We start from the raw sequence: 115343 nt of genomic DNA on the forward strand, positions 1-115343 counted from the left end.
TCGTCGGCCGGCTCGGCACGTACCGCTACCTCGACATGGACGTGACCATCCACGAGGCGCTGCTCACCGCAGACAAGTTCCTCGAGGCCGCGCGCGAAAACGTCCGGATGCCCGCCTTCGCGATCGACCCGCTGGCCTGATCACCGGGCTTCGAGGATCACCACCGCGCCGCCCGCCCCCGCCAGTTCCAGGGCCAGGGCGTCGCGCGCCGTCACGTCCGCTTCGCGCAGTTTGACGTTGTTCGGCGTGGCGCCGTCTTCCCAGATCGTCGCCTTGTAGCGCCCGGCCGGCAGGAAGTCCAGCGGCACGCGCTTCGTCGTCGCACCCTCGTCCGCGGACATCGCGCCCACGTACCACGTCGTGCCCTGGCGGCGCGCCAGCACGATGTCCTTGCCCGGTTCGCCGGACAGGAAACGGGTCTCGTCCCACGCCGTGGGCACCTTGCGGATGAAATCGAAGCCTTCGGCGTTGCGGTAGGCGTCCGGATCGTCGGACACCATCTGCAGCGGGCTGTCGTACACCACGTACTTCGCCAGTTCCTGGCCGCGGGTGTTCTGCACGAACGGCAGCTCGGCGCGTACCTGGAAGGCCGCGGGCGCGACGTTGCGGAAGCCGCCCGGCGTGTAATCGATCGGCCCGGCCAGCATGCGCGTGTACGGCAGCATCAGGTTGTGCTCGGGCGTGACCTTCTTCTGCATCTTGCTCCACTCCGCGCCCAGGACGCCTTCCTGCGTGATGAAGTTCGGATACGTGCGCTGCAGGCCGGCGGGCACGTAGGCGCCGTGCAGGTCCAGCAGCAGGTGGCGCTGGGCCGTGGCCCGCGCGACGCGTTCGTAGAAATCGACCATGTCCTGGTCGTCGCGGCTCATGAAGTCGATCTTGACGCCCTTGATGCCCCAGCGCGCGTAGGTGTCGAGCACCTCGTCCATGCGCGCCGCGACGTGTTCCCAGTGGGCCCACAGGATCAGCCCGACGCCCTTCGAGGCCGCGTAGCGCACCAGTTCCGGCATGTCGATGCCGTCGGCGGTGCGGGTGATGTCGGTGGTCGGCAGCGCGACCCAGGCGTCGGCGTTGGCGCCTTTGGACCAGCCCGCGTCGATCAGGTAGTACGGGAACCCCGATGCGGCGGCGAAGTCGATGAAGCGGCGGTAGGCCGCCATATCCGGCTTCATGCCCATGAGCGGACCCGACCACCAGTCCCATGCGGCCTTGCCGGGCTTGACCCAGCTGAAATCGCCCTGCGCGGCGGGATTCAGGTTGCCGACCAGGTTCGAGGCGATCAAATCGCCCGGCCGGTTGCCCAGCATGACGACGCGCCAGGCGGTCTGCAACCCACCCTGCGATGCGTACACGGGCGCGGCGCGGCCCGGCACCGGCGACAGATGCACGCGCAGGCCGGCGCCATCGCGCCACAGGGAAGCACCCGTGTAGCCCCCGAGGTTGGCCTGGGTGATCGCATAGGCGGTGCGGCCGGACGGCGTCGTGCACACGACCGGCACGTCGTAGCCCTTCTTGTCGTCCAGTTGGGCGATCTTCTGGCGTGCGAACGGCACTTCATGCGCGCCGTCGAACACCGAGATCAGGCAGTCCGGATCGCCCGCAGGCACGAAGCCCGTCTTTTCGCCGCGCAGGTGGACCGGATCGCTGCCGTCGATGCGGTAGCGGAAGGCGACGCCGTCGTCGTACGCGCGCACGTCCACGAGCAGGCGGCGCGTGGCGTCCGCGCGGTCGCGGAACTGGAGCGTCGCGGCGCGGTAGCGGTCGCGCGCGCTCGACGCCTTCGTCGCGACGAGCGGAATGGCGCGGTCCGCGCTCGTCCTGGTGACCTTTTCCAGCACCAGCGCGCCGAACTCCGGCTGGCCGTCGAATTCGAGGCCCAGCGGCGACGTAGCGATCACCGTTTCGCCGCCGCGCGTCACGGCGTAGCTGCCGCCGTCCCGCGCGATCTTGATGACGGCCCGCCCGTTCGGCGACGTCACCGCGACCTGCCCCGTGGAAGCGGCGGCCGCGGTACCGCTGAAGGCGGCCAGCACCGCCAGCGTCAACATGCGCATGTTCATGTCAGAATCCGATCTTGAAGCTGGAGGCGATCGTGGTCGGCAGGCTGGCCGGCACGTCGATCACGAGGGCGTCGTCCTGCTGCTCCCAGCGCAGCGGCGCAGTGGCGCCCACGAGCGACACCGACTTGACCGGGCGCTTTTCCAGCCCGGCCTTCGCGCCGAGCGACGCGATGCGCACCTGCACCTTCGGCTCGCCCAGCGTGATGGCGTACACGGATCCGCCCTTGGTGGTGAAGCGGATGTCGGCGGCCGTATAGTCCGCGTTTTCCTTGAACGCGCCGCCCTCGGTCTTGGTCGGGCCTTCGCCGAACGTCTTCCACGGCCGCGTGCCGTAGATGGCTTCGCCGTTGACCTGGATCCACGCTGCCATCTCGTCGAGGAATTTACGGGATTCCGGCGGCAGGCTGCCGTCCGGGTACTGCACGACGTTGAGGAGCAGGTTGCCGTTCTTGCTGACGATGTCGGCCAGCATGGTCACGACGTCGCGCGTGGTCTTGTACTTGTAGCCCTCGCTATAGAACCAGTCGCCCATCGACGTGTCGGTCTGCCACGGCAGCGGCTGGATGCCGTTCATGACACCCCGCTCGACGTCCTGTACACCGGCCTTGCGCAGGAACTCGCCGGAGCCGATGTCCTTGTGGTTGTACACGGCTTCCAGCTTGCCGTGCGTCTTGATGTTCTCGTTGTAGAAATTCGCGACGAGGGTCCTGCCGGTGTCGCCGAACGGAATGCCGCCGTCGGAGTAGAGCAGGTCCGGCTTGTAGTGCGTCACGAGGTCGGTGATGCGGTTGAACCATTCCTGGTGATACGCCGCGTCCTTCGTGTACCACTTCTGGCCGCCGCCGAACAGCTCGTCATGCTTCGGGTGGTACAGGTCCGCGTACTGCGGATCGGCACCGTCGTACGGCACGCCAAGCTGCGGGAAGACCTCGTCGTGCCCATGGCTGGTCCCGAACCAGCCGTAGCTCGCGCCCAGGTGCTCGGAGACGCCGAAGCGCAGGCCCGCCTTGACGGCCGCCTTCTGCCAGTCGCCGACGATGTCGCGGTGCGGTCCCATCTTGACGGCGTTCCAGCGGTGGTACTTCGAATCCCACAGGTCGAAATTGTCGTGGTGGACGCCCATGCTGACGAAATACTTCGCGCCGGCCTTGGCGTACAGCGCCATCAGGGCGTCGGGATCGAATTTCTCGGCCTTCCACAATGGGATGATGTCCTTGTAGCCGGACTTGGACGGGTGGCCGTAGTGCTTGAGATGGTGTTCGTACTGCGGCGTGCCGTAGATGTACATATTGCGCGCGTACCAGTCGCCGGCGCGCGGCACGGCCTGCGGGCCCCAGTGGGACCAGATGCCGAACTTGGCGTCGCGGAACCAGTCCGGGGTTTCGTACTTGTCCAGCGAGGCCGGATCGGCGGCGAACGGGCCGGCGACGTGCGTCAGCTGGACGGCCTTGTCGGCAGCGGATGCGAGCGGACTGGCGAACAGGCCGCACAGGATGAGGGTGGAAAGAAGTGAGCGGCGCAATTCGGTCTCCTTGGTTTTTAATCTATAACGTACTGCCCGGATTATAGATGCACCCAAGGAATCCCCGCAACAGCTTATTTTTTGCGCGCAACAGTGACCGTCTTCCCTCCTTCCAGCGCCAGCTCGTAGCGGCGCTCGCCGATCCTGCGGATCGTCCCGCCATCGCTGCGGGGTGTGCCCGCACTCGTGAACCGCAGGACGCCCTGCCCCGCCACGCCCGTCACCCGGATCGTCTGCGCGTCCGCGTACACGGCGATGTCGCCGCGCGGCGTCGGCACTTTCCCGTCGATCCATGCCAGGCCGCCCAGGTCCGGCTCGACGACATAGGCGGCGTAACCGGGCTGCGTCGGCTTCACGCCCAGGTAGTATTTGCCGAGCAGGTAGAGCGGACTCGCGCCCCAGGCGTGGCACAGGCTCATGCCGAACGGCTTGCCGTACATCGCGTAGCGCGCGGCGCCCTCCACGTTCGGGTCGTACTGCTCCCAGAAGCAGGTCGCGCCCGCGCGCAGCATGCCGCCCCAATAATCCTTGATCTGGCCCGTGACGTAGCGCTGCTGCCCGCTTTCCGCCAGCGCCGCCAGTTCGTAGAAGCGCATGTACGGGGTCGTGATCTTCGGTACCGAGTCGCTCGTGAGGACGTTGCGGCGCACGGCGGCGGCCTGCGCGTCGTCCAGATAGCCGAACATCAGCGCGAACATGTTCGGATGGCGCGTGACGAGCGGGTTGACCTTGCCGTCCTTGCGGGCGTGGATGAACAGCTGGCGTTGCGGATCCCAGAACGCGGCCATGATCTTCGTCTTCAGCTCCGCGGCGAGCTGGCGGTACGTCGCGGCCTTCGCGTCGTCGTGGGCCAGCGCCGCGCAATCCGCCATCGCTTCCAGGCTCCTGGCGAACAGCAGCTGGATGACGGCCAGCTCGCCATCCTTCGGCATGTCGGCCCAGTCGACGAACACCCAGTCGCCCGGCAAGCCTTCCAGCATGCCGTTCGCGTTGCGGCGCGCGAGCACGAAGTCCATCAGCGTCGTCATGCGCGGGTAGACGCTCTTCACGAAGTCCGCGTCGCCCGTGTACTGGTAGTAGTCGCGGATGCCGATGAACCAGTACAGCGAGTAATCCAGGATCGTGTTGATGTGCATGTCGACGGGATCCGCGCCGCGCAGTGCCCACGTCGTCCGCTTGACCGTGTCGCTGTCGAAGAACGTGTAGTAGTTCATCAGGTACGTTTGCACGGCGTCGCCGGACCACACCCAGTGGTCGCGCTTGACGCCGTCGATGAAGAATTCGCGCGTGTTCAGTTCCAGCGTGCGCTGGGCGACGTCCCAGATCCGGTTCAACTCGTCGTCGGAACTCTTGAACGTGCCGCGGTGCGCGACGGGCAGGTATTCGTACAGGAGCGTCACGTCGTCGGCGCGTATGCCGCCATCGAAGCGGACGTTCACGTAGCGCATCGCGCGCGACGTGGGCGCGATGAAGTCGCCGCGGTGGTCCGCGAGCGTGAAGCGGTCGAGGGTTTCGGCGCCCTGCGCGGACAGCGCTTCCTCTTTCGACTCGCCGTAGTACAGGGTGACCTTGCCGCTGCCCGTCAGGTTCTTCAGCTTGACGAATCCCGTCGTCTCCTGGCCGAAGTCGACGAGGACGCCGCCGTCCGCGCGCGCGACGGCGACGGCCGGGATCTCGCGGGTCGGCAGGCGGTAGCGGGATGGCGGCGTGTCCGGCGCGCTGAGGTTCCAGTGCGCCGCATGCGCCGCCGGCACACCGGGACGCGGACCGACCGACCACGAGGCGTCGGAGCGGATCGTCGGTCCCTGCACGAACACGGTCGGCGGCGAGGCCGCGTTATAGACCTGCAGGTTGAGCGTGTGCCTGCCGGCGGGGACGCGCACGCGGTGCTGGTCGCCATGGACGAACTGGCCGTCGATGGCGACGTTGTAGATGCCTTCGACGGCGATGTCGATGTCTTCCGGTGCGGCCAGGTCGACCTGCCGGATGAAGTTCACCTGCGGCTGATGGTGGTACAGGCGCCAGAACGGCGGCCAGGCGACGTCGCGCTCGACGCGCTGCACCTGCATCCGGTTGGAGAGCCAGATCTCGAAATCGCCCGGGGACCAGATCCAGGTCGCCGTGCCCTGCGCTCCCGCGCCGCCGCTGACGACCGCCAGCAAGAGGGCGATTAAATGAGCGATGAAGAGTGAATACGTTCGCATGCGCGAATTGTATTCACGTTCGTCACCGGTCACGCGCGTTTGCGCGATTTAATCGCCCGGTTGAGCGATTTCTGCGATCAGCCCGCGGCCTTCGCCATCCCGTCCTTCGGCGTCATGCGCGCGGCCAGTGCGGCGATCGGCAGCGGATTGACGTTCTCGGCGTTGACGACGTCGTCGAAGTCGCGCTGTTCCGCCTGCGCCAGGAAGCGCTGGGCCTTGTTGCTCGGCGCGGTCGTCTGGATCAGGTGGTGCATGCTGGCGGCCGTCTTGTCCCACGACGTGTTGGCGACGATGGCGCGCATGCGCTCCTTCAGCGCGGCTTGCTGCTCGTCGTTCATGGCCAGCATGCGTTCGCAGGCGGCGATGAATTTTTCCGGCGTGTCCGCGATCGCGACGACGTCGCCGTACGGCACCTTCACGTCCGTGATCGGGGTGCTGACGGACGGCAGTTCGGCCGCCATGTATTCCAGCACCTTGGTCGGGCTGATGAACTTGGTCGACTCGTTCAGCGCGAACGGCAGCAGGCAGACGTCCCAGCCGGCCAGGAATTGCGGCAGCTGTTCGTACGTGCGCTGGCCCATGTAGTGGATGTTGTTCGCGCGCGGCAGGTTGGCCGGGTCGATCTTCACGACCGGACCCACCAGGACGATCTGCCAGTCCGGACGCGCTTGCGCGACCTGGCGCACGAGGTCGGTGTCGAAGCGCTCGTCGATGACGCCGTAGAAGCCCAGGCGCGGACGGGCGACGTGCGCCTGCTCCGGGTGGCTGTAGTCACGGTCCAGCGCCTTCTGGAAGTGTTTCGCGTCGACGCTGCTCGAGAAGCAGTGCGCGTTGGCGTGGCGCTCGCGCTTGGACTGGTACAGGCTCGGACCGCCCGTGAAGCAGAGGTCGGCGATGTTCAGCAGTGCGTTTTCGCGCTGCAGCAGTTGTTTCGGGGCGTTCTTGAAGGCCGCCAGTTCGTCCATGCAGTCGTAGACGACGAGTGCCGGATCGAAGCCTTGCAGCAGCGGCAGGGCCATCGGGGTGTAGAACCAGACGACGGGACGCTCGCCTTCCGGGACGAGGTCGGCCAGCAGCGTCTGCAGCGTGGGGATCTGGTCGTCGTGGAAGCCGGGTGCCTGGATGCCGGTATGCGGCTGGCACACCGTGATGTTCGGCGCAACGGCCGTCTTCTTCAGGTGCGCCTTGCCCTCGTCATACACCGGCTCCTCGACAAACAGGATTCGGTAGTGTTCCGCCAGGCGAGTCATGAGGTGCTGGGGGCGCTGGAAGACGAAGTCCCAGCGCAGATGGCAAAACACGATCAGGGTCGGCATGTTGATTTCCTTTCGCCTTGGGGCGTTCTAGTTGATCTGGATTCAAGGCCGGAACCTGATGCGTCGATGCTCTGGAAAACACCGACAGATCAGATGCCGGACCAGTGAATCGTATCATGCAAAATTCTTAATATTTTCATTTATGCATTGCAATGTTTGCATCGGGAAACGTGCCGCCCCCCCCTACGGTCCGGGTCTCCCTAGGAGAGCTCGGCAGAGTGCCAAAAATTGTAGGTTCCCTCCTACGCGGACAATGGAAAAATCACTACGAAGCGGCATCATCTACGCTTGCGTGACGACGTGTGCAGTGCCGCAAAACGGGATCACATCTGGCGGAATTGCCGGCCGTACGCCTCGCTCACGGCGAGCTTTTCGGGCCTGCCCTTGAGCAGGATTTCCATCGCCGTCCCGTCCCGGACAATGTGGTCGATCGCTTGCAGGTTGACGATCGCGGCGCGGTGCACCTGCACGAACTGGCCGGGATCGAGCTGTTCGATCAAGGCCTTCAGCGGCAGGCGTATCAACGCATCGCCGCCCGCCGTGGCGACCCGCGTATATTTACCGTCGGATTGGAAGAACTGCACGTCGCTCACCATCACCAGCCGCACGACATTGCCCACCGAAGCCCTGAGCCATTTCAGGTAGGCGACGGGTGCCGGCGGGCTGGACAATTGTCGCCACAGATCGGCGGCCGGCCTGTGGCCGTCGCGTCCGCGCGCCTTCAGGCGCTTGACCGTCTGCATCAGCCGCCCGGTATCGAGGGGCTTCACGAGATAGTCGGCGGCGCCCGTCTCGAACGCCTGCAGCGCGTGTTCGGCATAGGCGGTGACGAACACGACCTGGGTCGCCTCCGGAATGTGGCGCGCGACTTCCAGCCCGTTCAGTCCCGGCACCTGGATGTCGAGGAACACGACGTCCGGCCGCAAGGACTCGACGTACGCCACGGCCTCGATGCCGTTCTCGGCCTCCGCGCCGATCTCCAGTTCGGGCCACAGGGCGTGCAACTGGTCGCGGAGTTCCGCGCGCAGCAACGGTTCGTCTTCGACGATGAGGGCGACCGGCATGTCAGGCTCCGGTCGCGGCCAGCGGCAGGGTCAGGACCGCCTCCACGCCGCCTTCGGGCGCCCCCGCCACCGTCAGCGATGCGGCGCCGCCATACAGCAAGGCGAGGCGCTCGTGGATGTTCGACAGTCCGAACCCCTGCCCTGCCTGGTCGGTGAAACCGACGCCGTCGTCGTTCACGTGCAATCGCAGGGCGCCGCCTTCGGCGCGCGCGGCGATCGTGACGGTGCCGGGCCGGGTCGCGCGTTCCAGCCCATGCTTGACGGCATTCTCGACCAGGGAGATCAGCATGGCCGCGGGCATCGGGACGGCAAGCAGGTCATCGGGTGCATCGATCCGGAAGCGCAGGCGCGGCCCCATGCGCACGCTCATGAGCGACAGATAGTTGCGTGCCAACGCCAGTTCGCGTCCCAGCGTCGAGGAGACGGCGCGCATGTCGTGCAGCGCGCTCTGCAAATAGCCCACCAGGCTGTCGAGCATGCCTTGGGCGCGTTCCGGGTCGGTACGGATCAGGTATTTCAGGTTGGCCAGCGTATTGAACAGGAAATGCGGCTCCACCTGGGCCTGCAGGGCGCTCAGCCGGGCATGCAGCGCCGCCCGTTCGAGTTCTTGCGCGCGCCGGGCCGTCTCGATCGCCAGCCCACGCTGGCGCAGGCGTTCGCGGAGCAGGCCGGTCACCGTTTCCACCGCCTGCAATGCCCGGCCGGGCGCAAGGAATAACTGCAGGCCGGGAAGGTGCTCGATACGGATACGGGTCGTACCGCCGTCATCGCGGCCGATCCGGATGCGGACATGGCTGTGCAGCCGCAGCGGCCGGCGGGATCCCAGGGCCATCGTTCCGTGGAACGGATCGTGGTCGAATGCGGGCGAACCCCCGTTGCCCAGCGCCGTACCGGCGCCGACACTGGACAGGACTTCGGCGCAGAGATCGAATGTCGTCATCGGGTCGAACGCCGTGCTCGTTTCACGGTTGACACGCACCGCCATCCAGTCGCTGGTCAGCGGCGTACCGGACGCCCGCAAACCATCGAGATGCTGCCGGGCCAGCCCGATGGCGGTCGCGCTGCATCCCAGCAACGGCAACACCAGCGACACCAGCAGCGTGGTGGGCAGGTTCCAGACGTCGAGATGGCGCAGGCTTTCGAAGCGCCATGCGAGGATCAGCCCGAATGCAAGGATGACCACCCACGCCAGCACGACGGTCGCACCATGCCGCAGGATCGTTTGCACGATATAGCGCCGTGCCAGCTTGTGGTCCTGCGGCACGGCCGGCAGGCGGAATGGAACAGTCATCATGGACCCCTTGTAACGTTCGACAAGGATCATTGTAGCGACGCCATGATGACTCGGCGGACGATGCGACGAAGGGGGACGCCCGCGGCATGAATGCGTTTTTCCGGGTTTGAACGCCTCAGGCCGAAAGATAGGGTTCCGCGTCTTCCGGTTCGCCGGCGGCGTCGAAGCTGCGCGCCAGCAGCACGCCGTCGAGGCCGACCGTGCCCAGCGCATCGCACAAGTCTTCCAGCTCGGCCTCCAGGTGGGCGGCCAGGTCGAGCGGCTTGTCGACCGTGGCCAGCGGCGCGCCGCCGTCCAGCGGGTACAGGTTGATCCTCAGGACTGGCTCGCCGTTGGCTTCCAGCGGCGCGACGACGGCCTTGATGCGGTCCGGCGGGCGCTGCTGCTCTTCCAGTTTCTGGTTGACCTCGGCCAGGGTGGCGAGCATCGACAGCTCGCCCACGCCCTGCTCCTTGGCGCCGTAGAACAGGTCCTGGTACAGGAAGTTCAGCTCGATCCCGGCCGGATGGCGCGACAGGCAGCGCTGCAGCAGCGGCGACACGCTGCCGGCCCACATGCGGTAGCGGGCCATGCGGCCTTCGAAGTACGCATCGGACGCGGCCTCGCCGGACGGCACCTTGTAGAACGGATCGTCGGCCGGTTTCAGCGCGAAGCCGAGCAGGAAGCGCAGTTCCATCGCCTCGTCTTCCGGCTCGTAGTCGCCGCCGATCCACGGCCGCATGCTGGCCTCGATGGCGGGCGTGGCGACGAGCTTGCGCGAGCGCAGCGCCTGCGCGGCTTCGCGCAGCATCTCCTGCAGGTGGCTGTAGCGGATGCGGTCAACGGCGTCGAGGTCGTACAGGTGGCGCACGAGCACGATGCGGGTGGCGGCGCTGGCCAGGCCGGACTGCCGGAAACTGTCCATCAGGGCGTCGAAATCAGCGTCGTCGCGGAACACGTCTTCCTGCACGAGGCCGCCCGTGCTGTGCACGAACAGCGGGATCATGAAGGCGTCGATTTCCAGTTCGGTCTCGTCGTCACGGACGTGGTAGGTGGCGGCCTCTTCTTCCACGCGCTCGCGCAGCAGGCGGCAGCAATCGGGATCCGTGTACTTCGCCACTTCGATGGCGCCGTACAGCACGTCGTCGTGTTTGCGGCGCAGCATGCGGCGCACGAGCACGGTCAGTTCTTCCTGGCGCGCGGTGAGCGTGGCCGCGTCGGGGCCTTCGCGCTCGGTGATCTCGAGCGCCAGGTCGACGAGATTCTGGGCCAGCTCGTCGGGATCCGCTTCCACCGGCTTGGCGGCCTTGGCCGGCCTGGCCGGCGTCGCTGACCTTCGGTTGGGCTGGGCCGACGGGCCCTTGGCCGGGCGCTTGTTGTTGGGCATGGCTGACTTCATCAAAGTTTACGAGCCACCATGGTAACAAATCGGTCGCGCGGGGCGAAAAACGCGTCAGCGTGGGGGGCGCGCGTCGAGGTGGGTGGTGAAGAATTCCGGACGCAGCTTGCGGGTGATTTCGAGCACCGGCATCACATGGTCGAGGTGTTCGCGCATGGCGGCCACCGCGCGGGCCGGGTCGCGCGCCTCGATCGCGTCGACGACGGATCGGTGCTCTTCCAGCACCCCGGCCATGCGGCCTTCCAGCGGCAGGGTGAGCTGGCGGTAGCGGTCCATCTGCGTCTTGGCCTGCTGGATGATCGGCCACACGCCCGGGTAGCCGGACAGCTCGGCCAGCAGCGCGTGGAAGCGCTCGTCCGTGCGGTGGAACGTGCCGAAGTCGTTCGCGGTGATGGCAGCCTCCTGCTCGGCCAGGATCGCGCGCAGGCGTGCCATGTCGTCCGGTCCCACGCGCTCGGCCGCCTTTTCGATGATCGCCGTCTCCAGCGCGTGGCGCACGAGGTTGGCCTCGTCCAGCGCGTCGAGCGGGATGCGGGACACGAACGTGCCCGAGCGGGGCACGATCTCGATCAGGCCTTCGTCCGCCAGGCGCTGCACGGCCTCGTGCACGGGCGTGCGGCTCGTGCCGAACTCCTCGGCGATGTCGCGCTCGACGACGCGGGTGCCCGGCAGCATGTCCATCTCGACGATGCGCCGGCGCAGGCACAGGTAGACGCGGCGCGACGCGGAGAGGCCGCTCTCGGCCTCGGCCACGGGATTGGGTGGGGCCTGGTTCATGGTCGGAAGTGTAGCGAATTCGGCATCGCGTCGCGCGGAATGATCGCGCCGCGGTGGCGGATCACCGTGCCGGCCAGGCGGTGCCCGGCGCGCGCCGCGTCGGCTGGCCCGTTGCCCGACAGGCGCGCGGCCATGTACCCGGCGCCGAACGAATCGCCGGCGGCCGTCGTATCGACCACGTCGTTCACGGGTTCCGGCGCCACTTCGTGCACCGTGCCGTCGTGCCAGACGACGGCCGGATCGCCGCCGCACTTGACGACGATCTCGCCCACGCCCAGCGTGCGCGTGCGCTCGATCGCGTCGCGCGCAGCGCCCGGACCATGCAGCGCGACCTCGTCGTCCAGCGTGAGCAGCGCGATGTCCGCATGGGCCAGCACGCGGCCATAGACGTCGCGCGCCGTGTCCGCGCTCTCCCACAGGCGCGGCCGGTAGTTGTTGTCGAAGACGACCTTGCCGCCCGCCGCGCGGCACCGCGCCAGCGTCGCGATCAGCACGTCGCGGTCGCCCGGGGACAGGATCGCGAGGCTGATGCCGGACAGGTACACCATGCGCGCCCCGGCCAGTTGCGCGAGCACCCGGTCCGCGCCCGGCGCCGCCATCCAGTGGCGCGCGGCGGAATCCTTGCGCCAGTAGTGGAAGCGGCGCTCGCCGTCCGGGTCCGTCTCGATCATGTAGATGCCGGGCAGCCGGTCCGCCAGGCGCAGCACGCTGGCGGTGGCGACGCCTTCGCGCTCCCACGCGGCCAGCATCTCGGCGGACATGCCGTCCTGGCCCAGGCCCGTCACGTACGCGACGTTCGCGACCGCCGGATCGAGCAGGCGGGCCATGTACACTGCCGTGTTCAGCGTGTCGCCGCCGAAGCGGTAGTCGAGCGTGCCCTGGTCGCCGTGCTTCTGCAGTTCGATCATGCATTCGCCGATCGCGTAGACGGTGTGTGCTGCCATCGTGAGTCCTTGTGTTGAGTATCGGCCGAGAGTTTACCGGATGCCGGCGACGGCCGGGGCATCTGTCTTGCGGGGCGTGCGCGGCCCGCCGTCGCGGACCATGGTCCACACGACGACCGCCGCCAGCACGTCGAACACGGCCAGCACGACGAACAGCGGGCTGTAGCCCACGTGCGTGACCACGATGCCGAACACCAGCGTGAACAGGGTCGCGCCCAGGTAGCCGGACATGCCGGCCAGCCCGGTGGCCGTCGCCACTTCGTTCTTGCCGAACACGTCGGACGTGATCGCGTACAGCGCGCCGGACAGCGTCTGGTGCGCGAAGCCGCCGATACACAGCAGGAAGATCGCGGTGTACGGGCTGGCCACGAGGCCGATGCAGCCCGGGGCGATCATGCACAGCGCGCCGAACGCGACGACCCATTTGCGTGACGCGAACAGGGAAACATTGAAATGCCGGTGCACGAACGGCGACAGATAGCCGCCCAGCACGCAGCCGATGTCAGCGGCGAGGAACGGCAGCCACGCGAACACCGCGATCTCCTTCAGGTCCATGTGGCGCTCGGTCGCCATGTACAGCGGGATCCACGCGTTGAACGTCTGCCACGCCGGCTCGGACAGGAAGCGCGGGATCGCGATCGACCAGAAGTTCCGGTTCCTGACGATCTCGCGCCACGACGCCTTCGCGGCGCTGTCCTGGTGCTTCGCTTCCTGGCCCGCCAGGATGTAATCGCGCTCCGCATCGGACAGCAGTTTCTGGTCGCGCGGGTGCTTGTAGAACACGGCCCACAACAGGGTCCACGCGATGCCCAGCACGCCCACGATGACGAACGCCGACTTCCAGCCCGCGTGCAGGATCGCCCACACGACGAGCGGCGGCGCGCACAGGGCGCCGATCGACGAGCCGATGTTGAACCAGCCGATGGCGACCGACCGCTCCCTGGCGGGGAACCACTCCGTCGTCGCCTTGACGCCGGCCGGGATGCCCGCCGCCTCCGTCAGCCCGAGCAGGCCGCGGAAGAACGCCATGCTCTGCCAGCCGGAGGCCAGCGCGGCGCAGGCGCAGGCCAGCGACCATGCGAACGCGAACACGGCGAAGCCGATCTTGGTGCCGATCGCGTCCAGCACGAAGCCGGCCACGGGCTGCATGACGGCGTAGCAGACCTGCCACGCGACGACGATGTACGAGTACTGCTTCGTGTCGATGTGCAGGTCGGCCATCATCGTCGGCGCCGCGACGGACAGCGTGTTGCGCGCCAGGTAGTTGACGATCAGGCCCAGCGTGACCAGGCCCACCATCCACCAGCGCATGCCCTTCATTTTGCTCATGTTGTCTCCTCCGGCGCCGTTTTCTAGGCGCGCAAGATTCCTGGCCGCTCGGCGCGGGTGCGCCTGCGGCTTCTTCTGTCGTTGATAGTGAGTGCCTTACGCCAGCAGTGCGCGGATGCCCTGCTGTTCGATGTCGCGCAGGTTCGCGGCCAGTTGCGTAGCCAGTCCCGGCACCGAATTCAGGTCCCTGCCCCACAGCGCGGCGTGGGCGAGCCAGCCGCGGGCCAGGTCGTCCAGCGACCACGCGCCGCTGCCGACCTTGTCCCAGCCTGCCTTGAACCAGGCCAGCGTGGCCGGATCGTCCGCGAGGTCGATGACGCCGCCGCGGTACAGCACCATCGTCGCGGCCATGGCGAGCACGAGGCGGCGCGGCAGGCGGCCGTCGTGCAGTTCGGCGTAGCGCAGCAGCTGCGGCAGCACGCGCGCGGCGAACTTGCTCCAGCTGTTCAGCGCGATCGCCGCGAGCCGGTGGTGGATGGCCGGGTTGCGGAAGCGGCGCAGCACGTCGGCGGCGAACGCTTCCAGTTCCACGCGGTCCATCTCCAGCGCCGGGATGATCTCGTCATCGATGGCGGCGCGCAGGAACGCGCCCACCTGCGCATCGTCGACGGCCGGACCGACCGCTTCCAGGCCAGCCAGCAGCGCGACCGGAACGAGCGTCGTGTGGCCGCCGTTCAGGATGCCGACCTTGCGCTTCTTGTACGGCGTGATGTCGTCGACGAGCTTCACGTTGAGGTCCGCGCCCGCGAGCTTCAGCTCTTCCCCGACCGCCGCCGGGCCCTGGATCACGAACAGGTAGTAGTACTCGGCCGCGACGAGGAACGGGTCCGCGTAGCCCAGTTCCTGCTCGATCTGCGCGGCGTCCGCGGCCGGGTAGCCGGTGACGATGCGGTCGACGAGCGTACTGCAGAACGTGCAGGCGTCGCCGATCCACGCGGCGAAGCCGGCCGGCAGGTCCCACAGGCGCGCATAGTGCAGCACGGCGTTCTTCAGCGCTTCGCCGTTCTTGTCGATCAGTTCGCACGGCAGCAGGATGAGGCCCTTGTCCTGTGCGCCGTCGAACGCCTGGTAGCGCGCGAACAGCAGTTGCGTGAGCTTGGCGGGGAACGTCACGGGCGGCGCGTCGGCCTGGCCATCGGTGTCGTTGACGACGATGCCCGCCTCCGTCGTGTTGGAGACGATGAAGCGCAGGTCCGGATTGGCCGCCTGGGCCAGGTAGTCGGCATACATCGTGGCCGGATCGATCTCGCGCTGCACGCATTCGACCTTGCGGTACTGCTTCACGGGCAGCCCCGCCTCGTCCAGGCCGCGCACGAGCACGGTGAACAGGCCGTCCTGCACGTCCAGCAGCGGGGCCGAGCCACCGCCGCGCGGGCGCACGACGACGACGCCGGCATCCAGGCCCGTGCGCTCGTTGAGCAGGTCGATTTGCCAGTCGAAGAAACCGCGCATGAAATTCCCCTGCCCGAACTGCAGGATCTTGACCGGCAGTGCGAACGGAGTGGTACGACGAAGTTGAGTCATGGGTCTGCCCTTACAGCGAAATATCGCGTTTCCAGAAAATGAAGTCGTATTGCTGCAGCCGGTCGGCCTTGCACTTGTATTGCCCGCCCGCCGTCGCCACGACCATGTCGAACAGGCCTTTCGCCACCTCGGGCAGCGGCTTGCCTTCGATGATCGGACCGCAGTCGTAGTCGATCAGGTCGGACAGTTTGGCGGCCACGCGGCTGTTGCTGGAGATTTTCAGCACGGGGACGATCGGGTTGCCGGTCGGGGTGCCGAGGCCCGTCGAGAACAGCACGACGTTCGCGCCCGAAGCCACGATGCCGGTGACGGATTCGACGTCGCCGCCCGGGGTGCACAGCAGTGCCAGGCCCTGCTTGTCCGTTTGCTCGCCGTAGTCCAGCACGGAGACGATCGGCGACGTGCCGCCCTTCTTCGCGGCGCCGGCCGATTTCATCGCATCCGTGATCAGGCCGTCGCGGATATTGCCGGGGCTCGGGTTGTCGGCGAAATGCGTGCCGACGGCCAGCGCGCGCTGTTCGAAGTCGCGCATCATGCCGAGGAAGCGGCGCTTGTCGTCGTCCTCGACGCAGCGTTCGATCAGCGACGACTCCACGCCGCACAGTTCCGGGAATTCCGCGAGGATCGACGAACCGCCGACGGCGACGACCATGTCCGACACATAGCCCATCGCCGGGTTGGCGGAAATGCCGGAAAAGCCGTCCGAGCCGCCGCATTTCACGCCGATCTTCAGGTGCGACAGCGGCATCGGCCGGCGCTGCACCTTGTTCGCTTCCTTCAGGTGCGTCAGGGTGTCCTGCAGCACCGCCTTCATCATCTTTTCTTCGCTGTCCCATTGCTGCTGTTCGTAGATCAGCACGGGCTTGGCGAAATCGGGGTTCTGCTTCGCGAGGGCGTCCTTGAACATGCCGATCTGCGCGTTCTGGCAGCCCAGCGAGAATACGGTGATGCCGGCCACGTTCGGGTGGTCGGCATACGCGGCGAGGATCTTGCACAGCGAGCGCGCGTCCGCGCGCGTGCCGCCGCAGCCGCCGTTGTGCGTGATGATGCGCACGCCGTCCACGTTCGGGAACGGGCGCACGACGGGCTTCGGCGCTTCCATGTCTTCGCCGAGCAGCTGGAACGTCAGCGACGCGAGGTCGTTGGTCGCATAGCCCAGCGGTCCTTCCAGCGCATTGCGCAGGTGCTCCACGTTGCGGTTCTCGCAGAACACGAGCGGGAAGATCAGCCAGTAATTGGCGGTGCCCACGCGGCCGTCCGCGCGCACGATGCCGTCGAATGTCGCTTCTTTCAGGTCCGCGACGTCGGGCGGCGTCCACGTATAAGGCTTCGACTCCCCGATCTCCACCTCGGACGCGTAATGCGCGAGGTTGTCCGTCGTGACGGCCTCCCCCTTGCGGATCGGCTGGGTGGCCTTGCCGACGACGACGCCGTACATGGACAGCAGCTCGCCCTCGGCGAAGGCGCGGCGCGCCAGTTTGTGCTTGGTCTTGACAGGCGTGGAGACGAGGATGTTCTCCCCGTTCCACGTCACGACATCACCCGGCGCCAGGTCGGTCAGGGCGACCAGCATGCTGTCGTCCGGGTGAATGCAGATTACTTTTTGCATGGTTGCCCAATCAGAGCTTGAAGTAGTTCTTGGCGTTTTCGTAGCAGATACCGCGCACGATGGTCGCCAGCGCATCGTAGTCTTCCGGATACTCGCCGCTGGCGACCCATTCGCCCAGCTGGCGGCACACGAGGCGGCGGAAGTAGTCGTGGCGCGGGTACGACGCGAAGCTGCGCGAGTCCGTCACCATGCCCACGAAGATGCCCAGCACGGAGTGATTGCCGAAGGCGAGGATCTGGTTCAGGTTGCCCAGCTTGTGGTCGTTGAACCACCAGGCCGGGCCGAACTGCACCTTGCCGGCCACGCTGCCGTCCTGGAAGTTGCCGATCATCGTCGAAAGCACTTCATTCATCGCCGGATTCAGGTTGAACAGCATCGTCTTCGGCAGCTGTTTACGGGAGTCGAGCGCAGACAGCAGCGCCACGAGGCCGTTACTCGTCGTCATATCGGAAATCGAATCGAAGCCGGTATCCGGACCCAAAGTCTCCAGCATACGCTGGTTATTGTTACGCATGGCACCGATGTGGAAGCACATCGTCCAGTCGTATTTCGCATAGACGCCCCCGATCGCCTCCAACAGCCCGCGCAGGTATTGCGCCTGTTCGAGGTCGCCCAGCAGCTCGCCGCGCATGCGCCTGGCGAACAGGCCGTCCAGCTGGTCGGCCGTCGCGGCGACGGCCGGCAGCGGGATGTCGATCGCGTGGTCCGAAATACGGCCGCCGCGCGCATGGAAGTATTCCACACGGTTGGCCAGCGCGGCGATCAACGACGTGAACGAATCGATCTTCACGCCGGACACGTCGGCAAGGCGGGCCACGTATTGTTCGAAGCCCGGGTTATTGATGCGCATGGCCTTGTCCGGACGGTAGGCCGGCAGCACGCGGGTCTTCAGCGCCGATTGCGCGATCTCGGCGTGCTGCAGCAGATCGTCGGCCGGGTCGTCCGTCGTGCAGGCGATTTCCACCTTGGCCTGCTCCAGGAACGTCCACGTGTCCATGCCGGCCAGTTTCGCGTTCGCCTGTTCCCAGATCGCTTCCGCGTTCTTCTCGTTGATGACCAGGTCGATGCCGAAGATGCGGCGCAGTTCCAGGTGGCTCCAGTGGTAGATCGGGTTGCCGATGGCGAGCGGCAGCACCTTGCAGAAGGCCAGGAATTTTTCCTTGTCCGAGCGGTCGCCCGTGCAGTATTCCTCCGGCACGCCCGCCGTGCGCATCAAACGCCATTTGTAATGGTCGCCGCCCAGCCACAGCTCGGCGATGTTGCGGAACTTCTTGCGCTCGGCGATCTCGCCCTGCTGCAGGTGCGAGTGGTAGTCGATGACCGGCAGGTCGGCGGCAACTTCATGATAAAGCTTGCGGGCGACGTCGGTGGTGAGGAGGAAATCCTGGTCCATGAAGGCGGTCATAGCGTGTAGCTCCTTGGTGGCTAAATCTGATATATCAGGATGGTAGGCCTAATATATTACCAGTGCAAGGACTTTGTGCCTTCGCGGCCGTTGGTGCGGATGTTATGCTTCGGTCATCGGCTCGTGACGCATGGATACAACGCTCACGGCCATCACTACCATCATGGATCCAAGAATGCTCGACTCATTTTTCAAACTGCGCCAGAGCGGCACCGACACGCGGACCGAGATCCTCGCCGGCGTCACCACGTTCCTGACCATGGCGTACATCATCTTCGTCAATCCCACGATCCTGGGCGACGCCGGGATGCCGAAGGACGCGGTGTTCGTCGCGACGTGCCTCGTCGCGGCGCTGGGCAGTCTCGTGATGGGCCTGTACGCCAACTACCCGATCGCGATGGCGCCCGGCATGGGCCTGAACGCCTATTTCGCCTACGCCGTCGTGCTGGGCATGAAGGTGCCCTGGCAGGCGGCGCTGGGCGCCGTGTTCGTGTCGGGCTGTTTGTTCATCCTCGTCTCCGTGTTCGGGCTGCGCGCGATGATCGTGAACGGCATCTCGCGGTCGCTGCGCGTGGCGATCACGGTGGGCCTCGGGATGTTCCTCGCGCTGATCGCGCTGAAGAGCGCCGGCATCGTCGTGGCCAGCCCGGCGACGCTCGTGCAGGCGGGCAACCTGCACAAGCCGGAGGCCATCATGGCGGTCGTCGGCTTCCTGCTGATCGTCACCCTCGACCGCCTCAAGGTACGCGGCGCGATCCTGATCGGCATCGTCGTCGTGACGATCCTCTCGTTCTTCTTCGGCGGGAACACGTTCCACGGCCTCGTCTCGGCCCCGCCGTCGATCGCGCCGACCTTCGGCCAGCTGGACATCAAGGGCGCCCTCGGCGCCGGCATCCTGAACGTGGTGCTCGTGTTCTTCCTCGTCGAGCTGTTCGATGCCACCGGCACGCTGATGGGTGTCGCCAGCCGCGCGGGCCTGCTCGTGGAAGGCAAGATGGAACGCCTGAACAAGGCCCTGTTGGCGGACAGCGCCGCGATCGTCGCCGGCTCCGTGCTGGGCACGTCGAGCACGACGGCGTATATCGAAAGCGCGTCGGGCGTGCAGGCCGGCGGCCGTACGGGCCTCACGGCGTTGACCGTGGCCGTGCTGTTCCTGGCCTGTCTGTTCATCGCCCCGCTCGCGGGCGTGGTGCCCGCGTACGCGACGGCGCCCGCGCTGCTGTTCGTCGCGTGCCTGATGCTGCGTGAGCTGGGCGACATCGAGTGGAACGACACGACGGAGGCGGTTCCGGCCGCGATCACGGCGCTCGTGATCCCGTTCACCTACTCGATCGCGGAAGGCATCGCGTTCGGCTTCATCACCTACGCGCTGCTCAAGCTGACGACCGGCCGCGCGCGCGAAGTCAAGCCGGTGATCTGGGTGATCGCGGCCCTCTTCGCCTTCAAGATCGTCTATATCGGCAACTGATACCGCCGCGCGACGCCGTTGGCTGGGCGGCCTCCGCCCGCGCGTGGCTGACGTGCCGCGAACGTTCGCGCGGGCGCGGGGTGTCCGCCCTACGCGGCGGCGGGTAACGGGCGGCCCGTTGCCAGCAGCTGCGCGAATTGGTCCGCCGGCACGGCGCGGCTGAACAGCCAGCCCTGCACGAGGTCGCATCCGAGGTCGGCCAGCAAAGCCAGCTGGCCGGCCGTCTCCACACCTTCCGCCACCACCGACAGCCGCAGGCCATGCGCCATCGCGACGACGGCGCGCGCGATCGCCAGGTCGTCGGCATCCGTCTCCAGGTCGCGCACGAACGAGCGGTCCAGCTTCAGGCGGTCGACCGGGAACCGCTTCAGGTAGTTCAGGTTCGAATAGCCGGTGCCGAAATCGTCGATGGCGAGCCGGATGCCCATCCCCTTCAGCCGCGCCAGCAGCGCGATGCTCTTGTCCGCGTCGGCCATCGACGCGCTCTCGGTCAGCTCCAGTTCGAGCAGGCCGGGTTCGAGCCCGCAGTCGTCCAGTACGCGCCGCACCGTGCCCACGATGCGTTCGTCGAACTGGTGCGCCGACAGGTTCACGGCCACCGGCACGACGGGCAGGCCCGCGCGCCGCCAGGCCTGCAACTGGCAGCACACCTTGTGCAGCACCCATTCCCCCATCTCGACGATCAGGCCCGATTCCTCGGCCAGCGGGATGAAGTCGCTCGGCGGCACGAGGCCCCGCTCCGGATGGCGCCAGCGCAGCAACGCCTCCGCGCTGACGATCGATTTGCCGTCGACGGCGATCTGCGGCTGGTAATGGAGCTCCAGCTCCTGGCGTTCGAGCGCCCGGCGCAGCGCGTTTTCCAGCTTGAAGCGCTCGTTCGCGTCGCGGTTCAGTTCCGGTCGGTAGAACGCGTAGCGCTGGCCGACACCGTCGGCCGCCTGGCGCAGCGCCGTTTCGGCGCCCCTCGCCAGCGTATCGTACGCGACGCCGTCGTTCGGATAGATCGCGATGCCGACGCTCGGGTCGAGGTGGAATTCGTCGTGCTGATACCTGTACGGTTGTCCCAGCGCGGCCAGCACGCGGCGTGCGCTGGCGGCCAGTTCGTCGGCGTCGGTGCGCAGCAGGGCCAGCGCGAACGCGCCTTCCGAGATGCTCGCGGCCATGTCCTGGCTGCCCACCGCGCGCAGGCGCGCGGCCGCTTCCTGCAGCAGGGCCTGTTCCGCGCCGGGTCCCAGCGCCTCGCGGATCAGGGCCATGCGTCCGAAGCGCACGAGCATGAAACCGAGCACGCGGCGGCCGGCCTGGGCCTGCACCTGTGCCTTGAGTTGGCGCAGGCGGTCGCGCAGCAGGTCGCGGTTCGGCAGGCCCGTGACGGCGTCGTAGTTGCTGGCATAGTGCAGCCGCTGCTCCGCGCCGCGCAATGCGGTGACGTCGATGCCGGTGCCGAGGACGAATTCGACGCTGCCGTCCTCGCGCCGCAGCAGCGTGTGCGTCCAGACGATGCTGCGCGTGCGCCCGTCGGGCGTCACCCATTCACCCTGCAGCCGCTGCGGCTGCGGGTCCTCGGCCAGGCCCGCGAACATGCGCCGGACGACCTCCGGGTCGGCGGCGCCGCGCACCACCTCCCAGTAGTGCCGCCCCATGGCCTGCGCCGCGCGCCAGCCCAGCGATTCTTCGCAGGCCCGGTTGAACGTCACGATGCGGCCTTCCGGGTCCGTCATGAGCACGAGCGTGCCCGCCGTCTCCACGATGGCGGACAGGCGGTTGCGCTCGGAGCGCAGCGCGTTCGTCCGCTCGACGACGAGCGCCTCGGCCCGCGTGTACAGGCGCGCGCGCTCGAGCGCGAGTGCGATCTGCTGCGCCACGCCGGCCAGCAGCGCGCGATCTTCGTTACTGAATGCGTCGTGCCGGGCGCGCGCGTGCAATTCGCCGAGCCGGCGCGTCCCTGCGAGCAGCGGCAGGCAAAGCTGCGCCGGGTCGTCTCCCGCGCGGCCGTCCGCGCACGCGCAGGCGCTGGGGACGGGCCCCTCGCCCCGTTGCGCGAGCACGCGCACGGCGCCGTCGGGCGCGGCGGTGCTGATGGCGGCGCCCGCGAGCGCCGGGAGCCTGATCAGGTGGTCCAGTGCGGCGCGCGCCACGTCGGTCTCGCCGGCCGCCTCGTTCAGGGCGCTCGCGATCCGGCCGAGCAGCGCGAGCGAATCGACCATGCGCGCGAGGTCCGTATTCAGGCGCTGGGTGTCCTCGTGGGTGGCCACGAGCAGTTCGTAGATGCGGCGCCGCTCGTCCGCCATCACTTCCAGCGGCCGCGCCGGGTCGCCCGCGTCCCGTCCCTGCAGGATGCGGCGCACGCGGTCGCGCAGCTGGTCGGCATCGTACGGCTTGGGCAGGAAGCCGTCGGCGCCCGCTTCCAGGCTGCGCACGATGTCCTGCAGCGTGGTCAGGCGCGTCAGCAGCAGGACGGGCACGGCGGCCAGCCCCGCATCGTCCTTCAGGGCGCGGCACAGCGCATAGCCGTCCATGCGCGGCATGGCGATGTCGCTGACGACCAGGTCGGGCGCCATGTCACGCGCCATTTGCAGTGCGGCCTCGCCGTCGGCGGCCACGCGCACGCGCGCGGGGCAGTCCGGGTCGTGCGCCAGCACCCGGGCCAGGTGTTCGGCCTGTGTCGGGCTGTCCTCGGCCACGAGGATTTCATAGGATCCCCGGGCGTTCTCTCTCTTGTGCGTTGTTGTCATCTTGTTCGCGCCGCGTTTGTTGGGCGGTCGTGCCGTCATGTCATACAGTCGGTGGCCGGTGCACCGCACACCCCGGCCGTCAGAACTTGCATTGATATTAGCTAAGATGGCTAAGCAATAACATTCGTAGCAGGTCTGTCCATGACAACGAATGTCATTACGAGCGAACCGGTTCGGCGCCGGTTTGGCGCCGCCTGGCCGCGTTCCGCTGCGGCGCGACACAATTTAGGGTAGGAAAACGCGAAGAAGCCTGTCACGAATTCTATGACAATTGCCCAGACACATTGTTGCCGTATGGCAACGTAAAAGCTCAGCCGGCGAGGCCGTGCTGGAGCGCGTAGCGGATGAGGGCCGCGTTCGTCGACAACCCCATCTTGCGGAAGATGCGGGTGCGGTAGGTGTTGACGGAGCTGATGCTGATGCCCAGCTCGGCTGCGACCTGCTTGATCTGCAAACCGGAACCGATCAGCGCGACGATTTCCGCTTCGCGCGGCGTCAGGCTGTGGTGCGGGGGGCGCCCACCCGGCCGCGCTTCGAGCGCGAGCAGTTCGCCCACCCGCGGCCCCAGCCATGTGCCGCCCGTGGCTGCGCGGCGCACCGCTTCCACGAGTTCCGCAGACGCCATCGCCTTGGAGACGTAGCCGAGCGCACCCGCGCGCAGCGAGGCGAGCGCGAATTTTTCCTCAGCGTGCATGCTGAGGATCACGACCCGCAGGTCGGGGAAATGGCGCCGCAGTTCGACGAGGCCGTCCAGCCCGTCGTAATCGGGCAGTGTCAGGTCCAGGATCACGACGTCTGGGTGAACCTGGGCGATGAGGGCCATCGCCTGCTTCAAGTCTGCGGCTTCGCCGACGATTTTTAGGTCGGCGCAGGGCCGTACGATCTTCTTGATTCCTTCGCGGATCAGTTCATGATCGTCGGCGATGACTAGCCTGATCAAAATGCTTCCTTCTTACATGCAAACCGGTATGTCGGCAAAGCAAGCATTCTAGGCAACGTTTACGCACGAATGCAAACACAATCTTTGATCAGTTAACAATTGCACCAGATTTTGGGGAATTTCTCCAGATAAATGTGTAAATTTTCTACGCGAAAGTATTTCGTCCGGCGCTTTGGGCTACAATGTCGCCTCCGCCGGCAGGCTCGGCCTGCCGCAGATGATCCGTGAACGACAGGCTGCGCATCGCTCCCGATGGCGACGGAAGGCAGCCAACCCGATGCCTATGAAATCTCTGATGCTTTGTGTGCTGGCACTGACCGGCGCGGGGGCGGCGATGGCCGCTCCGGACGACCTCGACAGCAGTGTGCCGTCGTCCAGTTACTTCACCCAGGCGCCGACGATGGCGATACCGGAAGGCAGCAACTGGTACACGTCGGCCGAGCTGGGTGCGATCACGACTTCGGGCAATACCGAAGGCACGTCCGTGACCGGCAAGATCGATGCGCGCCACGAGATGGCGAACTGGAGCAACGAATACATCGTCAGCGGCTATTTCAAGGAAGACGTCACGCACAACGACGACGGCTCCACGACCCGCACCCGCTCGGCCGAGCGCTACCAGGTGTCGGCGAAGGCGGCGTTCAAGCTGCTGGAAGACGGCAACCGTGCCTTCCTGCTCGGCTCGCACGTGAACGACAAGTTCGGCGCCTACACCCGCTATTCGTCGGTCGGCGTCGGCTACGGCACCCAGCTCCTCAAGCGCGACAATGAAACCGTCGACGTCGAAGTGGGTCCGGGTTATTTCCACGGCGAGAACGCGGCCGGCGGCGTCGAATCCGGCGTGACCGTGCGCGGCGCGGCCCAGCTGCGCTGGCGCGTGAGCCCGTCCGCGGCATTTTCGCAGAGCCTCAGCGTGGAACGGGGCACGTCGAACATGCACTCGATCGCCGAGACGGCGCTGTCCACCAAGATCAACGGCACGATGCAGATGAAGGCCGCGTTCAGCGCGCGCAGCGATACGAACGTGCCCGACAACAAGAAGAATACGGATACGCAGACGTCGCTGACGCTCGTGTACTCGTTCTGAAAACACAAACGGCCGGGATATCCCGGCCGTTCCTTTGCTCTTCCCCCTTGGCTTATTTCGACAGGATACGCCCGCTCAGCTGGATCGTGCCCTGCCCCGTCGCCATATCTTCCCCGCCCGTGATGTCGCCGCCGCCCGTCGCCTTGGCGTAACGGCCGGTGCCGCCCGTGACCTGGAACGTGGCGTTGCTGAACACGAATTTGGTGCCCACGCCCGTCGGCACGAACTGGCCGCTGTAGTTTGCGAAGATCAGTTCGCCGGTGAGCGTGGTGATCAGGAATTTGCCTTCGCTGAAGGTGTACGACGTGCCGCTCGGCGTGATGCAGTCGGTGGCCAGGAACGTGACCTTGTTGCCGACCAGGCTGCTGGTGCCGAAACCGAGAATGGTGCCGCCGAATTTGGATGCGCAGCGGGCGGACGGGCCCGGGATTTCCTGCAGCACACCGGACACCTTGAAGTCCTTGTACGTGGCCGGAGCGGCGGAAGCGCAGAGCGCGGCAGACATGAGGACGGCGCCGGTGGCGAAACGCAGGACAGACTTGAACATGAAGTTCTCCAAATAAATTGTTGAAACCGAATTTTAGCGATTTGCTATCGTTTCGTGTGGACGATTGTGTATTTTATTGTAATTGCGTTGGTAAATACGACACTTTTTGTGTCAATATTTCAACACATTCGTCCATCGGAGCGTGTCTTGGCGTAACGTGGCAGTGCATCCGCGAGATGCAGCCAGCGCACTTGCTGGGACGCAAAGGTATGGTCGGCCGGCGGTACGGCGTCCGGATCGTCCAGGCTGCACGTCGTGACGTCGATCTCGTCGGCGGCGCCGGCGTCGTGCCACGTCAGCTGCGTGCCGCACTGGCCGCAGAACAGGCGTTCGACGCCGGGGCTCGATGCGTTGCGGGCCGGACTGCCGCGGGTCCAGCGCAGGGCGTCGCGGCGCACGCTGAACCACGCGAGGGCGGGCGCACCGCTCGCGCGGCGGCAATCGACGCAGTGGCACAGCGTGGCGTTGAAAGGTTCTCCCGACGCCTCGTAACGCAGCGCGCCGCACATGCATCCGCCCTGCAGGCCCATCGCCCTCTCCCGTCGTCGTGTCAGCGCGCCGTGGCCGGCGTCCCGCTGCTTGCCGGCGCCGTCAGTAGCAACGCGGCGAGGCTGATGACGGACGCTGCGCTCAGATACCAGCCCACGGTCTGCACGCCGTAGTTGGTCGCGAGCCATGTTGCCACGTACGGCGCGAGCGAGGCGCCCAGGATGCCCGCCAGGTTGAACGTCAGCGATGCGCCCGTGTAGCGCACCTCGGGCGGGAACATTTCCGACAGCAAGGTGCCCAGCGGGCCATACGTCAGGCCGATCAGGCATTGGCCCAGCACGAGGAACAACGCGACGAGCGTCAGCTGGCCGGACCCGAACAGGGGGCCGAACAGCAGGCCGAACAGTGCCAGGCCGACGGACACGAGGATCATCGCGGCGCGCCGGCCGTGGCGGTCGGCCAGTACGGCGGCGATGGGGATCGTGAGGCCGAAGAAGACGATGGCGCCCAGTTGCAGCAGCAGGAAGGTCTGGCGCGAATAGCCCAGCGCGGACGTACCCCAGCTCAGGGCGAACACGGTCATCAGGTAGAACACGACGAACGTGGCCAGCGCGGCGAGCGTGCCCAGCACGAGGGCGCGCGTGTGGTTCGCGAACACGGCCGCGACGGGCAGCTTCACGCGCTCGTTACGATCGAGCACGGCCTGGAAATCCGGCGTTTCCGTGATCTTCAGGCGCACGTACAGGCCGACCAGGACCAGCAGCGCACTGGCGAGGAACGGAATCCGCCAGCCGTAACGCAGGAAATCGGCATCGGACAGGGTCTGCGACAGCAGCAGGAACACGCCGCTCGACAGGAAGAAGCCGATCGGCGCGCCCAGCTGCGGGAACATGCCGTACCACGCGCGCTTGCCCGGCGGCGCGTTTTCCGTCGCCAGCAGCACGGCCCCGCCCCACTCGCCACCCAGGCCGAGGCCCTGGCCGAAGCGGCACAGCGCGAGCAGCAGCGGCGCCACCGTGCCGATCGTGGCATAGGTGGGCAGCAGGCCGATGAAGACGGTGGACAGGCCCATCGTCAGCAGCGCGGCCACGAGCGTGGCCTTGCGCCCGACGCGGTCGCCGAAGTGGCCGAACACGGCCGAGCCGACGGGGCGCGCGAAAAAGGCGATGGCGAACGTGGCCAGCGACTGGAGCGTGGCCGCCGCGGGATCCCCGGCCGGGAAGAACAGCTTCGGGAACACGAGCACGGCGGCCGTGGCATAGATATAAAAGTCGAAGAACTCGATGGTGGTGCCGATGAGGCTGGCGAACAGGACGGTCGCCGGGCGGTTCTGCGGGGTGTGCGTCGCGGTACCGGTCATGCGGCACCGGCCTGCGACAACGCGTCGGCGAGCTCGCTGCTCGCGACCGGGCGCACGACGCGCGCGACTTCCTGGCCATCCTTGAGCACGACGACGGTCGGCCACAGCTTCACCTTGAACGAACGGCCCAGCTTGCGTCCGGGGCCGTCCTCGACCTTGATGTGCTGGACGCCGGGGTACGGTGCCAGCGCGTCGTCGATGAGGCTGGCTGCCGCCTGGCAATAGCCGCACCAGTTCGTGCCGAAGTCGAGGGCGACCACGCCGGGCAGCGCGTCGATGGCGCCGCGCTCGGGCTGCGCCGTGTCATAGGGTTTGCTCATGCATGTCTCCATGTTGTCGATCACGCTAGCCTACAACAAAACATGCCACTGGAGTAAGTCCAGGCCGCTTTTAAGGCGGCCACAACGTGAAACACCGAACGGAATATGGCCGGGACCGGTGGCATCCTGCACTTGTATCGACCAAGGAGGCCATCATGTCCGATAACCTGCAAAACCGCGGCCAGCAGGACCGCACGCGCATCAACCTGCACGAAAAATGGGAAGTCCAGTACTGGACCAGGGAACTGGGCGTGACCGAGGAAGAGCTGGCGAAGGCCGTCAAGGACGCCGGCAGCAGCAGCGCCGAGGCGGTTCGCCAGCACCTGCGCGGCACGCGTCACTGATCCGGTAAGTACTTTGCCCGACGCCCGCCCGGCCCCGCCGGCCGGGCGCCATCCTTTCGCGCGTGCTCCCGCGCAACCCGTCCTTTCGAAAGGAGCCCGATGACTATCCGCGGCTATTTCTCCAATCTCGACATCAGCTGGACCAATGCGTCCGTGGCACTGACCGCGGCCGTCGTCAGCTTCATCGCCATCCACGGCGCCGTGCGCCTGTTCCGCCGCCGTCTCGACCAGTTCGACGACGAGCGCGCCCATAAACCCATCGTCGAAGTCCTGCGCCATACGCTCGCGCGCACGAGCAACCTCGCCGTCCTCGCGACCTCGATCCTGATCGGCGTGTCGATGCTCGACCTGCCGCCGCCGTGGAACCAGCGCATCGGCCACCTGTGGTTCATCACGCTCGGCGCGCAACTCGCCCTGTACCTGCACCACGCGATCGCCGTGACGGCGCGGCGCTACTTCCGCGTGCACGGCAAGGGCCTGGAAAACGACCAGGTCACCGTCGCGCACACCCTCATGATCTGGGCGCTGCAATGGAGCGTGTGGACCGTGTTCCTGCTGGCGATGCTGTCCAACCTCGGCATCAACGTGACGACGTTCGTCGCGAGCCTGGGCATCGGCGGCGTGGCCATCGCGCTGGCCGTGCAGAACGTCCTCGGCGACCTGTTCGCGTCCCTCGCGATCGCGACCGACAAGCCGTTCGAAGTGGGCGACGCGATCTCGGTGCCCGAATTCTTCGGCACGATCGAGCACGTGGGGCTCAAGACGACCCGGATCCGCGCGCTGTCGGGCGAGCAGATCGTGATCGCCAACGCGGAGCTCCTGCGCAAGACGGTTCACAACTTCAAGCGCCAGAACACGCGGCGCGTGCAGTACACCCTGCGCATCAATCCCGCCACGCCGCACGAACTCGCGGCGCAGCTGCCGGAACGGGTGGGCGCCATCATCGCGGCCAGGGACAAGGTGAAACTCGACCACGTCAACCTGACGACGATGGACCAGAACTACCTGGAATACGACATCGTCTACAACCTGACGGACGCCAACTACGGCCTGTACCTGCAGACCCAGCAGGCCGTGCTGCTGGAGACGATGCAGCTGCTGCGCGACCTGGACATCTCGACGGCGCCGCGCGCGCAGGAACTGCTGCTGCGGCAACCGGCCGCCAACGACGCGCGCAGCGAGGTCCCCGCGCCCCCGCAGGCCCGGCCCATGCATTGACCAGCGGAACCGGACGCCGCCTCCCGGCGTCCGGCCCTATCATCCGAGCCTCCAATGTTCGATCAGGAGGTCACGATGCAGCAACATCAACCCGCGCAACAACAGACGCCGCCCGGCCACGAGGCGCAACTGACGCCGAAAGCGGACCACGGCGAAACGAGCTATGTCGGCCACGGCCGGCTCAAGGACAAGGCCACCGTCATCACGGGCGGCGACAGCGGCATCGGCCGCGCCGTCGCCCTCGCCTTCGCGCGCGAAGGGGCCGACGTGCTGATTTCCTACCTCGACGAGCATGACGATGCGCGCGAGACGGAACGCCTCGTACGCGAGGCCGGCCGGAAAGCGGTGCTGGTCCCCGGCGACATCGCGGATCCCGCCCACTGCCGCGCCATCGTCGACCGCGCGGTACAGGCATTCGGCCGCATCGACGTGCTGGTGAATAATGCGGCGTTCCAGATGACGCGCGAGTCGCTGGACGAGATCCCGGACGACGAATGGGACCGCACGTTCGCGGTCAACATCTCGGCCATGTTCCACATCTGCAAGGCGGCCGTGAAGCACATGAAGCCCGGGTCGTCGATCATCAACACGACGTCGATCAACTCGGACAATCCGAAGCCGACCCTGCTGCCGTACGCGACCACGAAGGGCGCGATCGCCAACTTCACGGCCGGCCTCGCGCAGCTGCTGGCGGAAAAAGGGATACGTGTGAACTCCGTCGCGCCGGGGCCGATCTGGACGCCGCTGATCCCGTCGACGATGCCGCCGGACCAGGTAGAGAGCTTCGGCCAACAGGTGCCGATGAAGCGCCCGGGCCAGCCGGTGGAAGTGGCGCCCGTGTACGTGATGCTGGCGTCGGACGAAGCCAGCTACATTTCCGGGGCGCGCATCCCGGTCACGGGCGGCACCCCGATCTTGTGAGACGCACGCGCTTCGTGGGCGGAGGCCGCCCACCCTACGCCATGGCAGGCCGCAGGGTGGGCACACCGTGCCCACGAAGCATATCCGCGCCCTAGGCGTCGTTCGGCGGCGGCAGCGTGATGCCTTCCTGCTGCAGTTCCGGCTGCGGCGGCGCCGGCGGTTCATTCTCGGGCGGCTGCGGCGTGTCGGGCGGCGGGCCGCCTTCCTGCTGCATGTCGCCGCCCTCTTCCATGTCTTCCTCGGGCGGCGGCTCCGCGTGACGCGTCACGGGTTCGGGTTTGCGCCCGCCCGGGAACAGCGCGTCGCCGCTGATCTTGCCGCTGTCGAGCGCGGACTTGAAGAAGTCGCCCACGAGCAGGATCGCGCTGTGCCCGCCCTGCCCCCAGTAGTTCGACCGCATCGTGACGCGGTTGTCGTTGAAGCCGACCCACGCGCCCGCGACGAGGTTCGGGTGCATCATGATGAACCAGCCGTCCGCGTTGTTCTGCGTGGTGCCCGTCTTGCCCGCCACGTCGGCCGTGATGCCGAAGCGGTAGCGGATGCCCGTGCCCGTGCCGCGGTTGATCACGCCGCGCATCATGTCGATCAGGGTGACGGCCGACTCCTGCGACAGCACGCGCTGCGGCGTCTGCGACGCGAAGTCCGCGACGACCTGGCCGTTGCGGTCCGTGATGCGGCGCACGAACACCGGTTTGCGGTATTCGCCCTGCGCGGCGATCGACGAATACGCGTTGACCATCTCCAGCAGGGTGACCGGGCTGGAACCGAGCGCGATCGACGGCACGGGCGCCAGCTTGCTCGTGCGGACGCCCAGGTCCTGCGCCAGCTTGACGACGGGCGCCACGCCGATGTCGCGCACGACCTGCGCCGTGATCGTGTTCTTCGAATAGACGAGGCCATCGCGCATGGTCAGCTGACGGCCCGTCGTGCCGCTGTTGTCCGTCGGGCGCCACACGGTGCCGTCGTCGAAGCGGATCGTCGTGACGGCGTCCAGGTAGGCGTGGTCCGGCGCGATGCCCTTCTCCAGCGCGGCGGCGTAGACGATCGGCTTGAACGTGGAGCCGGGCTGGCGCGCGGCCTGGGCCACGTGGTCGTACTGCTCCTTCTCGAAGTCGCGGCTGCCCACCCATGCCTTGATCTCGCCCGTCGTCGGGTCCATCGCGAGGAAGCCCGCCTCCAGGCGCGATTTCGACGCCTTCAGCTGGCGCATGAAGTTGCGGTCCGCCTTCAGCTTCTTCAGGACCGCGACCGGGTTCTCGCCGCCGTCGACGGCCTTGCGGTAGTCGGACGATTCGCGGATGAACGTCTCCAGCAGTTCGCCGTGCGACTGCCAGTAGTATTCGAACGGGTTGACGCCGTCGCGCATGTCGACATAGGTCTGGGTGGACGTCGCGTTGATCGGCCAGGAATGGGCCCAGTCGACGTCGGCGATGGCCTGCAGCGCGCCGGCCTGGCGTTCGACGGCGCGCTGCGCGGCCTGCTGCAGGTCGTAGTCGAGCGTCGTCTGCACGACGAGGCCGTCCTGCTGCAGGTCGGCGTCGTGCTTCTCGGCCCAGTCGACGAGCCAGCGCCGCACATAGGCCGTGAAGTGGTCGTCCTTGCCGTTGCGTTCCGCCATGCGCGCGAAATGCAGGCGCAGCGGCCGTTTCACGAGCTGGCGGTACCTGGCCTCGTCGATGGCGCCCGCCTTCAGCATCTGCCCCAGCACGACGTTGCGGCGCGCGAGCGAACGTTCCGGGTTCGTCACGGGGTTGTAATAGGCCGTGCCCTTCAGCATGCCGACGAGCGTGGCCGCTTCCGTCTCGTTCAGCTGGGCGGCCGTCTTGTTGAAGTACGTGTGCGCGGCCGCCTCGATGCCGTACGTGTTGTACAGGAACGGGACGGTGTTCAGATAGGCTTCGAGGATTTCCGTCTTGCTGTACGTGTTCTCGATCTTGAAGGCGGTGATGAGTTCCTTCAGCTTGCGGTTGATGTTGCGCGCGCGTCCGATCTCGTCGCGGAACAGGTTGCGCGCAAGCTGCTGGGTGATCGTCGAGCCGCCCTGCGCATCGCCCTTCAGGTTGGCGACGAAGGCGCCGGCGATGCGCGTGAAGTCGACGCCGTGGTGGTCGTAGAAGCGGTGGTCCTCCGTCGCGATGAGGGCATTGACGACGTTCGGCGACACGGCCGACAGCGGCACCTTCATCTGGATGCCCTGCTCGAAACTGGCCAGCTGGCGGCCGTCGGCCGAGACGACGACGGTGGGCTGCGCCACGCGGGCCTGCTTGACGTCCTCGATGCCTGGCGTGAGCGGAAACAGCAGCGCGATCCAGACGGCGAACAGCGTCACGAGCAGCAGTGCGAGTCCGGCGGCGATGTACAGCCAGCGCAGGTGCGGCGGTTTGGTCATCAGGTGCCCGTGCGCCCGCGCATAGGCTTCCCTGGCGCGGGCCCCGGCGCGGTCGATCATCCTGCGTTCGCGTCCGTTCCAGCCCTTGCCCTCGTTATGGTCTTCCACTCTCGTTTCTTCCTGTCAGCTAGCTTGTCAATGGCGGCACAAGTATAGCCGACGGCCCGCTGACTTTCGGTTAGCGCACGCTCATACCGTTCGCGTCATGCGGTATCATGTTCCGCCCCGTGCGCAGTAGGCGCTCGACGTCGGCGCCGGACGCCGCCTGTGCATATACGTGGCCCTGCACCTCGTCGCAGCCGCGCCGGCGCAGGTAGTCCAGTTGCGCTTCGGTTTCCACGCCCTCGGCGATCACGCGCATGCGCAGGCCGCGCGCGAGCTCGATGATGGCCGCGACCATCGCCGCGTCGTCCTCGCTGAACGGGATGTCGCGCACGAAGCTGCGGTCGATCTTGAGCACGTCCACGGGAAAGCGGCGCAGGTACGACAGGCTCGAATAGCCGGTGCCGAAATCGTCGATCGACAACTGCACGCCCATCTGCTTCAGTTCGCGCATCGTGCGGATCGCGCTTTCCACGTCCCCCATCACGAGGCTTTCCGTGATCTCCACTTCGAGGCAGCCCGCCGACAGGCCCGTCTCGTCCAGCACGCGGGCGATCTCGCGCACGAGGTTCGGTTCGGCGAACTGGCGTGCCGACAGGTTCACGGCGATGCGCAAATGACCCAGTCCGGCATGCTGCCACGCGCGGCTCTGGCGGCACGCCGTGCGCAGCACCCACGCGCCGATGGGGACGATCAGGCCCGTCTCCTCGGCCAGGTTGATGAAGCGGTCGGGCCGCACCATGCCCAGGCTCGGATGGCGCCAGCGGATCAGCGCTTCCAGTCCGACCACGGCGCCGGTCTCCAGGTCGACCTGCGGCTGGTAGTACAGCTCGAACTCGTCGTGCACGAGCGCGCTGCGCAGCGCGCCTTCCAGTGCGAGGCGTTCGCGGGCGCGGGCATTCATCGTCGGCATGTAGAACTGCACCATGTTGCGGCCCAGTTCCTTGGACCGGTACATGGCCACTTCCGCGTGCTGGATCAGCGTGGCGGCGTCGGTGCCGTCGGCCGGGAACGCGGCCAGGCCGGCGCTGCCCGTGAGGACGAGGTCCTGCCCATGCAGCTCGAGCGGGTGGGCGAGCGCCTGCAGCACGGCGTTGACGGTGGCCGCCGCGTCGGACTCGTTCTCGCGGCCCGGCAGCACGAGCACGAATTCGTCGCCGCCCGTGCGGGCCACGGTGTCCGTGCGCCCGACGGCCGCGCTGATGCGCTGTGCGGCGGCCTTCAGCAATTCGTCGCCGGCGTCGTGGCCCAGCGTATCGTTGACGAACTTGAAGTGGTCGAGGTCCAGCGCCGCCACCCACACCGTGGCGCGCCCGGCCGCGAGGTTGATCGCGTTGTCGATGCGATCGTGCAGCAGCGCGCGGTTGGCGAGGCCCGTCAGCGTGTCGAAGCGGGCGCGCGCCTCCAGCTCGGCCTCGTAGCGCTTGGCCATCGTCACGTCGTACTGCGCCAGCACGAAGTGCGTCGTCACGCCGTCTTCGTTGTTGACGGGCGCGATATACACCTCGGCATACATGTCCTCGCGGCCGCGCCGCAGCAGGCGCATCGACACGTGGCCCTCGCGCCGCTCGCGGATGGCGGCGCGCAGTTCGGCCACGCCCGCCTGGTCGGGTTCGCGGTTGCCCACGTCGAGCAGGCCCCGCCCGACCACCTCGGACGCCGTCACGCCCCGCATGCGTTCGAACGCCGGGTTCACGTACTCGATGGGGTAGCCGGGCCGCGTCGCGCTCACGAGGATGATGGCGTTCGCGCTGGCGTCGATGGCGCGCCGGTACAGCCGCAGCGCGTCGAGGGCGTCGTGCAGGTCGGCGGTGCGGCTTTCGACGAGCGCCTCGATGCGGCGTGTGCGCTTGACGCGGCTTTGCACGTACGCGGACGTGGCGATGCTCACGAGGCAGCCGAGGACGAGCGCGATGAGGGCGCCGGCGCTGCCCGCCATTTCGCTTGAGCGCCCGGTGACGCGCAGCTCCCACGGCATGCCGGCCACCTCGAACGTGTGGCGATTCGTGAAGACGGCGTCGCCGAGCCACGCGTGCCAGGCGGGCCGGCTCGTGCGGTCCAGCGCGTCGTGCAGAAAGGCGCGCTGCGGGCCGTCGAGGCCGCGGCCCGTCAACTCGATCCGGAGGCCATTGCGCACCAACATGTTCGATTTGGCGAGCGTCGTGCTAACCAGCGTGGCGACGTCGATCACGACGGCCGTGTCGCCCAGCGCCGCGGCGCTGCGCGCGGCCGCGTTCGTGAGCGCCGCCCCGCGCCGGTATACGGGCATCATCAAGATGAAGCCGAGATGGTCGCCGCGCTGCAGTAACGGCAGCATGACGCTGGACGCCGGCTGGCCCGTGTCGATGGCGCGCATGAACGTGGAGCCCTGCTGGGCGAACGAAAAGGCGTCGTAGCCGAGGGTGACCTCATTGCCCGCCATCGGCTCGATGTAGTCGACGACGAGGTAGCGCGGGCGCGGCGCCGCGCGCACGAGCGTGACCCCGTTCCCGTTCACGCGGCGTTCGCGGATCTCGAAGCCGGGCCGGAAGCGCTGGTTCTCCGCCTCGAACGCGGCGCGCTCGTGGCTTGCCACCATGCGGTGGAACACGACGGCCTGCAGGTAAGGATGGCTGGCCAGCAGCGGCCGGGTAAAGGCGCCGAACTCGTCGCGGCTGGCGATGCCCACGGAGGAAAACAGGGCGTTGGCCGCCCGCAGCACGTCGAGTGCGTCGCCGAAGCTGCGCGTCACGGTGGCGTTGCGGATTTCCGCGCGCTGCAGGAATTCGGAGCGGGCCCGTTCGCGTTCCGCGTTGACCATCCCGACGACCAGTACGGCAGTAAGACCCAGTCCCGCCAGCAGTGTCAGCACCGCGGCAGGGGTCAGGGGCCGCGCGCGGGCGCGGCCGAGGCGCACTTTCCGTGTCAGCATGCCCCATGCTAGCGCATTTGCACACGCGGGCGTGGCTTATTTCCGTGCCGCCTCAGTCTGCCGTCGGCGGTTGTGCCGGCGCCGCGTCCGGGGCCGGTACGCGGCCCAGCTGGAGCCGCGCGAGGGTCGGATAAAGAGGCGGACTGATCAGGCGCGCGACGGCAAATGCGATCAGCGCACACGCCATCAGGCTCAGCACCATGGCGTGGCCGTCCACCATCTCCATTACGATGATGAAGGCCGTCAGCGGCGCCTGCGTGGCGGCCGCGAGGAAGCCGACCATGCCCAGCGCGATCAACGCCGGTACCTGCATGCCATATAACAGCAGCGCGACGTCGTTGCCGAACGCGGCGCCGATCGCGAGCGACGGCGCGAAGATGCCGGCCGGGGCGCCGGACCACGTCGTCAGCCACGTCGCGAGGAATTTGAAGGGCGCGTAGGCGAACGGCATTGCCGCACTGCCCTCCACCATCGTGCGCGTGGTGGCGTAGCCGGAACCGAACGCGGCGCCGCCCGTCGCGACGCCGATCAGGGCGACGCCGAGGCCGCACGCGGCCGCGAACAGCACGGGCCGGCGCGCGCGCCAGCGGCTGACGCGGTCGGGACTGGCACCGGACAGCGACGCGATCATCAGGCGCGAGAACAGCCCGCCGGCCAGGCCGGACAGCACGGCGACGAGCAGGCCCGGCAGCAGGAGGTCCATGCCGATTGCAGGTGCGTGGATGACGCCGAAATACGCGCCGTTGCCGTGTGCCGAAACGGCGACGAGGCCCGCCAGCACGATGCCTGCGATGATCAGGCCGCTGGAGCGCTGTTCCGGCGCCCGCGCCAGTTCCTCGATGGCGAACATGACGCCGCCGAGCGGCGTGTTGAACGCGGCGGCGATGCCCGCCGCGCCGCCCGCGACGAGCAGCCCGTGGACGCCGACGGCGCTGCCGGCCGGGATCAGGCGGCGCGCCTGCAGCATGACGCCGGCCGCGATCTGCACGGACGGCCCTTCGCGCCCGAGCGACAGGCCGCCCAGCAGGCCGCCGGCCGTCAGCAGGATCTTGGCCACGGACAGCCGCAGAGAAACGAACAGGCCGCGCTCGGCCTCGCCGACCTTCGTGTCGAGCGTGGCCATCACTTGCGGGATGCCGGAACCGCCGGCGCCGGGCGCGAAGCGGCGCGTGCACCAGACGACCACAGCGGTACACAACGGGGTCCAGATGAGCGGGCTCCACCACGCGAGGGCGCGCAGGGCGGCGAAACGCCCGTAGGCCACCTCGGCCAGCCAGGTAAAACCGACGACCGTGAGGCCCGCCGCGGCGGACAGCAGGACGACGATGCCGCGCACGGTCCACAGGCGCCAGTCGCCCAGTTCGCGGCGCAGGTCCGGTGCAGTATTCATGGTTTGACCCGCTTTCGATATCGTTGCCTGAATACCGTGTTCCGGCGGCCTTTCGGGTTTTCCGCTATCATTCTTGCATGTCCTCGTCTTCCGAAACCAATGCGGCTTCCGAGCCGTCCCTGGCGCCGTCCACGCGCGTGCTGCGCCAGTTCCGCGTCGTCTTCAATTCCGTCAAAACCCATTTCCGCCAGGTCGAGCGCGAAGCGGGCGTCGGCGGCGCCCAGCTGTGGGCACTGTCCGTCATCGACCGCCGTCCCGGCATCGGCGTGACGGAACTGGCGCGCGAGCTGGACATCCACCAGTCCACCGCCAGCAACCTGATCAAGAGCCTCGTCGAGCGCGGCCTCGTGGCCACGAGCCGCGAAGGCACGGACCGGCGCAGCGTGTCGCTGCGCATCCAGCCGGCGGGTGCCGATGTCCTGCGCACCGCGCCCCTGCCCTTCACCGGCGTGCTGCCGGACGCCCTGTCCGCGCTCGACGCCGACACGCTGGCGCGGCTGGAGCACGACCTGTCCAAGCTGATCGCCCTGCTCGAGGCGGATGAAGCCAGTGCGAACGTGCTGTTGTCGCAGATGTAAAAAAGAAGCCCGCGGCAAGCCACGGGCTCAAGTGATACATTGGTATCCTCATCGCTGATCGCGAAGGCTGCAACAAGCAACCCCGCTCACAGCTTCATTGTCACATAAAACGTGTATTGAAGGCAATCACATTTGTGGCAATACATCAGACCCGCGGTTTGGCACAACGGGAATGCCGGCCCTCCACCGTGCAGGTATTCCGTTCCTTGCCGTCGCGGTCGTGGACGATCACGCGCCACGCATCCGGGCCCATCCTCTCCATCGTCATGAAACCGAAGCCGTCGATCCACGAACTCAGCGCCTCGAGCACCGCACCCGGCGCCGGCGGCTGCCCGGCGGGCGGCGTCTGCGGCAGCGGGACGATGTCTTCCGCCGTGCCGGCGAAGCCCGCGACGAACTGGGTCGGGTGATCGCTGCTAAAACTCGTCTGCTCCCACAGGTGCACGTGGCCGGACAGCAGGACGTCGATGGTCGCCGGCAGCAGGCGTGGATCGAGCGCGCCGAACACCTGCGTGAGCCCGGCGTCGCCGCCGAACAGCGTGACGGCGCCCGTGCGCGCATCGCGCAGCGCGCCGTAGGCGTACAGCGGATGGTGGTCGACGGCGATGTTGTAGCGCTGGCGGCGGGCCAGCCCCTCGATCTTGCGCCACGTGTCCGTGTAGCGCGCGATGGCCGGGTCGCCGGGCTTGAATCCGCGCCAGTTCGTGTTCGCGCTGTCGAACACGATCAGTTGTACGCCGCCGCCCAAAGGCACCGCATACGGGTCCGCGTAGTCCGCCTGTCCGTCCGCCGCCGGGTCGTCGCAGTTCGCGGCCGGGTCGTAGGCGTGGGCGTCGAGGAAGCGCCACCAGCCCTGCCCGCCGCGCGCGCACGACTCGTGGTTGCCGCGCGCGATCACCCACGGCGCCGCGGCCAGCAACGTGCGCGCGGGCGCGAAGAAATCCGCGTTCCACGCGTCCCAGCCATAGCCGTACGGGCTGCCGGCGCAGCCGGGGCGGTCCGCCGGACACGGGTCTTCGCGATAATGAAAATCGCCCACGTGCACGACAAGGTCCGGCTTCCACGCGGCCGCACTCGCGGCCACGCGCGCGAACGGGTACGCCCGCGGGTCGTTACAGTCCTGGAATTCCTTGCCCTTCAGGCGGCAGCCCGTGTCGCCGATCACGACGATGCGTTTCAGCTCCGCCGCCGGCAGCGGCAGCGGCTGGCCGGCGACACTCACCTGTGTTACGCCGGCCGGAAGCGGGGTCTCGCACGACAGCACCGGGGCCGATACGGCATCCGGATGAAAACTCGCGCTGTGGTCCTTGCCGCGCAGCGGGATCGGGCCGCGAGGGGCACGCACGGCCATCGTCGCCGTACGGCCGTCGATCGTGATCGCGGGACAGGTGGAGGCCGTGGTGACGGCGCGGGCGATCGGGGCGCCGTCCGCGCCCAGCATGACGAAGGCGGCGGCCGGCGGCGGTTCGGACGGCAGGCTCGCGCAGCCTGCCAGGACGGCGGCGACGGCGAGCAGCCGCAGGATCGGATGGATCATGGAGGGTCCGGGCAAAGTCGGCAATCTACCACAGCGGCGTCGCCATCGCCGTCGGCGCCCTGCTCGACGGCATTCCCGAGTCGATCGTGATCGGCCTGTCGATGCCGGGCGGCGGTGCTGTCGGCCCCGTGGCGGTCGGCGCCATGTCTCTCTCCAACGTCCCGGAAGGCCTGTCCAGCGCGGCCGGGTGGCGGTGTTCGCGCTCTGCAAGCCCGGGCGCTGACCGGGCGACCTACCGGTCGGTGCAGCGATCCCGACAGACGTCCGTCAGGTTGTTCGCGATACTGTACTGGATCATGTCGCTCAGGCTCTTGCAGCGCAGCTTGACCATCGCCCTGGCCTTGTGCGTGCTGATCGTCTTGATACTCAGGTTGAGCACGGCCGCGATGCGGCTGACGCTCCGACCGCAGACGAGCATGGCGAACACGAGGAACTCGCGGTCGCTGAGCGACTCGTGCGGCAACGCATCCTTACCTTCCCACATGTGCAATGCGACTTCCTCGGCGAGTCGCTCGCTCATATGGACCTTTCCCAGGCTCACCCGGCTTGCGGCCTCGAGAAGCTCATCGGCGGGGCGGCTTTTCATCACGTACCCCTTCGCGCCGCAGCGGATCGCCCGCATGCCGAAGTGAAGCTCGTCCAGCTCGGTATACACGAGGACGTGGGCGCGCGGCGCTACGGCCCTGATTTGGCGCAGGAACGTCTCCTCGCTTCCAGCTGCGAGTACCGGATCGACGAGGATGATGTGATATTGCTCGCTTTGCAATTTACTGATCAGGTCGGAACGACTTGTTGCCTCGCGGACTACTGTATCCCGCGCCTGCCTGGCAAAGAGCGTACACACACCGAGCCGCATCGTCTCGCTTCGATCAGCCACCAGCATCTGTATCATGCTGCCTCCGTATGGTTAATGGTTAGTAATGTTTAAGTAAACACATCCATGATTAACCAATTGTCACCATTGGTCAATTTACCGTTTTGAAATTGATTCTCACCGAACTTCACTGTCGCAAAATTGCTGCAGTGCCGCGAAATTTTGCATGCATATCCCATAGCCGTTGAGAGGTTTGATTAAAGTCAAATGCTGCATCGCATCAGGCCGTAAGCTTGACCTTGTTCATTTTCAATAACTTACACGCATTTTATTGCGCCATGTCAAGAAAAAAGCTTATTGCATCGGCGAGCATGCACCCGGAGATCATCGCCATCGGTCTCGAAGTGACGCTCGATCCCAGCCGGCGCCGCTATTATTCCGCGCTCGTCCTGACGCTCGCGGATGCTGCCATGCAAGAATTTGTGAGGATTCTCGCCGCTGAACCGCAGCGATCGCCCGGCGTCGAGCCTGATTCCAGTGGTGATCCAGCAGCAGGACATTAACTGATGGTTACCATCAATACTTCTTGCCGACCTGCATTCCGGGCGCCAGCGTCGGGCATTGCCCGATGAGCGGGCGGCGGCATGGACGCTTGCGTAACATCGCGTCGGCTGCCGGTTCGGCCCTCGCCAGGTCATGGGGCCGGCTTTGGGCAGCGGGCGCCATGACACATCGCGCCACCGCCGACCCGGCGCGCGGCGGCATCGAACGCCGCGTCGATGCCGTCACTGCGGACGTCATCCAGGTCGGCATTATTTTCATGAACGTCTACGGCCGGGACAACGCGGACGCTTTCTTCCTCACGGCCGACATCGTACCCACCGTCTACCGGAGAATCCTTGCAGGACGGTTTCGCCGGACAGTGCGCGGGGCCGATCCAGAGCCGGAAGGCATCCCGGCATGAGTCGCGCCGAAGACGAGCTACGGCATTTTCTTGGCGTCAATCGCAGGAAGGATCATGCGACGGCAGACATTGTCGAGATCGGTCTACTGTTCATGCGCGTCTTCGGCAACGACAAGGGATGGAGCTTCTTTCGCGGCACGCTGATCCAGCCGGAAGTGTGCTGGCGTGTGATGCGGCACAGGACACGCGGCTCACCGCCCGAGGTCGATCCCGAGCGCAAGGGCGGCATGGGCGGTCAACCGCCATGACGCCGGGCCCATGCATGGCTGGAACGTTGAGCGTGCCCGATGCCCGCGCCGGCGCCGCGCCCGTCACCCTGAATGTCCGAGCCGTTGATTGTTTTGAATCTATAACGTACAATCGTGTGTGGCTGTTATCGATAACCAAACCATCACGGAGACATCATGAAACGACGCCAGGTCCTGGCCGGGTTGGCCGCAACCGTGCCGGGCTTCGCCGCCAGCGCACTCCTGCCGCGGTCCGCGCTGGCGGCGAACGCCCCCGGCCCTTTCAAGCACGACTGGGATTCGCTGGCCGCGTACCGCACGCCGGACTGGTTCCGGAATGCGAAGTTCGGCATCTGGGCCCACTGGGGTCCGCAGTGCGAGCCGGAATTCGGCGACTGGTACGCGCGCAATATGTACAAGGAAGGCAGCGACGCGTACCGCCACCACCTGCAGAAATACGGCCACCCGTCGAAGTTCGGCTTCAAGGACGTGATCCGGCAATGGCAGGCGGCGCAATGGGACCCGGACGCCCTGCTCGCCCTGTACCGCAAGGCGGGCGCCCGCTACTTCGTCGCGCTCGCGAACCACCACGACAATTTCGACCTGTACGACAGCCGCTTCCAGCCCGACTGGAATTCGACGCGCATCGGGCCGAAGAAGGACCTGATCGCCGGCTGGGCGAAGGCGGCGCGCGCGCAGGGCCTGCGCTTCGGCGTCAGCGTCCACGCGGCCCACGCGTGGACCTGGTACGAAGTGGCCCAGGGCGCCGACAAGGCTGGGCCGTACGCCGGCATCCCGTACGACGGCGTGCTCACGGCGGCCGCCGGCAAGGGGCAGTGGTGGGAAGGACTGGATCCGCAGGCGTTGTACGCGCAGGCCCATCCGCTCAGCCGCAAGACCACCAAGCCGGCCGAATGGGGCGCGCAGTGGGACTGGGGCGGCGGAGCCACGCTGCCGTCGCGGCGCTACGTCGACAACTTCCACGACCGCACCATCGACCTGATCGACAAGTACGACCCGGACCTCGTCTACTTCGACGACACCGCCCTGCCCTTCTGGCCGTTCAGCGACGCGGGCCTGCGCATTGCCGCGCATATGTACAACCGCAGCATCGCCACGCGCGGCCGGCTGGAAGCGGTCATCAACGGCAAGATGCTCGACGAGCGGCAGCGCCGTTCCCTCGTGTGGGACATCGAGCGCGGCCAGAGCAACGCCATCGAACCGCTGCCCTGGCAGACGTGCACCTGCATCGGCGGCTGGCATTACTCGCGCCCGGGCTATGAGCGCAACGAGTACAAGAGCGCGCAGAAGGTCGTGCACATGCTGGTCGACATCGTCAGCAAGAACGGCAACCTGCTGCTCAGCGTGCCCGTGCGGGGCAACGGCACGATCGACGAAAAGGAACAGGCGATCGTCGAGGAGATCGGCCGCTGGATGGCCGTGCACGGCGACGCGATTTACGATACCCGGCCGTGGGCCGTGTTCGGCGAAGGTCCAGCGCAGCACCGGACGGCGCCGCTGACGGACCAGGGCATGAACGAGGGGAAGAACGCGCCGCTCACGGCCGCCGACATCCGCTTCACGGCGAAGGGCGATGCCGTCTACGCGTTCGTGATGGGCTGGCCCGCCGGCCGCGAGATCGGCATCGCCGCGATGGGCACGGCGGCCGGGCACCTGAAGAAGCCGGTCGCGCGAGTCGAACTCGTCGGCACCGGTGCACCGCTCGCGTTCCGCCAGGCGGCGGACGGGCTGAAGGTCACGCTGCCGTCGACGGCGCCCGCCCTGCCGTATGCGTTCGCCTTGAAGGTGCTTGCTTGAAACTGCGTTGAGCGTCGTTGGGTGGGGGCTCCCGCCCTCCCCTGTGCCCACGCGAACGGTCGTGAACGCAGGCGTCACGCGTGGGCACGTTCCATTCGAGGCCCCCGGCCCCGGATGCCGGCTCTACTTGACGCGCTGTTTTTCCAGCTTGCGCGCCAATGTGCGGCGGTGCATGCCGAGCCGGCGCGCTGCTTCCGAGATATTGAAATCCGTCTCGGCCAGCACGGCGTGGATCCGCTCCCATTCCAGCGTCTTGATCGACGTGGTACGGTTCGTCAGTTCCAGCTCCGTGTTGCCGGCGACGTGGCCGAAGGCGGCCTCGATGTCGTCCGTGTTCGACGGTTTCGCGAGATACTGCCGCGCACCGAGCTTGATCGCCTCGACGGCCGTGCCGATGCTGGCAAAACCCGTCAGAACGACGATCTGCATGTCCGGATCGTGCGCATGCAGCATCTGCACGCACGCGAGGCCGGAGCTGTTTCCCTTCAGCTTGAGGTCGACGACGGCATAGTCCGGCGCATGTTCCTTCAGCAGTTCCTGCGCTTCGTCGAGGCCCGGCGCCTGCAGCACCCGGTAGCCGCGCCGTTCGAAGGAACGGCCGAGGGTGCGCGCGAACGCGTCGTCGTCCTCGATGATCAGCAGGAGGCGGTCGTCATTGTCTTCATCCATGGACATGTCCCAGTTCCTTCTCGAGCGCGATCGCGGACAGCGGCAACGTCAGCGTGACGGCGGCGCCGCCTTCCGGCCGGTTGACCGCCTGCACGGTACCGCCCAGCGTGCGGGCCACGTTCACGACGAGGAACAGGCCCAGGCCGCCGCCGGGACGGCCCTTGCTGGACTGGTACGGTTTGCCGAACTGCGCCAGCATCGCCGGCGCGAAGCCGGGGCCGCGATCGAGCACGGTCAGTACGAGCGTGCCGTCGGCGACACCCGCTTCCACGCCGACCCAGTCGGGCGAGGCCTCCAACGCGTTGTCCAGCACGTTGTCGATCGTTTGTTTCAGGGCGGAGTCGAAGGCGACCGGCAGGTCGTGTTCGATCCGGTTGCGGTAGTCGAAGCCGCGCACGGGGCGGCTGTGCTGCCAGTCCGCGACGAGCTTGTCGAGGAAGCCGCGGATGGTCGTGCGCGCGGCCGATTCGCCACGGGTCTCGCCGGCCGACAGCAGGATGCCGCTGACGATGGATTTGCAGCGCTTCAGCTGCGTCTCCATTTCCGTGATCTCTTCCAGCAGGTCGGGGTTCGCCTTGAATTCGCGCATGCGCTTCCAGTCGCCGAGGATCACGGACAACGTGGCGAGCGGCGTGCCCAGTTCGTGCGCGGCGCCGGACGCGAGCAGGCCCATGCGCACGATGTGGTCTTCCTCGGCCGCGCGCTGTCGCAGGTCCGCCAGCTGGGCCGCCTTCGCTTTCAGGGTATTCGTGATGCGCGAGATGAACACGACGAGCAGCGCCGCGTTCAGCGTGAAGCAGATCAGCATGCCCTGCACGTACAGGCTGGAGATGCCGCGCGCATGGTCGAACGGCAGCGCGAGCGGTTTCGCGAACACGGACAGGCCGGCCAGGCACGCGAGCGTGATGGCGACGATGGTCCACGTCGACCACGCTTCCAGCAGCACGGCCGACAGGATCACCTGCAGCAGGTACAGGAACGCGAACGGATTCGTCGTCCCGCCGGCCAGGTACAGCTGCATCGTGAGGCTGGCCACGTCGACGAGCAGTGCGAGGAACAGCTCGTTGTTCGTGACGGGCCGGTGTTCGTGCCAGCGCAGGTGGCTGGCGATGTTGAAGGCGATGAGGCACGCGAGCACCTCGAGCATCTGCACGAGCGGCAGGCGCACGTCGAAGACGAGGATCGCGCCCGCGATGGTCGTGATCTGGCCGATGACGGCGATCCAGCGCAGCTCGATCAGCTGCAGCATGTTCTTGTGGCCGGCGACGTATTCGACGGCGGCGGCGTTGTCCGCGCCCCGTTCGAACATCCGTTTCAGCAGGTCAGTCGTGTCGTTCATCATTCTCGGGGTCGTTGCCGCGGCGGGCGACCCACCACCAGGCGGCGGCCACCATCAAGGCGAGAGCATACCAAGTGAACGCGTACACGAGGTGACTGTTTGGAAATTTGACGACGGTGAGGCCGCCGACGGGCCGGTCGGGGCTGTCCGGCGGGTTCTGTCCGGCGGCGGCGTCGACGAAGAACGGTGCCGTGGCGATGCCGCGCGCCGCGGCGATCGCGGCCACGTCGCGGGTGTACCAGCGGTTCGCCGCGGGGTCGTTCGTGCGCGTGAACGCGCCGTTATGTTCGCTCGTCCTCAGGAGACCCGTGACGGCGGCCGCCGGTCCGGCGTTCGCGCACGGATTTTCCGTGGCGCGCTGCGGCGTGTAGCGCGTGCGTGCGCCCAGTTCGGCGGGAATGAAGCCGCGGTTGACGAGGACGACGGTCCCATCCGCCATGCACATGGGCGTGAGCAGCCAGTAGCCGCTGCCGGCTTCGGTCAGCGCCTGGACGGGGGTGGTGAGATCGTAGAGATAAGTACCGTGCAGTTGCACGCGGCGGTACTCGGCGGATTCGGGCGTGATGCCGGCCCAGCTCGTGCGCGATGGCAGCGGCGCCGGGGCGGCGTGCACGCGTGCTTCCACGCGTGCGATGAGGTCCAGTTTCCACTGGAGGCGAACCACCTGCCAGGTGCCCAGACCGGCGAAGAGGACGATCAGCAGCAATGCCAGCACCGCCAGGACGGGAGAGACTCCCTTGCGGCCGGCCGGTGCCGCTGCGCGATCGTCCCTCGCCATTACTGCATGTCGTGCATGCCGTGTACCGAACTGCCGTCATTGCCCATGTTGGGCATCATGTTGGCGTTCATGTGGTACATGACCCAGATCGAACCGGTCAGGACGATGAACAGCAGGATGGCCGTGAGGATCAGCGCCATCATGTTCCAGCCGCCTTCCGACTTCGAGTTCATGTGCAGGAAGTAGATCATGTGCACGACGACCTGGACGGCCGCGAAGCCGAGGATCACGAACTTGGTCGTGCCCGGTGCCAGCTGGTGGGTCATCACGAGCCAGAACGGGATCGCCGTCAGGATCACGGACAGGATGAAACCGATCGTGTAATCCTTGAAGCTGCCGTGGGCGTGCAGGTGGTCGTCGTCGTGGTGGCCGTGCCCGTGGCCGTGGTCATGGCCGTGGGCGTGGTGAAGGTCGCTCATGGCAGGACTCCCATCAGATAAACATAGGTGAACACGCCGATCCAGATGACGTCCAGGAAGTGCCAGAACATCGACAGGCAGGCGAGGCGGCGGTAGTTGGCACCGTTGATGCCGTGCTTACCCACCTGGAACATCAGCGTGACGAGCCAGACGATACCGAAGGTCACGTGCAGGCCGTGGGTGCCGACCAGCGAGAAGAACGCGGTCAGGAAGCCCGAGCGCCACGGGCCGAAGCCTTCGTGGATCAGGTGCGCGAACTCGTCCAGTTCCAGGTACAGGAAGCAGGCGCCCAGCACGCCGGTGATGGCGAGCCAGACGAGCGTGCCTTTGACGTTCTTCTTCTGCGCGGCCAGCATGGCGAAGCCATACGTGATCGACGAGAACAGCAGGAACGCGGTGTTCAGTGCGACGGTCGGCAGCTCGAAGATCTCGGCGCCCGACGGGCCGCCCGCGTAGTTGCGGCCCAAAACGGCATAGGTCGCGAACAGGCAGGCGAAGATGAGGCAGTCGCTCATCAGGTAGATCCAGAAGCCCAGCAGCGTGCCGTTCTCCGGATGGTGCTCGCGCACGTAATAGCGCGAGCTCGGGTCGGCGCTCGCGGCGCCGGCGTGGGTTACGTTAATCTCAGACATGGGCTTCCAGCAAACGGGTGCGTTCTTCTTCCGTACGGGTCACTTCGTCCGCCGGGATGTAGAAGTCGCGTTTGTAATCGAACGTGTGGTAGATGGCGACGGCGAGCATGGCGACGAACGTCACGCCGACCAGCAGCCACATGTGCCAGATGATGCCGAACGCCATCACGAACGTGATGCCCGGGATGACCGGACCGGCCCACGTGTTCTTCGGCATGTGGATCGCCACGAAGTCCTTCAGCGGACGCATGTAGCCGTTCTTCTTCATGTCGGCCCACGAATCGTTGTCGTGCACGACCGGGGTGAACGCGAAGTTGTAGTCCGGCGGCGGCGACGACGTCGACCATTCCAGCGTACGGCCGCCCCACGGGTCGCCCGTCACGTCGGCCAGCTGCTTGCGGTTCATGATCGACACGAAGATCTGCATCAGCAGGCAGCCGATACCGGCGGCGATCATCAGGGTGCCCAGCAGCGAGACCTGGAACAGCCAGTGGATCGACGGATCGTCGAAGTGGCTCATGCGGCGGGTCACGCCCATGAAGCCCAGGATGTACGGCGGCGTGAACGCGACCCAGAAGCCGATCGACCACAGCCAGAACGAGTACACGCCCCATTTACGGTCCAGCTTGAAGCCGAACATCTTCGGCCACCAGTAGTTCACGCCCGCGAACAGGCCGAACAGCACGCCGCCGATGATGACGTTGTGGAAGTGGGCGATCAGGAACAGCGAGTTGTGCAGCACGAAGTCGGCCGACGGCACCGCCAGCATCACGCCGGTCATGCCGCCGATGATGAAGGTGATCATGAACGACACGGTCCACATCATCGGCAGTTCATAGCGGATGCGCCCCTTGTACATCGTGAACAGCCAGTTGAAGATCTTCGCGCCCGTCGGGATCGAGATGATCATCGTCGTGATGCCGAAGAACGAGTTCACGCTCGCGCCCGAACCCATCGTGAAGAAGTGGTGCAGCCACACGAGGTAGGACAGGACCATGATCACGACCGTCGCGTACACCATCGAGGTGTAGCCGAACAGGCGCTTGTTGCAGAACGTCGCGACGACTTCCGAATAGATGCCGAACGCCGGCAGGATCAGGATGTACACCTCCGGGTGGCCCCAGATCCAGATCAGGTTCACGTACATCATGGCGTTGCCGCCCAGTTCGTTCGTGAAGAAGTGCGTGTCGAACAGGCGGTCCAGGCCGAGCATGGCCAGCGTGGCGGTCAGGATCGGGAAGGCCATCACGATCAGGACGTTGGTGCACAGGGCGGTCCAGGTGAACACCGGCATCTTCATCAGGTCCATGCCCGGGGCGCGCATCTTGATGATGGTGACGACCAGGTTCACGCCTGACAGCAATGTGCCGACACCCGCCACCTGCAATGACCAGATGTAGTAGTCGACGCCCACGTCCGGGCTCGCCAGGATGCCGGACAGCGGCGGGAACGCCAGCCAGCCGGTACGGGCGAATTCACCGACGAACAGCGAGGCCATCACGAGGATCGCGCCGGCGGTCGTCATCCAGAACGAGAAGTTGTTCAGGAACGGGAACGCCACGTCGCGCGCGCCGATCTGCAGCGGCACGACGTAGTTCATCAGGCCCGTCACGAACGGCATCGCCACGAAGAAGATCATGATCACGCCGTGGGCGGTGAAGACCTGGTCGTAGTGGTGCGGCGGCAGGAAGCCGTGCGAGTCGCCGAACGAGAACGCCTGCTGGGCGCGCATCATCAGCGCGTCGGCAAAGCCGCGCAGGAACATCACGAGACCCAGCACCATGTACATGATGCCAATCTTCTTGTGGTCGATACTGGTGAACCACTCTTTCCAGAGATAGCCCCACAGCTTGAATTTGGTCAGCAGCGCCAGGCCGACGATGCCGCCCAGTGCCACCATGATAAAGGTACCGATCAGGATAGGCTCGTGGTAGGGAATCGCTTCCCAGCTGAGCCGACCGAAGATCAACTTCGCTAAGTCAAATTGCTCGTGCATGATTACTTCTTCTTCACAGAATCATTGGGCGTAGTGCAGACCTCGCCGTTGGCCTGGGCCAGGCGGGTCGCTGCCGCTTGTTGGGGCGCGTGGCGCAGCATGGCCATTTCACGGGCCTTCTTCGCGTCGTCGTTCATCATCTTGTCCATGCATACGGCGCCGTCGGCGACGCAGCGGTTCAGGACGCGATAGAACAGGTCGTTGTCGACCGCCGCGTAGTGGCGCACCGGCTCCTTGATACTCGGCTTTTCGAGCGTCAGGTACCCTGCGCGGTCGAGGTTGGCGCTGGCGGACTTGACCGACTGGACCCAGCCGTCGAAGTCGCCCTGGGGCACGCCACGGTACGAGAAGCGCATGTCGGAATAGCCGGCGCCGCTGTAGTTCGACGAGAAGCCGACCGACTGGACCGCTTTGTTCTGGACCGCGTTCAGGGTCGTTTCCATGCCCGGCATCGCGTAGATCATGCCCGCCAGTTCGGGCACGTAGAACGCATTCATGACGGAGGTCGCGCTGATCTTGAAGCGCACCGGCACGTCGACCGGCACGACCAGTTCATTGACCGTCGCGATGCCCTGCTCCGGATAGATGAACAGCCATTTCCAGTCCATCGCCACGGCCTGGATGACCAGCGGCTTGGCGGATGCCGGGATCGGACGCCCTTCGGCGATGCGGTCCAGCGGACGGTACGGATCCAGCTTGTGCGTCGAGATCCAGGTCACGAGACCCAGCACGATGATGATCAAGAGGGGCGCGCCCCAGATGACGAGTTCCAGCTTGGTCGAGTGGTCCCAGTCCGGTTCATAGGCTGCTTCCTTGTTGCTGGCGCGGTACTTGTACGCGAACCAGACGATCAGGAACATGACGGGAACGATGATCAGCAGCATCAGGATCACCGAAACGATGATCAGTTGCGCCTCTTGCTTGGCGATGTCGCCGGAAGGGTTCATCACCACCGTGTTACAGCCGGAAAGCAGCGCTAACAGGGGAGAGAGGAACATTCCGCGACGGAGGGTCTTTGGAATCATGCTTGTGTTTTACGTTACATGGGAAAAATAACATGCTAATGTAACGCCAACGGCGTGCGTTTGGCGATTGGACGTTTTGTCCTACCCTTTACCGTATTGCAGCATTTCAGAGGGTCCAGAAGGCGCCGGCTGAAAAAGGAGACGAAGACATGCAGAGCACCCCGAACACGTACGGCGGCGCAGGAGCCGCTCCCATCACAGCACCCCACTCCGGGGCCCGGAACATCAACAGCCGCGACACGAAAATCGCGCCTGGAGAGATCGCGGTCGGCGTCGTCATCGGCCGCGCTTCCGAATACTTCGACTTCTTTGTTTACGCGATCGCCTCGGTCCTCGTGTTCCCCGCCGTGTTCTTCCCGTTCGCGGACCGGCTCGAAGGTACGCTGTACTCGTTTGCCATCTTCGCGCTGGCCTATGTGGCAAGGCCGCTCGCGTCGCTGTTCTTCATGGTCATCCAGCGTCATTACAGTCGCGAGATCAAGCTGACCATCGCCCTCTTCCTGATGGGCTCCGCCACGGTCGCCATCTCGATGCTGCCCACCTATTCCCGCTGGGGCGAGTGGTCCATCGTCGCCCTGGCCATCCTGCGCATCGGCCAGGGCGTTGCCCAGGGCGGGTCGTGGGACGGCTTGCCGTCGCTGCTCGCGCTCAATGCGCCGCAGAACAAGCGTGGATGGTACGCCATGTTGGGACAACTTGGCGCACCAACGGGATTCATCATCGCCGCCGGCCTGTTCTCCTACCTGATGGCCGAGCTGTCGCAGGACGATTTCCTGGTCTGGGGCTGGCGTTATCCGTTCTACGTCGCCTTCGCGATCAACGTCGTCGCGCTGTTCGCCCGCCTGCGCCTCGTCTCGACGCCGGACTATACCCACCTGCTCGACGAGCATGAGCTGGATCCGGCCCCGGCCCGCGAAGTGATCGGCAACCAGGGTGCGAACATCGTCATCGGCGCCCTCGCCGCCCTGGCCAGCTATGCGCTGTTCCACCTCGTGACCGTGTTCCCGCTGTCGTGGATCCAGCTGTACGATACCCGTTCGATGGCCGAATTCCTGCAAGTCCAGATGATGGGCGCGGGTCTCGGCATCGTCGGCGTGCTGGCGTCGGGCATCATCGCGGACAAGTTCGGCCGCCGCAACACGCTGGGCACGCTGGCCGCGCTGATCGCCCTGTTCTCCGGCTTCATCCCGACCCTGATGGATGGCGGCGTGACCGGCCAGAACACGTTCATCCTGGTGGGCTTCCTGCTGCTGGGCCTGTCGTACGGCCAGGCCGCGGGCGCCGTGACGTCGAACTTCCTGCCGCAGTACCGCTACACGGGCGCCGCCCTGACGTCGGATCTCGCGTGGCTCGTCGGCGCCGCGTTCGCCCCGCTCGTCGCACTGGGCCTGGCCGCCAACTTCGGTCTCGGCTACGTCAGCCTGTACCTGCTGTCCGGCGCCGTCGGCTCGCTGGCCGCGCTGAGCCTGAACCGGGCGCTCGAGATCCGCAACTGAGCGACATATATATAGAGCAAAGCCGAGCCCCGGTACCCCCGGGGCTTTTTTTGTTGCCAAGAACCGGGGTCAGAGCCCGGTTTTTGGAAATGGCTCAGAAAATCTTGCCAAAAAAAGGGCTCTGACCCCGGTGATGTGGGCGCACCTCACACGCGTGCGCCCTGCTGCCTCACTTCCGGATCAGCGACCACTGCTGGTTGGCGCCCCCGTTGGACGGATACTGGATGATCTGCGCGCCGTCGGCCGTGCTCTTGTTTTGCACGTCCAGCACCATGCCGGAGAGCTGGTTCGCGACCGTGTAGTAACCCGCTGCCGGGCTGGCGAAACGCCACTGCTGGCCCTGCCCCGCCCAGTAGCCCCACTGCGCGATGTTCGTGCCGGCGGTCGTGGAGTTATTGTAGTCGTCCAGGCTCTTCAGGCTGTTGGCGTTGATGATGCTGTAGTACCCGTCGCCATGCCCGATCACATACCACTGCTGGTGGCGCGCGTTCGCATCGGTCGACTGCTGCACCAGTGCGCCGTCCGCAGTCGAACCGCCCGCCACGCCGAACACCTTGCCCGACAGGCGCGACTTGAACGCGTAGACGCCGTCGCTGATGCCGCCGCAGCCGGCGAAGTCGGTGAAGTTGCGGGTCAGGACCGGCCAGCCGGCGCTGTACGTCATGCGCTGGATGTCCAGCTTCGCATTGCCGTTGTCCGTCAGGTCGTAGTAGTGCGTGGAAACGAAGTGGCAGCCGTCCTGGCGCAGGTCGGCGATGTGGCCGGGGCCGCGGTACTTGCCGTCGGTGACCGGCAGGATCGTGCGTGTGCCGGAGTACGGGCCGCGGATGTTCGTCGCGCGCTGCACTTCGACGTAATACGTGGAGTCGACGCCCTTGCAGCAGCTGCCGCGGTTCACGAACAGGTAGTAATAGCCGCCGTCGCGCGTGATGTACGGCGCCTCGATGTCGCGTCCGCCGCCGCCCCAGATCGTCGTCACGCTGCCGGCCAGCTTGCCGGTGGATTGGTTGATTTCGGCCAGGCCGATGCCGCCGAAGAACGAGCCGTAGCTCAGGTAGACCTTGCCGTCATGGTCGCGGAACAGCGCGGGATCGATGGCGTTGACCTCGGCGCTGCCGCCGTACGACTGCACGACGATGCCGAGGTCCTGCCAGCTCGGGTTCTTCAGCGAGAGACTGCGCGCCACGCCGATCGCGGACGACGACGTGCCGAACGACGACACCGAGTAGTACAGGTAGTAATAGCCGTTCATCTGGATCACGTCCGGCGCCCAGTACGAGCCGGAGAAATTCGGGATCTTTTGCGTGACCCAGCCGGGCGGCGTGGCGAACACGGGGCCCGGCCCCGCAGCCCACGTCTTGAGATCCTTCGACGTGGAATACCAGATGCCGGTGCCGGTCGTGAAGTTGAAATACGTGTCGCCGTCCTTCGTGATGGTACCCGGGTCGTGGGCATTGTTCACGCCCAGCAGGTCGATGGCCCCGGCCGAGGCGCAGCCGAGCGCGAGGCAGCATGCTGCCAGCAGCTTTTTAAACATGGAGTCTCCTGTTTTATTTATACATATGGGTTGAACCCGCCACCAGCTTAGGCAATGCGGGTCGGCGCCACCAATGAAATAAAACAGGGGTGCGATTGCGATTTCGGTATCAGCCGAGTGCCGTGTCCAGCACCGTCATGAGGATGAAGCCGAAGACGAGGGCCACGCTGGCCCACGTGCCGTTGCCGTTCTGCTGCGCTTCCGGCACGACGTCGTTGACGATCACGAACAGCATCGCGCCCGCTGCGGCGGCCAGCGCGAACGGCAGCAGGCCGGCCGAGATGCCGATCAGGATGGCGCCGGCGACGGCGGCCACCGGTTCGATCAGGCCGGACGCGACGCCGAGCGCCGCCGACAAACCCCGTCCATAGCCGACCGTGCGCAGGGCCAGCGCGACGACGAGGCCTTCCGGCACGTCCTGGATCGAAATGCCGGTCGCCAGCGAGTTCGCCTTGTCGATGTCGACCCCCGCATACGCGACGCCGATCGCGAGGCCTTCCGGCAGGTTGTGCAGCGCGACGGCCCACACGAACATCCAGGCGCGCTTCAGGGAGTGCGCCGTGCGGGGATCGTCATGCGCCAGAATCCCGTCGGTCGACATGCAGCGGTCGAGGACGAGCAGCAGCGCCGCCCCGGCCATGATGCCGGCACCGACGGACAGGCTCGCGCCCCAGTTGCCGGCGCCACCCGTCTTCGCCGCAGCCAGCGCGGGGATCACGAGCGAGAACGCGGTCGCGCCGAGCATGACGCCGCCGCCGAAGCCGAGGAAGCAGTCGTAGGTGCGGTTCGAAAAATTCTGTGACAGCAGGATGGGCAAGGTGCCGAGCGCCGTCGCGGCGGCGGCCGTCGCACCGCCGACCAGGGCGCCGCGCACGTGGGGCACGTCCTGCAGCACGCCGGCGAGGTAGCCGAAGCCCGTGAAGATCAGGACGGCGCAGCCGAGGAGGCAGACGGCGCAGCCGGCGAGGCGGCGGGGGCGCAGCATCCAGGAGAGTGAGGCGGGTTTGGTCAGGGGTGATTCCATGCGCGGGCTCGGTGTTGGAGATGAACACACCGTCGCTCCTGCGCAGGCGGGAGCCCAATTTCCTCGGCAGAGCCGCGAAACTTGGGTCCCCGCCTGCGCGACGACGACGGCTTAGTGAAGCTTCGGCGCCCCCGGGCTCGGCTGCGCACCCGGCTGCACGGTCATGCCGTCAGCGAGGGTCTGGTTCCCCATCCCGAGTTCGGCACCGGTCGTCGGGTCGACATTCGGATCGGACATGGTGCGCTCGGCCATCTGCTTGAGCACGTCGACGTTCTTGGCCGGCAGCCTGACTTCGGCCTCGCCCGTGCCGCCGTCGACGGCCATCTGCTTTTCGCGGTCCGTGACGAAATCCCAGTTCTCGCCCTGGTTCCAGGAGCCGCGCATCTCGCCCGGGCCCTGCGACATGTTGAAGTAGGTGTTGGCGAAGCGCGGGTCGCCCGGCATCTTCCCGGACGGGAAGTTCGGCTGAATCGAGTACAGCGCCTTCTCGAACGACTTCTGGTGCGCGATCTCGCGCGTCATCAGGAAGCCCAGCGCTTCCTTCACGCCCGGGTCGTCGGTCAGCGCGATCAGGCGCTCGTAGACGATCTTGGCGCGCGCCTCGGCGGCGATGTTGGAGCGCAGGTCGGCGGTCGGCTCGCCGATCGTGTCGATGTACGCGGCCGTCCACGGCACGCCGGCCGAATTGACCAGCGGCGTGCCGGCGCCGTACAGCACCTGGGTCACGTGGCTGTCGTTGCCCGCCCCCTGGATCTTCTTGTACAGGTCCGCTTCGCTGTCGACGGCTTCCGCCAGGTCGCCCTTGGCGCCCTTGTTGAGCATGGCGACGATGTGGCCGATCACCTCGAGGTGGCTCAGCTCTTCCGTCGCGATGTCGAACAGCATGTCCTTGCGGCCCGGATCGTCTTCGCTGACGGCCTGCGTGAAGTAACGCATGGCCGCGGCCAGTTCGCCCTGCGGGCCGCCGAACTGTTCGAGCATCAGGTTGGCCAGCCCCGGATTTGGTTCACTGACACGCACGGTGTACTGCAGGCGTTTGTTATGTGCAAACATTCCGATTCCTCCAGTGTGTGATTGGATGGCCGCGCGGAACGCGTCCTGCATTACCGCGCGGACAAACGGAAGCGCCGTAGCGCGACCGGTCGATGCCATCTTGGCAGCGTTGCGGCGCCGAGTAATCAGAAACCAAGCCGTGTCTGTGTAGGATTGGAGGCGACATCCTGTCGAGCCGCGCGCGATTCTGAACACGTGGAAACAGTCGAAGATTGCCAGTCTGGGCCGGACGGCCCGTGCGTCATCCGCCGACAAGACAGTGCGGCGCCCTCCTACGCGGGAGCTCTAGCGTCGGCACTAACATGGATTTATCGCTACCCCACAGCCAACAGGAGACGATCATGTTTTCCCTGAATAAACTGAGTCCTTCCATCACCGACATGATCCGCTTCGATCACTCGCACGTGATGGTGACGTTCCACCAGTACACCCGCGACAAGCGCCCCAGCGTCAAGAAAGCGCTGGCGGAGACGATCTGCGACGCGCTGGAAATCCACGCGACGCTGGAGGAGGAAATCTTCTATCCCGTCATGCGCCCGCGCGCCCACGACCAGAAGGTGATGGACAAGAGCGAGCCGGAACATGACGAAATGCGCGCCGTCATTGCGGAGCTGCGCCGCACGGATCCGAAGTCGCCGCGCCACGACGAACTCGTGTTCGAACTGATGCGCGACGTGCAGCACCACGTGGCCGACGAGGAAACCGTGCTGCTGCCGGAAGCCGAGCAGACGCTCAGCAAGGACCGCCTGTCCGAGCTGGGCGCGCAGATGACGAAGCGCCGCCTGGAACTGGTGACGCCGAAGGCCGGCAAGATCGCGGCCAACACGGCCGTCGGCTTCTCGGGCAGCACGGCCGCCATCGTCGTCGGCGTGGCCAGCGCCCTGTTCGCGGCCCGCGCCTTTAGCCGTAAGCCGTCGCACGCCTGACCCTTTTCCGCAGCGGCGCAAGCCGCCTGCGCTCCCCCGGCATGGCGTTCCGCGCGCCTGCCTCGCCCGCAATCGCGTCCGCGCGTGGTTGCGGGCTTCTTCGCTTACTGACCCATCCAGCGCAGCAGCAAGGGCACGAGCCACGGCGCCAACAGCGCCGTGAGCACGCCGTTGATGCCCATGCCGAGGCCCGCGTACGCGCCCATCTCCGGACTGACCTGGAACGCGCGTGCGGTCCCGATGCCGTGCGACGCGACACCGAGCGCGAGGCCGCGCGCCGCATGCGAATCGATGCGCAAGGCGTTCATCAGGAAGCGCGCCGTCACGGCGCCGAAGATGCCCGTGCCGATCACGAGGACGGCCGTCAGCGCCGGCACGCCGCCCAGGTGCTCGGACACGGCCATCGCGATGGGCGTCGTGGCCGACTTCGGGCCCAGCGAGCGCGCCAGTTCGGGCGATGCGCCCATCAGCACGGCGATGCCGACCGCGCTGACGATGGCCGTCACGCACCCGGACACCAGCGCGCACGCGAGCGGGAACAGGCTGCGGCGCAGGCGCGGCATCTGGCGCGCGAGCGGCACGGCGAGGGCGACGGTGGCGGGACCGAGCAGGAAGTGGACGAACTGCGCACCGGCGAAATAGCGCTGGTACGACATGCCGCTGGCCGCGAGCACGAGGCTCACGAGGGCGATCGCGATGGCGACGGGATTGGCGAGCGGCGAAAAACCGCAGCGTGCATAGACCCATTGCGCGCACACGTAGGCGCACAGCGTGACCGTGAGGCCCAGCAGCGGCGACGCGGACAGGTAGACCCAGAAGTGGGTGAATTCCTCGACATTAAACATCGCGGCCCTCCCCGTTCTTGTGGGCGGGCGTGAGCGCGCGCAGCACGAGCGCCGTTACGGCAAGGGTCAGCAGGGTGCTGCCGACGACGGCCGCGCAGATCGCGAGCCAGTGCCCGCTGCCGCTCGCCGCGGCGACGATGATGCCCACGCCCGCCGGCACGAACAGCAGCGACAGATGGCGCAGCAACTCGTTCGCGCCCGCCTCCACGGTGTCGTGCAGGCGCGGGAACGCGACGAGCGCCACCAGCAACAGCAGCATGCCGGCCACCGGACCCGGCACCGGGAGCCGGAGCAGGAAAACGAGCCCCTCTCCCAGGCACTGGAAAACGAGCAGTACGGCAAACGCGATCAGCAAGCGACCTCCTTCGATGTGGGTTCCCCGAAGGATAGCATCCGGCTCAGCGCCGCGTCGGCTGCACGAGGCTCGTCATCGCATCCACATACGTCTTCTCGTCGTCGGCGTACAGCGACAGCAGCGGCGTGACGGAGACCTGGTTCAGCTTCGTCCTGCGCAGCGCGCCGGTCGCCGGATCCTTGAAGACGGCATACGGCACGTCCTGGATCACGTACGGCGCGCCGTTCACGTGGCCGATGATCATCAGCACGTGGCCCGGCACGACGACGAGGTCGCCCACCTGCGCCTCCCGCACCGCTTTTACGCGCGTTTCGTGGGTGTCGGCCGCCGTGAACGCGCGGTGTTTCAGCGCCGTCGACGTCCCCTGCAGCCCGGAACTGTGCTGCAGCAGCAGGCCCATGGTGCGGTAGGTCTCGGCGATCAAGCCGCTGCAATCGCGCGCGTCGAACTGGTGGCCCCACCCGTAACGTTCGCCGAGCAGCTTGAACGACTGCCGGATGATGTTCGCGCGCGTGAGCGGCAAATAGCCCGGCGCCGTATCGGCGCTGCGGCGAATCAGCGCCGGCCGGATCGCGAGCGAGCCGTCGGCCTGGCGCACGGGCAGCAGCACGGGCCACGATGCGTACGGACTCGCGCCGTTGACCGGCTGGTCGGGCGGCACGTCGGCGCGCGGCAGGGCCACGCCCATGTCGAGATCCAGCTGCGACACGGCAGGCAGCTCGCGCGTGTGGACCGTGGCCACATGGTCGCCCGTGACGACGCGGCCAGGCGGCAGCGCCGCGTAGCCGAACACCGCATCCGCCGTGCCGATGGCGATGTCGTCGGCGTGCACCCACGCCGGGCCCTGCGTCGTCACGGCGAGCAGCCAGCGGCCGTCCGCGCTCGCGTGCGCGACGAGCACGGGCTCGCCCGGGAACAGGGTGCCGGCCGTGAGGCTTTCGAAATCGGGTTGGTCGAGGCTCGCGTAGAACACGCGGTCGCTCGGGTAGGTGCGCAGTGCCGCGCGGCGTACCGCGAGGCCGTAGCGGGCCGGCGCCGTCACCGGGACCTGCCCGGCGGCCGTGGCGTCGCGGAGGGTCTGCAGGGTGTCCGGCCCGACGGGATGGCCGGCGGCGTCGACCGCGACCTTGACGGGCGTCTGCTGTTCCGCGCCGCGGATCCAGTCGAGCACCTGGCCGCGCGTGAGGGTCGCGGGCAGCTTGCGGACGTCGACGAAGCCGCCGCCGGGCGCGTACGCGGCGGCCCGCTGCGCGGCGGTGGCGCGGGCGTCCAGCAGCACGGCGTCCGGCCCGGGTGCGCGCCGGATCCAGTAGTCGGGGGACAGCATCGCCTCGTCGAAGGCGGGGATGCCCGCTCTCGACACGGCCGGCTGGGCGGCGGTAGCGGCGCCCGCGATGGCGAGGCCGCAGGCGATGGCGGCCAGGAAATGACGTGCGGCGTTGTGCGCTGCTGTCGTATGCATGGGTCTCCTCCGGATCGTGGATCCGGAAGTGTAGCCCAACGTGAACGTTTACGCGGCGGCCAGCGCCTTCAGCGGCCCCCCCCGCGCGGCGACGGCCGGACGCACCGGCGCCGGCGCCGCGCCCTCGAGCTTGAACTGGCCCACCAGCGACACGAGCAGGTCCGCCTGCTGCTGCAGGCTGTCCGCCGCGGCGGCCGCCTCTTCGACGAGGGCGGCGTTCTGCTGTGTCGTGCCGTCCATCTGCACGATGGCCTGGTTGACCTGGCCGATGCCCGTGCTCTGCTCCGCGCTGGCGGCCGAAATTTCGGCCACGATGTCGCTCACGCGGCGCACGCTGGACACGACGTCGTCCATCGTGCGGCCGGCGTCCCGCACGAGCGCGCTGCCCGCTTCCACCTTGCCGGACGCATCGCCGATCAGGGCCTTGATCTCCTTCGCGGCGGCCGCGCTGCGCTGGGCCAGCCCCCGCACTTCCGACGCGACGACGGCGAAACCGCGGCCCTGCTCGCCCGCACGTGCCGCCTCGACGGCCGCATTCAGTGCGAGGATATTGGTCTGGAACGCGATGCTGTCGATCACGCCGATGATGTCGACGACCTTGCGCGACGCGGTGTCGATCGCGGCCATCGTCTCCACGACTTCGGCGACGACGGCGCCGCCGCGGCGGGCCGTCTCCGACGCGGAGAGCGCGAGCTGGTTGGCCTGGCGCGCATTGTCGGCGTTCTGCCCGACGGTCGACGTGAGCTGTTCCATCGACGCCGCCGTCTCTTCTAGCGCGCCGGCCTGCTGCTCGGTGCGGCCGGACAGGTCCATGTTGCCCTGGCTGATCTCGACGCTCGCGGCCGCGACGCTGCCGGCGCTCGCGCGCACCTGCACCAGCACTTCCTGGATCTTGGTGACGAAGCCGTTGAAACCGGCGGCGATCCGTGCCAGCTCGTCGGTGCCCTTCGCGTCCAGGCGGGCGTTCAGGTCGGCGTTGCCGCTGGCGAGGTCCGTCATGGTGGCGCCGAGGACGCGCAACGGGCGGGTCAGGCGGCGCTGCACGGTCACCATCACGATGGCCGCGACGATCGCGCAGACCAGCGACGCGAACAGCGAATAGCCCATCAGCTGGCGCGCGCTGGCCGTGGCGACAGCGCGCGGGAACGACAGCTTGACGGCCCACGGCGCGAGGTCCGGGTGGAGGCGCAGCGGCTGCAGCAGGTGCACGACGCCGGTCGTGTCGATGTATTCATAGGTCTGGCCGGCGCGCACGGCCGCGAGCGCGGCGGGCGGCAGGTCGTCGGCCTTCTTGCCGTTCCGGCTCGTATCCGGGTGGCTCGCATACAGGCCGCCGTTGGAGACGAGCGACAGGCCGCCGCCGTCGATGACCTTGATCTTGCCGAGGATCTCGCCCAGGTGCGCGAGCTGGAAGTCGGCGCTGGCCACGCCGCGGAACTCGCCCTTGACGAGGATCGGCGCCACCAGCGACGCCATCATGATGTTCTTGCCGTTGACGGCATACCCGTACGGCTCGGTGAAGAATACCTTGCGCGTGGCCTTGGGGATGTCGTACCAGTCGTTCGCGCCCGGGGTGGTCGGGAACACGATCGGTTCCACGTGCAGCGTGCCGTCCGGGTTGCGCGTGTAGTACGGCATGTAGCGGCCGGTCGCGTCATATTCCGGCGCCTTGCCCGCGAAGTCGGCGTCCTTGCCGTCCAGCGCGTCCGGCTCCCAGGTCACGGCACCACCGATCAGGTCACCAAAGCTGCGCAGCATGCCTTGTGTCATCGCGGACACCTGCGGACGCGACGGCGCGATGTCCGCTTCGCGCAGCGCGCTCATCGCGGCGGCAAGGTTGGTGACGGCGCCCAGCTTGGTACCGATCTGCGCCTGCACGGCGGCGGCGGCTTCGCGCGCGGACGTGCGGGCCTGGTGCATGCTCGCGTCCTCGGCGGTGCCGCTGCTGCGCACGGCGATGACGGCCGACGTGACCGCGAGGCTCAGCACGACGAGCGTAGTGGCCGTCGCGCAGATCTTCGCGGTCAGCGAGAGAGACGACAGGGGGTTGCGACGCATTGTTTCTCCTCGATTCAAAATTTGCGGGTCAGCGACAACACGACGGCGCGGCGCGCGACGTTCGCCACGGCCAGGCGGCCGTCGCGGCGCGGCACGCCCGTCGTGTAGCCGTTGTAGATGCCGGTCGCACCGATGGCACGGGTGTAGTTCAGGGCAACGGTCCAGCCGTCTTCGAGCTTGTGCGTCAGGCCGGCCTTCAGGTCGCGCCAGTCCCAGATACCGTTGCCGCTGCCGGCCACGCGGCCGTCGCCGGCATGCAGGTTCAGGGTCAGTGACTTCGTCAGGGGCTGGTCGGCGCCGACGTCGAGGTAGCCGGTGCCGCGGGCATTCGCGATGCCGAAGAAGTCGCGGCTGAACGTGTAGTTGTAGCGGGCGTACAGCGATTTCCAGGCCACGCCGGCCGCCAGCTCGCCGTAGTCGAACGACGTGTCCGTCGCGCTGATGCGCGCGCCCGGGTATTTGTACCAGTAGACCATCGCGGACCAGCCGACGGGACCCGCGCTGCCGCTGTAGCCGCCGTACAGGTCCCATTCGACGGTGCCGCTCTCGATGAACCTGTCGCTGACGTTGACGACGGACGTGCCGGCCGACCAGCCGCTCGGATGCGCATAGTCGATGCCGGCCATCGCTGCGGGGCCGCCCCACGTCTGGCGGATGCCGCGCGAGACGTATTGCGAGCTGACGGCGACGGTGGCGCTGAGCGGGTCGTCGGCGGGCACCTCCGCCGTCAGCGGCGCGCCGGATTCGCCGGCGTGCGCGGACGAAGCCGCGGCCAGCAGCAGGAAGGTTAACGGAGCAAGGCGCCGGGTAGTCATGGTTTGTGGTTGAATTTCAGTAGGTATTGATGCCGTACGGAAATTCTAGTGCCGAGCTTGTGGCTTTTGGTTACAAACCGATGAGAAAATCTGTGGGAAACGGGCGAATGAGACGTGCGCGCAACACTCCGGTATTTGTCTGGAAATGAAGTGCACAGGTGTTCGCAAAAATCGCTTAACACCTTGAAAATGTTTGATTTCTTGTCCGCGTGCCGCTACCGTAACCGATCGTAGGTGGGCTCCCCGAGCCCACCATGCCGGTCACGAATCAGGCGGCGGTCTTCAGCGCCCCACGGCGCAACTGGTCGCGCTCGATCGACTCGAACAACGCCTTGAAGTTACCTTCGCCAAAGCCCTCGTCGCCCTTGCGCTGGATGAATTCGAAGAACACGGGGCCCAGCTGCGTTTCCGAGAAGATCTGCAGCAGCAGGCGTTGCGTGCCCCCTTCGGTCGTGCCGTCGACGAGCAGGCCGCGCGCCTTCAGCGCCTCGACGTCCTGGCCGTGGCCGGGCAGGCGCGTTTCCAGCATCTCGTAATAGGTGGCCGGCGGCGCGGTCATCAGCGGCACGCCCGCGGCGCGCAGGCCGTCGACGGTCGAGAAGATATCGTCCGTGAGCAGCGCGATGTGCTGGATGCCTTCGCCGTTGTACTTGAGCAGGAATTCCTCGATCTGGCCGCCGCCCGCCTTGCCCTCCTCGTTCAGCGGGATGCGGATCATGCCGTCCGGTGCCGTCATCGCCTTCGAGGTCAGGCCCGTGTACTCGCCCTTGATGTCGAAGTAGCGGATCTCGCGGAAGTTGAACAGCTTCTCGTAGAAACCGGCCCAGTACGACATGCGGCCGCGGTAGACGTTGTGCGTGAGGTGGTCGATGAGCTTCAGGCCGTGACCGGCCGGGTGGCGTTCCGTGCCGTCGATCCATTCGAAGTCGATGTCATAGATCGATTTACCGTCTTCGAAGCGGTCGATCAGGTACAGCGGCGCGCCGCCGATGCCCTTGATGGCGGGCAGGCGCAGCTCCATCGGGCCGGTCGGGATGTCCAGCGGCTGGGCGCCCAGCTCGAGCGCGCGCGCGTAGGCTTTATGGGCGTTCTGGACGCGGAAGGCCATGCCGCAGGCCGACGGGCCGTGCTCGGCCGCGAAGTAATAGGCGGCGCTTTTCGGCTCGTTGTTGACGATGAAGTTGATGTCGCCCTGGCGGTACAGCACGACGTCCTTCGAGCGGTGCACGGCCACTTTGGTGAAGCCCAGCGCTTCGAACACGGGCTCCAGCACGCCCGGGGTGGGCGACGCGAATTCCACGAACTCGAAGCCCATCAGCCCCATCGGATTGTCAAACAGGTCGGCCATTGTCTATTCCTCTTCTCATTAAAATGTTCGCGCCTCCCGGCGCGTTCGCCCGTCATTCCGCGAACACGTCGCCAATCAGTCCCCGCAGCCACTGGATGCCGGGATCGTGGTTGAAGCGCCGGTGCCAGAAGACGTTGGTCTGCAACGCCGGCAGGGCGAGCGGCGGCTCGATCCACTTCAGGCCGAACGGGCTTGCCGCGCTTTCGGCCAGTTTTTGCGGCACCGTCACCACCAGCTCGCTCGTGCTGACGATGTACGGCACCGCGGTGAAATGCGGCACCCGGAACCGGGCCCCGGCCGTCACCCCGGCCTTTTCCAGCAATCCATTGATGCGGTCGTAAGGACTCTGGGCCGCATCGACGATCAGGTGCGGCGCCGCCACGAACCGCTCCAGGTCCACCTTGCCCTTCGCCAGCGGATGGTCCTTGCGGAACATGCTCACGAACGGCTGGCGGAACAGCGCGCGGTGGTACAGCGCGTCCGACACGTCCTCGAACGCGCCGATCGCCAGGTCCACCCTGCCCGTCTCCATATCGTCCTTCAGGGTCAGCCCGTTCGCCCGCAGCGACGCGATCTCGACGTTCGGCGCCGCCGTGCGGCAGCGCTCGATCAGTACGGGCATGAAATACACCTCGCCCACGTCCGTCATCGCCAACGTGAAGCGGCGGGCGCTCGTGGCCGGGTCGAAGCGGCTGCGCTGCGACAGGGCCAGTGCCACCTGGGCCATCGCGGCGCCGATCGGCTCGGCCATCTGCTGCGCGAGCGGGGTGGGCTGCATCCCGTGCGCCGTGCGCACGAACAGCTCGTCGCCGAACGTGCGCCGCAGCCGGGCCAGCGCATTGCTAACGGCCGATTGCGTCAGGCCCAGACGCCTTGCGGCGGCCGAGATCTGGCGTTCGCGGTAGACCTCCTGAAATACCGATAACAGATTCAGGTCGATGCTAGAGGGTTCGATCATGCGGGAGATAGGGTTATTGATGGTCTAAATAGTCTACATTTTTGTATTCATCTCGTAAAACCGGCCGCGCTCCTCTAGAGTGTCGTAAACGCCACGCAATCTGGAGAGACCCTTGACCGCTTCATCCGACCGCTACATGTCCGGCTTTGCCAACGAATTCGCGACGGAGGCCCTGCCCGGCGCACTGCCGGCGCACCGCAATTCGCCGCAGCGCGTCGCTTATGGTCTGTACGCGGAACAATTGTCTGGCACGGCGTTCACGGCGCCGCGCAGCCACAACCGCCGCTCGTGGCTGTACCGCATCCGCCCGGCCGCGATGCACGGGCCGTTCGAGGCGATGGGCAATGGCCGCATCGCCGCCGGCTTCGACGGCGTGGCGGCGTCGCCGAACCAGATGCGCTGGAGCCCGCTGCCGATGCCGGACGCGCCCACCGATTTCGTCGACGGCCTCGTGACGATGGCCGGCAACGGCTCGCCAGCCGCGATGTCCGGCTGCGCGATCTACCTCTACGCCGCGAACCGCTCGATGCGCGGGCGCTATTTCTATTCGGCCGACGGCGAGCTGCTGGTCGTGCCGCAGCAGGGGCGCCTCGCCATCGCCACGGAATTCGGCCTGGTCGACGTCGAGCCGCAGGAAATCGCCGTCATCCCGCGCGGCGTGCGATTTGCCATCGACCTGCCGGACGGCGCGGCACGGGGCTATGTCTGCGAGAACTTCGGCGCCCTGCTGCGCCTGCCGGACCTGGGTCCGATCGGCTCGAACGGCCTCGCCAACCCGCGCGATTTCCTGACGCCGGTCGCCCGCTACGAAGACGTCGAGGGCGATTTCGAGCTCGTCGCGAAATTCGGCGGCAACCTGTGGCGCGCGGGCATCCACCATTCGCCGCTGGACGTCGTGGCCTGGCACGGCAACTACGCACCGTACAAATACGACCTGCGCCATTTCAACACGATCGGCTCGATCAGCTACGACCACCCGGACCCGTCGATCTTCCTCGTGCTGCAGGCGCCGTCCGACACGCCGGGCGTCGACACGCTGGATGTCGTGATCTTCCCGCCGCGCTGGCTGGCCGGCGAGGACACGTTCCGCCCGCCCTGGTTCCACCGCAATGTCGCGAGCGAATTCATGGGCCTCGTGCACGGCGCCTACGATGCGAAGGCGGAAGGTTTCGTCCCCGGCGGTGCGAGCCTGCACAACTGCATGAGCGGGCACGGTCCGGACGCGGCCACGTTCGACAAGGCGAGCAGCGCGGACACGAGCCGGCCGCACAAGGTGACGGACACGATGGCGTTCATGTTCGAGACGCGCAATCCGCTGGTGGCGACGCCGTACGCGCTGCAGTCGCCGCAGTTGCAGGGGAATTACCAGGACTGCTGGGCGGGGATTGCCAAGCATTTCAATCCGGCAAAACCTTGAGCGGCTTCTGTGCGACTTGACCCGATACCCTCATGCGATCATGAGCCTCAACCGGCTCACACGGGACCCGCATGGTCGACATCGTCATCATCCTCGCCCTCATCCTGCTCAACGGCGTGTTCTCCATGTCGGAGCTCGCGGTGGTGTCCGCCAAGCGCCTGCGCCTGGAAAAGATGGCCGACGAGGGCCGGCGCGGCGCCGGTACCGCGCTCGACCTGCATGACGATCCGAGCCGCTTCCTCTCCACCGTGCAGGTAGGCATCACCCTCATCGGCATCTTCAACGGCGCGTTCGGCGAAGCGTCGCTCACGGCGCGCCTGACGCCGGCGCTCGCCGGGATGGGCGTACCGGACGGCTATGCGCGGCTCGCCGCGCTCGCGATCGTCGTGGCCGGCATCACGTTCTTCTCGATCGTGCTGGGCGAGCTCGTGCCCAAGCGCATCGCGATCCTGTATCCGGAAACGATGGCGGCCATGATCGCGCGCCCGCTGCAATTCATGGCCCGTCTCGCGCATCCGTTCGTGCGGCTGCTCGCGATGACGACGGACGGGATCATGCGCCTGCTCGGCATGCACCACCACAAGGACGAGACGCCGACCGAGGAAGACGTCACGGGCATGATCAAGGAAAGCACGGACGCGGGTGTGTTCGAGAAGGCGGAGTACGACATCGCCGCGCGCGCCCTGCGGCTCGACGACTGGCACCTGCGCGCGCTGATGACGCCCCGGGTCGACCTGGAATTCCTCGACCTCGACCAGCCGCTGGAACGCAACCTCGCGCGCATCGCGGAATCGCCGTACAGCCGCTTCCCCGTGTACCGCGGCGACCGCTCGCAGGTGCTTGGCATCGTGCGTGCGCGCAACCTGTTCGGCCAGGCGATCCGCACGCAGTCGCTGGCCGGCATCGACATCGAGGCCGCCCTGGAGACGATCTTGTACCTGCCCGAATCGAGCAGCGCCATCGACCTGCTGGAACAATTGAGGCAGCACCGCGCCGAGCTGGCGATGATCGTGGACGAATACGGCGACATCCAGGGCATGATCACGCTGACCGACGTGATGAGCGCGCTCGTGGGCGACGTCACGCCGACGAGCGACCACGGCCAGCCGGACGCCGTCCGGCGCGACGACGGCAGCTGGTTCGTCGACGGCGGCATGGTGCTCGACCGCTTCCGCTACCTCACGGGCGCCGACATCGACTTCCCCGACGAGGACAGCGGCGCCTACCACACGCTGGCCGGCTTCATGCTGTACCAGCTCGCCGTGATTCCCCGCGCGGGCGACCGGCTGGACTGGGAAGGCTGGCGGTTCGAAGTGGTCGACATGGACGGCAACCGCATCGACCGGCTGCTGGCTTTTCATCTGCCTGCGCCGCCGGCGCGCACCTGACGCGGGCGGAACCGGCGGCCTGTTTCACGATCCTATCCACCAAGGAGGTTCCAATGAAGCTGCATACCGTCGCCGGCATGGCCGGCTGCCTGTTCGCTACCGTGGCCGCCGCCCAGCACCCGCAGCCCGCCGGCGCCCCGAAGGCCGGCGACACGCGCGCGCTCGAAGCGGGCGCGAAACTCTTGCAGGGCAATGCGCCGCTGGCCGGGTTCGACATCTACCTGAATGGCTTTCATCCGATGAAGGACCAACCGGAGATGCAGGTCGAGGCCCACCACTTCTGCCGCCAGGTCAACGAGGACTTCGCGCAATGCGCCCTGTTCGACGGCAATACGCGCACGGCCAACCTGAACGGCATCGAATACATCATCTCGGAAAAGCTGTACGGCAGGCTGCCGCCAGACGAGCGCCAGTACTGGCATCCGCACAACGGCGAGATCCTCGGCGGCCAGCTGGTCGCGCCCGGCCTGCCCGAGGCGGCCGAACACGCGCTGATGAAAAAGAAGATGAACAGCTATGGCAAGACGTGGCACGTGTGGAACACGGGCGCCAACGGCAAGCCCGGCGACGCCCTGCCGCTGGGTGCGCCGATGCTCGCGTGGTCGTTCAACCGGGACGGCGAGCTGCTGCCCAACATGCTCGAGGAGCGCGATACCCGCATGAAGATCCACACCGGAGACCGGCGCAAGTCGCGCGCCGACCTGAAGCCGCTCGCGCATCCGCAGGGCGGCGTCGACGCGCTGAAGGGCAAGTTCCCGCGCCAGACGCAGGACATGCCGGGCGTCGTGGACAGCCAGCCCCAGCCGCCGAGCAAATAATCTATTGATTTATAGATTGTGATTTTATAGAATGAGTGCATGGACACCGTCACGACTCTCCCGCCGGACGCCATGCGCGTCGCCGCGGCCCAGGCCGGCGGCCTGCTGAAGGCGCTCGCGAATCCGGATCGCCTGCTGCTGCTGTGCCAGCTCACGCAGGGCGAGCAGCCCGTCGGCGCGCTGGAAGCGGCGCTCGACATCCGCCAGCCCACGCTGTCGCAGCAGCTGGCGGTGCTGCGCCAGGAAGGCCTCGTCGCCACGCGGCGCGACGGCAAGCAGATTTTCTACAGCGTGGCGAGTCCGGAAGCGCTGGCCGTGCTGCGGTTGTTATACCAGCTGTATTGTCCGAAGGAGGACTGATCATGCGGATCGACTGGCTCCATTTCACCCCGTGGGCATCGCTCGCGGGCGGCATACTCATCGGCCTGGCCACGGCCCTGCTCCTGCTGGCCAATGGCCGCGTCGCCGGCATCAGCGGCATCGTCGGCGGCCTGCTGCGACCCAGCCGCGGCGATATTGCGTGGCGCGTCACGTTTATTCTCGGCCTGTTCGCCGCGCCGCTCGTGTGGCTGACCATGCGCGCGATGCCGCCGGCGCAGATCGACCATTCCCCGGCGCTGCTCGCCGTGGGCGGACTGCTCGTGGGAATCGGCACCCGCTTCGGCAACGGCTGCACGAGCGGCCACGGCGTGTGCGGCATCGCGCGCCTGTCGCCCCGCTCGCTGCTGGCCACGGCCTGCTTCATGGCGGCCGGTGTCGTCACCGTCTTCATCGTGCGCCACGTGCTCGGGCGCTGAGGAATCTTTCATGAATCTCGTTACCGCCTTCCTCGCCGGCCTGCTGTTCGGCGGGGGCCTGATCCTGTCCGGCATGAGCAATCCCGCCAAGGTGCTCGCCTTCCTCGACGTGAGCGGCACCTGGGACCCGTCGCTGGTGTTCGTGATGCTCGGGGCCATCCTCGTCGCCGCCCTCGCCTTCCGCTTCGCCCGCACGCGCGTGCGGCCGCTGTTCGGGAGCCATATCCGCGTGCCGGGCGCGGGCCGCATCGACGCGCCGCTCGTCCTGGGCAGCATCACGTTCGGCGTCGGCTGGGGCCTCGTCGGTTATTGCCCCGGTCCGGCGCTGACGGCGCTGGCCGTCGGCGGACGGTCCACCCTCCTGTTCGTTGCGGCGATGGTGGCCGGCATGGCAATATTCGAAGTGGCCGAGCGTATCCGCGCCGGCATCGAGGCCCAACGCGGCGGTACCCGCGCCGCGGCCGGCCCTTCGGGAGAATGAATGCACAACAATCCGATCCAGTTGTTCGACGCCGCGTCGTCGACCTTCACGTACATCCTCGCCGCGCCCGGCAGTGACGCCGCGGTCATCATCGACCCCGTCGACCAGCACGTCGAACGCGACCTCGCCCACCTGCAGCGCCTGGGCCTGCGCCTCGAATACATCCTCGAGACGCACGCCCACGCCGACCACGTGACCTCCGCCGGCCGCCTGCGCCAGCTGACGGGCGCGCGTGCCGCCGTGCCGAGCGGCTGCGGCATCCCGCCCGCCGAAGTGCAGCTGCAGGACGGCGACATCGTCCGCTTCGGCGCCGCCGAGACGATCGCCGTGATCCACACGCCCGGCCACACGGCGGGCAGCATGTGCTACGTCTGGCGCGGCAATGTGTTCACGGGCGATACGCTGCTGATCGACGGCTGCGGCCGCACCGATTTCCAGGGCGGCAGCGCGGCGGCGCTGTACGACAGCATCACGCGCAAGCTGTTCGCACTGCCGGATGCGACGCGCGTGTGGCCGGGGCATGACTACAGGGGCCAGTCGGTGTCGACGATCGGCTGGGAGAAGGCGCACAACGCGCGTGTGTCGGGGCGGTCGCGCGAGGATTTCGTGACGCTGATGGACGGGTTGAACCTGCCGCAGCCGAAGCTGATCGACATCGCCGTGCCGGCGAATCGCAACCTCGGGCTGCCGCACGGCGTCTGATCGGATACCGGGGCCGCCGCCGAACCCGCCCGGCGGCGGCCTAGCCGTTGCGTTGCCGGTGGAGCCGGAACGCGTCGCGAATATTTCTGACCAGTTCGCCATCGTCCCATGGCTTGGTCATGAACTTGAAGAGTTCCCCCTGGTTGACGCTGTCCGTCACCGCCGCGAGATCGGTAAATCCCGACAGGATGATGCGTATCGTATCCGGATAGAGCTCCCTGACGATCCGCATGAACTGGGTTCCCGACATGTTGGGCATGCGCTGGTCGCAAATGATGACCTGCACCTTGTTCAGGGCAAGCAGGTTGAGACCCTCCTGCCCTCCGCTCGCCGTCAACACGCGGTATCCCTCGCGCCGCAGCAGTCGCCTCAGCGTCGACAGGTTGTTGGGTTCGTCGTCGACGATCAGGAGCGTATCTTCATCGACCTGCGGTCCGAGCGTCAGCTGCGTTTTTTCGACGAGCATCGTTTCGAATTGCGCGGCCGGCACCGCCTCGCTGAAGTAAAATCCCTGCAGTTCGTCGCAACGGCGCCGGCGCAGGAATTGCAATTGCCCTTCCGTTTCGACCCCTTCCGCGACCACGCGTAAATGCAGGCTGTGGGCCATCGCAATGACCGCGGTCGCGATCGCCGCATTCCCGGCATTGGCATTGACGTCGCGGATGAACGCGCGATCGATCTTGACCGCGTCGAACGGGAAACGCTGCAGGTGGGCGAGCGAAGAATGCCCGGTGCCGAAATCGTCCAGGGACAACTGGATACCCAGCGCCTTCAAGGCCTGCAGATTCGCCGCGGCCAGCTCCACGTCGTTCATCACCATCGATTCCGTCAGCTCGAATTCGAGATGGTGGGCCGGCAGCTGGTGCCTGGACAGCGCATCCGTCACGTCCTGTACGAATTTTCCATTCCTGAGCTGCGCCGCCGACAGGTTGACCGCGACCGGCACGACGTCGATCTTCCCCTGCAGCCAGCGCGCCTGCTGGGCGCAGACGGTATCGAGAACCCAGTCGCCGATCGGCTCGATCAGCCCAACCTCTTCCGCGAGCGGAATGAAGGTGCCGGGAAACACCAGTCCGCGCTGTGGATGCCGCCAGCGAATCAGGGCTTCCGCGCTGACGACGCGTCCACTCACGAGGTCAACCCGTGGCTGGTAGTACACGACGAATTCCTGCGCATCGAGCGCGTGCAGCAGCTCCGATTCCAGTGCGAGCCTGGCGGCGTGGGAGGCATTCATCGCCGGCGAGTAATACAGATAAGGTTCGCCCAGGCGCTTGGCGCTCTGCAGCGCCGCTTCCGCATGCTTGAGCAGGGTTTCGGCATCGCCGCCATCGCGGGGACACAGCGCCAATCCGGCCCGCGCCTGGACACGTGCTTCGTGCGGCCCCAGCCGGAAATGCTGGTTGATGGTCGCCAGGATGAACTCATCGACGATATGTTCGAGGTCGGCGTCCTGCGCCAGTTCGGCGACGGCGATCGCAAACGTGGCGCCACCGATCCGCGCCACGCTGACACCCCCCGGCAGCGCCTCGTCCAGCCGCTGCGCGACCTGTTTGAGCAGGGCGTCGCCCATGTGGCGTCCGAGTGCGTCGTTCAATTGCGTGAACCGATCGATATTCACCAGGATCGTGCCGACATGCTGTCCCGCCTGCGCCGAGTGGATGAATTGCCCGAGCCTGTCCTCGAACAGCCTGGCGTTCGGCAGTCCGGTCAACACGTCGTAATACGCCAGATAGCTGAGCCGCTCCTTGTTGTCGATGAACTGCAATGCAAAGTTGATGTCACCGACCAGGTCATCGAGGAGCTTGAGTTCCTCCGCATCGAAGAACCCGGCGGTATCGGCAATGAACACCATCACGGCGTCGACGCGACCGGCCGGCGCCAGCGGCAGCGCGGCAACGGCACGCTGCCCTTCCTCGAGCATTTCCCTCGCCAGCGGCGCCAGCCCGGGGTCCGTCGCGACGTCATTGCAAATCACCGCCCGCACTTCGCGCGCCGCCACGCAGGCTGGCCTTGCGCTATCGATACTGTCGGCGCGTAAGGTCAAGTGCACCCGGTCGACGTTGCGCCGTTCGCCGCCGCACCACGCCACGACACGCCCCTCGAGCACATCGGGCTCGAACGCGCCGATCCATGCCGTCTTGAACGCGCCGACGTGCACCGCGATCCGGCAGACCTCGTCGAACAGCTCGTCACGCGTGTGGATCCGGGCGATCGCCGCATTGACACCGCTCGACACGGCGTAGATCCGGCTGAGACGCATGATCTTGTCCTGCGCGAGCAGGCGCTCGGTGACGTCGTGGGCCAGGACGAACCTGCACGCGCGTTCTCCGAACCACAAGGGATGCGACGTGATTTCCACATGAATGACGGAGCCGTCCTTCCTGACATGCCGCCAGATGCCGGACTTTTCGATACTCGGTACCTGCGGCTGCCGCAGGTTGTCGTCCAGCCGCTCGAGATCTTCGCGCAAACGGATATCGCGGAGCGTCATGGCCAGGAATTCCGCTTCCGAATAACCGTAATGGACGATGGCCGCGGCATTGACCGCCATGAAGCGGAACGTTTCGAGGTCATACACCCACATCGGTACTGGATGGGCGTGAAACAGCGCGGAAAATCCGGCGTCTGATGGTTGAATCATGATATTCCTGGCCAGCTGCTTATAAAATACATGCGGGAAGACATCCGCCATGCCGGGACGAGTCCGGTTCAAGATTGCTCGAACCGCCGTGTTTTTGCAAGTCCATATTTTTACGACGAAATCGCGCCTCGATATTCGCGTACGAGTTCGCGATCGCGTGGTCACATCCGCCACCGTTTGCTTTAAAATCCTTGTCTTTTAGCAAGCGGGCACCATGGCTTCCGACCACACCACACTCCACCGCGGCCTCAAGAGCCGGCACATCCAGTTGATGGCCCTCGGCGGCGCCATCGGCACCGGCCTGTTCCTCGGCGTCGCGGAAACGGTCAAGCTGGCCGGTCCGTCCGTCCTGCTCGGCTACGCGGTCGCGGGCCTGGTCGCCTTCCTGATCATGCGCCAGCTGTCCGAGATGATGGTCGACGAACCGGTCGCCGGCTCGTTCGGCCACTTCGCCGACAAATACTGCGGCCGCTTCGCCGGCTTCGTATCGGGCTGGAATTACTGGGTGCTGTATGTGCTCGTCAGCATGGCCGAGCTGTCCGCCGTCGGCATCTACGTGCAGTACTGGTTTCCGGGCGTGCCGACGTGGGTGTCGGCGCTGGGCTGCTTCGTGCTCGCGAACGGCATCAGCCTCATCAACGTGCGCGCGTTCGGCGAGAGCGAGTTCTGGTTTTCCGTCATCAAGGTGGCAGCCATCATCGCGATGATCGTCTATGGCGTGTTCCTGCTCGCGAGCGGCGGGGCGGGACCGCAGGCCGGCGTCAGCAACCTGTGGACGCACGGCGGCTTCTTCGCCCACGGCATCCAGGGTCTCGTGATGTCGATGGCGATCATCATGTTCTCGTTCGGCGGCCTGGAGGTCATCGGCATCACGGCGGCCGAGGCGGCCGATCCGTCCCGCTCGATCCCGCGCGCGACGAACCAGACGCTGTGGCGCATCCTCGTGTTCTACGTCGGCGCGCTGGCCGTGTTGTTGTCGCTGTACCCGTGGGACCAGATCGTGCCCGGCGCCAGCCCGTTCGTGCTGATCTTCAAGGCGCTCGACGCCGGCGTCGTCGCGCACGTGCTGAACGTCGTCGTGCTGACGGCCGCGCTGTCCGTCTACAACAGCTGCGTGTACTCGAACAGCCGCATGCTGTACGGCCTCGCCGTGCAGGGCCACGCGCCGCGCGCGCTGCTGCGCGTGAACGAACGGGGCGTGCCGCTGGCGTCGCTGGCCGTGTCCGCCGTCGCCACCGCGCTGTGCGTGGGGGTCAACTATGCCGTGCCGGGCAAGGCGCTGGGCCTCCTGATGGGTCTCGCCGTCGCCGGCATGCTGATCAACTGGGCGATGATCAGCTGGTCGCACCTGCGCTTCCGCGCCGCCAGGCAGGCCGCCGGCGAGCGCACGGCGTTCCCGAGCCCCCTCTACCCGCTCACGAACTGGGCGTGCCTGCTGTATCTCGGCGGGATCGTCGCGATCATGTATGCGACGCCGGAACTGCGCGTCTCGGTGTGGATGATTCCGGCCTGGCTCGTCGTGCTGGCGATCGGCTACCGCGTGGCCGAGGGCCGGCGCGCGCGCATCGCCCGCGCGACTTCGTGATCACGGGCGCCGGTCCGGTCGCGCAACGTCGTACAGGGATGAGTGTGGACATGGACCAGTGATACACTCCGCGTTCACGAACTCCGAACACTTGCGAGCCCAGCATGGAACAACAGGAATTCCTCGATGCGCTGAAAGCGGAAGGTTATGCGGACCCGGTCCTCGTCGAACGCGCGCCGAACGGCACGCTGGCCGATCATGCGCATCCGTTCGAAGCGAAGGCGCTGATCCTGAAAGGCGAGATCCGCCTGCACGCGGGCGGCGAGATCAAGATCTACCGGGCCGGCGACGTGTTCCACCTGCGCCGCGACGAGCCGCATCGCGAGAGTTACGGGCCCGAGGGCGTGGCCTATCTATCGGGGCGGCGGTAGGGTGGGCACCCTGTGCCCACGCGTCACGCCGACAATCTGCACACTGCGCCCGTGGGCTCGGGGAGCCCACCCTACGTCTGTTCTTCGGCCAGCACGAGCACGGGCTGCGCGCCGGCCGCGCGGAACACGATGGCGAAGCAGTCGAACCAGTCCTGCGGATCGGAGCACCCGTCGGCCAGCATCGCCCGGTACGCGTCTTCCGCGCGGTATGCGTACGCGACCACGACTTCACCCGCCGCATTGGCGAACCAGCCCTCGTCGTCCGCGCGCGGCCGCACGCCGTCGCCATGACGGCCATGCCAGCCGTGCTGCGCCGGATCGAACAACAGCACCTCGCGCCCGCACACGGGGCACGCGGCATGCACGGGCGCGACGGGTGCCGCGACCGTCTTGCGGCCGAACAGCCCGCGCCGCTCGCGCCGCCGCGCCGTGCGCAATTTCAGTTCCCAGCTGCCGCAGGGGCAGCCGAGCCGGCGCGCGAGGACGTCCGGGCCGTGCGGCACCCCGCGCACGGCGGGTGCCGTGACGCTGGCCAGCATGAACGGCGCCAGGTTGGCCGGAATGCGGGCACCGAGCAGGGCGATGAGGTCGGACACGGTCCGGATCCGTTATCAGAAGTACTTGGATAGATAGTACACGCCGGAGTCCGGGAACACGGTCGCCACACGCTTGCCGGCGAGGCGCGGTAGCAGGTGCGCGATGCCGGCCGCGACGCAGCCGCTGGACCCGCCCGCCAGGATGCCCTCTTCCGCCGCCAGCCGGCGGCACCAGTCGAGCGCGTCGTCGTCGGCCACCTGCACGACGTCGTCGACGATCGCGGGGTCGAAGCTGCCGGACGGCTGGTGTTTGCCCACGCCTTCGACGACGCTGGCGAACTCCCCGTCGGCGGGCGTGTCCGTGACGAGCTTGCGGTACGCCGAGTTGCGGGGCTCCACGCCGAGCACGACGAGGTCCCGCTTCTGTTCCTTCAGGTAGCGGCCGATGCCGGAGATCGTCCCGCCCGAGCCGATGCCGCACACGAACACGTCGATCTCGCCCGCGAGCTGGCGCCACAGTTCCGGCCCCGTGTCGCGGTAATGGGCTTCGCGGTTCAGCGCGGAGCGGTACTGGTCGAGGAGGTGGACGTTGTCGCCCTGCGCGAGGCGCTCGGCCACGGCCTGGTAACCGGCCGCGGGGTCGAGGCCGTCGTCCGGCGCACACAGGTGCACCTCGGCCCCGTAGGCGCGGATGCGCTTGATCTTTTCGATGCTCGTGGTCTGCGGCACGGTCACGTCGCATTGCAGGCCCAGCACGGCACTGGCCATCGCGAGCGCGGCGCCCGTGTTGCCGGACGAGCTCTCGACGACGCGGTCCGTCCCGGCCGGCAGGCTCTTGAGCATGTGCCGGACCATGCGGTCCTTGATGCTGCCGCCCGGATTCATGTATTCGAGCTTCGCAACCACGTCGTAGCCGGGGAACAGGCGGCCCAGCCTGACGACGGGCGTGTTGCCGATCGCGTCCAGCACGGAAGATTTGACTTGGGATTCCACGCCGCTCCTTTCAGTGAGATTGCCGCCGAGAAAGGCTAACACAACAATCCGCCGCATGGCGTCGGATTGAGACGGTCCCTACCTTAACCGGATCGGGTGCGTTCCCGCAAGACATTCGGCGTGCCGGTGCGGTCTATCGGGTTCGTCCGGGCAATTACCGTGTCCGCGTGACAATGCGTGTATTTATGGGGCATGTTCCTTTGCTAAGCTCGCGGTTCTTGATAACGATCGCAAAGGATGTCCGGATGCCCTTCCTGTTTCGCGCCACGGTGCTCGCCGCTGCCCTGGCCACGCTGCTGCCCGCCACAGCCGCCGTCGACCTCAACGCCCGCGTTCCCGTCGGGCCGCAGGTCAAGGTCGGCAAGCTGGCGAACGGCCTGACCTATTACATCCAGAAGAACGGCAAGCCCGAGCACCGGGTCGAGCTGCGGCTCGTGGTGAAGGCCGGCTCCGTGCTCGAGGACGATGACCAGCAGGGTCTCGCCCACATGGTCGAACACCTCGCCTTCAACGGTTCCACGCACTTCAAGAAACAGGAACTGGTCTCGTACCTGCAATCGATCGGCGTGAAATTCGGCGCCGACCTGAACGCCTACACGGGCCTGGACGAGACGGTCTACATGCTCCCCGTGCCGACCGACCGCAAGGAGAACGTGGAGACGGCCTTCACGGTGCTGGAAGACTGGGCGCACGGCGTCACGCTGGCTGCGGACGACATCGACAAGGAGCGCGCGATCGTGCTCGAGGAAGCGCGCCTGCACAAGGGCGCGCAGGAGCGCCTGCGCAAGGCGCTCGCGCCGAAGCTGTACAACGGCTCGCGCTATGCGCTGCGCGAGCCGATCGGCAAGGAAGACGTGATCCGCACCGCGCAGCCGGAAGCGCTGCGCCGCTTCTACCGCGACTGGTACCGGCCGGACCTGATGGCCGTGATCGTCGTCGGCGACATCGAGCCGGCCGAGGCCGAGCGCCTGGTCAAGGCGCACTTCGCCGGGCTGACCAATCCGCCGCAGCCGCGCCCCCGGACGTACGCCGACATTCCCGCACGAACGGGGACGGAAGCGTTCGTGTTCGCCGACGAGGAAATGCCCCGCAGTGCCGTCGAGCTCAACTATCCCGTCCGGCTCGAGCCGGACCTCGGGACCTACGGGAGCTACCGCGCCAAGGTCGTGGACAACCTCGCGGCCATCCTGCTGAGCCTGCGGTTGGGCGAGCTGACGCAGCAGGCGAATCCGCCCTTCCTCGGCGCGGGCGGCCGCACCACCCCGGTGAGCGCGCGCCACAAGGCGTTCTCCGTCAGCGCCGTTGTGGGTGCGGGTGGCGTGGTCCCGGCCGTCGCGGCCGTCGAGCAGGAAATGCACCGGGTCCGCCAGTTCGGATTCAGCGAAGCGGAGCTGGCGCGTGTCCGCAAAGTCGTCCTGAATGGGATGGAAAGCGCGGTCAAGCAACGGGACACGACGGATTCCGGGCGGTACGTTGCCGAATACCAGCGCAATTTCCTCGCCGGCGAGAGCATCCCGGGCATCGAGGCCGAGTTCCATCTCGTGCAGGAATTGCTGCCGGGGATCACGGTGGCCGATCTCAATGCGGCCGCCCGCAAGGCGTTCCCGGAGGATGCCGGCAAGCTCGTCGTGTTCGCCGGCAATACGAAGACCGGCCCCGCGCCCACGACGGATCAATTGCTGGCGGCCGACGCGGCCGCCGCGCAGGCCACGGTCACCGACCGCGCCGAGAAGAAGGTCGCGCAACGCCTGATGGACCGTCCCGCCACGCCCGGCCGCATCGTGACCGAAACGCGCGACGAGACGCTCGGCCTGACCCGGCTGACCTTGTCGAACGGGGTGCAGGTCGTCCTCAAGCCGACCGCCTTCCGCAAGGACGAGGTGCTGCTGGGCGCGGTGCGCTACGGCGGCCAGACGCTGGTCGACGAGAAGGACCTGCCGAACGCGCGCGCCGCCACGGGGCTGGCCATGTCGATGGGCATCAAGGACTTCGCGCCCACGGACCTGATGAAGATGCTCGCGGGCCGGCGCGCGGCGGTGACGCTCGGGATGTCCGACTACACGGACGAGATCGGCGGCCAGTCGGCCAGCGGTGCCGAAGACCTGGAGACGATGTTCCAGATGCTGTGGTTGCGTTTCGACGGCGTGCGGCGCGACGAATCCCTGTACAAGGCGTACATGGGCGCGCTCGGCGACATGGTGCGCAACCGCGCGGCCGCCCCCGAACAGCGCTTCGCCGAAGCGGTCGCCGACACGCTCTATGGCCGTCATCCGTACGAAGGGCGTATGCCCACGCAGGAAGACCTCGGCAAGATCGACCTCGACCGCAGTCTCGCCGTGTACCGCCAGCGCTTCGCCAGCGCGAAGGGCCTGACGTTCGTCGTCGTCGGCGACTTCGATCCGGCAACCATCAAGCCGCTCGTGACCGCCTACCTCGGCACGTTGCCGACGCCCGACCTGCCGCTCGCCTACCGCGACGTCGGCCTGCGCATCGCGCCAGGTGTCGTCAAGAAGGAAGTCCACGCGGGCACGGAGCCCAAGAGCGTCGTGTCGCTGACGTTTTCCGGTCCGGCGGCCTGGTCGCCGGCCGAGGCGCTGCGCATGAATGCGCTCATCGAGGTGATGAATTTGCGTGTGAACGCGGTGTTGCGCGAGAAGCTCGGCCTGATCTATTCGGGCCAGATGGCCGGCGCGGTGCAGCGCATCCCGTACCAGCACTACGAAATCAGCACGCAGCTGCCGACCGGCCCCGAAAAGGTCGACAAGCTCGTCGCCGCCCTGTTCGCGGAGATCGACAGCGTCAAGGCCAACGGCCCGACGCAGGCGGAACTCGACAAGGTCAAGGCCAACTGGCGCGTGGTCCACGAGCGTTCGGAGCACGAGAACGGGTACTGGCTGCAGAGCGTGAAAGTGTCCCTGCTCGACGGTACGCCGCTGTCGCACCTGCTGACGGTCATGGACGAGGTCGACGCACTGACGGTGGCCGACGTGCGTACGGCCGCGCAGCGCTACTTCGACAAGGACAACTATGTCCAGGTCGTCCTGCTGCCCGAGGCCGACGTGAAGACGGCCAGCAAGTAGGTCTGGTGGCGGGCATGGCCGCGGGCGGTAAAGGTGCATTTCGGATGCACCTTTGCTAGAATGTCGGGCATCACGTTGTTCCCGAGCGAGCCATGCCTTCCCCCACCATCACCGAATCGTCGATCATCCGCCTGGTCGACACGTTTTACGCGCGCGTGCGCGACGATGCCGTGCTGTCCCCCGTGTTCGAAGCGAAACTCGCCGGACGGTGGCACGAGCACATGCCGCGGATGTATGCGTTCTGGACCAAGGTCCTGCTCGGCACGGGCGAATTCCAGGGGAATGTCTTCGGCAAGCACATGGCCCTCTCGGGTATCGAGACGGAACACTTCGTCCGCTGGCTCACACTGTTCCGGCTGACGGCCATCGACGTGTTCGGCATCGACGGCGCGACCGAGGCGATGGAGGTGGCCCAGCGCATCGCGTCGAGCCTGCAACTGGGATTTTTCGGCGATATTCGCGTTCGAGGCGACCTCTCAGGCGCGGCGTGACGCGTCACGCCGCTCGGCCACCGCGGCCAGCAGCGCCTGCTTCAGCTGCAGGTCCGTGAACGGTTTCGTCAGCACCCGCGCCGTGACGTCCGCCGCGCCCGCGACCAGGCTGCCGTAGCCGGACGCGAACACGATCGCCACGCCCGGATGGCTTTCCACGATGCGGCGGGCGAGCGTGAGGCCGTCCAGGTCGGGCAGGCTGTAGTCGACGACGGCCGCGTGATAGCGGTCGCGCGCCAGCAGCGCCAGCGCGTCCCGGGCCGTGGCCGCCTCGTCGGCCTGGAAGCCCGCCGCCTGCAGGATGTCGCGGTACAGCTCGCGGGCCTGGGCATCGTCTTCGATCAGCAGCACGCGCAGGCCCGCGGACACCGCCTGGCGCGGCGCCGGCGCGGCCGGTGCCGGCTCGGACATCGCCTCCTTCGCGCCCAGCAGCTGGCGCACCTTAGACGCCAGCTTCTCGCGGCGGTAGGGCTTGGACAGCAGTTCCACGCCCGGGTCGAGGCGCCCGCCGTGGATGATCGCGTTCTGCGTGTAGCCGGACGTGTACAGGACCTTCATGTCCGGCAGCAGAGCGCGCGCCTGGCGCACCATGTCCGTCGTCTTCAGCTTGCCCGGCATGACGACGTCGGTGAACAGCAGGTCGCAGCGCACGCCCGCCTTCATCACGGCCAGCGCCGACTCGGCATTGTCGGCGCGCAGCACCTGGTAGCCCAGCTCGGACAGCATGCCGACGACGGTCGCCTGGACGTTCGGATCGTCCTCGACGACGAGAATCGTCTCCGTGCCGCCGCGCACCTCGTTCGCGACCGGTTCCGGCAGCGTCTGCTCCGCCTCGAGCACGCGCGGGAAATAGGCCTTGATCGTCGTGCCGTGGCCCACTTCGCTGTAGATACGGAAGTGGCCGCCGCTCTGCTTGACGAAGCCGAACGCCATCGACAGGCCGAGGCCCGTCCCCTGCCCTTCGCCCTTGGTCGTGAAGAACGGTTCGATGGCGCGGTCAAGCACCTCCGGCGTCATGCCGGTGCCCGTGTCGGAGATCGCGAGCAGCACGTACTGGCCCGGCGGCACTTCGTGCGCGGCGCTGACGTAGGTGTCGTCGAGCACCGTGTTGGACAGTTCGACCGTCAGCTTGCCGCCGCCCGGCATCGCGTCGCGCGCATTGATGGCCAGGTTCAGCACGACGTTTTCCAGCTGGTGCGGGTCGAGCGTCGTGTTCCACAGAGACGCCGAGACGACGGTCTCGACTTCCACGTGTTCGCCGACGGCGCGGCGCACGAGGTCTTCCATGTTGCGCACGACGCGGCCCGGGTTCAGCACGCAGGGCCGCAGCGGCTGGCGGCGCGCGAACGCGAGCAGCTGCGACGACAGCTTGGCGCCGCGGTCGACGGCGGCCAGCGCCATCTGCACATGCCGCAGCGCGGCCGGCAGCCCGGCCACGGTCCCGCCCAGCAGCTGCAGGCTGCCGCCGATCACCTGCAGGATGTTGTTGAAGTCGTGGGCGACGCCGCCCGTCAGCTTGCCGACCGCTTCCAGGCGCTGGGCATGCTGCAGGGCCTGGCGCGCCTCTTCCAGCTGCACGCGCTGCGTGACGTCGCGCGTGATCTTGGCGAAGCCGACGAGGCGGCCGTCCGCGTCGCGGATGGCGTCCACGACGACGTCGGCGCGGAAGCGCGTGCCATCCTTGCGCACCCGCACGCCCTCGCCATGGTAGCGCCCCTGTTCGCGCGCCGTCGCGAGCACGCGGTCCGGCAGCCCGTCGTTCCGGTCTTCGTCCGTGTAGAAGCGGCCGAAGTGCGTGCCGATGACTTCGTCCGCCGTGTACCCCTTGATGTTGCGTGCGCCCGCGTTCCACGTCGTCACGAGGCCTTCCGGGGACAGCATGTAGATGGCGTAGTCGATCACGCCGTCGACGAGCAGGCGGAATTGCTCCTCGCTGCGGCGCAGCGCTTCGCGCGCCAGCTTCTTGTCGCTGATGTCGCGCGTGATCTTGGCAAAGCCGAGCAACTGGCCGTCGTCGTCGAGGATCGGGTCGATGACGACGGAGGCCCAGAAATGGCTGCCGTCCTTGCGCACGCGCCAGCCTTCCGCCTCGAACCGTCCTGTTTCCAGCGCCGTGGCGAGCGCCCGTTCCGGCAGGCCGGAGGCGCGGTCGGCCGGCGTGTAGAAGCGCGAGAAATGCTGACCCAGGATCTCGGCCTCCGTGTACCCCTTGAAGCGCCGCGCGCCGGCATTCCAGCTCGCGACCGTGCCGTCGGGATTCAGCATGTAGATCGCGTAATCGGCGACCCGCTCGATCAACAATTGCATGCGGCGCTTCGTGGTGAGGTCGGAAGTCATATCGGAAAAGGTCAAACGTTCATGATCTGATTATAACATTGTGGAAATACTCATGCACATCATGAAACGTTTATGGCTGTGTTGACAACATTGCGTGTCCGATCACGCTTTCCGATACAATGCGGACGACCACTTCACGGAGAACGTCATGTCGGGCTACAGCATCAACATCGAAGAAAAAACACTTGCCGGGAATAATTTCCGGGAAGTCCTCTACACGACCCAGCGCAGCCAGCTGGTCATCATGACCCTGCAGCCCGGCGAGGAAATCGGCCTCGAAAGGCACGAGGGCCACGACCAGTTCATCCGCATCGAAGCCGGCCAGGGCGTCGCGATCCTGGATGGCGAGGAGCACAAGCTCGAGGACGGCGTCGCCGTCGTCGTCCCGGCCGGCACCGAGCACAACGTCATCAACACCTCGAGCGGCGAGCCGATGCGCCTGTACACGCTGTACACCCCGCCCGAGCATCCGGACGGCATCGTCCATGCGACCAAGGCCGAGGCGGACGACTACGAACAACAGCACGGCCACTGATTCCACGCCGGCCTATCCTTTGCAGGCGAGGCCGTAGCGCGTCATCGTACAGGCGCGCTCGATACACCGGCGCGCGTCGTAGCCGTGGGCCCGGCATTGCATCAGCGTCTCTTCGCGGCGCTGGCGCGGCGACGGGTCGGCGGCGACCGGAGGCGTCGCTCTGGTTGCCGTGCGGCGCGCCTTCGCGGCGCCCTGTTTCTTCACTGCCGTCCTCGTGCGCGCCGTGCGCCGGGGCGGCGTGACGTCGACCGGGGCCGCGGCAGGCGCCTCGTCCTCGACGATGGGGGCGACGGGCTCATCGGGCACCGGCTTCACGGGTTCCGGCGTGACGGCGGGCTGCACCGGCACCGGTGCGGGCGCCGGTGCGCGGGCAACGAAGGCCGCCGCGGCCGGCGGCTGCCCTGCCGGTGACGTGTTCGCCACGACGACGAGCGCATCCTCGACCCGGTTTTCCTCGTACAGCCACAAGCCGCCCGCCGCCAGGCCGGCCAGCAGGCCGCCCGCGATGCTCCACGTGACGAGGCGGCGTTTCCACATGCTCGTCCAGGCCGGCGTGTCGCGCGCCGCCGCTTCCTCGCGCAGGCGCGCGGCGAGCCACTCCGCTTCGATGTCCGGCTGCACGGGGCGCGGGATCGTGCCCGTGTCGGCGCGCGGCGGCGGAATGTGATCGGCGAGCGGCGGCGGCTCGGGAGGGGGCGGCGGGCCCAGGGGCTGGCGGGCCGCGGCGCCGGGCACGGTGGGCTCGTCGAGGGGCACGGCGGCCTCGTCGACGGGCACGGTGGCCTCGTCGACGGGCACGGTGGCCTCGTCGACGGGCGGCGGCGCTGTTGGCCGCGCCGTCCGTGCTTGCGCGATGCGGTCGGCCAGCGCTTCGATCGCGACGCCCTTGCCGCGCGCCGAGACTTCCGGCGCGCGTTGCTCCGGCCCGGGGTCGGCCTTCTGGACGGCCGCGCCGGCTTCGGCCCGCTGCGAACCGGGGCCGTGCCAGACGGCCGGCCGCCGGCGCGGCGCGGCCTGAGATGGCGGCGGAGATGGCGGCGCCGACGGTGCCGAGCCGCTTTCCTGGAAGTCTTGCAACAATTGGGTCTTCATGGTGCAGTGCGCAATTCCGGATCCCGGAGGAGCAGTGTACCGAATTCAACCCAAGCGCGGAGCGCGCCTGCGTTACAGTGTCACGACCACCCGCAGCGCTTCGGTGCGAACGGCCGGCAGCCTGACGTCGAGCACGCGCCGTTTCGCATCCCAGCGGTACGCGATCGCCTTGCCGCCGACCTGCACGGCACGGGGTTTCGCGGCCACGTTGTGCACCTTCAGGTCGAACGTGCGCGCGGTCGGCGTCGCGGCGGCGCCGGGTTCCGGCGCGACCGTCAGGGCCAGGCGGCCGTCGGCGAAGGTGCTGGAGAACCGCACCAGCTCGTACTTGCCCGTTTCGAACGCGTGCGCGGTGTGGCCGTCGTCGTCGTACAGGTGGCCTTGCGCCTGCGTCACGCCGGCATCGTGCCAGTAATGCAGGTCGAGCTTTGCCGTCGAATAATCGCGCGTGCTCTGCACGGGTTGCGCGAGCGGGACGAACGCGCCGGCGCGGACGTAAGTCGGGATGCGGTCCGGACGCGGCGTCACCGTCTCCAGGATGCCGCCGTGGTGCGGCTCGTCCGTGTAGAAGTCGAACCACACGCTGCCCTTGCGCGGGAAGAAGACTTCCTTGCGCGTGGCGCCCGGTTCCGTGACGGGGGCGACGAGGAAGTCCGGGCCCCACAGGTACGTGGACGAGATGCCCGTCGTCGACATGAATTCGTTGTCCGGGTCCTCGAACAGCACGGGGCGCATCATGGGCATGCCGGTGCGGCTGTCGTCGAAGGCGGCCGTGTAGTTATACGGCAGCATCGCGTAACGAAGGCGGATGGCGTCGCGCGCGCGCGCCTTCACGGCCGGCGTGCGGAAGATCGCCTCGGCCGGCACTTCTTCCTGCGCGTGCGGGCGGAAGATCGGCTGGAACACGCCGTACTGGAGCCAGCGCACGTACAGCTCGTCGTCCAGCACGGGTCCGGCAAAGCCGCCCAGGTCGGAGTGCATATAGGCCTGGCCCTGCATGCCCATCTGCAGCGCGATCTCCATCTGCGACTGCAGGCCGCCCCAGCCCCGCTGCACGTCGCCGGACCAAGGGATCATGCCGAAGCGCTGCGAACCCGAGTAGCCCGAGCGCATCAGGATGAACGGCCGCTCCTGCGGAAAGTCGCGCGCATAGCCGTCGGCGATCAGCTTCGCCCATTCGTGGCCGTAGATGTTGTGGACCTGGTCCGCGGTGCCGGTGGCGTGGCGCGCGGCCGACGGATGCGTCTCGGGCTCGCCCAGATCGCCCCACCAGCCGGCGGCGCCGCCCGCCTTGAGGTCTTTATAGATGTTCCAGAACCAGTCGCGCGCCTGCGGCTTGAACACGTCGACCAGGCCCGTGTTCCCGAAGAAGAAATCGAAGACGAACGGCTTGCCCTGCGCATCCGTCGCGAGGACGCCCTGCTGCGCGGCGTCCTGCCAGCGCTTCGACGTCGTCAGCACGAACGGCTCCGTGATGAGGACCGTCTTGACGCCCTTCCTGTTGAAGTCCGCCATCATCGCCTCGGCATGGGGGAAGCTGTCGCGGTCCCACGCGAGGTTGCCCATCGTGCCCTTGACCGTCTTGCCGAACCAGTACAGGTCGAACACGATGGCGTCCAGCGGGATGCCGTCCGCGATGAATTTATCGACGACGGCGCGCGCTTCGGCCTCGTTGTGGTACCCGAAGCGGCTCGCGAAATTGCCGAACGCCCAGCGCGGCGGTAGCGGCTGGCGGCCGGTCAGGCGCGTCGTCTCGTCCATCAGCTGCGCCCAGTCGTCGCCCGCGATCACCTGGTAGGTCTTGCGGCCGCCCATCACTTCGTAGCGCAGGGTACCGTCCTTGCGGCTGTCGAAATCGAGCCAGCCGGCCTGCGGGTTGTCGAAGTGGATCGCGTACTTGTGCGACGACACGGCCATCGGAATGCCATAGCCCATCTGGTCGGCGCGGTTGCCGAAGCCGTACGACGCGCGGTTGTACAGGCGGAAGCGGTTGCCGCGCCGGTTCATGCCGACGGCGCGCGAGCCGGCGCCGTACAGCGCCTCGTCGCCCGCGAGCGCGAACTCGATGGTTTCCAGTTCTCCCGCGTGGCCATAGCCCCCCTTCTCGGCGACGAGCGGTTTTCCCTTGTACGCATAGCTGATGCGCAGCGGCGATTTTTCCACCGTGACCGTGATGCCGTCCGTGACGAGCTGGATGCGCCCGTCCGCCTCCCGGACCGTGGCCCGCGCCTGGCCGGGCTTCAGCACGACGGCGTGCGACGCCGGGTCGAACGTCTCGCCGCGCGGCACGAAGCTCGTCTCGACGATGTTGGCGTCGTAGGGCCGGATCAGGTAGCGGCCGTCGCTGGTGGCGATGTCCAGCGTCCCGTTGTCGTTGCGGTAGCCGAGGAACGCGCGCTCCGTATTCTGCGCATGGGACGGCAGGCTGGCGAGCAGGCAAAGGGCGAGGACGGCGTGGGGGATCGGCTTCATGGTCTCCGGGCGGTATCGTTGTTGGAATACCGGAGTTTAACCGAATTCCGTAGAAAAGCTACAGAGATGGGCTGCATACATAGAATTTCTGAAGATTTGCGCGTAGTTTGACTACTTCGGCGCGTCGTGCGGCGGTCGCGGCATTCTCGGGTCAGAATAGCGGCAACGACAACCCATGAGAGACCCCATGCGCATCGCCACCTTCAACGTCAACGGCATCAACAGCCGCCTCCCCGCCCTGCTCCAGTGGCTCGAGGAGACGCAGCCCGACGTGGCCTGCCTGCAGGAGCTGAAGGCGCCGCAGGAAAAATTTCCCGAGATGGAGATCCGCGCGGCCGGCTATTGTCCGATCTGGCACGGCCAGAAAAGCTGGAACGGCGTCGCGATCCTCGCGCGCGGCACCGAGCCGCAGGAACTCCAGCGCGGCCTGCCGGGCGATCCCGACGACGAGCAGAGCCGCTACATCGAGGCCGCCGTGAACGGCATCCTCGTCGCCTGCCTGTACCTGCCGAACGGGAACCCGGCGCCGGGCCCGAAGTTCGAGTACAAGCTGCGCTGGTTCGAGCGCCTGCGGCTGCGCGCGCAGGAACTCATCGCCACGGGCACGCCGGTCGTCATCGCGGGCGACTACAACGTGATGCCGACGGAACTGGACGTCTACAAGCCGGAACGCTGGCTCGACGACGCGCTGTTCCGCCCGGAGACGCGCGCGGCCTACCAGCGCCTGCTCGACCAGGGCTGGACGGATGCCCTTCGGGCGACGCACCCCGGCGAAGTCATCTACACGTTCTGGGATTATTTCCGTGACGCGTACGGCCGCAACGCGGGTCTGCGCATCGACCACCTGCTGCTGAGCCCCGCCCTCGCGCCGAAGCTGAAGGCGGCCGGCGTCGACCGCGACGTGCGCGGGCGCGAGAAGCCGAGCGACCATGCGCCGACGTGGGTCGAGCTCGATTGGCCAAAACTTCCTGGTGCATAATCCACGCTACCTGCCTGAAGACCGTCATCCCCGCGCAGGCGGGGATCCAAGCTCTGCGTCCGTAGCTGGAGAAATTGGGTTCCCGCCTGCGCGGGAACGACAGTGTCTCAGTTGCCCACAGTCCGCCGCACCGGCGCCCGTCCCAGCACCATCCCGAGGCGTAACGCGCTGTCGGTGACGATCTCGATGTCCGGCGTGTACCCGTCCTCGATCCAGCGCAGCGCGATGTGGATCACGCCGCCGACGATGCCCGCTTCCAGCAGCGGATCGGCCGGCACGCCGGGCGGCACGACGTAGCGCCCGACCTGTTCGCCGATGGCGCGCAGCGCGGCATCGAACGCCTTGTCGACGGCCCGGCTGACGCCGCGGATCTCGACGAGGAACACGCGCGCCGAACGGGGCTCGCGCTGCAGCGCCGCGAAATACGTATGCAACATCGCACGGGCCCGCGCGACCCGGCTGCGGCCGGCCTGCTGGGCCGCTTCGGTGAGCTCGCCCAGCACGCCGTACGTGACGGCGTTGAACGAGGCGATCAACAACTCTTCGCTGTTCGCGAAGGATTCGTAAAAATAGCGTTCGGTCAGCCCGGCGGCCTCGCAGACGGCCTTGACGGTCGACTGGCGGTAGCCGCGCTCGCCATACACGGCGACGGCCGCCGCGATCAGTTGCGCGCGCCGCTGCGCTCGCCGTTCGTCTTGCGGGACGCCGCGATAAGGCCGGGCAGGTTGGGAAGTTTCTGGAGGCATCCTTCTATTTTCGCACAGAACATTGCTTATCGATATGTGACAATATACAGTGTCAGTCGCATTCCAAAACCAACGAGACACGCCATGCCCGAACCCGCCGCGGCGCCATTTTTCGACGTCATCATCGTCGGCGCCGGCCTGTCCGGCATCGGCGCCGCCCGGCACCTCCAGCGGGGCTGCCCCGGCAAGACCTGGGCCACCCTGGAAGCACGCGCCGCGCTCGGCGGCACGCGGTCGTCGTCGGCAGCGGGGCCGCGGCCGTGACGCTCGTGCCGGCGATGGCGCAGGACGCCGCCCTCCTCAAGAAAGCGATCAAACGATGACTCTCGTCCTGGTACTCCTCGCCGTCCTCGCGTTGCCGGTGTTCGTGGCCTTCCTGTTCACGCTGTGGACCGCGCGCAAGGTGGAAGCCGTGCTGCCGCCGCAGGGCCGCTTCGTCGACGTGCCCGGCGCGCGCCTGCACGTCCAGGAATTCGACGGCGGCGACCCGAACCTGCCCCCGCTGCTGCTCCTGCACGGCCTTGCTGGCCAGCTCGCGCACTACACGTACGGCGTGACGGACCGGCTGGCCGGGCGCTACCGCATGGTCGCCGTCGACCGCGCCGGATCCGGCTTTTCCACGCGCGCGCCCGGCACGGCGGCCGACCTGGACACGCAGGCCGCCATGCTCGCCGCGCTGATCGAACAATTGAGACTGGAGCGTCCGCTCGTCGTGGGTCACTCACTGGGCGGTGCGCTCGCCCTCGCGCTCGCGCTGCGCCATCCGGACCGCGTGGGCGGCCTCGCGCTGGTGGCGCCGCTGACGCACATGCAGGAGCACGTGCCGCCCGTGTTCGAAGGGCTGACGATCCTGTCGCCGACGTGGCGCAATCTCGTCGCATGGACCCTCGCGATTCCCGCGTCGATCAAGAACAGCCGCGTGGCCCTGGACCAGGTGTTCGGCCCGGAAGCCGTGCCGGCGGATTTCGCGACGCGCGGCGGCGGCCTGCTTGGCTTGCGTCCCAGCGCGTTCCTGGCGGCGTCCGACGACTTGCGCGCGCTCCCCGACTGCCTGCCCGCGCAGGAGACGCGCTACGGCGAACTGCAGCTCCCCGTCAGCATCCTGTACGGCAAGGACGACCGCATCCTCGACTGGCGGGCGCACGGCCAGGCGCTCGCCGACAAGGTGCGTGGAGCGCGGCTGGAACTGGTCGAGGGCGGCCACATGCTGCCCATCACGAATCCGGACGCGACGGCCGCGTTCATCGACGCGGCCGCGGCTCAGGCGACGCTGTCCGCCAGCGCCGCCGTCAACGCGGCCAGGTCGTAAGGCTTGCGCAGCACGACGGCGTCCGGCCAGTTGTTGACCTCTCCCTGCCCGGTCGCGAACACGATGCGGATGCCGGGCGCCAGGGTGCGGGCCTGGGCGGCGAGCAGGTCGCCGGACATGCCCGGCAACAAGACGTCCGTGATCAGCACGTCCGACCCGGACGAAATGAGCGCGAGCGCCTGCTCCGCATCGACGGCTTCCAGCACCTCGTGGCCCAGGTGGCGCAGCAGCGCCGCGGTCGAGTCGCGGATCTCGTCCTCGTCTTCCACCAGAACGATGCGCAGGCGGCCCGGGTCGGGCTTGCGCCCGGCCGAAGGCAGAGTCGGCAGCACATTCGACGGCGCGCCGTCCACGTGGACGCGGTTTCTCTGGTTCGCGAGCACCTGGCGGATGCGGCGCGCCAGGCTTTCGCGCGTGTACGGCTTGCCCAGCAGCTCCACGCCCGGATCGAGGCGGCCGCCGTGCACGATCGAGTTTTCCGTGTACCCGGACGTGAACAGCACGGCGAGGTTCGGCAGCCGTTCGCGGGCCATGCGGGCGAGGTCCGGGCTGCGCAGGGTGCCGGGCATGACGACGTCCGTGAACAGCACGTCGATCGGCACGCCGGATTCCACCACCGCGAGCGCGCTGGCCGCGTCCGCCGCCTTCAGCACGCGGTAGCCGAGCTGGGTCAGCATCTCGACGACGGTCGTGCGCACGGCTTCGTCGTCTTCCGCCACGAGGATCGTCTCGGTACCGCCGACGGCCGGCTGGTGCGGATCCATCGGGCCCAGGGGCTCCTCGGCCGCCGTCGTGCGCGGCAGGTACAGCTTCACCGTCGTGCCCTGCCCCGGCTCGCTGTAGATCTTGACGTGGCCGCCGGACTGCTTGACGAAGCCATACACCATCGACAGCCCGAGGCCGGAACCTTTACCCTCCGCCTTCGTCGAGAAGAACGGCTCGAACGCCTGGCGCAGCACGTCCGGTGTCATGCCGCTGCCCGTGTCCGTCACGGCCAGCATCACGTACTGGCCCGGTGCCACGTCGCCGTGCGTGCGGCAATATAAATCGTCGAGGATGGCGTTGTGCGCCTCGATCGTCAACTTGCCCGCACCGGACATGGCGTCGCGCGCGTTGATGGCAAGGTTGAGGATCGCGTTCTCCACCTGCGCCACGTCGACCGCCGTATTCCACAATCCACCCGAGAGCGCGAGCTCCACTTCGATCTGTTCGCCGAGTGCGCGGCGCAGCATGTCTTCCATGCCCGTCACGACGCGGCCGATCTTGACCACCTTCGGTTCCAGCGGCTGGCGGCGGCCGAACGCGAGCAGGTAGCTCGCCAGCTTCGCGCCCTTTTCCACGGCCTGACGCGCATTCCCGATCCACCGCTTCGTGTTGGCAACCCCGTCCGCGCCCCCCGTGTGCATTTCCAGCAGCTGCAGGTTGCCCGAAATGATCTGCAGGAGGTTGTTGAAATCGTGCGCCACGCCGCCCGTCAGCTTGCCGATCGTCTCCATCTTCTGCGACTGCTGCAGTGCCAGTTCCGTGCGGCGGATCTGCTCCGCCTGTTCGCGGTCGGCCGTGATGTCGCGGCCGATCGCGTGGATGAAATCGGCGTCCGGCGCCGCGGTCCACGACAGCACGCAATAGCTGCCGTCCTTGCGCCGGTAGCGGTTCTCGAATTTATAGACGTAATGGCCCTCGCCCAGCGACGCCATCTGCGCCATCGTCGCGGCCTGGTCGTCCGGGTGCACGAGATGCAGGAAGTTCTTGCCGACGATGTCGTGCTCGGCCCAGCCGAGCAGCGACCCGAACGACGGACTGACGGCTTCGACGTTGCCGTCGAACGACGCGACGAGCATGACGTCGCGCGACAGGCGCCACATGCGGTCGCGTTCCGCCGTGCGCCGCGCGACCGTCGATTCCAGGTCCGCGTTCAACGCCGCGAGGCGGTGCGCGATCACCGTCTGGTCTTCGATGTCGATGCTGGTGCCGATCCAGCGGGCCACGTTGCCGTCCGCGTCACGCAGCGCGACGGCGCGCGACAGATGCCAGCGGTACGTGCCGTCCGCGCGGCGCAGGCGGAATTCGGCGTCGAACGGCGCGCCCGACGCCACGGCGATCGCCCAGCGCTTCTGCACGGCCGGCAGGTCGTCGGGGTGCACGATGGCAGTCCACGCGATGCCCGCGTGGGCGGCGTGATCGAGACCGCCGTACGCGTACGCGTGCGTGTTGAACCAATCGAGCCTGCCGTCCTCCGTGGCCGTCCATACCTGGTTCGGCATCGCCTCGGCGAACGTGCGGAATTTTTCCTCGCTCTCGCGCAGCGCCCGTTCCGCCTCGACGCGCACCGTGACGTCGCCGCCCTGCACGAAGATGCCGAACACGGTGCCGTCCTCGCGTTTGACGGGCTGGTAGACGAAATCGACGTAGTGCAGGCGGCGGTTGCCGCCGCTGTCGGCCAGCCACAACGGGCTCGCGGTCGCGGTATAAGTCGTGCCGGTGAGGTAGACCTGGTCGAGGATCGCGATCACGCCCTGCGGCACCGTCTCCGGCAGTGCGTCGCGCAGCGGCTTGCCGAGCAGGTCGCGCTGGCCGGCCAGCGCGCGATAGGCTGCGTTCGCGGACTGGATCACGTGGTCGGCGCCCGCAAGCTGGGCCATGAAGCCGGGCGCCTGCTCGAACATCGTCCGCAGGCGGTCGTGTTCCCCGCTCAGCCAGCGCTCGGCGCGCACCTTCGCCGTCGTCTCGACGACGATGGCGATCACGCCGACGACGGCGCCGGCCGCATCGACGATCGGCGAGTAATCGAGATTCATCCACACCGGCTCGGGCTTGCCGCTGCGGTGCAGGGTCAGTTCCTGGTCGCGGTACGACAGCGTGCCGCCGGCCAGGCCGACTTTCATCACGTTGTCGTTGAAGTCGGCCACTTCGGGCCAGCCTTCGCCCACCCTGGAGCCAAGCAGGCGCGGATGGCGGCCGCCCGCGAAGCCGGAATACGCGTCGTTGTAGATCATGACGCCGTCCTCGCCCCATAACGTGACGATGGGCACGGGCGAACGCAGGATCAGTTCGACGGTGGTACGGACGACGTCCGGCCAGCGGCAGATGGGGCCGAGGCTCGTGCCGGCCCAGTCGTAGTCGTCGATGATTCCGCCTAGCAGGCCGCCGCCCGCGCCGAAGGTCCTGACCGGAGCCGCCTGAGTCGACATCGTGTGAATCTGCCCGCTGGAATATTGTGAAGTCCGCGATTTTAATCGCGTTTGCAATCGTGCGGTCACACGATTCGCGAGCTTGTCCGGATCGGCCCCTGTCCGCTGCACCGCATGCTAAGGTGCGGGCGAGATGCGGCGGGCGCGCGCGCGGCGATCCCGTGCCGGCATGCTGCAGGGCAGCACGAAAATTCCCGGCGAAAGCACCCGTGCGCCGTCTTTCCGGAATTAATATGTTGCTGCCGCACACACACCTTACCAAGGGGGACAGCGTTTATGAGCCAGAGTACACCTCTGTCGCTGCACGTCCCGGAGCCTACCGGCCGCCCGGGTTGCAAGACCGATTTTTCTTACCTCGACATCCACCAGGCCGGCGACACGCCCCGGCCGCCCGTCGACGTCCGCTACCAGGACACGGCGCTGCTTGCCGCCGGCATGATCCGCGTGCTGGACGACGACGGCAATGCCGTCGGCCCGTGGGATCCGGGCCTCGACCGCGACAGCTTGCGCTTCGGCCTGAGAACGATGATGAAGACCCGCATCTTCGACGCGCGCATGGTGATCGCGCAGCGCCAGAAGAAGTTGTCGTTCTACATGACCTCGCTCGGCGAGGAGGCCATCGGCAGCGCCCATGCGCTCGCCCTGAAGGATGGCGACATGTGCTTCCCCACCTACCGCCAGCAAAGCCTGCTGATGGCGCGCGAGTATCCGCTCGTGGACATGGTGTGCCAGCTGCTGTCGAACGAAGCGGACCCGCTGAAGGGCCGCCAGCTTCCCGTGATGTATTCCGTGAAGAACAAAGGCTTCTTCACGATCTCCGGCAACCTCGCGACGCAGATCCCGCAGGCGGTCGGCTGGGCCATGGCGTCCGCGATCAAGGGCGACACGAAGATCGCCTCCGGGTGGATCGGCGACGGCGCCACGGCGGAAAGCGATTTCCACACGGGCCTCACGTTCGCGCACGTGTACCAGGCGCCCGTGATCCTGAACGTCGTCAACAACCAGTGGGCGATCTCTTCCTTCCAGGCCATCGCGGGCGGCGAGAGCGTCAGCTTCGCCGCGCGCGGCGTCGGCGCGGGCATCGCGTCGCTCCGGGTGGACGGCAACGATTTCCTGGCCGTGTATGCCGCGTCGTGCTGGGCCGCCGAGCGGGCGCGCCGCAACCTCGGTCCGACCTTGATCGAATGGGTGACGTACCGCGCCGGGCCGCACTCGACGTCGGACGACCCGTCGCGCTACCGGCCTGCCGACGAATGGACCTATTTCCCGCTGGGCGATCCGATCGGCCGCCTGCGCCGCCACCTGATCGGCAAAGGCTGGTGGTCGGACGCGGAACACGAGGCCCTGCAGGCCGAACTGGAAGCCGAGGTGCTGGCCGCGCAGAAGGAAGCGGAACGCCACGGCACGCTGATCGACGGCCGCGTGCCGAGCGCCGCGTCGATGTTCGAGGACGTCTACAAGGACATGCCCGAACACCTGCGCCGCCAACGCCAGCAACTGGGGGTGTGACATGAAGCGTGACATCGACAACGACATCAAGACCACCCCGATGACGATGATCCAGGCCCTCCGCTCGGCCATGGACGTCATGCTCGGGCGCGACGACAACGTCGTCATCTACGGCCAGGACGTGGGCTATTTCGGCGGCGTGTTCCGCGTGACCGACGGCCTGCAGGCGAAATACGGCAAGCAGCGCTGCTTCGACGCGCCGATCTCGGAAGGCGGCATCGTCGGCACGGCGGTGGGCATGGCGGCGTACGGGTTGCGGCCCGTCGTCGAGATCCAGTTCGCCGACTATTTTTATCCGGCGACCGACCAGATCGTGTCGGAAGCGGCGCGCCTGCGCTACCGCTCGGCAGGCGATTTCACCGCGCCGCTGACGATCCGCATGCCCTGCGGCGGCGGCATCTACGGCGGCCAGACGCACAGCCAGAGCCCGGAAGCGTTCTTCACGCACGTGTGCGGGCTGCGCACGGTGATGCCATCCAATCCGTACGACGCGAAAGGCCTGCTGATCGCCGCGATCGAGAACGACGACCCCGTCATCTTCCTGGAACCGAAGCGGCTGTACAACGGCCCGTTCGACGGCCACCACGACCGCCCCGTCGTCTCGTGGGCAAAGCACCCGAAGGGCGAAGTCCCGGAAAGCTATTACACGGTCGCGCTGGACAAGGCCGCCGTGTTCCGCGAAGGCCAGGACCTCACCGTGCTCACGTACGGCACGATGGTGTGGGTGTCCGAGGCGGCCGCGAACGAGACGGGCATCGACGCCGAGATCATCGACCTGCGCACCCTGTGGCCGCTGGACCTCGAGACGGTCGTCGCATCCGTCAGGAAGACGGGCCGCTGCGTCGTCGTCCACGAAGCGACCCGCACGAGCGGCTTCGGCGCGGAACTCGCGGCCCTCGTGCAAGAACACTGCTTCTACCACCTCGAGGCGCCCATCGAGCGCGTGACGGGCTGGGACACGCCCTACCCGCATGCGCAGGAATGGGCGTATTTCCCGGGGCCGGACCGCGTGGGCGCGGCATTCAAACGAGCGATGGAGGCGTGATGGGACAGCATGTGATCAAGATGCCGGACCTGGGCGAAGGCATCGCGGAAGTGGAAGTCGTCGCGTGGCGCGTGCAGCCGGGCGATGCGATCGTCGAAGACCAGATCCTGGCCGACGTCATGACGGACAAGGCGACCGTGGAGATTCCGTCGCCGGTGCACGGGACGGTGCTCTCACTCGGCGGCACGGTCGGGGAATCGCTGGCGGTCGGCGCCGAGCTGATCCGGCTGGAAGTGGACGGTGCGGGGAATGCGAAGGCCGCGCCAGCGCCGGCCGACGAACCTGCGGAGGTGCCGCACGGCTTCGTGCCGGAGCCGCCGCGGGTGGCCGAAGCCGCGGCGAGCGTCGCGCAGGCGGCGCCCATCGTCGCGGCGCCGCCGCGTCCCGCGCGCACGCCTGCGCCTGCGCCTGCATTGCGCGCGGCGGGTGAAAAACCGCTGGCCGCGCCGGCCGTGCGCAAGCGCGCGTGGGACCTGGGCATCGAGCTGCAATACGTGGCCGGCAGCGGTCCCGCGGGCCGCATCACGCACGCGGACCTCGACGCGCATGTGGCGGGGCGCGGCCGCGCTGCGGGCGCGGACGGGCGTTATGCGCAGCTGGAAGGGGAAGAAGCCGTCCCCGTGATCGGCCTGCGCCGCAAGATCGCGGAAAAGATGCAACTGGCGAAGCGCCAGATCCCGCATTTCACGTACGTCGAGGAAGTCGACGTGACGGACCTGGAAGCGCTGCGCGGCCAGCTGAACGCGCGCTATGGCGAGGAGCGGGGCAAGATCACCCTGCTGCCGCTGCTGATGCGCGCCGTCGTCCTCGCGATTCGTCGCTTCCCCGACGTGAACGCCCGCTACGACGACCAGGCCAACGTGGTGACGCGCTACGCGCCCGTCCACATGGGCATCGCGACGCAAACGGATGCCGGCCTGATGGTGCCCGTCGTGCGCCATGCGGAAGCGCGCGATCCGTGGTCCAGCGCGGCGGAGATCGCCCGGCTGGCGGATGCGGCGCGCCATGGCAAGGCGGCGCGCGACGAGTTGTCCGGCTCGACGATCACGATCACGAGCCTGGGCGCGCTGGGCGGCATCGTCAGCACGCCCGTCATCAACCACCCGGAAGTGGCGATCGTGGGCGTGAACCGCATCGTCGACCGGCCCGTCATCAGGAATGGCGGCATGGTGGCGCGCAAGCTGATGAATTTGTCGTCGTCGTTCGACCACCGCGTCATCGACGGCATGGTGGCGGCGGAATTCATCCAGGCGGTGCGCTCGTATCTGGAGTCGCCGGCCACCCTGTTCGTGGAGTGAGCGCATGACGGTCAATACCGAGAACACCACCCTCCTCGTCATCGGCGGCGGCCCGGGCGGCTACGTCGCCGCGATCCGTGCCGGGCAGCTGGGCATCCCGACCGTGCTCGTCGAAGGTGCGGACCTGGGCGGCACATGCCTGAACATCGGCTGCATCCCGTCCAAGGCGCTGATCCATGCGGCAGACGCCTTCCACCAGGCCACCAGCTACACGGGCGAGTCGCTGCTCGGCATCCGCGCGGGCGCGCCGACCATCGACGTCAGGCAAACGGTCGCGTGGAAGGACGGCATCGTCAAGCGCCTGACGGGCGGTGTCGGCGCGCTGCTGAAGAAGAATGGCGTGAAAGTCGTGCAAGGCTGGGCGCGCATCCTCGACGGCAAGACGGTCGCGGTGGGCGACCTGCGGATCCGTTGCGAACACCTGCTGCTCGCGACCGGCTCGGTGCCCGTGGAACTGCCGTTCATGCCGTTCGGCGGCAACGTCCTGTCGTCGACGGAAGCGCTGGCCCCCGAGACGCTGCCGGAGCACCTGGTCGTCGTCGGCGCCGGGTACATCGGCCTGGAACTGGGCATCGCCTACCGCAAGCTGGGTGCGCGGGTGACGGTCGTGGAAGCGGCCGGCCGCGTGCTGCCCGCCTATGACGACGAACTCGTGAAACCCGTCGCGGCAAGCCTGAAGCGGCTGGGCATCGGCCTGCACCTGGAATCGAGCGTGCTGGGCCTCGCGGAAGACGGCCGTGGCGTCCGCATGAAGGATGGCGGCGGGGAGGAAGCTGAGCTGGAAGCGGACCGCGTGCTCGTTGCCGTCGGCCGGCGGCCGCGCACGGAGGGCTACGGCCTGGAGAGCCTGCTGCTCGACATGAACGGGCGCCACGTCCGCACCGACAACCAGTGCCGCACGTCGATGCGCAACGTGTGGGCCATCGGCGACCTCACGGGCGAGCCGATGTTGGCGCACCGCGCGATGGCCCAGGGCGAGATGGTGGCCGAGATCATCGCCGGCAAGCGCCGCCATTTCACGCCGGGCGCGATTCCCGCCGTCTGCTTCACGGACCCGGAAGTGGTCGTCGTGGGCATGACGCCGCAGGAAGCGGCTGCGCTGGGCGTGGATTGCATCGGCGCGAGCTTCCCGTTCGCCGCCAACGGCCGGGCGATGACGCTGGAGTCCACGGACGGCTTCGTACGCGTGGTCGCCCGCAAGGACAATCACGTGATCGTCGGCTGGCAGGCGGTCGGCGGCGCGGTGTCGGAACTGTCTGCGGCGTTCGTGCAATCGATCGAGATGGGTGCGCAGCTGGAGGATGTCGCGGGCACGATCCACGCTCATCCGACGCTGGGCGAGGCGGTGCAGGAAGCGGCCCTCAGGGCGCTGGGCCACGCGCTGCACATCTGACAAAAACGCACGGGCGAACGGCGTCGCCCCCGGCGCCTTTCGCCCGTACCGCGCACCAGGCCGCTGGCGCGCCCCCGATCCCGGACCCGCCGGGCCTTACTCCGATGCCTTGTCGTCGTCCGACTGGCGGCTGCCCGCGTTGCCGGTGCTCAAGCTGCCGATGCCGCCGAGGCCGGTCTGCAATTCACCCGCCTCCTCGCCGACGAAGCCTTCGCTGTCGCGGTCCGCATCATTGCTCAGCAAATCGTCCGCCCTGCCTTTTTGCAGGTTGCCGCCGCTATCCGACTGTGCATTCGTACCGGCGCCGGTGCCGCCCGCGCCCAACGTGCCGGCGGAACTCGTGCCGTCCTTCGTCACCTGATCGTAGTTGCGCCCTTTGGCGTTGTTGCCTTCGCTCTGCATGGACATAGGATTCTCCATTCGTTCGCGTTGATGACCATCATAATCCTCCCGTATCCGCCCACTATAGGCACCCACCCGGCTGGCTTGTAGGACATGTCGGGCGAGAATGACGCAAGGCATGTCTTGTATGCTATAAAACGATGTTGCAATTGATGAATGACGAATGAACGAACCGAACATCCTGGTGATCTACGCCCACCCGGCGCCGCACCGCTCGCCCGTCCACCGCCGCCTCGCCGAGACGGCACAGGCGCTGCCCGGCGTCGAGCTGTGCGACCTGTACCAACGCTATCCCGATTTCGACATCGACGGCGAGCAGGAGCGCGAGCGGCTGCGTGCCGCCCACCTGCTCGTGTTCCTGCACCCGTTCCGCTGGTATGGCATGCCGTCCATCGTCAAGGAATGGATGGACGTCGTGCTGCAGCCCGGCTGGGCCTATAACGATTACGCCCACACGGGCGAGTGCGCGCTGCGCGGGAAAAGCTTCTGGCTCGTGACGACGACGGGCAGCGGTCCGGACGCCTACCGGCCCGGCGGCCTGCACGGCCGGCCGTTCGCCGACTTCCTCGCGCCGTACGAAGCGACGGCCGCCCTGTGCGGCATGGACTGGATCGCGCCGCTCGTCATGCACGGCGCCGCACAGGCGACGCCGGAAGCGATCGACGCGTTCGCTGCCGAGTTCCGCCATCGTCTTGAAGGCTATGCGGGCCTCGCCGCTGCGGCTCTACAGGAGCGTGCAGATGGAACATAATCTTCTTCAGAACGCGGTCGTCTACCTCGGCGCCGCCGTGCTGGTCGTCCCGCTCGCGAAGCGCCTCGGCATGGGCGCCGTGCTGGGCTATCTCGTCGCCGGGATCCTCATCGGCCCGTTCGGCCTGCGCTTCGTCGCCGATGGCGAGGACGCGCTGCATTTCGCCGAATTCGGCGTCGTGCTCCTGCTGTTCCTGATCGGCCTGGAGCTGGAACCAAGCCGCCTGTGGGCGCTGCGCCGGCCGATCTTCGGCTGGGGCGGCGCGCAGGTGTTCGGGGTCGCGGCCGGCCTGTTCGGCGCCGCGCTATTGGCCGGCATCGACTGGAAGATCGCGCTGATCGCGGGCCTGGGCCTGTCGCTGTCGTCGACCGCGATCGCCCTCGCCTCGCTGGAAGAACGCAACCTGATGCCGACACCGGCCGGCCAGGCCGGCTTCGCGATCCTGCTGTTCCAGGACATCGCCGCGATCCCGATGATCGCCATCGTGCCTTTACTGGGCGTGCCGGAATCCGCCGGTGGCGGCGGGAATGCGTGGATCGCGGCGCTGAAGGTCGCGGGCGTGCTCGCGGGCCTCGTCGTCGCGGGCCGTTTCCTGCTCCGGCCCGTGCTGCGCATCATCGCCAAGACGGATGCGCGCGAGATCTTCACCGCGTTCGCGCTGCTGCTCGTGATCGCGATCTCGCTGCTGATGCAGTGGGTGGGCATGTCGATGGCCCTCGGCGCGTTCATGGCCGGCGTGCTGCTGGCCGACTCGGAATATCGCCACGCGCTCGAGACCGACCTGGAACCGTTCAAGGGCCTGCTGCTCGGCCTGTTCTTCATCGCGGTCGGCATGTCCGTCGATTTCGCCGTGTTCCTCGCGCAGCCTGGCCTCGTGCTGGGCCTCGTCGCCGGCTTCCTGGTCATCAAGATCGCCGTGTTGTACGGCCTGTCGCGCGGCTTGAAGATCGCGCGCGGCCAGCACCTGCAGTTTTCCCTGCTGCTCGCGCAGGGCGGCGAATTCGCGTTCGTCGTGTTCGGCGCGGCCGCGACGGCAAAGGTGTTCTCGCCGGATGTGGCGAACATCCTCGTCGTCGTCGTCGCGCTGTCGATGGTCGTGACGCCGCTCGCGCTGATGGCCTACGACCGCCTGTCGGCCGGCCGCGAAGGCCGCGGCGGCAAGCGCAAGGCCGACCGCATCGAGCCGAACGAGGACCACGTGATCGTCGCGGGCTTCGGCCGCTTCGGCCAGATCGTGGGCCGCTTCCTGCACGCGAACAACGTGCGCCTGACGGTGCTGGACCACGACCCGGACCAGATCGAGGTGCTGCGCCACTTCGGCTTCAAGGTGTTCTATGGCGACGCGACCCGGCCCGACCTGCTGCGCGCCGCGGGTGCGCCGAAGGCCAGAGCCGTCGTCGTCGCCATCGACGACATCGAGGACAGCCTGAAGCTCGTCGACGCCGTGCGGCGCGAGTATCCCGACCTGCCCGTGTTCGCGCGCGCCCGCAACGTCACGCACTACTACCAGCTGATGGACCGGGGCGTGGAACTGATCGAGCGCGAGACCTTTGAAGCGGCGCTGCGGCTGGGCCGCTCCGTGATGACGGCGGGCCTGGGCCAGAGCGCGTACGCCACGCGGCAGGCCGCGCTGAAATTCAGGCGCTACAACAAGCAGACGCTCGATGCGGTATACCCGTATTACAAGGACCGCGAGACGTTCGTGTCGATGGCCAAGCAGGCGCGCGAGGAACTCGAAGCCATGATTTCGCGCGACCGCAAGGCGTTCGATGAAGAAACAGGAAGCGATTGGGACTGAATCGCTCGCACTTCAAGTATCGCAGGGTGAGCTCTCCGGGCCCACGCGAACGTATGTGCGTGTTGGCGTCACGCGTGGGCACAGGGTGCCCGCCCTACGGCGCTGTTTGTTCCGTCCACGTCGGGCCGGGCGTGGCTGGCATGCCGTCCCGCCATTCCAATCGGTCGATGCACATGCGCCGGGCCGTCTGCGCGAGGTCCCACGCGTGGTACACGATCCATGTGGACGTGCCGTCCGGTCCGGTGGTGAACGAATTGTGCCCCGGCCCCAGCAGGTCCCCGCCTTTCGGCGTCCGCATGAGCAGCGCTTCGTGCCCGCCTGCCGGCCGCGTGTACGGCCCGAGCGGATCGTCCGCCACGACCCAGCTGACGCCATAATTGTCGCGCTCCCACGCGCCGCCGCTGTAGAAACAATAGTAGCGGCCGTCGTGCCGCAGCACGGCCGCGCCCTCCACCGTGTGCCAGTCGTACACGGCCCCGTACATCGTGCGGCCCTTGCGGAACACGTGCCAGTCCTCGTGCGGACGGACCACGACGCGCGGTTCGCCCGCCAGCGTCGTCATGTCGACGAGCCGGTCGACGACGATGCCCGTGCCGACGCGGTACCCGCCTTCCAGTTCCAGGAAATCGGCGCAGTAGAACAGATACCACTGCCCGTCCTCCGCACGGAACGGATGCGCGTCGATGGCGAACGATCGATCGGGCACGAGCAGCTTGCCGCTGTCGACGAACGGGCCGGCCGGGTGGTCGGCGACGGCCACGCGCAGCTTCTGGTCCGTGCCTTCCGGCTTTGATCCCGCCGAATAGTACATGTAGAAGCGGCCGCCCTGGCTCGCGACTTCCGGCGCCCAGTAGTGCACCTCGCCGATCGGCAGCAGCGCGTGGCCCAGCGGTTCCCATTCGACGAGGTCCGTCGAGCGCAGGACGGGCACCTGGCGCCCGTCCGCGCCGCCCGGCGCCGTGCCGTACGCGTAATACACGCCGTCGTGGCGCAGCACGAACGGGTCCGCGAACACGTCCGGGTAGACCGGGTTGCGATACGTCTTCGCCATGGGCATGCTCACAGCGAGAAGCGCAGCCCGAGGCCGTACGTGGTCGGGTTGTAGCGGATGTCGCGCGGACGGATCTCGGAGCCGAGATAGCTTTCGTACTTCTCGTGCGTGAGGTTGATCGCGTCGAATTGCAGCGACAGGTTCTTGTTCAGCGCATACGACACGCTCAGGTCCACGTACGTGCTGGCCTTGACGATGCGGTCCTGGAAGAAGCGCGGCTCGGCGATCTGCTCGACGTAGTTGCCGCGGTGCGTCGCGGTCAGGCGTCCCGTGATGCCGTTCCCTTCATACAGCAGCGCGAAGTTGTAGTTCTTCTTCGCGACATTCGTCAGCGCCGTCGTGCGGTATTCCGTGCTCGTCGGCGAGACGGGCGTCTGGTTGTCGCCGTCGATCCAGGTGTAGTTGAACTGCGCGCCGAAATTGCTCCACGGGCCGGGCAGGAAGTCGAAGAACTTCTGGATGCCGAATTCCGCGCCGCGCAATGTGCCCTTGCCGGAATTTTGCGGACGCGTCACGCGATAGTTCTGGCCGTTGATGACTTCGCTCGACTCCATGTTCTGCAGGTAGCCGTCGATGTCGCGGTGGAATAGCGCGATCTGCCCGTAGCCGTTCTTCGGGAAGTAGTATTCGAGCGTGGCGTCCGTGTTCACGGAGCGCGTCGGCCGCAAATTCGGGTTGCCGGACGAGCCGGTGCCGGGCGCGTTGACGGTCGGCGGGATCAGCGACAGCGCCGGGTTCAACGACGCGAAGTCCGGCCGCGTGATCGTCTTGCCGACCGCGAGGTGCGACTGCAGGTTCTCGCGCCAGCCGACGACGGCCGCAACGCTGGGCAGGAAGTTGTTTTCCGTCGAGTTCACGGCGATCGGCGTCACCACGTCGCCGATGCGGCTGTTGCCGTTCAGGTTGCGCGCCACGTGGACGTAGCGCCCGCCCACCGTGCCGGACAGGTCGACGTCGCCCGCCTTCGTCTTCCAGCGCGCCGCGACGTACACGGTATTCGTGCCTTCGCGCTGCTCGAAGGTGCGGGTCGGATCGTCCGGCACGCGGCCCGCAGAAGCGCCGTAGAACGCGCGTACGGTGTCGGCCTGGTCGATCAGGAAGTCGCGCGACGGCGTCAGCCACGGGCCGCCCAGCCGGTCGAGGCCCGGCACCAGCGCTTCGAAACCGGGGCCGAACGCGTCGACGGGATTCGCGCGCACCGGCCCCGCGATGTCGCTGTGGCCTTCCGCGCCGTGGAAGCTGGCGAGGCGGTTCGACAGGCGCAAGCCGGCGTCGATGCCCGAGAAGAAGCCGTCGCCGAGCCGGTACGACACGTCGCCGCGCCACTGCACCTGCTCGCCCTTCGAGATGCCCCAGTTCTGCACCATCCCGCGCAGCACGAACGCGCGCGGGTCGCGCAGGGCGTTCGGGCTCGTGGGCGTGCTCACGCTGTTGTAGCCGCCGTGGCCGTCCGCGCCGTACGTGTAGACGCCGACGCTGGCGCCGGGGATCTGCTGGTCGACGATCACCGTGTCGTTCACGAACGTCGACTTGGTCCAGCCGAAGTTGGAGCTCGCCTTCCACGGGCCCTCGCGGTAGTTCAGGCCGAGGTTCAGGAAGTGCGACGTCGTGTGTTCCTTCACGCCCCACGTCGACGTGGCCGTGTACGGATCCCAGTCGTACGGCCCGCCATACTGCGCGGCCTGCGCGTACGCGGACTGGATCGGGCACACGACGCCTTCCGGCGTGTTGCAGTAGGCGCCCTGCGGCGCCAGCTGCACGTTGGTCAGGCGCGGCGTCCACGTCGTGATGGCGAGGATGTAATCCACTTCGCTGCGCGCGCGGTAGCCCGTGCCGAGGTATTGCACGTTCGCTTCCAGCGTCGGGTTGACCTTCCACTGCAGGGCGCCGTGGATGCTGCCGCGGTCGCGGTCGCCCGCGTTGTAGATGCCGCCCACGTTGGGCAGCTCGCCCAGGCGCGCGCCCGGCGTCGAGGGCGCGAGCGGACCGTCGCCCAGCCGCGTGCCGACGCCATCCGCATCGATCGAATGCACGCGGTCGGGACGGTCGACCCACTGCACGGGATAGCCCCAGTGCTCGCGGTTGAACGCCACGTCGACCAGCGCGCCGATCTCGCCGTAGCTCGTGTTCCAGCGGTTGCTGGCCGAGAAGCCGGCGCCCGGATTGTTCTTCGTCGACGTCGCGTCGGACCCGCTCACCTTCTGGCGGCGGTCTTCCACATAGCCCGTCACGTTCCGGCCCTTCAGGTCGAACGGCTGGCGCAGCCGGACGTCGATGCCGCCCGCGATGCCGCCTTCGAGCTGGTTCGGCGTCGCCGTCTTGTACACGTCCAGGCCGCCGATCGATTGCACGGGCAGGTCCTGGTACTGCAGCCGGCGGCCGTTCCCCGTGAAGTATTCCATGCCGTTCAGCGTGGTCACGACGTCCGGCAGGCCGCGGATGATCACCTGGCTGGTTTCTCCCCGGTCGCGGCCGACCTGCACGCCGGCGATCCGCTGCAGGGCGTCGCCCGCGGCGCGGTCGGGGAACTTGCCGATGTCTTCCGCGTTGATCGAGTCGACGACCTGCACGGAATCGCGCTTGATCGCCTCGGCGCTGCGGATACTGCCGCGCAGGCCAGTCACGGTGACCTGCTGGATCTGCTGGACTTGCGTGGGTGACGTGTCGGTGGTTTGCGCGTTGGCGGCCTGGGCGAGCAGCGCAAGGATGGCCGCGCACACGGGCCGGAGCTGGAACGTGGTCATGCGATTCTCCTCATAATTAGTAATAATTTTTATCAGGAAGCTAACGCAAAAGTCGGCAGGCCGACGCACGCTTGAACCCGCTTTTTGGGCGGTTTTACAGCCTTGGCGGGGCCACGGAATCGCGTGCCACCAGAGGGCATTCCATCTTGATGATGGCCTTCGAGGCATGGTCCGCGCGGCATTGCGCGATGAGGGAATCGGCCGCCCAGCGGCCCATTTCGTAGTTTGGTAACAACACTGTGGTCAGCGGCGGGTGAGTGTAACGGGCGATATCCTGGTCGTCGTACCCGACGACGGACAAGTCGCGCGGCACCGCCAGCTTGCGTTCGCGGGCTGCGTCCAGCGCGCCGATGGCCATCAGGTCGTTGGCGCAGAACAAGGCGGTCGGCCGCTGCGGCAAGTCCAGCAGCGACAGCGCGTGCTCGTACCCCGCCGCGACCTGCCAGTCGCCCGCGCGCACGAGGACCGGATCGAACGGAATGTCGGCCGTCGACAGCGCCTGCCGGTACCCCTTCAGGCGCTCGGCCGCCGCCTCGATCCAGTGCTCGCCGTTGATGAAGCCAATGCGGCTGTGTCCGTTCTCGATCAGGTGCATGGTCGCCGTATAGCCGCCCAGCAGTTCGCTCGGCACGACCGATGCGCGCCCTCGGTCGCGCGTATGGCAGTTCAGCAGGACGGTCGGCGTCGCCTCCAGCGCGGCCGGCACCGTCACGGCGCGGGTGAAAATGGTGGAGTAAATGACGCCCAGCAGAGCCGGATGGTCCAGCATGCGCGCGAACACGGCCGCTTCCAGTTCGGGATCGCCGCGCGTCGCGAACACGGCGACGAGGCAATCCTGCTCCCAGGCGGCCTCCTTGGCGCCGTCGATGGTCTGCATCGCGTGCGGGCTCGTCGCCAGCTCGTCGGTGAGATAGACGATCAGGTTGCGGGTCTGGGCCGCGGCCGGATGCGCGTGCCGCTCGACGGGGTAGCCGAGCTCGCGCGCAATCCGGAGCACGGTCTCGCGCGTGACCTTCGACACTTTCGCCCCGCTCATGTGGTTGATGACCAGCGACACCGTCGATTGCGACACGCCAGCCAGCTTGGCGATGTCGGTCATCGTGGGTCGGCGGGGCCTGGTCATGTCAAAGGTGTTCGCATGGGATCATCGGTTGCACAACATTATCACTAATTATTACAGCGTTGTAGTTGATTTAAATTTAAGCACATTTGTGCCAATGCACATAATTGCTTATAATTCAGGTTAAACGCAGCCGCGCTCATCGAGCGCTCCGCCTCGACCGGCGCTACCCATTGCCGGCGCCAGCCATGACAGTCCCGGGTTGCCCGGACCGCTCAGCAAGCACTAACTCTTCCCGTCGCCCGTCCCCGGCAGCCTGCCGGCGACATCTGCCTGGCATGCCGGGTAGCATTCCGACATCTGCGCGGCCGCACAACGCTCAAGAAAGGTGAACAATATGACAAGCCCATTGCCGGGCCAACGCCGATGGATCCAGGTCAATCCGCCCGTGTTTTTCGTGTCGGCGGCGCTGGTCCTCGCCTTTTCCGCCATGTCGGCACTGTTTCCGAAACGCGTCGGCAGCCTGTTCGATACACTCCAGGCGGGTATCGTGCGCGATTTCGGCTGGTTCTACATCCTGTCCGTCGCGTTCTTCCTGATCTTCGTGATCTTCCTGATGATGAGCCGCTATGGCGACGTCAGGCTGGGACCGGACGACAGCGAGCCGGAATACAGTTACCTGTCCTGGCTCGCCATGCTGTTCAGCGCCGGCATGGGGATCGGCCTGCTGTTCTTCGGCGTCGCCGAGCCCATCCAGCACTATGCGCTGCCGCCGGTGGGCGCCGGCCGCACGATCGAGTCGGCGCGCCAGGCGATGGTGCTGACCTTTTTCCATTGGGGCTTTCACGCCTGGGCGATCTACGTCGTGGTCGGGCTGGCGCTCGCGTACTTCGCGTTCCGGCGCGGCCTGCCGCTCACGCTCAGGTCGAGCCTCTTCCCCCTGATCGGCAACCGCATCCACGGCCCTGCCGGCCATGCCATCGACATCTTCGCCGTGCTGGGCACGATGTTCGGCGTGGCGACGTCGCTGGGGTTCGGCGTGCTGCAGGTGAACGCGGGGTTCGCGCACCTGTTCGGGCTCCCGGTCACGCCGCAGGTGCAGATCGTGCTGATCGCGGTCATCACGGGCATGGCGGCGCTGTCCGCGGGCTCGGGACTGGACAAGGGCGTGAAACGGCTGTCGGAACTCAACGTCATCCTCGCGATCGCGCTGCTGCTGTTCGTCCTCGCCACGGGCTCGACCGTATTCCTGCTCGAGGCCTATGTCCAGAACGTCGGCACCTACCTGGGCGAAGTCGTGCAGCGTACCTTCCGCATGTATGCCTACGAGCCCAATGTCTGGCTCGGCAAGTGGACGCTGTTCTACTGGGGCTGGTGGATCTCCTGGTCGCCGTTCGTCGGCATGTTCATCGCGCGGATCTCGCGCGGGCGCACGATCCGCGAGTTCGTCGGCGGGGTGCTGCTGGTCCCCGTACTCTTCACGTTCCTGTGGATGACCGTCTTCGGGAACACCGCGATCCGGCTCGACCTGGGCGGCGCGGCGCCGATCGTGCAGACCGTCGCCGACAATCTCCCGGTGGCCCTGTTCGAAGTTCTGGAGCAACTGCCGCTGTCGATGATCGCGTCCGGCCTCGCCACCGTGCTTGTGATTACCTTTTTCGTCACGTCCGCCGATTCGGGCGCGCTGGTCGTCGACATGATCACCTCCGGCGGCGCCCCGAATCCGCCGGTCTGGCAACGTATCTTCTGGGCCGCGTGCGCGGGCCTGATGGCCGCCGTGCTGCTGCTGGCGGGCGGGTTGCAGGCACTCCAGACGGCTGCCCTCGTCAGCGCATTGCCGTTCGCCGTGGTGATGCTGCTCATGTGCTACGGCCTGCTGCGCGCCCTGCAGTCGGAATCGGAAGGGTCGGCGATCGACCTGTCGATTGCCGCCGAGACGCCGTCGGACGTCGGCCTCAGCTGGCAGCAGCGCCTGGCCAGCATCACCCGCTTCTACGACCTGCCCGAGATCGCGGCCTTTCTCGGCGGGCCCGGACGCGCGGCCCTCGGCGCGGTGGCGGCGGAGATGCGGGACAGCGGCCTGGCGCCGGAACTGACCGAGACCGACCGCCGGATCGACCTGAACGTGCCCCACGGCGACCGCGGCACGTTCCGCTACACGATCCGCGTGCGCGGCTTCCGCGCGCCGAATTTCGCGTGGGCCGAGTCCGGGGAGAGGAACAGCGACACGCGTCACTACCGCGCCATGGCCTACAGTTCCGAGGGCGACCAGCAGCACGACGTCACAGGCTATACGCGCGAACAGTTGATCAACGACCTCCTGAATCGCTATGCCCGGTTCCGCCATGCGCGGAGGATGCCCTGATCAGTTGCGGGCCGCACCCCTGCTCCGACAATTCGTCCAGGGGATTGCGCAGCCGGCACGCCTCGATCGAGAGGCAGCCGCAGCCGATGCAATCGTCGAGCTGGTCGCGCAGCCGGGTGAGCTGTTCGATGCGGTCATCGAGCTCGCGCCGCCACAGGCTGGACAGGCGCGTCCAGTCGGCCTTGGTCGGCGTGCGCTCTTCCGGCAGCGACGCCAGCGCCGCGCTGATCGACGCGAGCGGAATGCCGATGCGCTGCGCGACCTTGATGACGGCCACGCGCCGCAGCACGTCGCGCCCGTAGCGCCGCTGGCCCCCGCTGCTGCGCACGCTGCGGATCAACCCCTTCGATTCATAGAAATGAAGGGCCGACACCGCGACGCCCGCGCGCCGCGCGACCTCCCCCACCGTCAAGGACCGCCCGATGTCGGCCGGGTCTATCTTTGCCATCAAAATCCTCTTGACCTCAAGTGAAGTTGAGGTTTTACACTGCTTTGCATCGACACGCAACCACGAGGACAAACGCATGAACGACCGCATTAAGGATCACATGAGCGCCACCGCCATGAACAAGGCCCTGGTCCGGGCGCTCTACGAGGAGTGCATCAACGGCCGCGACCTGGACCGGCTCGAGACGCTGATCGCCCCGGACTTCGCCGGCGCGCGCGGCGAACGGGGGCCGCGCGAATTCCGCGCGACCATCGAAGCCGTGCTGACGGGCTTTCCGGGCGTGCGCTTCGAGCTGCACGACGTGTTCGGCGAAGACGACAGGGTCGCCGTCCGCTGGACGTTCCGCGCCGTGCACGGCGGGCGTTTCGTCGGCATCAAGCCGAGCCGCGCGGAGGTGACGCAGGAAGGCAATGTGATCTACCAGCTGCGCGACGGGCAGATCGTGCGGGCGTGGCTGCAGGCGGACCGGCTGGGGGTGCTGCAGCAGATTGGCGTGGTGCCGAAATCGTTTGTCGAAGCAAGCGGGCAACGGCCGATCTGACGTCGTTCCCGCGCAAGCGGGGATGACGGTTTCTAGGTAGCCGCCACTTGTTCCCGCAACGCCGGCAATGCGCCGCCCTGCTCGTCGAACAGCCACGCCCGCGCGGGATCGAACCGCAGCCGCACAGCGGTCCCCGGCGCCGGCAGCGGCACGTCCGGCGCACACTTGGCCGCCACCATGCCGTCCACGCCGTCGACCTGGACGTACGCGAGCGTCACGTCGCCCAGGTATTCGACGAGCGACAACCGGCCCGGGATGCCCGCCTCGCCGCCGGTCTCGAGCCGCAGGTGCTCCGGCCGCACGCCCAGGGTCAGCGCGGCGCCGCCCTGCGCCTGGCTCGCATCCGCCGCCACCTGCGCCATGCCGCCGCCCGGCACGCGCACGGTCGCGAGGCCGCCCGTGTGGCCCGCCAGCGCGGCGGGAAACGCGTTCATGCGGGGCGAGCCGAGGAAGCCCGCGACGAACAGGTTCGCCGGCCGCTCGTACAGTTCCAGCGGCGTGCCCACCTGCTCGATGCGGCCGCCGTTGAACACGACGATCTTCTGGCCCAGGGTCATCGCTTCGACCTGGTCGTGCGTCACGTAGATCATCGTCGCCTTCAAATCCTTGTGCAGGCGCGCGAGTTCCACGCGGGTCTGCGCGCGCAGCGCGGCGTCGAGGTTGGACAGTGGTTCGTCGAACAGGAAGACTTCCGGCTTGCGCACGATGGCGCGACCGATCGCCACGCGTTGCCGCTGGCCGCCCGACAGCGCCTTCGGCTTGCGGTCCAGCAGGTGCGCGATCTGCAGGATCTCGGCCGCGTGCCGCACGCGCGCGACGATGTCCGCCTTCGGCACCTTCGCGAGCTTCAACGCAAAACCCATGTTCTCGGCCACCGTCATGTGCGGGTACAGCGCATAGCTCTGGAACACCATCGCGATCCCGCGCCGGGCCGGCTCCACCGTGTTGCTGACGACGCCCCCGAGCTCGAGGGTGCCGTCCGTGATGTCTTCCAGACCCGCGATCATCCTCAGGAGAGTCGACTTGCCGCAGCCGGATGGCCCCACGAAGACGACGAACTGGCCATCCTCGATGTCCAGGTCGACGCCCTTGATGACGGGATTGTCGCCATAGGTCTTGCGGATGCCGCGCAGCCTTACCGATGCCATAGAATCTATCCTTTCAATCCGCTCGCCGCCAGGAAGCCCTGCGTCACGCGGCGCTGGAACAGCACGTACGCCAATGCCACCGGCAAGGCGCCGAGCAGCGCCGCGGCCATCAACTGGGCGTAGCGTACGCCGAACGCATCGTACGTCTGCGTGAGGCCCAGCGGGATCGTCATCATGTCGTTCGACGTGACGATGATGAACGGCCACAGGAAGTTGTTCCACGCCGCGATGAACGTCACGATCGCCATCGCCCACACGATATTGCCAGAGATGGGCAGGTACACGCTCCACAGTACGCGCAGCGGGCCCGCGCCATCCATCACGGCGGCCTCGCGGAAGTCGGCGGGAATCGCGTCGAAGAACTGCTTGAACACATAGATCACGACCGGCGACACGACCTGCGGCAGCACGATGCCCGCGTACGAATTGATGAGGCCCAGCTGGTGCATCGTGCGGAACAGCGGCACGAGCAGCGCCTCGAAAGGCAGCAGGAAACCCAGCATGGCGATGCCGAACACGATGCCGCGGCCCCGGAAACGCAGCTGGGAAAACGCGTAGGCTGCCATCAGGCTGATCGCCATCGTCACCACCGTCACCAGCAACGCGACGAGGAAGCTGTTGAACAGCCAGCGCACGACGTTGCCGGCGCCGAGCGTCTTGCGGTACGCGTCCAGCGTCCATTCCTGCGGCAGCCAGTGGAAGTTCGCCGACACCGTCTCGAGCTCCGGCCGCAGCGACGTGGACAGGGCCCACAGCAGCGGAAACGCCCACAGCGCGGCGAGCACGATGGCGCAGGCGGCGCCGGCGACCGTCCAGAACGTGGCCCTCATGCGTCCCTCCCGGCCAAAAATTTCACCAGCCACGCCTGCAGCAGCGACAGCAGGATGACGATCGCCACGAACGCCATCGCGACGGCCGCCGCATACCCGGCATCGCTCTGCGTGAACGCCGTCTCGTACATGTAGTGCAGCGCGACCCGCGTCGTGTTGAACGGCCCGCCGCTCGTGAGGATGTACGTCTGGCCGAACACTTTCAGCGACGCGATCAGCTGCAGGATCAGCGCGGTCGTTGCGACGGGCCGCAGCGCCGGCCACGTAATCGTGCGGAACAGGGTAAGACCGCGGGCGCCGTCCAGCGCGGCCGCTTCGTACAGCTCGGCGGGGATGTTGCGCAGGCCGGCGAGGAACAGCAGCATGTTGAAGCCGACCGTCCACCAGATCGTGCCGATGGCGACGGCGGGCAGCGCCCAGTACGGGTCCGCGAGCCAGGCGCGCTGCCCCCCGAGGATGTGATTGACGACGCCGGACGACGGCTGCAGCATCCAGTCGGCGATCAGGGTCATCACGGAGATCGGCAGCACGAACGGCAGGAAGAACGCGCCCTGCAGCCAGCCTTGCACGCGCGTGAAGCGGTCGACGAGCAGCGCCATCAGCAGGCCGATGGCGCACAGCGGGATCACCGTCAGCAGGGCAAAATAAAACGTGTTGCCGACCGAATCCCAGAACGACGGGTCGTTCAGCAAGGTGTGGTAGTTGTCCAGGCCGACGAAGGCGCTCGTGCGCGTGAGGCTGCTCTCCGTGAGGCTGAGCCAGAACGTCTGCAGCGCCGGCAGGAAAAAGAACAGGCCGAACGCCAGCACGAAAGGCGCCAGCAGCAGCCAGGCCGGCAGGGTGTCGCGCCGGGCCGTCGTCGGCCCCAGGGCCATGTCGTCGCGTCGCATGGCGCGCCTCAATAGCGCGGCGGACGCTTGCGCACGAGGCGCGCCGCTTCCGTCTCGAACCGGTGCACGGCCTGCTCCGGCGTCAGGTAGCCGTACAGCGCGGCCGGCAGGAATTTCGACGCGATCGCCTCCAGCGGTCCGGCCGCGCCCATGTACCAGCCGTCCGGATCGTACACGACGTCGTTCGCGACCTGCGCATACATCGCATTCGGCATCAGGCTTTTCGCAGCGGCCGATTCGGCGACGGGCTTGTACGCGGGGATGTGGCCGCCCTCGGCCCACCCGAGCGAATGCTTGCTGACGTAGGCGATGAAGCGCATCACAGCCTGGACTTTTTGCGGCGACGGTTCATGGCCCGGGTTCGCGGGCAGCGCGAACGCGTGCGAATCCGCCCACGTGGACGCGTTCGCGTACATCTTCGGCAGCGGCACGATGCCGTATTCGAAGCCGAGCGTGCCGGCCTTCGTCGCGCGCACGAGCTCCGGCACTTCCCACACCCCATTCAGCATGAACGCGGCGCCGCCGCCCATGAACTGGCTCGTCGACGCCGGGTAGTCGAGGCCCGACTGCGCATAGCCCTTCGTAAACCAGTCGCTGATGCGCGACAGCGTCGCGGCGCCGGCCGGGCCGTACGTGAAGCGGCCATTGGCAATGATCGTGACGTTCTGCTGCGCGAGCATGGCCAGCCACAGGCGCCAGATCGCATACGAACTCTGGCTGCTTTCCATCGTCAGGCCGCGCTGGCCCGTGCGCTCGGTGGCGGTGCGGAAGGCGTCCGTCAGCGCATCCACGCCGTCGATCGGCTTCAGCTTGCCGTCCGCGCCGAGCAGGCCCGCCTTGCCCGCGAGCGTCTTGTTGTAGTAGAGGACGAACGGGTGCACGTCGAGCGGGATCGCATACGTCGCGTTCTGGTACTGTGCCTTGGCCCATTGGCGCGGCAGGTAGTCCTGGCCGCGCAGGCCGGCCGCCGCCAGCTCGGCGGGCGCGATCGGCCGCAGCACGCCGCCACCGGCCAGGTTGACGATGCGCGACAGGTGGATGGTCGCGACGTCCGGCCCGGCGCCCACGACGGAGGCCGTGATCAGCTTCGTATAAAAGGGTTCGCCCCACTTGAGGGTCGTGCTGACCACGCGCACGTCGCGCTGGCTCGCGTTGAAGTCGTCGACCAGCGCCCGCATGCGCGCGCCGTCGCCGCCCGAAAGCAGCGTCCACATCCTGACTTCGACCTGCCCCCGCGCGGGGGCATTCACGCCCGCCAGCCCGAGGAACAGGGTCGCAACCAGCGCGGCGGCGCGCGGGGATCCGCGTCGCGCCACGTTGTCTCCTTGTTATTGTAGGGTGGGCACCCTGTGCCCACGCGGACGCCAGCGGCATGTTAGCGTCACGCGTGGGCGGAGGGCCGGCCACCCTATGGCGCTTTCAGGCGGCTTTCCGCCGTGTCCGCGCTCCCGGCGCGCCACGCCCGCGGCGTTCGAAGCCCGGGGGGCCCGCGGACGGACCGGGTTCGGTCGGCGGGATGTCCGGTGCTTCCAGCTGCGGAGGCTGGCGCTCTCCCGGATAGGCTAGCACTTCTGCCGTTTCTCCGACGCGCGTCCACTCGACAGGGAAATCGGGCCCCCGCCGCGCGCGCCAGCGCTGGCTGTGGCCGAGGGGGTCCAGCACCCAGTCCTGCAGGTGCGCCTGCGGCCCGCGCGTGGCGAGAGCCAGCGCTTCGATCGGCGCTTTCGGGACGCGGTCTTCCGTCAGCAGGCCGTTCTTTTCGAGGAAGGTGTCCGTCAGCTGCGTGTAGCAAAAGCCGGACAGCGGCCGGCACCGGTGCACCGCCGACATCAGCTGCTGGTAACGGGTCAGCAGCTCCTTGCTGTCCTTCGCCACCGAATAGCCCCACCCCGACTCCTCGCCGGGTTTCGACATGGCAATGCCACCGAACTCGGACAGGAACAGCGGCCGGCCCAACCCGGTAAAGCCGTCGATGACGAGGCGGCGCCGGTCCGGCTGCACGTGTTCCAGCGTATAGGCGACGGCTTCGCGGCTGCCGTAGCGTTCCAGCAGCACGACCGGGTCCTGCTCGTAGTCGTGCACGCACACGAGGTCGCCGCACGGCATCTCCCAGCCGTCGTTGCCGACGACGGGCCGCGTGCCGTCCAGCGCGCGGGTCACGTGGTACAGGGCGCGCACGAAATCGACCTGGCGTCGGTCGTTCATCAGTTCCGGCACGCCCCACGATTCATTGGTCGGCACCCACGCGACGATGCAGGGGTGCGAGATGTCGCGTTCGACCAGTTCCTTCCACTCTTCCATCACGCCGTGGATCGTCGCGCTGGAAAAGCCGTACGCGGACGGCATCTCGCCCCACACGCACAGGCCCAGCACGTCGCACCAGTACAGCCAGCGCGGATCTTCCGACTTCTGGTGCTTGCGCACGCCGTTGAAACCGAGGCGCTTGATGAGCAGGACGTCGTGGCGCAGTTGGTCGCTCGACGCGACCATCAGGCTGTCCGGCCAGTAGCCCTGGTCGAGCACCATGCGCAGGAAATACGGGCGGCTGTTCAGCACGAAGCGGTCGCCTTCCACGCTCACCGTGCGCAGCGCCGTGTAGCTTTGCACGCTGTCGATCAGGTTGCCCTCGGCCGAGCGGATCTCGATCTCGGCGTCGATCAGCTGCGGGCTCTCCGGACTCCACATCCACAGGCCGCGCGCGTCGTCGATGCCGGGGTCGGGCAGCTGGAAGATGCGGGACAAGCGCGGCCCGGTCAGCAGGCAGCGGTCGCCCACGAGCAGCCGGTCGCCCAGCTTCAGCGTCACGTTGGCCATGCCGCCTTCCGGCACGTGGGCGATGTCGGCGTCGAGGCGGATCTGCCATCTGGCGACATCGGCCGTCCAGCGCAGCTGCGCGACGTGGGCGCGCGGGACCTTCTCGATCCACACGGTGCGCCAGATGCCGCTCGTGCGCGGGTACCAGATCTTGTGCGGCTCCGGCTCCCAGTCCATCTTCCCGCGCGGCTTGTGCATGTCCTGCGGGTCGTCCTCGGCCTGCACGGCGATCTCGAGGATCGAGCCGTCCAGGTGGCGCGTGACGTCGATGGAAAACGGGCTGTGGCCACCCCGGTGCTCGACGGCGAAGCGCCCGTTGATCCACACGCGGGCCCGGTAGTTGACGGCGCCGAAGTGCAGCATCAGCCGCTCCTCCGGTCCCGGCAGCAGCGCGGGATCGAGCGAAATCTGGCGCTTGTACCAGACGCGCCGCCGGTAGCCGCGGTCGTGCACGCCGCTGGCGCGCGCCTCGGGTGGATACGGGACGACGATCGTCCGGTCGAACGGCACCTCGGCCGGATCGACGTAGAGGGTCGAGTCGTCGAACATGGCCTGCCAGGGGCCGTCGAGGCTGCGCCAGGCGGCGCGCCGCAATTGTGGGCGGGGGTATTCCACGTTTGCGCTCCTTCGTTCTTCAGTACGGCCTACTCTAGGAGCCGTAACCGCCGCTGGCAAGCCCTTTCACTACCGGTTACAAAGCGATACCAGCGACGTCGCATCAACGAGACAGGCGGGACACGGTCACGCGTTCGAACACCGCGCGGTAGCCGGCGCCGCCCATCGCCACCAGGCCCAGCCTTGCCTGCGGTCCGAGGCGATGCGTCCACGTTCCGCCCCCGACCCAGGTCTTGCCGTCCCGGCTCGAATATGCGGTATAACGCTCATCCCCCCCGACCCGGTGGACATCGAGCCGCAGCCACGTGGCCGTCCCCGGCGTGCCGACGACGGTGTTGCCGTAGCGCGGATACGCGGCCGGCACGGGAAACAGCTCTTTCGCGAACTCGACCTGGTGCAGGCCGCCGTGCGCCATCTCGACGAGCTTGACGTAGTTGTCGTCGTCGCGCATCACCACCAGGCCCGCCTGCACGGCCGTCTTGCAGCAACCGTCCGGCACGGCCAGTCTTACCACTGTCTCGACACGATAGTCGCCGTCCGGCAGCGCCGCCTGCAGCACGCTGGCCGTGTTCGTGTCGACGTGCAGGTCGGTCGCGGCCGTCGCCACCGTGAAGCCCTGGGGACCCGTCGACCAGGCGTCGTCGGCCGGCGGGCGCCGCCACGTCCACCGCTCGTCCAGCTTCGTGCCGGCAAAGTTGTCCGTCCACTCGGGACTCGTCTTCTGCGCGGGCGCCGGCGCGAGCGCCAGTGCGCGGGGACGCGTACCAGCGACCGTGGCGGGCGCGGGCCGGGGTTCGTCGCTGGGCGCGCCGCGCGCGACGGGCCAGCCGTCGACCCAGTCGATACGGTCGAGCAGCGCAAGCCGCCGCGTCAGCTTGTCGGGCGCGCTGAAGAACGGCTCGTTCACGTCGATGCCGTGGTAGATCGTCCACCACTGGCCGGCCGCGTCGGGGAAGACCGTGTTGTGGCCCACGCCGACCCAGCGGTTCCCGTTCTGGAACAGGACGGGCGTGCCGCCGGCGCGGGGCGCGGCCAGGTCCTGGCCCAGCCGGTCGAGGAACGGCCCGGCCGGTGTGCGCGCCCGGCCCGCGTACACGGCATAGCCGGTCAGCGGGCCGTTGCAGCAGTCCGTCGTGGAGCCGAACAGGTACCACCAGCCGCCGTGCCTGACGACTTCCGCCCCTTCGTAGCGCCACGCGGCGCCCACCTTGCGCGGCGTGCCCTCGGCCTGCAGGCCGTCGAACCGCAGCGGCTGCACGTACACGCCGCCGCCGTAGCTGCCGTAATAAATCCATTTGCGGCTGCCGTCCTCGACGACCTTCGGATCGAACGTCCACTGGAAGTCGCAGCCGGGTCCCGC

Annotated in this window: 95 protein-coding genes and 1 pseudogene (2 of these 96 only partly in view); 36 read left to right on the forward strand and 60 right to left on the reverse strand. The window is 67.2% G+C overall.

The window, feature by feature from the left end; all coding sequences use genetic code 11:
- On the forward strand, positions 1–140 hold the 3' end of the coding sequence (gene glf / locus ACEN98_RS31090) for a UDP-galactopyranose mutase (protein ID WP_413388665.1). It extends 1015 nt beyond the left edge of the window; the window shows 140 of its 1155 coding nt (coding positions 1016–1155); its start codon lies off the left edge, out of view; it ends in the stop codon at positions 138–140.
- On the opposite strand, the gene ACEN98_RS31095 is transcribed toward glf, so the two are convergent.
- The 13 genes from ACEN98_RS31095 to uxaC all read right to left on the reverse strand — a co-directional run bounded on the left by ACEN98_RS31095 (position 141) and on the right by uxaC (position 18426).
- Positions 141–2060, reverse strand: a complete 1920-nt coding sequence (locus ACEN98_RS31095) for a glycoside hydrolase family 97 protein (RefSeq protein ID WP_413388667.1) — start codon at positions 2058–2060, stop codon at positions 141–143. It lies immediately after the preceding gene.
- A gap of 1 nt (position 2061) precedes the next feature.
- Entirely contained in the window at positions 2062–3582 is a 1521-nt protein-coding gene (locus tag ACEN98_RS31100; protein ID WP_413388669.1) for an alpha-L-fucosidase, read from the reverse strand.
- Positions 3583–3656: 74 nt separating this feature from the next.
- A complete protein-coding gene (locus ACEN98_RS31105) occupies positions 3657–5786 on the reverse strand; it encodes an MGH1-like glycoside hydrolase domain-containing protein (RefSeq protein ID WP_413388671.1) in 2130 nt (709 codons plus the stop codon).
- 77 nt (positions 5787–5863) lie between these two features.
- Positions 5864–7102 carry a glycosyltransferase gene (locus ACEN98_RS31110; RefSeq protein ID WP_413388673.1) on the reverse strand — a complete coding sequence of 413 codons (1239 nt, stop codon included), beginning with the start codon at positions 7100–7102 and terminating at the stop codon, positions 5864–5866.
- A gap of 323 nt (positions 7103–7425) precedes the next feature.
- A complete protein-coding gene (locus ACEN98_RS31115; RefSeq protein ID WP_413388675.1) occupies positions 7426–8166 on the reverse strand; it encodes a LytR/AlgR family response regulator transcription factor in 741 nt (246 codons plus the stop codon).
- Between the two features lies 1 nt (position 8167).
- Positions 8168–9460, reverse strand: coding sequence for a sensor histidine kinase (locus tag ACEN98_RS31120; RefSeq protein ID WP_413388677.1), 1293 nt, complete (start codon positions 9458–9460; stop codon positions 8168–8170).
- Between the two features lie 115 nt (positions 9461–9575).
- Positions 9576–10826: a DUF2863 family protein gene (locus ACEN98_RS31125; protein ID WP_413388679.1), complete on the reverse strand. Its 1251-nt coding sequence runs from the start codon at positions 10824–10826 to the stop codon at positions 9576–9578.
- A gap of 66 nt (positions 10827–10892) precedes the next feature.
- Positions 10893–11615 carry a GntR family transcriptional regulator gene (locus ACEN98_RS31130; protein ID WP_413388681.1) on the reverse strand — a complete coding sequence of 241 codons (723 nt, stop codon included), beginning with the start codon at positions 11613–11615 and terminating at the stop codon, positions 10893–10895.
- Entirely contained in the window at positions 11612–12559 is a 948-nt protein-coding gene (locus tag ACEN98_RS31135; protein WP_413388683.1) for a sugar kinase, read from the reverse strand. Before ACEN98_RS31135 ends, ACEN98_RS31130 begins: the two co-directional genes overlap by 4 nt.
- A gap of 33 nt (positions 12560–12592) precedes the next feature.
- Positions 12593–13888, reverse strand: a complete 1296-nt coding sequence (locus ACEN98_RS31140; protein WP_413339346.1) for an MFS transporter — start codon at positions 13886–13888, stop codon at positions 12593–12595.
- Positions 13889–13984: 96 nt separating this feature from the next.
- The gene (locus tag ACEN98_RS31145; protein WP_413388685.1) at positions 13985–15412 is read right to left on the reverse strand and encodes a tagaturonate reductase; all 1428 of its coding nucleotides are present in this window, start codon (positions 15410–15412) and stop codon (positions 13985–13987) included.
- A 10-nt stretch (positions 15413–15422) separates the two neighbouring features.
- On the reverse strand, positions 15423–17021 hold the full coding sequence (locus tag ACEN98_RS31150; protein WP_413388687.1) for a UxaA family hydrolase: 1599 nt from the start codon (positions 17019–17021) through the stop codon (positions 15423–15425).
- 10 nt (positions 17022–17031) lie between these two features.
- A complete protein-coding gene (gene uxaC / locus ACEN98_RS31155) occupies positions 17032–18426 on the reverse strand; it encodes a glucuronate isomerase (RefSeq protein ID WP_413388689.1) in 1395 nt (464 codons plus the stop codon).
- A 175-nt stretch (positions 18427–18601) separates the two neighbouring features.
- Here uxaC and ACEN98_RS31160 point away from each other — a divergent pair, with 175 nt between their 5' ends.
- Positions 18602–19894, forward strand: coding sequence for an NCS2 family permease (locus ACEN98_RS31160; protein ID WP_413388691.1), 1293 nt, complete (start codon positions 18602–18604; stop codon positions 19892–19894).
- A gap of 89 nt (positions 19895–19983) precedes the next feature.
- On the opposite strand, the gene ACEN98_RS31165 is transcribed toward ACEN98_RS31160, so the two are convergent.
- Entirely contained in the window at positions 19984–22629 is a 2646-nt protein-coding gene (locus ACEN98_RS31165; RefSeq protein ID WP_413388694.1) for an EAL domain-containing protein, read from the reverse strand.
- Positions 22630–22939: 310 nt separating this feature from the next.
- Complete coding sequence (locus ACEN98_RS31170) at positions 22940–23569, reverse strand: response regulator (RefSeq protein WP_413388696.1); 630 nt, start codon at positions 23567–23569, stop codon at positions 22940–22942.
- A 295-nt stretch (positions 23570–23864) separates the two neighbouring features.
- Between ACEN98_RS31170 and ACEN98_RS31175 the strand changes: the two genes are divergently transcribed.
- Complete coding sequence (locus ACEN98_RS31175; protein ID WP_413388698.1) at positions 23865–24656, forward strand: YdiY family protein; 792 nt, start codon at positions 23865–23867, stop codon at positions 24654–24656.
- 52 nt (positions 24657–24708) lie between these two features.
- Here the strand turns inward: ACEN98_RS31175 and ACEN98_RS31180 are convergent, their stop codons facing one another.
- From ACEN98_RS31180 to ACEN98_RS31195, 4 genes are all read right to left on the reverse strand, one after another.
- Positions 24709–25203, reverse strand: coding sequence for a hypothetical protein (locus ACEN98_RS31180; protein WP_413388700.1), 495 nt, complete (start codon positions 25201–25203; stop codon positions 24709–24711).
- Between the two features lie 119 nt (positions 25204–25322).
- A complete protein-coding gene (locus tag ACEN98_RS31185; RefSeq protein WP_413388702.1) occupies positions 25323–25733 on the reverse strand; it encodes a GFA family protein in 411 nt (136 codons plus the stop codon).
- A gap of 20 nt (positions 25734–25753) precedes the next feature.
- Positions 25754–27052, reverse strand: coding sequence for an MFS transporter (locus ACEN98_RS31190; RefSeq protein ID WP_413339892.1), 1299 nt, complete (start codon positions 27050–27052; stop codon positions 25754–25756).
- The gene (locus tag ACEN98_RS31195; RefSeq protein ID WP_413388704.1) at positions 27049–27372 is read right to left on the reverse strand and encodes a thioredoxin family protein; all 324 of its coding nucleotides are present in this window, start codon (positions 27370–27372) and stop codon (positions 27049–27051) included. The genes ACEN98_RS31190 and ACEN98_RS31195 overlap by 4 nt, the downstream gene beginning before the upstream one ends.
- A gap of 155 nt (positions 27373–27527) precedes the next feature.
- Between ACEN98_RS31195 and ACEN98_RS31200 the strand changes: the two genes are divergently transcribed.
- The 3 genes from ACEN98_RS31200 (at position 27528) to ACEN98_RS31210 (ending at position 29855) form a co-directional block, all read left to right on the forward strand.
- Positions 27528–27716, forward strand: a complete 189-nt coding sequence (locus ACEN98_RS31200) for a DUF3606 domain-containing protein (RefSeq protein WP_413388706.1) — start codon at positions 27528–27530, stop codon at positions 27714–27716.
- Between the two features lie 99 nt (positions 27717–27815).
- Complete coding sequence (locus ACEN98_RS31205; RefSeq protein WP_413388708.1) at positions 27816–28934, forward strand: mechanosensitive ion channel family protein; 1119 nt, start codon at positions 27816–27818, stop codon at positions 28932–28934.
- Between the two features lie 54 nt (positions 28935–28988).
- Entirely contained in the window at positions 28989–29855 is an 867-nt protein-coding gene (locus ACEN98_RS31210; RefSeq protein ID WP_413388710.1) for an SDR family oxidoreductase, read from the forward strand.
- 91 nt (positions 29856–29946) lie between these two features.
- Here the strand turns inward: ACEN98_RS31210 and ACEN98_RS31215 are convergent, their stop codons facing one another.
- The 3 genes from ACEN98_RS31215 to ACEN98_RS31225 form a co-directional block, all read right to left on the reverse strand.
- Positions 29947–32352 carry a penicillin-binding protein 1A gene (locus tag ACEN98_RS31215; protein WP_413388712.1) on the reverse strand — a complete coding sequence of 802 codons (2406 nt, stop codon included), beginning with the start codon at positions 32350–32352 and terminating at the stop codon, positions 29947–29949.
- A gap of 70 nt (positions 32353–32422) precedes the next feature.
- On the reverse strand, positions 32423–35257 hold the full coding sequence (locus ACEN98_RS31220; RefSeq protein WP_413388714.1) for an EAL domain-containing protein: 2835 nt from the start codon (positions 35255–35257) through the stop codon (positions 32423–32425).
- A 52-nt stretch (positions 35258–35309) separates the two neighbouring features.
- On the reverse strand, positions 35310–36647 hold the full coding sequence (locus ACEN98_RS31225; RefSeq protein WP_413388716.1) for a chloride channel protein: 1338 nt from the start codon (positions 36645–36647) through the stop codon (positions 35310–35312).
- A 77-nt stretch (positions 36648–36724) separates the two neighbouring features.
- Between ACEN98_RS31225 and ACEN98_RS31230 the strand changes: the two genes are divergently transcribed.
- The gene (locus ACEN98_RS31230; RefSeq protein WP_413388718.1) at positions 36725–37225 is read left to right on the forward strand and encodes a MarR family winged helix-turn-helix transcriptional regulator; all 501 of its coding nucleotides are present in this window, start codon (positions 36725–36727) and stop codon (positions 37223–37225) included.
- Positions 37226–37370: 145 nt separating this feature from the next.
- On the opposite strand, the gene ACEN98_RS31235 is transcribed toward ACEN98_RS31230, so the two are convergent.
- Together ACEN98_RS31235 and ACEN98_RS31240 are read right to left on the reverse strand one after the other, a co-directional pair.
- Complete coding sequence (locus tag ACEN98_RS31235) at positions 37371–38762, reverse strand: metallophosphoesterase family protein (RefSeq protein WP_413388720.1); 1392 nt, start codon at positions 38760–38762, stop codon at positions 37371–37373.
- A 232-nt stretch (positions 38763–38994) separates the two neighbouring features.
- A complete protein-coding gene (locus ACEN98_RS31240) occupies positions 38995–39654 on the reverse strand; it encodes a LuxR C-terminal-related transcriptional regulator (protein WP_413388722.1) in 660 nt (219 codons plus the stop codon).
- Between the two features lie 215 nt (positions 39655–39869).
- Between ACEN98_RS31240 and ACEN98_RS31245 the strand changes: the two genes are divergently transcribed.
- From ACEN98_RS31245 to ACEN98_RS31260, 4 genes are all read left to right on the forward strand, one after another.
- Positions 39870–40139: a hypothetical protein gene (locus ACEN98_RS31245; RefSeq protein WP_413388724.1), complete on the forward strand. Its 270-nt coding sequence runs from the start codon at positions 39870–39872 to the stop codon at positions 40137–40139.
- A 161-nt stretch (positions 40140–40300) separates the two neighbouring features.
- The gene (locus ACEN98_RS31250) at positions 40301–40540 is read left to right on the forward strand and encodes a hypothetical protein (RefSeq protein ID WP_413388726.1); all 240 of its coding nucleotides are present in this window, start codon (positions 40301–40303) and stop codon (positions 40538–40540) included.
- Positions 40537–40788, forward strand: a complete 252-nt coding sequence (locus ACEN98_RS31255) for a hypothetical protein (RefSeq protein ID WP_413340407.1) — start codon at positions 40537–40539, stop codon at positions 40786–40788. The genes ACEN98_RS31250 and ACEN98_RS31255 overlap by 4 nt, the downstream gene beginning before the upstream one ends.
- Positions 40789–40944: 156 nt before the next feature.
- Complete coding sequence (locus ACEN98_RS31260; protein WP_413388727.1) at positions 40945–42585, forward strand: alpha-L-fucosidase; 1641 nt, start codon at positions 40945–40947, stop codon at positions 42583–42585.
- Between the two features lie 123 nt (positions 42586–42708).
- On the opposite strand, the gene ACEN98_RS31265 is transcribed toward ACEN98_RS31260, so the two are convergent.
- Genes ACEN98_RS31265 through cyoA form a run of 7 tightly spaced genes read right to left on the reverse strand, consistent with a single transcriptional unit; the run spans position 42709 to position 49443 of the window.
- Entirely contained in the window at positions 42709–43260 is a 552-nt protein-coding gene (locus ACEN98_RS31265) for a response regulator transcription factor (protein WP_413388728.1), read from the reverse strand.
- Positions 43247–44593 (reverse strand): ATP-binding protein, encoded by a 1347-nt coding sequence (locus ACEN98_RS31270; protein WP_413388729.1) that lies wholly within the window; start codon positions 44591–44593, stop codon positions 43247–43249. The genes ACEN98_RS31265 and ACEN98_RS31270 overlap by 14 nt, the downstream gene beginning before the upstream one ends.
- Positions 44577–45371: an SURF1 family protein gene (locus ACEN98_RS31275; protein WP_413388730.1), complete on the reverse strand. Its 795-nt coding sequence runs from the start codon at positions 45369–45371 to the stop codon at positions 44577–44579. Before ACEN98_RS31275 ends, ACEN98_RS31270 begins: the two co-directional genes overlap by 17 nt.
- Positions 45371–45790 (reverse strand): cytochrome o ubiquinol oxidase subunit IV, encoded by a 420-nt coding sequence (gene cyoD / locus ACEN98_RS31280; protein WP_413388731.1) that lies wholly within the window; start codon positions 45788–45790, stop codon positions 45371–45373. Before cyoD ends, ACEN98_RS31275 begins: the two co-directional genes overlap by 1 nt.
- Complete coding sequence (gene cyoC, locus ACEN98_RS31285; RefSeq protein ID WP_413340396.1) at positions 45787–46422, reverse strand: cytochrome o ubiquinol oxidase subunit III; 636 nt, start codon at positions 46420–46422, stop codon at positions 45787–45789. Before cyoC ends, cyoD begins: the two co-directional genes overlap by 4 nt.
- Entirely contained in the window at positions 46415–48418 is a 2004-nt protein-coding gene (gene cyoB, locus ACEN98_RS31290) for a cytochrome o ubiquinol oxidase subunit I (protein ID WP_413388732.1), read from the reverse strand. The genes cyoC and cyoB overlap by 8 nt, the downstream gene beginning before the upstream one ends.
- 2 nt (positions 48419–48420) lie before the next feature.
- Positions 48421–49443 (reverse strand): ubiquinol oxidase subunit II, encoded by a 1023-nt coding sequence (gene cyoA / locus ACEN98_RS31295; RefSeq protein ID WP_413388733.1) that lies wholly within the window; start codon positions 49441–49443, stop codon positions 48421–48423.
- 149 nt (positions 49444–49592) lie between these two features.
- Here cyoA and ACEN98_RS31300 point away from each other — a divergent pair, with 149 nt between their 5' ends.
- Entirely contained in the window at positions 49593–50939 is a 1347-nt protein-coding gene (locus tag ACEN98_RS31300; protein WP_413340390.1) for an MFS transporter, read from the forward strand.
- A gap of 169 nt (positions 50940–51108) precedes the next feature.
- Here the strand turns inward: ACEN98_RS31300 and ACEN98_RS31305 are convergent, their stop codons facing one another.
- The 3 genes from ACEN98_RS31305 to ACEN98_RS31315 all read right to left on the reverse strand — a co-directional run bounded on the left by ACEN98_RS31305 (position 51109) and on the right by ACEN98_RS31315 (position 54553).
- Positions 51109–52476: a family 43 glycosylhydrolase gene (locus ACEN98_RS31305; protein WP_413388734.1), complete on the reverse strand. Its 1368-nt coding sequence runs from the start codon at positions 52474–52476 to the stop codon at positions 51109–51111.
- Positions 52477–52585: 109 nt separating this feature from the next.
- Positions 52586–53500, reverse strand: a complete 915-nt coding sequence (locus ACEN98_RS31310; RefSeq protein WP_413388735.1) for a ZIP family metal transporter — start codon at positions 53498–53500, stop codon at positions 52586–52588.
- A gap of 111 nt (positions 53501–53611) precedes the next feature.
- Positions 53612–54553: a manganese catalase family protein gene (locus ACEN98_RS31315; protein WP_413344715.1), complete on the reverse strand. Its 942-nt coding sequence runs from the start codon at positions 54551–54553 to the stop codon at positions 53612–53614.
- Positions 54554–54894: 341 nt separating this feature from the next.
- On the opposite strand from ACEN98_RS31315, the gene ACEN98_RS31320 reads away from it, so the two are divergent.
- Complete coding sequence (locus tag ACEN98_RS31320; protein WP_413388736.1) at positions 54895–55479, forward strand: hemerythrin domain-containing protein; 585 nt, start codon at positions 54895–54897, stop codon at positions 55477–55479.
- 104 nt (positions 55480–55583) lie between these two features.
- Here ACEN98_RS31320 and ACEN98_RS31325 read toward each other — a convergent pair whose 3' ends face one another.
- The 7 genes from ACEN98_RS31325 to ACEN98_RS31355 form a co-directional block, all read right to left on the reverse strand.
- A complete protein-coding gene (locus tag ACEN98_RS31325; RefSeq protein WP_413388737.1) occupies positions 55584–56324 on the reverse strand; it encodes an LrgB family protein in 741 nt (246 codons plus the stop codon).
- Positions 56317–56679 carry a CidA/LrgA family protein gene (locus ACEN98_RS31330; protein ID WP_413344709.1) on the reverse strand — a complete coding sequence of 121 codons (363 nt, stop codon included), beginning with the start codon at positions 56677–56679 and terminating at the stop codon, positions 56317–56319. Before ACEN98_RS31330 ends, ACEN98_RS31325 begins: the two co-directional genes overlap by 8 nt.
- Before the next feature lie 43 nt (positions 56680–56722).
- The gene (locus tag ACEN98_RS31335) at positions 56723–58141 is read right to left on the reverse strand and encodes an SH3 domain-containing protein (protein ID WP_413388738.1); all 1419 of its coding nucleotides are present in this window, start codon (positions 58139–58141) and stop codon (positions 56723–56725) included.
- Positions 58142–58189: 48 nt separating this feature from the next.
- Complete coding sequence (locus tag ACEN98_RS31340; RefSeq protein ID WP_413388739.1) at positions 58190–60199, reverse strand: methyl-accepting chemotaxis protein; 2010 nt, start codon at positions 60197–60199, stop codon at positions 58190–58192.
- 14 nt (positions 60200–60213) lie between these two features.
- The gene (locus ACEN98_RS31345; RefSeq protein WP_413388740.1) at positions 60214–61014 is read right to left on the reverse strand and encodes a TorF family putative porin; all 801 of its coding nucleotides are present in this window, start codon (positions 61012–61014) and stop codon (positions 60214–60216) included.
- Between the two features lie 268 nt (positions 61015–61282).
- Positions 61283–62362 carry a 4-hydroxyphenylpyruvate dioxygenase gene (gene hppD, locus ACEN98_RS31350; protein ID WP_413388741.1) on the reverse strand — a complete coding sequence of 360 codons (1080 nt, stop codon included), beginning with the start codon at positions 62360–62362 and terminating at the stop codon, positions 61283–61285.
- A gap of 52 nt (positions 62363–62414) precedes the next feature.
- The gene (locus ACEN98_RS31355; RefSeq protein WP_413388742.1) at positions 62415–63320 is read right to left on the reverse strand and encodes a LysR family transcriptional regulator; all 906 of its coding nucleotides are present in this window, start codon (positions 63318–63320) and stop codon (positions 62415–62417) included.
- A gap of 136 nt (positions 63321–63456) precedes the next feature.
- Between ACEN98_RS31355 and hmgA the strand changes: the two genes are divergently transcribed.
- From hmgA to ACEN98_RS31390, 7 genes are all read left to right on the forward strand, one after another.
- The gene (gene hmgA / locus ACEN98_RS31360) at positions 63457–64737 is read left to right on the forward strand and encodes a homogentisate 1,2-dioxygenase (RefSeq protein ID WP_413389119.1); all 1281 of its coding nucleotides are present in this window, start codon (positions 63457–63459) and stop codon (positions 64735–64737) included.
- A gap of 71 nt (positions 64738–64808) precedes the next feature.
- Entirely contained in the window at positions 64809–66125 is a 1317-nt protein-coding gene (locus ACEN98_RS31365; protein ID WP_413388743.1) for a hemolysin family protein, read from the forward strand.
- 53 nt (positions 66126–66178) lie between these two features.
- On the forward strand, positions 66179–66943 hold the full coding sequence (locus ACEN98_RS31370; RefSeq protein ID WP_413388744.1) for an OBAP family protein: 765 nt from the start codon (positions 66179–66181) through the stop codon (positions 66941–66943).
- A 39-nt stretch (positions 66944–66982) separates the two neighbouring features.
- Positions 66983–67303, forward strand: a complete 321-nt coding sequence (locus tag ACEN98_RS31375) for a metalloregulator ArsR/SmtB family transcription factor (RefSeq protein ID WP_413388745.1) — start codon at positions 66983–66985, stop codon at positions 67301–67303.
- A gap of 2 nt (positions 67304–67305) precedes the next feature.
- Positions 67306–67740, forward strand: coding sequence for a YeeE/YedE family protein (locus ACEN98_RS31380; protein WP_413388746.1), 435 nt, complete (start codon positions 67306–67308; stop codon positions 67738–67740).
- Positions 67741–67750: 10 nt separating this feature from the next.
- On the forward strand, positions 67751–68221 hold the full coding sequence (locus tag ACEN98_RS31385) for a DUF6691 family protein (RefSeq protein WP_413388747.1): 471 nt from the start codon (positions 67751–67753) through the stop codon (positions 68219–68221).
- On the forward strand, positions 68222–68923 hold the full coding sequence (locus ACEN98_RS31390) for an MBL fold metallo-hydrolase (protein ID WP_413388748.1): 702 nt from the start codon (positions 68222–68224) through the stop codon (positions 68921–68923).
- A 40-nt stretch (positions 68924–68963) separates the two neighbouring features.
- Here ACEN98_RS31390 and ACEN98_RS31395 read toward each other — a convergent pair whose 3' ends face one another.
- Complete coding sequence (locus ACEN98_RS31395; protein WP_413388749.1) at positions 68964–71636, reverse strand: EAL domain-containing protein; 2673 nt, start codon at positions 71634–71636, stop codon at positions 68964–68966.
- Between the two features lie 142 nt (positions 71637–71778).
- On the opposite strand from ACEN98_RS31395, the gene ACEN98_RS31400 reads away from it, so the two are divergent.
- Both ACEN98_RS31400 and ACEN98_RS31405 read left to right on the forward strand, forming a co-directional pair.
- Complete coding sequence (locus ACEN98_RS31400) at positions 71779–73149, forward strand: amino acid permease (RefSeq protein WP_413388750.1); 1371 nt, start codon at positions 71779–71781, stop codon at positions 73147–73149.
- Positions 73150–73253: 104 nt separating this feature from the next.
- Positions 73254–73520 (forward strand): cupin domain-containing protein, encoded by a 267-nt coding sequence (locus ACEN98_RS31405; RefSeq protein WP_413388751.1) that lies wholly within the window; start codon positions 73254–73256, stop codon positions 73518–73520.
- Between the two features lie 71 nt (positions 73521–73591).
- Here the strand turns inward: ACEN98_RS31405 and ACEN98_RS31410 are convergent, their stop codons facing one another.
- The gene (locus ACEN98_RS31410; protein WP_413388752.1) at positions 73592–74116 is read right to left on the reverse strand and encodes a hypothetical protein; all 525 of its coding nucleotides are present in this window, start codon (positions 74114–74116) and stop codon (positions 73592–73594) included.
- A gap of 15 nt (positions 74117–74131) precedes the next feature.
- The gene (locus ACEN98_RS31415) at positions 74132–75049 is read right to left on the reverse strand and encodes a PLP-dependent cysteine synthase family protein (RefSeq protein WP_413388753.1); all 918 of its coding nucleotides are present in this window, start codon (positions 75047–75049) and stop codon (positions 74132–74134) included.
- A 245-nt stretch (positions 75050–75294) separates the two neighbouring features.
- Between ACEN98_RS31415 and ACEN98_RS31420 the strand changes: the two genes are divergently transcribed.
- On the forward strand, positions 75295–78129 hold the full coding sequence (locus tag ACEN98_RS31420) for a M16 family metallopeptidase (RefSeq protein ID WP_413388754.1): 2835 nt from the start codon (positions 75295–75297) through the stop codon (positions 78127–78129).
- A 92-nt stretch (positions 78130–78221) separates the two neighbouring features.
- Positions 78222–78620 (forward strand): group III truncated hemoglobin, encoded by a 399-nt coding sequence (locus ACEN98_RS31425; protein WP_413388755.1) that lies wholly within the window; start codon positions 78222–78224, stop codon positions 78618–78620.
- Here ACEN98_RS31425 and ACEN98_RS31430 read toward each other — a convergent pair.
- Positions 78606–80927, reverse strand: coding sequence for a PAS domain S-box protein (locus ACEN98_RS31430; RefSeq protein WP_413388756.1), 2322 nt, complete (start codon positions 80925–80927; stop codon positions 78606–78608). The two genes, ACEN98_RS31425 and ACEN98_RS31430, sit on opposite strands and share 15 nt — an antisense overlap.
- Positions 80928–81105: 178 nt before the next feature.
- Here ACEN98_RS31430 and ACEN98_RS31435 point away from each other — a divergent pair, with 178 nt between their 5' ends.
- Positions 81106–81492 (forward strand): cupin domain-containing protein, encoded by a 387-nt coding sequence (locus tag ACEN98_RS31435; RefSeq protein ID WP_413388757.1) that lies wholly within the window; start codon positions 81106–81108, stop codon positions 81490–81492.
- A gap of 12 nt (positions 81493–81504) precedes the next feature.
- Here the strand turns inward: ACEN98_RS31435 and ACEN98_RS31440 are convergent, their stop codons facing one another.
- Together ACEN98_RS31440 and ACEN98_RS31445 are read right to left on the reverse strand one after the other, a co-directional pair.
- Complete coding sequence (locus tag ACEN98_RS31440) at positions 81505–82584, reverse strand: hypothetical protein (protein ID WP_413388758.1); 1080 nt, start codon at positions 82582–82584, stop codon at positions 81505–81507.
- Positions 82585–82656: 72 nt separating this feature from the next.
- On the reverse strand, positions 82657–85056 hold the full coding sequence (locus ACEN98_RS31445) for a TIM-barrel domain-containing protein (protein WP_413388759.1): 2400 nt from the start codon (positions 85054–85056) through the stop codon (positions 82657–82659).
- Between the two features lie 187 nt (positions 85057–85243).
- Here ACEN98_RS31445 and xth point away from each other — a divergent pair, with 187 nt between their 5' ends.
- Positions 85244–86035 (forward strand): exodeoxyribonuclease III, encoded by a 792-nt coding sequence (gene xth / locus ACEN98_RS31450; RefSeq protein ID WP_413389120.1) that lies wholly within the window; start codon positions 85244–85246, stop codon positions 86033–86035.
- A gap of 107 nt (positions 86036–86142) precedes the next feature.
- Here the strand turns inward: xth and ACEN98_RS31455 are convergent, their stop codons facing one another.
- Positions 86143–86781, reverse strand: coding sequence for a TetR/AcrR family transcriptional regulator (locus tag ACEN98_RS31455; protein ID WP_413388760.1), 639 nt, complete (start codon positions 86779–86781; stop codon positions 86143–86145).
- Between the two features lie 84 nt (positions 86782–86865).
- Between ACEN98_RS31455 and ACEN98_RS31460 the strand changes: the two are divergent.
- Together ACEN98_RS31460 and ACEN98_RS31465 are read left to right on the forward strand one after the other, a co-directional pair.
- A pseudogene (locus ACEN98_RS31460) lies at positions 86866–87012 on the forward strand (NAD(P)-binding protein); the annotation flags it as partial.
- An 88-nt stretch (positions 87013–87100) separates the two neighbouring features.
- Positions 87101–88090 (forward strand): alpha/beta fold hydrolase, encoded by a 990-nt coding sequence (locus tag ACEN98_RS31465; protein ID WP_413388761.1) that lies wholly within the window; start codon positions 87101–87103, stop codon positions 88088–88090.
- Here the strand turns inward: ACEN98_RS31465 and ACEN98_RS31470 are convergent.
- Positions 88042–91281, reverse strand: a complete 3240-nt coding sequence (locus ACEN98_RS31470) for a PAS domain-containing protein (RefSeq protein ID WP_413388762.1) — start codon at positions 91279–91281, stop codon at positions 88042–88044. The genes ACEN98_RS31465 and ACEN98_RS31470 overlap by 49 nt on opposite strands.
- A gap of 276 nt (positions 91282–91557) precedes the next feature.
- Between ACEN98_RS31470 and ACEN98_RS31475 the strand changes: the two genes are divergently transcribed.
- Genes ACEN98_RS31475 through lpdA form a run of 4 tightly spaced genes read left to right on the forward strand, consistent with a single transcriptional unit; the run spans position 91558 to position 96526 of the window.
- On the forward strand, positions 91558–92790 hold the full coding sequence (locus tag ACEN98_RS31475; protein WP_413388763.1) for a 3-methyl-2-oxobutanoate dehydrogenase (2-methylpropanoyl-transferring) subunit alpha: 1233 nt from the start codon (positions 91558–91560) through the stop codon (positions 92788–92790).
- Position 92791: 1 nt separating this feature from the next.
- The gene (locus ACEN98_RS31480; protein ID WP_413388764.1) at positions 92792–93835 is read left to right on the forward strand and encodes an alpha-ketoacid dehydrogenase subunit beta; all 1044 of its coding nucleotides are present in this window, start codon (positions 92792–92794) and stop codon (positions 93833–93835) included.
- Positions 93835–95133, forward strand: a complete 1299-nt coding sequence (locus ACEN98_RS31485; RefSeq protein ID WP_413388765.1) for a dihydrolipoamide acetyltransferase family protein — start codon at positions 93835–93837, stop codon at positions 95131–95133. The genes ACEN98_RS31480 and ACEN98_RS31485 overlap by 1 nt, the downstream gene beginning before the upstream one ends.
- 4 nt (positions 95134–95137) lie before the next feature.
- On the forward strand, positions 95138–96526 hold the full coding sequence (gene lpdA / locus ACEN98_RS31490) for a dihydrolipoyl dehydrogenase (RefSeq protein WP_413388766.1): 1389 nt from the start codon (positions 95138–95140) through the stop codon (positions 96524–96526).
- 96 nt (positions 96527–96622) lie between these two features.
- Here lpdA and ACEN98_RS31495 read toward each other — a convergent pair whose 3' ends face one another.
- Positions 96623–96934, reverse strand: coding sequence for a hypothetical protein (locus tag ACEN98_RS31495; RefSeq protein WP_413388767.1), 312 nt, complete (start codon positions 96932–96934; stop codon positions 96623–96625).
- A gap of 157 nt (positions 96935–97091) precedes the next feature.
- Between ACEN98_RS31495 and ACEN98_RS31500 the strand changes: the two genes are divergently transcribed.
- The gene (locus ACEN98_RS31500) at positions 97092–97679 is read left to right on the forward strand and encodes an NAD(P)H-dependent oxidoreductase (protein WP_413388768.1); all 588 of its coding nucleotides are present in this window, start codon (positions 97092–97094) and stop codon (positions 97677–97679) included.
- Entirely contained in the window at positions 97669–99477 is a 1809-nt protein-coding gene (gene kefC / locus ACEN98_RS31505; protein WP_413388769.1) for a glutathione-regulated potassium-efflux system protein KefC, read from the forward strand. The genes ACEN98_RS31500 and kefC overlap by 11 nt, the downstream gene beginning before the upstream one ends.
- 94 nt (positions 99478–99571) lie before the next feature.
- Here the strand turns inward: kefC and ACEN98_RS31510 are convergent, their stop codons facing one another.
- The 3 genes from ACEN98_RS31510 to ACEN98_RS31520 form a co-directional block, all read right to left on the reverse strand.
- On the reverse strand, positions 99572–100528 hold the full coding sequence (locus tag ACEN98_RS31510) for a glycoside hydrolase family 43 protein (protein WP_413388770.1): 957 nt from the start codon (positions 100526–100528) through the stop codon (positions 99572–99574).
- Between the two features lie 8 nt (positions 100529–100536).
- On the reverse strand, positions 100537–103272 hold the full coding sequence (locus ACEN98_RS31515) for a TonB-dependent receptor (protein WP_413388771.1): 2736 nt from the start codon (positions 103270–103272) through the stop codon (positions 100537–100539).
- Positions 103273–103366: 94 nt separating this feature from the next.
- Positions 103367–104371 carry a LacI family DNA-binding transcriptional regulator gene (locus ACEN98_RS31520; RefSeq protein ID WP_413388772.1) on the reverse strand — a complete coding sequence of 335 codons (1005 nt, stop codon included), beginning with the start codon at positions 104369–104371 and terminating at the stop codon, positions 103367–103369.
- A gap of 358 nt (positions 104372–104729) precedes the next feature.
- On the opposite strand from ACEN98_RS31520, the gene ACEN98_RS31525 reads away from it, so the two are divergent.
- On the forward strand, positions 104730–106697 hold the full coding sequence (locus ACEN98_RS31525; RefSeq protein WP_413388773.1) for a BCCT family transporter: 1968 nt from the start codon (positions 104730–104732) through the stop codon (positions 106695–106697).
- Here ACEN98_RS31525 and soxR read toward each other — a convergent pair.
- Entirely contained in the window at positions 106642–107145 is a 504-nt protein-coding gene (gene soxR / locus ACEN98_RS31530; protein WP_413388774.1) for a redox-sensitive transcriptional activator SoxR, read from the reverse strand. The genes ACEN98_RS31525 and soxR overlap by 56 nt on opposite strands.
- A 76-nt stretch (positions 107146–107221) precedes the next feature.
- Here soxR and ACEN98_RS31535 point away from each other — a divergent pair, with 76 nt between their 5' ends.
- A complete protein-coding gene (locus tag ACEN98_RS31535) occupies positions 107222–107686 on the forward strand; it encodes an ester cyclase (protein WP_413388775.1) in 465 nt (154 codons plus the stop codon).
- Positions 107687–107718: 32 nt separating this feature from the next.
- Here ACEN98_RS31535 and ACEN98_RS31540 read toward each other — a convergent pair whose 3' ends face one another.
- From ACEN98_RS31540 to ACEN98_RS31565, 6 genes are all read right to left on the reverse strand, one after another.
- A complete protein-coding gene (locus ACEN98_RS31540) occupies positions 107719–108834 on the reverse strand; it encodes an ABC transporter ATP-binding protein (protein WP_413388776.1) in 1116 nt (371 codons plus the stop codon).
- Between the two features lie 5 nt (positions 108835–108839).
- Entirely contained in the window at positions 108840–109664 is an 825-nt protein-coding gene (locus tag ACEN98_RS31545; RefSeq protein ID WP_413388777.1) for a carbohydrate ABC transporter permease, read from the reverse strand.
- On the reverse strand, positions 109661–110554 hold the full coding sequence (locus tag ACEN98_RS31550) for a carbohydrate ABC transporter permease (protein WP_413388778.1): 894 nt from the start codon (positions 110552–110554) through the stop codon (positions 109661–109663). The genes ACEN98_RS31545 and ACEN98_RS31550 overlap by 4 nt, the downstream gene beginning before the upstream one ends.
- Before the next feature lie 8 nt (positions 110555–110562).
- Entirely contained in the window at positions 110563–111870 is a 1308-nt protein-coding gene (locus tag ACEN98_RS31555; RefSeq protein ID WP_413388779.1) for an extracellular solute-binding protein, read from the reverse strand.
- Positions 111871–111973: 103 nt separating this feature from the next.
- Positions 111974–113983 (reverse strand): glycoside hydrolase family 2 protein, encoded by a 2010-nt coding sequence (locus tag ACEN98_RS31560; protein WP_413388780.1) that lies wholly within the window; start codon positions 113981–113983, stop codon positions 111974–111976.
- Positions 113984–114086: 103 nt separating this feature from the next.
- Positions 114087–115343, reverse strand: partial view of a family 43 glycosylhydrolase gene (locus tag ACEN98_RS31565; RefSeq protein WP_413388781.1) — the 3' portion only. The gene runs 555 nt beyond the window's last position; only the last 1257 of its 1812 coding nucleotides appear in the window; its start codon lies beyond the right edge, outside the window; it ends in the stop codon at positions 114087–114089.

This window comes from Massilia sp. CT11-137, assembly GCF_047302885.1.
GTDB lineage: Bacteria > Pseudomonadota > Gammaproteobacteria > Burkholderiales > Burkholderiaceae_D > Telluria > Telluria orientalis.

What these genes read in the sequence shown, in the direction of transcription:
- ACEN98_RS31110 (WP_413388673.1), bottom strand. Translation starts at nt 7,102, where the DNA reads ATGCCGACCCTGATCGTGTTTTGCCATCTGCGCTGGGACTTCGTCTTC.
- ACEN98_RS31365 (WP_413388743.1), top strand. Translation starts at nt 64,809, where the DNA reads ATGGTCGACATCGTCATCATCCTCGCCCTCATCCTGCTCAACGGCGTG.
- ACEN98_RS31445 (WP_413388759.1), bottom strand. Translation starts at nt 85,056, where the DNA reads ATGAAGCCGATCCCCCACGCCGTCCTCGCCCTTTGCCTGCTCGCCAGC.
- ACEN98_RS31405 (WP_413388751.1), top strand. Translation starts at nt 73,254, where the DNA reads ATGGAACAACAGGAATTCCTCGATGCGCTGAAAGCGGAAGGTTATGCG.
- ACEN98_RS31175 (WP_413388698.1), top strand. Translation starts at nt 23,865, where the DNA reads ATGCTTTGTGTGCTGGCACTGACCGGCGCGGGGGCGGCGATGGCCGCT.
- ACEN98_RS31425 (WP_413388755.1), top strand. Translation starts at nt 78,222, where the DNA reads ATGCCTTCCCCCACCATCACCGAATCGTCGATCATCCGCCTGGTCGAC.
- kefC (WP_413388769.1), top strand. Translation starts at nt 97,669, where the DNA reads ATGGAACATAATCTTCTTCAGAACGCGGTCGTCTACCTCGGCGCCGCC.
- ACEN98_RS31300 (WP_413340390.1), top strand. Translation starts at nt 49,593, where the DNA reads ATGCAGAGCACCCCGAACACGTACGGCGGCGCAGGAGCCGCTCCCATC.
- ACEN98_RS31325 (WP_413388737.1), bottom strand. Translation starts at nt 56,324, where the DNA reads ATGTTTAATGTCGAGGAATTCACCCACTTCTGGGTCTACCTGTCCGCG.
- ACEN98_RS31430 (WP_413388756.1), bottom strand. Translation starts at nt 80,927, where the DNA reads ATGCAATTGTTGATCGAGCGGGTCGCCGATTACGCGATCTACATGCTG.
- ACEN98_RS31250 (WP_413388726.1), top strand. Translation starts at nt 40,301, where the DNA reads ATGACACATCGCGCCACCGCCGACCCGGCGCGCGGCGGCATCGAACGC.
- ACEN98_RS31470 (WP_413388762.1), bottom strand. Translation starts at nt 91,281, where the DNA reads ATGTCGACTCAGGCGGCTCCGGTCAGGACCTTCGGCGCGGGCGGCGGC.
- ACEN98_RS31315 (WP_413344715.1), bottom strand. Translation starts at nt 54,553, where the DNA reads ATGTTTGCACATAACAAACGCCTGCAGTACACCGTGCGTGTCAGTGAA.
- ACEN98_RS31205 (WP_413388708.1), top strand. Translation starts at nt 27,816, where the DNA reads ATGACTATCCGCGGCTATTTCTCCAATCTCGACATCAGCTGGACCAAT.
- ACEN98_RS31230 (WP_413388718.1), top strand. Translation starts at nt 36,725, where the DNA reads ATGTCCTCGTCTTCCGAAACCAATGCGGCTTCCGAGCCGTCCCTGGCG.
- ACEN98_RS31255 (WP_413340407.1), top strand. Translation starts at nt 40,537, where the DNA reads ATGAGTCGCGCCGAAGACGAGCTACGGCATTTTCTTGGCGTCAATCGC.
- ACEN98_RS31385 (WP_413388747.1), top strand. Translation starts at nt 67,751, where the DNA reads ATGAATCTCGTTACCGCCTTCCTCGCCGGCCTGCTGTTCGGCGGGGGC.
- ACEN98_RS31525 (WP_413388773.1), top strand. Translation starts at nt 104,730, where the DNA reads ATGACAAGCCCATTGCCGGGCCAACGCCGATGGATCCAGGTCAATCCG.
- ACEN98_RS31440 (WP_413388758.1), bottom strand. Translation starts at nt 82,584, where the DNA reads ATGAAGACCCAATTGTTGCAAGACTTCCAGGAAAGCGGCTCGGCACCG.
- hppD (WP_413388741.1), bottom strand. Translation starts at nt 62,362, where the DNA reads ATGGCCGACCTGTTTGACAATCCGATGGGGCTGATGGGCTTCGAGTTC.
- ACEN98_RS31355 (WP_413388742.1), bottom strand. Translation starts at nt 63,320, where the DNA reads ATGATCGAACCCTCTAGCATCGACCTGAATCTGTTATCGGTATTTCAG.
- ACEN98_RS31200 (WP_413388706.1), top strand. Translation starts at nt 27,528, where the DNA reads ATGTCCGATAACCTGCAAAACCGCGGCCAGCAGGACCGCACGCGCATC.
- ACEN98_RS31515 (WP_413388771.1), bottom strand. Translation starts at nt 103,272, where the DNA reads ATGACCACGTTCCAGCTCCGGCCCGTGTGCGCGGCCATCCTTGCGCTG.
- ACEN98_RS31495 (WP_413388767.1), bottom strand. Translation starts at nt 96,934, where the DNA reads ATGTCCATGCAGAGCGAAGGCAACAACGCCAAAGGGCGCAACTACGAT.
- ACEN98_RS31345 (WP_413388740.1), bottom strand. Translation starts at nt 61,014, where the DNA reads ATGACTACCCGGCGCCTTGCTCCGTTAACCTTCCTGCTGCTGGCCGCG.
- ACEN98_RS31275 (WP_413388730.1), bottom strand. Translation starts at nt 45,371, where the DNA reads ATGGCGAGGGACGATCGCGCAGCGGCACCGGCCGGCCGCAAGGGAGTC.
- uxaC (WP_413388689.1), bottom strand. Translation starts at nt 18,426, where the DNA reads ATGACCGCCTTCATGGACCAGGATTTCCTCCTCACCACCGACGTCGCC.
- ACEN98_RS31240 (WP_413388722.1), bottom strand. Translation starts at nt 39,654, where the DNA reads ATGATACAGATGCTGGTGGCTGATCGAAGCGAGACGATGCGGCTCGGT.
- ACEN98_RS31185 (WP_413388702.1), bottom strand. Translation starts at nt 25,733, where the DNA reads ATGGGCCTGCAGGGCGGATGCATGTGCGGCGCGCTGCGTTACGAGGCG.
- ACEN98_RS31340 (WP_413388739.1), bottom strand. Translation starts at nt 60,199, where the DNA reads ATGCGTCGCAACCCCCTGTCGTCTCTCTCGCTGACCGCGAAGATCTGC.
- xth (WP_413389120.1), top strand. Translation starts at nt 85,244, where the DNA reads ATGCGCATCGCCACCTTCAACGTCAACGGCATCAACAGCCGCCTCCCC.
- cyoA (WP_413388733.1), bottom strand. Translation starts at nt 49,443, where the DNA reads ATGATTCCAAAGACCCTCCGTCGCGGAATGTTCCTCTCTCCCCTGTTA.
- ACEN98_RS31190 (WP_413339892.1), bottom strand. Translation starts at nt 27,052, where the DNA reads ATGACCGGTACCGCGACGCACACCCCGCAGAACCGCCCGGCGACCGTC.
- ACEN98_RS31220 (WP_413388714.1), bottom strand. Translation starts at nt 35,257, where the DNA reads ATGCTGACACGGAAAGTGCGCCTCGGCCGCGCCCGCGCGCGGCCCCTG.
- ACEN98_RS31260 (WP_413388727.1), top strand. Translation starts at nt 40,945, where the DNA reads ATGAAACGACGCCAGGTCCTGGCCGGGTTGGCCGCAACCGTGCCGGGC.
- ACEN98_RS31145 (WP_413388685.1), bottom strand. Translation starts at nt 15,412, where the DNA reads ATGACTCAACTTCGTCGTACCACTCCGTTCGCACTGCCGGTCAAGATC.
- ACEN98_RS31465 (WP_413388761.1), top strand. Translation starts at nt 87,101, where the DNA reads ATGACTCTCGTCCTGGTACTCCTCGCCGTCCTCGCGTTGCCGGTGTTC.
- ACEN98_RS31420 (WP_413388754.1), top strand. Translation starts at nt 75,295, where the DNA reads ATGCCCTTCCTGTTTCGCGCCACGGTGCTCGCCGCTGCCCTGGCCACG.
- ACEN98_RS31535 (WP_413388775.1), top strand. Translation starts at nt 107,222, where the DNA reads ATGAACGACCGCATTAAGGATCACATGAGCGCCACCGCCATGAACAAG.
- ACEN98_RS31195 (WP_413388704.1), bottom strand. Translation starts at nt 27,372, where the DNA reads ATGAGCAAACCCTATGACACGGCGCAGCCCGAGCGCGGCGCCATCGAC.
- ACEN98_RS31135 (WP_413388683.1), bottom strand. Translation starts at nt 12,559, where the DNA reads ATGGCAGCACACACCGTCTACGCGATCGGCGAATGCATGATCGAACTG.
- ACEN98_RS31375 (WP_413388745.1), top strand. Translation starts at nt 66,983, where the DNA reads ATGGACACCGTCACGACTCTCCCGCCGGACGCCATGCGCGTCGCCGCG.
- cyoC (WP_413340396.1), bottom strand. Translation starts at nt 46,422, where the DNA reads ATGTCTGAGATTAACGTAACCCACGCCGGCGCCGCGAGCGCCGACCCG.
- ACEN98_RS31130 (WP_413388681.1), bottom strand. Translation starts at nt 11,615, where the DNA reads ATGAACCAGGCCCCACCCAATCCCGTGGCCGAGGCCGAGAGCGGCCTC.
- ACEN98_RS31180 (WP_413388700.1), bottom strand. Translation starts at nt 25,203, where the DNA reads ATGTTCAAGTCTGTCCTGCGTTTCGCCACCGGCGCCGTCCTCATGTCT.
- ACEN98_RS31235 (WP_413388720.1), bottom strand. Translation starts at nt 38,762, where the DNA reads ATGATCCATCCGATCCTGCGGCTGCTCGCCGTCGCCGCCGTCCTGGCA.
- cyoD (WP_413388731.1), bottom strand. Translation starts at nt 45,790, where the DNA reads ATGAGCGACCTTCACCACGCCCACGGCCATGACCACGGCCACGGGCAC.
- ACEN98_RS31550 (WP_413388778.1), bottom strand. Translation starts at nt 110,554, where the DNA reads ATGCGACGCGACGACATGGCCCTGGGGCCGACGACGGCCCGGCGCGAC.
- ACEN98_RS31540 (WP_413388776.1), bottom strand. Translation starts at nt 108,834, where the DNA reads ATGGCATCGGTAAGGCTGCGCGGCATCCGCAAGACCTATGGCGACAAT.
- ACEN98_RS31310 (WP_413388735.1), bottom strand. Translation starts at nt 53,500, where the DNA reads ATGGAATCACCCCTGACCAAACCCGCCTCACTCTCCTGGATGCTGCGC.
- ACEN98_RS31270 (WP_413388729.1), bottom strand. Translation starts at nt 44,593, where the DNA reads ATGAACGACACGACTGACCTGCTGAAACGGATGTTCGAACGGGGCGCG.
- ACEN98_RS31115 (WP_413388675.1), bottom strand. Translation starts at nt 8,166, where the DNA reads ATGCCGGTCGCCCTCATCGTCGAAGACGAACCGTTGCTGCGCGCGGAA.
- ACEN98_RS31370 (WP_413388744.1), top strand. Translation starts at nt 66,179, where the DNA reads ATGAAGCTGCATACCGTCGCCGGCATGGCCGGCTGCCTGTTCGCTACC.
- hmgA (WP_413389119.1), top strand. Translation starts at nt 63,457, where the DNA reads ATGTCCGGCTTTGCCAACGAATTCGCGACGGAGGCCCTGCCCGGCGCA.
- ACEN98_RS31210 (WP_413388710.1), top strand. Translation starts at nt 28,989, where the DNA reads ATGTTCGATCAGGAGGTCACGATGCAGCAACATCAACCCGCGCAACAA.
- ACEN98_RS31380 (WP_413388746.1), top strand. Translation starts at nt 67,306, where the DNA reads ATGCGGATCGACTGGCTCCATTTCACCCCGTGGGCATCGCTCGCGGGC.
- soxR (WP_413388774.1), bottom strand. Translation starts at nt 107,145, where the DNA reads ATGGCAAAGATAGACCCGGCCGACATCGGGCGGTCCTTGACGGTGGGG.
- ACEN98_RS31455 (WP_413388760.1), bottom strand. Translation starts at nt 86,781, where the DNA reads ATGCCTCCAGAAACTTCCCAACCTGCCCGGCCTTATCGCGGCGTCCCG.
- ACEN98_RS31335 (WP_413388738.1), bottom strand. Translation starts at nt 58,141, where the DNA reads ATGCATACGACAGCAGCGCACAACGCCGCACGTCATTTCCTGGCCGCC.
- cyoB (WP_413388732.1), bottom strand. Translation starts at nt 48,418, where the DNA reads ATGCACGAGCAATTTGACTTAGCGAAGTTGATCTTCGGTCGGCTCAGC.
- ACEN98_RS31160 (WP_413388691.1), top strand. Translation starts at nt 18,602, where the DNA reads ATGCTCGACTCATTTTTCAAACTGCGCCAGAGCGGCACCGACACGCGG.
- ACEN98_RS31320 (WP_413388736.1), top strand. Translation starts at nt 54,895, where the DNA reads ATGTTTTCCCTGAATAAACTGAGTCCTTCCATCACCGACATGATCCGC.
- ACEN98_RS31140 (WP_413339346.1), bottom strand. Translation starts at nt 13,888, where the DNA reads ATGAGCAAAATGAAGGGCATGCGCTGGTGGATGGTGGGCCTGGTCACG.
- ACEN98_RS31165 (WP_413388694.1), bottom strand. Translation starts at nt 22,629, where the DNA reads ATGACAACAACGCACAAGAGAGAGAACGCCCGGGGATCCTATGAAATC.
- ACEN98_RS31305 (WP_413388734.1), bottom strand. Translation starts at nt 52,476, where the DNA reads ATGTTTAAAAAGCTGCTGGCAGCATGCTGCCTCGCGCTCGGCTGCGCC.
- ACEN98_RS31485 (WP_413388765.1), top strand. Translation starts at nt 93,835, where the DNA reads ATGGGACAGCATGTGATCAAGATGCCGGACCTGGGCGAAGGCATCGCG.
- ACEN98_RS31480 (WP_413388764.1), top strand. Translation starts at nt 92,792, where the DNA reads ATGAAGCGTGACATCGACAACGACATCAAGACCACCCCGATGACGATG.
- ACEN98_RS31225 (WP_413388716.1), bottom strand. Translation starts at nt 36,647, where the DNA reads ATGAATACTGCACCGGACCTGCGCCGCGAACTGGGCGACTGGCGCCTG.
- ACEN98_RS31545 (WP_413388777.1), bottom strand. Translation starts at nt 109,664, where the DNA reads ATGAGGGCCACGTTCTGGACGGTCGCCGGCGCCGCCTGCGCCATCGTG.
- ACEN98_RS31265 (WP_413388728.1), bottom strand. Translation starts at nt 43,260, where the DNA reads ATGTCCATGGATGAAGACAATGACGACCGCCTCCTGCTGATCATCGAG.
- ACEN98_RS31520 (WP_413388772.1), bottom strand. Translation starts at nt 104,371, where the DNA reads ATGACCGACATCGCCAAGCTGGCTGGCGTGTCGCAATCGACGGTGTCG.
- ACEN98_RS31120 (WP_413388677.1), bottom strand. Translation starts at nt 9,460, where the DNA reads ATGATGACTGTTCCATTCCGCCTGCCGGCCGTGCCGCAGGACCACAAG.
- ACEN98_RS31510 (WP_413388770.1), bottom strand. Translation starts at nt 100,528, where the DNA reads ATGGCGAAGACGTATCGCAACCCGGTCTACCCGGACGTGTTCGCGGAC.
- ACEN98_RS31095 (WP_413388667.1), bottom strand. Translation starts at nt 2,060, where the DNA reads ATGAACATGCGCATGTTGACGCTGGCGGTGCTGGCCGCCTTCAGCGGT.
- ACEN98_RS31125 (WP_413388679.1), bottom strand. Translation starts at nt 10,826, where the DNA reads ATGCCCAACAACAAGCGCCCGGCCAAGGGCCCGTCGGCCCAGCCCAAC.
- ACEN98_RS31150 (WP_413388687.1), bottom strand. Translation starts at nt 17,021, where the DNA reads ATGCAAAAAGTAATCTGCATTCACCCGGACGACAGCATGCTGGTCGCC.
- lpdA (WP_413388766.1), top strand. Translation starts at nt 95,138, where the DNA reads ATGACGGTCAATACCGAGAACACCACCCTCCTCGTCATCGGCGGCGGC.
- ACEN98_RS31435 (WP_413388757.1), top strand. Translation starts at nt 81,106, where the DNA reads ATGTCGGGCTACAGCATCAACATCGAAGAAAAAACACTTGCCGGGAAT.
- ACEN98_RS31500 (WP_413388768.1), top strand. Translation starts at nt 97,092, where the DNA reads ATGAACGAACCGAACATCCTGGTGATCTACGCCCACCCGGCGCCGCAC.
- ACEN98_RS31390 (WP_413388748.1), top strand. Translation starts at nt 68,222, where the DNA reads ATGCACAACAATCCGATCCAGTTGTTCGACGCCGCGTCGTCGACCTTC.
- ACEN98_RS31400 (WP_413388750.1), top strand. Translation starts at nt 71,779, where the DNA reads ATGGCTTCCGACCACACCACACTCCACCGCGGCCTCAAGAGCCGGCAC.
- ACEN98_RS31475 (WP_413388763.1), top strand. Translation starts at nt 91,558, where the DNA reads ATGAGCCAGAGTACACCTCTGTCGCTGCACGTCCCGGAGCCTACCGGC.
- ACEN98_RS31105 (WP_413388671.1), bottom strand. Translation starts at nt 5,786, where the DNA reads ATGCGAACGTATTCACTCTTCATCGCTCATTTAATCGCCCTCTTGCTG.